This window comes from Trichocoleus sp. AS-A1 (assembly GCF_039962015.1).
GTDB lineage: Bacteria > Cyanobacteriota > Cyanobacteriia > Cyanobacteriales > FACHB-T130 > FACHB-T130.
Genome location: NZ_JAMPKG010000008.1, coordinates 57672 through 173014, shown reverse-complemented (window position 1 = coordinate 173014; position 115343 = coordinate 57672). Strand labels below are relative to the sequence as shown.

The following is a 115343-nucleotide window of genomic DNA, read 5'->3' as shown; positions in this document are numbered from 1 at the left end:
TTTGTACCAGTGCTTTTGGACTCACTAAGTTATGACGAGACAACCCGGAACCATCAGCCATCACGTAACTATTGGGATCGACGCCTAATTCCGTTAAAGCTTGTTTAACAGCAGCTAACCCCATTGCAGCCGAATTCTCTGAAAGTGTGGTTTCCTCGCCTTTACCGGCGGCACCCAGGGTTCGCAATAAAGCTTCTGCGTAGAGATTATTGCTGTTTTGGTTCGTCTCCATCAACAGAGTCTCCAACGGCGGCGACTCCACAGCAGCTAATTCCCGTTCGTTCCCCCTTTCTCTGCCAGATCCCACCTGCGACTGTGCGATAGGAATCCCTGCAATTACTAAAGCCCGCCGGAAGTGCTGCAAAAAATACTGGGCGGGGTCGAGAACTGCCACACCCAAGGATGCAGGTTCGGCACCCGCAGGCAGCTGACCTTTAATCTGTAATACGGGTTTCCCCAGTACAGCGCTAACGGCGATCGCTGCGGGTGATTTCGCTTCAGATGTCACCGTATTATTTTCAATTCGCCATTGCGTCAGCGCAATTGGATCGATCCAAGCAGTTTGTAGCGGTTGCCCAGGCGATCGCGGTGATAGGGTCAGCACGGTAGCATTTTGATTCAAAATTAAACTATTAACGGGTGCCGCATAAGGTGCCTGTAGATCGCCCCATTCCCAACTGGGATTTACTGCCTGTCCTTGAAAGTAATCATCCTCGACAATTAGCTGCTGCACCTGACGAATTCCCTGGCGCTTTAGCTGTTGTGCCAAGCCTCTTATCTGGGTATCGCTGAAACTAGGATCACCTCGTCCCACTACGCGCAATTCTCCCCCGTTTGTGCCATAAACTGAGGTGCGAATCCGAAACTGAGAACCTAACTTGTTTAAAACCGCTGCTGTTGTCAGCAGCTTTGTATTCGATGCGGGAATAAAGTAACGGTCTGGTTCGCGGCTGTAGAGGGTGCGTTCTGGAAATTTTGAATTTGTCGATAATGGTTCTATTAAAATTCCCCAACGAGTACGAGAAAATTCCGGACGGTTGGTGACAGCTTCAATCGCGTTTCCTAGTTGGGCAGGACAAACCAACGCAGGGGATTGGGGTTTTTCTGCTTGAGAAACCTGCTTTGAATTTATCGAAGGATTCGGAGAAACAGCGGGATTATTTGCCCTCGCCGCTTCCTGCCAGGATAGCAATTGTGTGTTTAGGAGCAACAGGAAACTCAGGCATTTACTGATTTTAGTAATTTTTAGAAATAAGTAGGGGCGCGGGAAAAAGCTAAAAATAGATAAACTTGTTTTTTTGAGACTACAGGTTTCTTTATGCTGGGATAAGCTGATACTTTCTTTTAAAAACCTACTTACCATTCAGATTTTTCCAAATAAAACTGATTTGTCAATAAAAATACTACCTTAGATAGGTGCAAAAACACGATTTAGTTTACCAATAAAAATATTTCTAATGGTAGAGCTTATCGAGTCTTAAAAAGTGAATAAAATACAGAATAATCATAGATTTTTTTGTATTTACAACTGAAAAAAATAGGTACTTATAATCATGGCACTTCAAGAGCGCGATTTTGAGAAAAGCAATCGCCATACAGAGGCACCCCGTCGGAAAAACGGAAGTAAATATTTTTTGGTTGCTCTATTAAGCGCACTTTCGACATTGGGTTTAGTTGCTGCTGGTTGGTGGCTGTATCAGCGAATGCAGCAAGAAAATGCGATCGCTCCCGCAGAAGTTCCAGTGACGACCGCTAGCCCTACTGTCAGCTCAACCATTAGCCCCACCGTCGCCCCAACTGCTCCCGTCGCCCCAGTCGCCCCAGCGCCCAGCCTTGGCATTCAACCCGGTCAATTTGTTGAGCCTGCTTTAAGCAACAAAGGGCAGGTAGAATTAATCGCCGTCCGCAGAATTCTCGCTGCGCCCGATGAAGTCAGCGTGGATATGCGAATTAATCGTCTTGCAGACGATGTGGTGGGAGGAGACCTGATTAATGTCGGTGGGACAACTGCCCGGAATCCGATCACCAGCGAAACTTATCAAGCACTCGATCCCTTGAAGCGTTCATCAGGAACGGTTTCTTTATATCAGATGCGCCGGGGGCAACCGCAAGAAGGCTATGTCGTGCTAAAAGTCCCCGCAGGTGTTAGTACCCTCGACATCTATGTCGAGCAAACGCAGGCGTTTAAAAATGTGCCGATTGCGGATGCGAACACCAGCCCAGTGAGCGGAACCGCCCCCGCTTCCCCAGTACCCACCATCGCGCTATCGCCCCAAGCTCAGGCACCCGTGACTACTGCGCCAGCTGCGCCAGTGCCCAGTGCTGACATTCAACCCGGTCAATTTGTACAGCCTGCCTTGGGCACCAAAGGACAAGTAGAGTTGCTGTCTGTGAAGCGAATTCAAGATCCCGAATCCAGAAACCGCGACGTGGTAAACGTGCAGATGCGCGTCCGGCGTCTATCAGCGGATCGAGTGGTTGGGGGTGACATCATTACTGTGGGCGGAACCACTGGGCGGAATCCAGAGACGAGCGAAACCTACAAAGCCGTTGACTTGATTAATCGCTCGACGGGAACCGTTTCTTTGTTCCAGCTGCGCCCACAAGCGTCAGCAGATGCCTATGTCTGGCTGAGGGTGCCAGAAAACGTCAATTCTATTGACCTCTACGTGCCGGAGGTACAGGCATTTAAGAATGTGCCCATTTCTAAATAGGAGGGAATCGGTAATGGATCGTGGAGATTTGTCAGTCATTATTCGTCCATAATCATGAGTCTTTAGTCATTTGTTCTGAGTTCGTTGCTTCTGACTCACGATCCATTACCCCTTACCAAAACGGTATGAGCAATTTTTTATCTGGCATCGCAGTTATACTTTCAATTTTGGCGATTATTGGCAGTGGCTTCAGTGCCTATCAAGTTTTTGAACTGCGGGAGGAACTCAACGCGATCGCTAATTTAAAAAGCGGTTCGACGCCTATCGGAGAGCCAACATCTAGCCCAACACCAGATGCAGACAGCACTCCCACCGTCAGCCCTACTAGCACCGCCTCTCCAGTGCTTACTCCGACTAACGCTACCAACACCAACGCCAAAATTCAACCAGGGCAGTTTGTGCAACCGGCTTTTAACAGCAAGGCACAAGTAGAATTACTCTCGGTCAGGCGCGTTGCCGATCCAGAAACGGGATCTCGGAATGTCGTAAATATGCAGTTTCGGATTCGACGGGTTGCAAGTCCGACCGATCCAGATATAGATGTTTTAAACCCATCTGCAATAACTGCCCGCAATCCGAATACAAACGAGACTTACAAGGCGGTTTCTCCTAAACGTGCGACTCCTTCAGTGGATTTTGGCAGCATTGGACAAGGTGCCTCAGCCGATGCCTATGTTTGGCTACAAGTTCCGCAGGGAATCAATACGTTAGACATTTATATTCCCAATACCCAGCCATTTAAAGGCGTACCGGTTTCTAATTAATTTAGCGAGTGTAAATGCAAGGTTCGGATAACATGGCTCGTTAAACAGCGAGATTGTAGAGACGCAATTCATCGCGTCTCTACGCAGCGAAAATTCTCGCGTTTTTTTACGAACAAAACTGGATTGAGCCTTAATTGAATTTGTCAGATTTTTTTTAACAAACCGCTTTGGCGAGCTAAATTTTTGAAACCAAACGAAGACTAAGGATAAAACAATGATGATAAGCAATCTGCCTAACCGGACAAACGCGCATTCCACGTCCACAAAATCACCACCCCAATTGGGGTTGGTGTGCATCACAACGTCTGACAAAGTGCGTTACCGCGCCCTCACTCGCAAACGACTATTGCAACTAGAAACAGCGGAACAGCAGCAAGTGCTGCGGGAGCTGTATACCGACAATTTGCAACGCCTAAATAATGCGCTGGATTTCTGCGTAGAAAATAATCTCCGGCTTTATCGACTTCCCTCAGGGATATTTCCTTTTGCCGATACTGATTTGGGTGAGGCGATGCTAGAGGAATTTACGGAACAGGTGCGAGCAACAGGCGATCGCGCAACGGTTCTTGGTATCCGATTAGTCGTACACCCGGATCAGTTTGTTGTCCTCAGTTCAGATACACCCTCTGTGATTGAGAACAGTATCAAGATTCTGCAAATGCACGCCCGGAATATGGATTTATTGGGGCAACCGCGATCGCCTTGGGCGATGATGGAGATACATGGTGGTAAGGGCGATCGCGCTGAGCGACTGATCCAAGTCATCCGCGATTTACCCGATGAAATTCGCTCAAGATTAGCCCTAGAAAACGACGAATACGCCTATAGCGCAGCCGAAATTCTCGCTGTTTGCCAGGAAGCTGGCGTGCCAATGGTCTTTGACGCCCATCACCACGTTATTCACGAAAAGCTGGACAGCTACGAACATCCCAGCATCGCTCAGATGAAGGCAGCAGCGCGGACGACTTGGCCCGTCCCAGAATGGCAGCTAGTCCATATCTCTAACGGGCGGGAATCCTTTGGCGATCCGCATCATAGCGATTTTATCACCGTGATGCCCAGTGCCTACTGCAACGTTCCCTGGATTGAGATAGAAGCGAAACTGAAGGAAGAAGCGATCGCGAAACTGCGAGAAGAATGGTCGCCTGTCTTCGGCACCGCACCCCCACCCAAACCACTAGAAGAAAAGGCACTGGACAAGGTTACTCAATCGAAAACTCAGCAAAAAAAACGCACTTCTAAGAAAGCTGAACAACCCAAGGACAAAGTTTTGAGTTCAAACTTGGACGGTGAGTAATATTCGTTTGCGAACCTTGGCGTTGTCCTTGGCGTACCTTTGCGTTGAATATTGCAACTTAATTTGGTAGTCCTAAACAGGTAATGATGCGTTGTAGTAATGCACAAAATGCCAAATTGCCCAGAAGTGTTGAGCTATCTTTCAACACTTCTGCCAGTTTTTAAGAAAATTTGTCCTGTCACTCATCTTTATAATTATCGCAACAGATATAGAAAAAAGATTATGGAACACGCCAAATAAGGATTTTAGCCAGGTTCAATCAAGTTGAACCATCAAGTTGAAATAGATGTTTTGCAAACTGTCCTTTAGCTGACATAATTTTAGAATTTATAATTATAGGATTGACTCAAAACTTACAATCAAGTTTATTAATCTTAGAGTATCTTGTTGCTTGTTTTATGATATAGAAATCGCAGCGGTACCGATAATCAAGGGCATCTGATACCACTTGACACGCACTACCAGAGGCAAAGGCTGATATGGGATTTGAGAGAACGCATTCATTCCAAAAGCAGAAGTCTTACATATCACAGCCGACGATTCAGTTGAGAAGTCGCCCGTTTGCGGCTCCCATACAGATGAAGCCGAAGGAGCAACAGACACCAGAAGAGTTAGCGAATCAAGCTTTTAATCAGAACAAGTTTGAAGCTTTTGGACTTCAGCTCAAGGAAGAGCGTGGCACCATCACCCCTGTCGAGCAGGAACAGTTAGGTCTGTTGCAAGCGAAAATGAATGATTACTGGGAGCAGAACCAGGAAAGGGCATCGCGAAGCGGATTTGACTTTTCTAAGGTTGCGGTTACTTTGCCTGGGGAACAAGCTGCCCCACAAATCCAGGCTATGGGTCGGCTGGGGACACCTGGAGTGCAACTGGGGGGAAAGCGATCGCCCGTGAACTCTTCGCAACAGTTGTCAACACCACCAATCCAGGCAAAGTTGACCATTGGGGAGCCAGGAGATAAGTATGAGCAGGAAGCGAATCGTGTTGCGGCTCAAATAATCAATCGCTTAAATTCTCCAACAACCTTGCAACCTTCACTGGGAAAAACTGTAGAGCAAAATAGGGGAGCTATTCAGCGCCAGTTACAACCACAGCCTAAAGGAAAGTTAGTTACTCATGTGAATCATAGCCCTACACTCCAGCGTGCGAAAACAGTAGCAAATGATGTAGCTGGTGTAGCCCGGAATGAGCTTTTTGGGGACGAGACTGCTCGTCGTAATACCTTGGGTGGGGGATTAATAAATCCTAACGCTATCGCTACGCAAGCGGTTTCGATTCAAAGCACCAATGGAAATACTCTTACAGGAAAACTCTACAGACCTGTTGGTGGTGGAGCAAACACAACAGTTCTGACTTTATCGGGAAGTGGGAGTTCAGCAGAGGACTATATGACAAAGATTGCTCGTGAGTATGTTCCTGCTGGGGCACAAGTTTTAGCTATAAACTATCGAGGGTTTGGAGACAGTTACAAGACCGTCAATGGACCCGGTGGCGGCGGGGGCGATCCAAGCGAAGCCGGACTCTATGAAGATGCCGAAGCTATGTATGACTATGTGAGAAATACATTGAATGTCCCATCAACTGACATCATTGTTCATGGCTATTCGTTAGGTAGTCCAGTAGCTGCTACTTTAGTGAAGCGAGTTATGAAGAGTCGGGGCGAAAACGTGAAAGCTTTGATTTTAGACCGGGCAATGCCAAGCACCTACAAAGCAGCAAAAGCGAAGGGTAGCAATAAAGTAGAGGCACGTATTGGTCAAGCTTTAGCAGGCGACATGGATACGAAAGCAAAACTTAAAAAGATATTGAGTTTGGCAGGAGGAGCCAATTTACCTGTACTTTTTACAAGCGGTGGAGCAGCAGACGTATTATCTGCTGAAGATCAGGCACTTGCAGCTTGGGCAGGGCAAAATAACAAGTTTGGCAACAATGCGACCTCTGTTGTAAATCCGAATGCTGATCACGAAGATCATCGGCTAATTATGAATATGCTAATTCCTGAATTACAAGTGCAAGGGTTAATCTAGAGGTCGATGTCAAACAAAATTTCATGTATTGAAATAAATTCTCAATAAAAAACGTGGTACAAAAGAAAGAATTTCTGCAATTTTCTAACGGAATCTAATGTGAAATTCTCTTTTTAGGTTCAATAACGCAATTGATAGTTATCTAAATCCCTGTACATCGGCAACTGTCCATTAAGCATTCCTATCCACCAGGACTCAAGAATCGCTGAAATTGTCCTGTTTATTGCATCTCATGAGTGATACTCACAACTAACCTCTAAAACATCAATCAACACTGCCATGCTCAACCTGTCCCCCAAATTTTCAGTGGCGATCGCTATTGTCGCTCTTGGTACTGCTGCGATCGCAACCAGTCAAGCCCAAGCGTCTATCGTTACCTATGACTTCACGGTTAATGTGACTCAAGGGTCATTAGCCGGACAATCATATAGTGGAACGCTTAGCTACGATGATTCAACCTTAAAAGGCACTGGAGTTGAAAAATTGGGCGTTGCTCAGGGCTTAAGAGTTTGCATGAATTATTTCGGACGCAATTACTCAGAAACGAGCGATCGCGACTATCCAAAATTTCCAACGCTTGTGTTTAAAAACGGCGAGATCAACCATCTAGACTTTTGGATACAGCCGCAAAAGCGTGTTGTCTGGTGGAACTTACCTGGATGGGAAGTCAATTTATCAAAGAGACAAGCTGGTGCTGACGTTCCAAATTGCGCTAAGTCTAATCCCTAATTATTACGCCATTTGTCATGAGTCATTAATCCGTAGCAAGGGCTAATGACTCACGAATCAATTACCCAAATAGCTATTTGCTATCGCCTTGACCTGTTACTTTCTCAACCAGTTCTTTGGCTCCTTCAACTAAGCCATTCTCTGCCTGTGGCCCTTTGTTTGCTTTTACACTTTCGTTGTAAATCTCATCCTGCTTATCTGGATTCCGAGCTTGTTCTGCGGCTTCTTCGTAAGCTTCTTCTCGAAAACTAGCGTCTTCAGTAGGGTCTGAAGTACGGTTAATATTTGCACTTGAGCTTGTCGCTGCATAAGCAGGCTGATTTGCAAAAATGAATAAATTGGAGAGGCTAAGCAAACTCACCGTAACCAGAATCAAAATACTGTTGCGAAATGCTTGCCCTAATGCTGAAAAAATGCGCTGCATTATTTAATTCTCCTTGTTGTTGTATTTCGTAGAATCTGGCAATACGCGAGAATCGCTGACCATCAAGGTCATTTATAGAACCAGTGGTCAATTGATTAGACCAGAGAGATTCTACGGGTATGGCGATCGCGCACCCTTCTGCCGCAAGATATATTCAAGGAGTCAAAATAATTAAAGATTGTTACAAGTCATAGGTCATGGGTCAGTAACAAAGAATGCATGACCCATAACGATGGACTGGTGACTAATGACTTAATTAGCCTTATACAAGGGATTTTTTATTCGGATACCGCAGACTCAAACAATTGCCCAAAGGCATCTAGGATCTGCTTAGGGATGGCTCTCGGACGCATTGCGGCAAGATCCACCCACACCCACAACGCCTCTGCTGTCACTAATAGCGGAGCTTCTTCCTGTTTGCGGATTTCATAGCGGCGGATAGCACGGGTTCCTTGAATTAGGTGCAGCCAGGTGGTGATTTCTAAGCGATCGCCTGCAACAGCAGAACGCAAATAGTCTATCTCGATCCGCCGCATTACAAAGCCGCCGCCGAGTTCCTGGTAGACTTTCTGGTTAAAGCCGAGATGTTCATCGTGTTCGACTGCTGCATGTTCTAGGTAATGCTGATAGACTGCGTTGTTAACGTGCCCCAAGGAGTCCATCTCGTGGTATCGCACGCGCAGTCGGCTTATGAACTTTTGCATCCGTTAATCAGAATATTTTTTCCAACTTTCAGGCTAGCCCATCGTTTTACAGAATAAAAGCTCCTTTTGCATCCCTAAAGCTATGTGCCAAAACCGATACCGCTAGTCCCATCTTTTAAGCCACTTTGTTGATTCTTGTGTTCGTTCGTGTGTTCATTTTTCGGTTCATTGTCAATATCACTTTCATCGCGCGGCTGCAACAATGCCAGGTGAAAGGCTTGTCGTGTTTGGGAATTTAAGTAACGCTCTTGTAGGGGTTGCCACTCTTGCCACGCTTCGTAAACAGTTTGATCTAGCTGTTCAGTCAGTGTTGGCAGTTGGTGTTTGAGTTTGGAGTGCAAGACCTCACTCAGCACATCTACTAAAACAACGCAGTCTTGAATTTTCCCCAGAGTTTCTTGAACTGACTTTACGTCTTGCAGATAACCTGCATAAGCAGGGCCATAGAAGTCAGAAAATAGTTCCATTTGGTAGCGCACGCGCTTGGCTTCTTTCCGCAAGCTGTGGAGAACTTCTCCCTCATCTGCTAAAAGTCGCGATACAGCTGATTGTTTTAGTTCTTTACCTTCAATCTGTCCAGCTTTAAATTCAATTCCTAGCAACCAACCTGGATGGAGCAATAACTGACTTATCTCTGGCAACAGTAAATCTGGCAGAACCGGCTCTACCGGCATCTGAGCAATTTCTTGATAAGTCGGATGCTTCAACCACCCTTGCAACGATTGCTTGAGTTTGTTGTATTGCTGATGCTCCAGGGTATCCCGGACTTGTTCTAGCGCGTGCTGGCGTTGTTTATCCAGAGCATTCATCGCCTCTTTTAAAGATTTCTGTTCTTTAGAGGGTAAATTCGGATGGTAACGATTTTTTAGGGCGTCCTGAAGCACGTCTAAATCCCGCAAACCGCCAAGACGATGACCAATTTTGCCAATCTTGTTTTCTTGGGCTGACTTGGGAAGATCCAGCGCGGGTGCAAAACCTTTTACCGCCGAACGTAGGCGACGAATTCCCACGCGCATCTGGTGTAACGCTTCTGGATCTTTGTCTTTGATAACGTCAGATTCGTGCTTAATCGTTTTTTGAAAGTGTTTTTCTATCGCTAGGTATGCCCAGTCTCCTAAAGTCTTGGCTTTTTCTTGAGTATGCTTTTTCATGACAATATTGGCTCTAAACGCGATGGATTGGATTAGTTAATAGCAGGACAGAGTTAAGTTGAACGGTCAAAGTACCACATTTCCACCCAGGTTTTGGTATTGGAGTCTATTGCATCCAGGGAGTATTTGTGATATGACCCGGATAGGAAACCCACAAGTCGTATCGGGTCACGGCTTCGCCAGTTTGTAGGTTTTTGAGGAACGGCTTGCCAGTCCAGATTTGGCAGCTACAGAGGTTTTTTACTTCCTGAATCTCAAAAAATTCAGCTTCGGCGGGTTGCAGTCGAAAAAACTCAATATGCCAATGAGCGGGTTCAACGGCAACATGAGTAGTAGAGGAAGTCTTTTCAGTTAGCTGGGAATTTCGGTTATCAAGCTGAATGGCGCTGGGGAGAAAATCGATATCCAGCACATAAGATTCAAACCCGTGCTGTCGGGCAAATTCTATGATTTGCTGCCAATCATAGACGGGTTTTTGCTCTCCCTGCTGGGGAGTATCGTCTCCAAAGCAGTAACCGCCAAACAGCCAAACCAGTTTTGACAGGATCGATTCTACACGGAGGCGATCGCTTCTTAAAAGTTCTACATCTTCCGGTAGCAAGATGCGCCCTGGAACACACCACCAGTATTCCCAGAAAGTATTCGCATCTAAAGAAACTATCCGCTTGACGACTCCCGGAATGCGATCGCGTTGTTGGATGTGACGAATTTTTTCCTTAGATGCGCTTTGTCCCGAAATCGGCAAATCTCGATTTGCTGCTAGGGGATGTTCGGGCGCGGTCGTCATTTCTTGGGGGAAGAAGGAGTCGAGGTTCAGCACGGATATTCTCTCACTACACCTAATGCAGTGTTCCATTCTAGATCCTAGAATAGGCTCTTGGATCTAGAGATTTGTATACCTTTGGTTGAATAAGTTTAAGCTTCATTGGCTCTCTTTCGAGATAGAGGGAAATTACGCTAACCTTAAAAATAGAATGGTTAGTGTAGCGGTACGCTCCTTGCAGACTGAAGACTAAAGAATAGACGTTAATAACTTCCATCAATTAGGAATGTGGCGTTTCAGACCACTCAACCTAGAGAATGTCTGGAAAGTTATAATCGAGATGCTTAAACGGCAAAGCGAATTTAGCCTTAACTTGAACAATAGAGAAACCCATTATTCGCAAAGTTTCAATGGGTAGTGCATAAGCTAAACTGACTTTAAAAATACTTACGGCTACCTACTTATATGAATCGGGTAGAATTGTATAAGGATAAGATGAAGGGATAAGCGTGTGTTAGAAATTCTCCTCATTTTTGTTGTTAGTCTAATACCAGGGCTGCTTTCAGTGTGGCACGTCCGCAGGATAGAAGCACGAAACATGGCGGGTTTGCAAGCAGCGATGCGGAGGATAGAAGCTCGGCAAATGCAAAGAATGCAAATGCCTTCAGATCAACATTACATTGAAGGCGTGGGTTATTTAATTGGGGATATTACTTGTCAGTTTAATGCTCATTCTGCTTATATCCGTTGTGCAGTAAACCCGTTTGGCCCTTGCCACGAATGTTCTTCTTATAAATCTAGAGAATACAATTAAGTTAACCTTATATAAATATGAATATGTCTAAAATAGGCGTAGTTGATTAAAAATTCATTTAAAAAACATTTACTATTATCACCCTTGAAGCTTCAGGGTATTTTAATTTGCTTGTTTAGCAGCTTGACAAGATAAAAAATCTAATCCTAAGAAAAGAGCAGCAATTGTTCCAGAAACACAAATTTCACCCTGAGCGATTGTTTCTTTGACTTTGGACATAGGAATTAATATAACTTCAATATCTTCGGTGATATCTAGCCTTTGCTGACTGGCTAGACGCACATTTTCAGCTAGAAACAAATGAATATTATTTGTATCTTTGGGTGGATTATCATATAAAGTTGCCAGATGAATGAATTGCTCTGCAACATATCCTGTTTCTTCTTCTAATTCTCTGGCAGCGGCTACAACACTATCCTCTTCCGCTGGATGAAAAGCACCCGCAGGAAGTTCTAATAAAATTTCTCCGACGGCATGACGGTATTGACGGACAAAAACAATTTCTTTTTGCTGAGTGATTGGTAAAATAACAGCTATATCAGGTCGAATATTTACAAAAAAATCATCGACAATTTGCCCGTTGGGTAATTCGACTTCATCTTGTCTGACTTTACACCATTGATTATTGATCACCATTTTAGAATTTAAAATTTTCCACTTGCTAAGGTTTTTCATAAACTAATCCAAAGTAGATTCAAAAATCATAAAGCATACAACAATGCAGATTAGCGTAGAAACCTTTACAGTAAACAAGCGATTTCCTTTAACCATCAGTCGCGGCACGACAGCGCAAACCATGAATGTGTGGGTACGCGCGATCGCAGAGGGGATTGAAGGCTGGGGGGAAGCTTCGCCTTTTTCCATTGGAGTCGGACAACCGCGACAAACCACAGAGATTCTCTTGGAGGCATTGCAAGGCATCGCGCCGCTGTTGGAGGCATATAGCCCTTGGGAAAAGCAGAAAATTGAGGAAGTATTGCAAGCAGCGCAAATCCCTTCTGCGGCGTGGGCGGCAATTGATATGGCGTTGCACGATTGGCAGGGAAAGCGGCTAGGATTACCGTTGTGGCGTCTGTGGGGGTTGGATCGAGATCGGATTGTTCCCATCTCTGTGACGATTGGGATTAATTCCCCATCGGGTGCTTTACAGCGATTGCGCGATTGGCGGCAGGTGACAGGGGCAAATGTTTTGAAGGTGAAATTGGGTAGTTCCGAAGGAATTGAAGCGGATCAAGCGATGCTGATGGCAATTCGAGAGACAGCACCGGATGCTCAGCTAAGCGTCGATGCCAATGGGGGTTGGAATCTGGAAGACGCTGTGATGATGTGCAGTTGGCTGGCAAAGATGGGCGTCAAGTATGTGGAACAGCCGCTAGGACGAGAAGCAGAAGTCGGGATAATGGGGGAATCGTCGTTTAAGGAATTGTACACGCGATCGCCTCTACCCATTTTTGTAGATGAAAGTTGCTTTACTCGCAAGGATATCCCGCAACTGGCAGACCGCGTTCATGGCGTTAATATCAAACTAATGAAGTGTGGCGGCTTAACGGAAGCAATTCGCATGGTACATACAGCGAAAGCTTGTGGATTGCAGGTAATGTTCGGTTGCTATTCTGACAGCGCCATCTCGAATACGGCGGCGGCACAACTCTCCCCCCTAGCGGATTATCTAGATTTAGATAGTCATCTGAATCTCATCGACGATCCTTTTAGCGGCGCATCCATACAAGATGGGCGATTGCTACCCAACGATTTACCCGGATTGGGAGTTATCAGAAGGACGGAGAATATTAGCGAAGCAGCGCCTTAGTGCTGGATAAATTTCTGTTCCCTATTTTCTAAAAAGCTGTGCATTTGACATCTAAACATCGAGTCGCAATTCTGCTGCATGAAGGGATTCGCGGCATCCACGGCAAAACCGGACTGGCGCTATTGCGCTACAGTGAAGCGCTAGTGGTGGCAGTCATCGATCGCCAGTGTGCGGGAGAGTCGTTGAGGGAATTGACAGGTATCCCCCGCGAGGTTCCAATTGTCGCTTCTCTGGAAGAGGCGCTAGCTTATACACCCGATATCCTGGCGATTGGGATTGCACCGCCTGGGGGTGCCCTGCCAGCCGAATGGTGGCAGGAAGTAAAACAAGGGATAGCAGCGGGGTTGTCTATCGTCAATGGACTGCATACTCCAATGGCGTCCCATCCGGAGATCCAGACATTGTTGAAAGATGGGCAGTGGATTTGGGATGTGCGTCAGGAACCCGCAGGATTAAAGATAGGAAGCGGACAAGCGCGATCGCTCGCTTGCAAACGGGTTCTCGCTGTCGGCACAGATATGGCAATCGGCAAAATGTCAACCTGTTTGGAACTCAATAAAGCCGCATTGCAGCGCGGTTTGCGTTCCAAGTTTCTAGCTACAGGTCAAGCTGGTTTAATGATAGCGGGCGATGGTATACCCCTGGATGCCGTGCGGGTTGACTTTGCTGCGGGTGCTATCGAGCAAATGGTGATGCTGTTTGGCGAAGAGCATGAGATTCTGTTTGTTGAGGGGCAAGGTTCCCTGTTGCATCCCGGTTCAACTGCAACGCTGCCACTGATTCGCGGGACTCAGCCGACGCATCTGGTGCTGGTACATCGAGCGCAACAAGCAACCATCCGCAATCATCCCCACGTTCCGATTCCGCCCCTGCCAGAAGTCATACAGCTTTACGAGACAGTGGCAGCCGCAGCTGGTGCATTTGCGCCAGTGCCCGTGCTCGCGATCGCCCTCAACACCGCCCATCTTGACGCTGATACTGCACAACGAGCGATCGAGCAGATACAGGCAGAAACAAAGCGTCCCTGCACCGATCCAGTCCGCTTTGGTGCTGACACACTATTAGATGCCGTAATGTCTAATCCTTAATCTGTGGCTTCTGACTCTTCGCTGGTTTGACGGCTGTCGGCTTCGTAATTAGCAGCCAACCCTCCGCCTGATTAATCGCTTTTACCGGCTTTAAATTCAGCTGCTTAAAGGTGGGTTGGTCAAGTAAAAAATAAGGTTGAGCGTCACCTTTCCAACGTTGCTGGAGTTCGGCATCCGTTGCGGGGATGACTTGGCGATCGCTATAAAAATTCAGAGAAGGACGACCATGATCGTAGGATGTGTAGATTGGCTTATTGATGGGAGTTTTGCGCTTAATCATCGCGGCAACGGGTTTAACCGGATAGGCTTCTGCGAGTTCCCAATTCCAGTGTGGCGATGTCATGAGTAGCAGTAGCGTTACATACGTACCCCAAAATAGCAGTGGAATAAATTGCAGGTCTTTTTGATAAATCAAAACTGCCGTTATCAATAAAGTCAAAGCAGCCGATGCAAACACCAGTTGCAAATTCCAGTTCGGTTGGGGGCCAAACGCAGCAAAATAAAAACTACCGCTTAGCGCCGCTAAACCCATGACTGTCAAAAGCGGTACCCAAGAGCGGGGATAGGATTTCTTACTCGGCGCATTCCAAATTTCAGCAAGCTGGGCACCTCCCAATAAAGCCACTGCTGGGTAAATCGGCAGTACATACCAGGGAAGCTTTGTTCCCATCACCGAAATGGCTACTAGATAAACACTCATCCACACCAGTACCAGTTTTGCCCAGCTCATATTGCGATTTTCCCAAGCAAGGCGCAATCCTTGGGGCAATAAGAATAACCAGGGCCAACCGTACTTTAAGATTTCCAACAGATAGTACCAGGGGGGACCCGCGTGATTCTCGACGGGTGCCCAAATCCGCTGCAAGGATTGACTGAAGATGCCGGTGTTTACGAAAGCCTGCCCGTAGTGGAGAAATTGGGCACCATACCAAGCGGCAACTGGCACACTGCCCAAGAGCAAACCAATCCAGAAATAGAGGGAAGTTAACAGTCTGGGAGTATCCCAAGCTAAAAATACCAGGGCAATATTTAAAAGTAATAATCCCATCATGCCTTTAGTCAGGCAAATCAACCCAAACCCGATACCGGCACCGAGAGCGTAGCGCAAGTTTCGACGCGATCGCAACACGCACCACATCATAAACAGGAAAAAGCACAGCACTGCCCCATCCAGCATCGCCAGACGCCCATGACGCACAACGGGTAGTAGCGTTAAGTAAATCAAAGCCGAGAAAAGAGCTGGAAGGCGTCGCCGGAATAGTTCCCGTCCAATGCCATACAAAAGCGGCACACAAGCGGCACTCAGCAGCGCCCCAGGTAGGCGCGTTGTCCACTCATTTACACCGCCGATTGCGTAGGCACCGGCAATCAGCAGATGCATTAAAGGCGGTTTATTGAAATACTCTGTACCTCCCAACGTCGGATACAGCCATCTCAAAGAATCAAACTTTGCCTGCCAAATCTCACGAGCAACCTGGGCAACCGTTCCCTCATCCCAATCCCGTAAAGGCAGTACGCCCAGATTGATTCCAAATAGCAGGATAGCCGCTAGGAATAACCCTAAGACCCACAGCCTTTCCACCCATCTGTCAGCTCCTCTAATCTTCTTTTTTGAACGACCCCACGCAAAAGTTTGACGATCCATATTTAACAAAGCCCGTGGTATTTAGCGGCAATCCAACTTCATTCCCTGCGATTTATCTAACTCAATCATCTGACTAAAATCACAAGGTAAGTTTCCATGTCCTTATGAAGTTTGCATAACTCTATAGAATAAAGCCGGATTTTCTATCTTAAAGTGACCGAGGAAAACTCTCGTCATGCCTGTCCTAACCCTGTAGGACAATCTCAGAGTTGGAAACACTCGCAGCGTTTAGGCTCAGTTTTACAGCGGTTAGACGCTCGTTGCGTTCCGAATTATAAAATTTATACCAGTAGTGAGAGTCATACGGAAAGTTTTTTTAGTCATCTATCGGCACATTTAGCATCGCCACCATGCAAGTGTAACGCCGACTTACTCTGTTCGCGTAAGTGTTGCTAGCGTACGTGTTGCGGCTTTGTGAAGAGCGAGCGCACTCTTTAACGATTCGGGAAGCCAAGATACCTGACTGCTGTGAGAAGCGGGGTATCTGAAGTGCTGGCTCACAGCTCACATAGAATTGAGATCGCAACCCTTTATTGTTAATCGCTAAAAGATAAAAACTAGCTCGATCTCCCAAGATGAATCCTGGCGGTTAATTTCAATCTGGCGAATAAATTCTCGAAAGTAGAATCGTCGCTCTGATTCTGACAAATCTAGCCAAAATTGTGAGATAGATACAGCCTGCGCGATCGCTTGTAAATCTACTGGCGGCAGACTCGCCATCCGCGATTGCAATTGAGAGATTTCTGTGCGTAGCTTGTAGGCGCGTAACTGGGCAGTTTCTGAATCTAGAATGCCATTCTCTGTAAGCGTCGGCAACTGAGCTAAGATATCTTGCTTCGCGGCAATTTCATGGGTAATCGTGCCCTTAATTCCATCCATATTGGGAACATTCACCGCCGCTACTGCGCGGGGTAAATCCTGGCAGATTCTCTCAATCGTTTGCTCTAATACTTCCTGATAAGAAATAGCCCGACATTTGGGCTGTTTAACGCACTTGGTTGGGCGCAGATAAAGATATTCTCCCTGTTTGCGGGAAGCGGTGACGCGGGTGATCGTCATTGGCGATTGGCACTCCCCACAAACTACTAATCCCGCTAGAGAACGATTTGCACTAGCGGTGCGAGGAGGCAAACGGCGGTTACGGCGCAGCAATCGGTCAATTTGCGCGGCTTCTTCCCTAGATACGATGGCAGCATGGGTATCAGAGAGAACCTGACCATTCTTATACGCAGTATCGCCCCGATAGACTGGGTTCGTTAGCCAGCGTTGTCCAGTAGAAGCGGAAATTTTCTTGGCGTATTTCTTTTCTAGATACCGCACCGCACCGCGTAAAGAACCATACAGCAGAAATTGTTCAAAAAAATCTTTGACGACTGGCGCGGCGCTGCGGTCTAGGATATAACGGTCTTTACCTCGTCGGTAGCCGTAAGGAGCTTTTCCGGGCGCTGGCGAGGCTTTGAGCCGCCGCTGAGCGTGTCCTTGACGGATGCGATCGCTGCGCTGCCGATTCTGAATTTCTTGCAGGAGTTGCAGGGGTGTTTGATGATACGCGACTGACTCGGTAGTAATAATTTGAATGCCGAGGGATTCGAGATCGAGGATGCGATCGCATACTTCTTCCACCGAGTTTCCCAATTCTGCCAGTCGTCGGATTAATAAATAATTAGCGGGTTCTTCTTTACAATCTTCTAACAGCTGTCGTAGTTGTTGACGTTCCCCTAAATCTTGATAAACGCTATCTATTTCCCAACCCCACATCAAGGGATCGGGTGCAACTTCAAGCAACGGGTCAGTATAGGAATATGCAATGATTTTCATTGCACAATTATGTACCAAGCTGCCAGGAGCAGCCTGAAGAGTTTAATTTTAGCTTGTGTAGGTAGGCTTCGTTTCTGTAGCCCCACGCTTCTATCGTGCAGACAGGTCTTCGCAATTCGCAGGATGCTCCCAAAGTGCCCTGATTAGGATTCATGATTGACAGCTCATTCACCTAACTCAATGATGTTGCCATCAGGATCTTGAGTAAACAGCGCAGCGCGACCAGAAGCGCTCATTTGTAGGGGGTAGTTGTGAGCCATAAGCTTCTCCTTAGCAGCGTCTAAGTTGGCGACCAAGAAGGCTAAATGCCGATTCCGACCTAATTTCTCAGAATTGACTAAATCCGATGGTATGGAGTCGTCAACAATTAGGTGAATTTGAAACTCGCCGACTTGATACCAAGCGCCAGGGAATTTTAACACTCTATCCACCTTCGATAATCCCAACACGTTACCGTAAAATTGCTCGGCTCGTTCCAAGTCAGAAACGAGAATGGCTGCATGGAGACATTGAGTAATCTGCATTGCTAGTTATGCTTTTGCCCGTTATTATACCATTTTTCTCTTGTAAAGAAACAACTTCTTTGAACAAAAGAATAACTTAGAGAAATCAAGCGATCGCTTGATTTCTCTTACTTAAAGAACTGTCTACTTAAAACCCATGACCGGAATCATCGTCTTCGCCTAAAGGGTATATAAACCTTCGGCTGTCATGCCAAATCGAACAACAGGAATTCTGTGCTATTTTTGGCTTCTATGGCTATCTGGTTTTCGTCACTGATTGCAGCGCCATCTCCAGCAGCCAGTGGCTTACCATTCAAACTGATATCGCCTTTGATAACTTGCAGCCAAGCATGGCGGTTAGGGTTGATTTGATAATTAACCTGCTGTCCAGCATCGAGCAAACTTGCGTAGAGATTGGCATCTTGGTGGATAGTAACCGAACCATCCCGACCATCTTGAGAAGCAATTAAACGGAGATTTCCGTGCTTTTCTTCAGCCGAATACATTTTCTGCTCGTATCTAGGTTTTAATCCCTTTTGATTTGGCGTAATCCAAATTTGTAGAAAATGCACTAAGTCAGTTTTAGAATGGTTATATTCACTGTGCGTAACTCCTGTACCAGCGCTCATAACTTGCACTTCACCCGGAAGAATAATGGAGCTGGTTCCCATGCTATCTTTATGCTCTAAAGCACCTTCTAGTACGTAGGAAATAATTTCCATATCTCGATGAGAATGTGTCCCGAAGCCTTGGTTCGCTTGCACTCTATCTTCGTTAATTACGCGCAGAGTTTTAAATCCCATGTGCTGGGGATCGTAATAGTTGGCGAAAGAGAATGAGTGATAGGAATTGAGCCAGCCATGATCGGCATGTCCGCGTTCTTCTGCTTTCCGAATTGCAATCATTTTCATCTCCTATTTAACTTAAATGCCAGCGGCTAGAGCCTAGAGTTATCCTGGTTGTAGAGAGGCGATTTGTTGCGTCTCCCTTCGCAGACTAAGAAAATGGGATCTGTTGCCAGTTGGTGCAAGTAAACTTTATTTGGACAGGCTACACTTCTGTAATGAAGAATACTAAAGTTTACTGCGCCAACCATCACAAAACAGTGGATTGCTGGTGTACTTACAGTGGCATAATGCTACCTGTTTTTTGTCTTTCAGTACAAACTTTACAGGGTTAGATTCTGTGTTTTGATGGGAACCATCGCCATAAGGTTGATTGTGAGATTGACCGCAACTGCACCAAAATTTAAGTACCCAATTCAAGCGCAAGAATGATAGGTTTTGTATCAACAATGACGGGTTCACTCATTTTGCTTGTCCTTGGCTTTCTTTGGTGCCTTATTTTTGTATATTTATAGTTTAAAAAATGTAACCATAAAGTGTAAAGTATGCACTTTAAAGTAAGATAGTACCCAAAAAGATACTATGGAAGCTAAAAGCGAGAATTTTGAAAGGAAGACTTGTCCAGCAGAAACTACCTTAAAAGCAATTAGCGGACGCTGGAAGCTTTTGATTGTGGCAGAACTATGGTCAGGAGTTAAACGGTTTGGGGAACTGCAAAGAGGGCTGGAGGGAATCACTCAAAAGATGCTCACGCAGCAACTCAGAGAGATGGAAGAAGACGGAATTATCCATCGCCAGGTTTATCCGCAGATTCCCCCGAAAGTGGAATATACTTTGACCCCTTTAGGAGAAAGTTTGAAACCGATTATTCAGGCAATGCACGAATTAGGCACGCAATTATAGAAATTATTGGCAGAAATTATTGGCGGGTGTAGCGATGCTTCACCCCAATCGGAAAATATTCTGGATCGCCGCTGGGAGTTAAGGTAACTTGCGGCATTTGGTAGGTTGGAGGGACATAGTTGGCAAACTCGCTGTTGAGATGTAGTAGCTGGGACAGAATTGAAGATGCGATCGCTTCCTGCTTGTCTTCACTGGCTTCCACTTGGGGCGCTAACTCCACAACCACCGACAGGAAGCGGTTTTTATCTGCATCTTCCTGAACCTGCATGACAAACTTACCCGTCACCCACTCTCGAATCCTGGGTTGTTCTAACCCCACCGTCACATTTTCCGGGTAAATATTTGCGCCGAAATAGGAAACCGTGAAATTAGACCGTCCAAACACATAAACAAACGGTAAGGGAGGAATTCCTCTTTGGGTAGCCCGCGCCGCCGGATTGAGTTCGGGTAGCCCTAACCCGGAGGTTTCGGGATGAGGAATGGCACTTTCACCTTGCAACGCCGCGACTGGATCGAAGTCCCATTCTGCTAAAAACTGGAGCATTTCATCGTAAGGGACTAAGCCTCCCGTATCGGAGATATGATAGCGGATCAGCGGAATCCCGTTATCGCCGGAAAACAGCAATGTGCCCTCGTGAACCTCGAAAAAGCGACTCAGTGGGTCATACTGTACCAGCGTTGGCAAGCGAGATTCCCCAAATAATGCTTTAGCAGCATCTGGATGTTCTGCCAGAAATCGACGGATGCGGATACTCAGCGGGGTTTCGTTGCCCAAGACGCCTGCATCGGCTGTCCCATAAAGCGAAGCTGAGTCATAACAAGGATTTTGAGAACCGACTCTTTCTCCGACAAGATTGCGCCATTCTTCGCTAAAGACTTCTCCCGCAAACACCATTTTGATGTGATATTGCTGCCACTCCACACCCCGCGCTATGCCACTATCAATGACATCCTTCAAAAATGGTGGATATCCCAGCAGCACGACTTGCTCAAATGCAGAACCCAGTTCTTGCACCACTCGAAATATCTCTTCTTTATTATTGCCAGGAGTAATCACTGTAATCGGGTATCCTTTACTGGCGAGATAGCGACAGCAGTTTGCTGTGTACATTCCCCCAACCCAAGTCCCCAGGGTAAAGCAAATGACAGCCAAGGTGCGGCGGGTGTCAGCCTGAAAACTATCATGAAATATCTGTTCAAAGCGAATCGCGATTTGCAGTTCATCCGTAAGGAAACGAGGCCAAAATGTCGGCTTTCCCGTTGAACCGGAGGAAACAGCAATCGTATCGCACGCTTCTAATTGTCCATTGCGGCACAAGTCTGCAAGCGAATGACGCAACAGGTAATTTTCTTTGGTAATGAAGGGAAGTTTTTGGAAATCTTCAAAAGTTTGTATCGAATCCGGATCGATACCTTGTTCCTTCACAAAAGCTTGGTAGGCGGGGACACTCGCAGAAACCTCGTGGAATAATTGCATCGTAGCGGCTTCTGGGGAGGTGCTGCGATACTGTTGCAGCCGCCACTGGAGGGGAGTACCCAGGAACGATTGAAAAGCGGTGAGTACCCGTTGACGTTGTTCTTCTAGCATTGTCCTCCCTCTCAGTTTTGTATTTAAGATCAGGCTAACGTAGGGAAGGCGATCGCTTTCAATCGCTTTCATCGATCGCATTACTTGGTAGAATCTCGGTCAATTTGTTATACCGTTACTGGATCTTCCACAGAATTGCCCCAGGTTAATCATGCCCCTCTATTGCACCAAAGGACACGAGAATCCCATCGATGGTCGCTTTTGCCAGCATTGTGGCGAACCACTACCTGCTGTGGTGAGTAATACTGTTTTACCGGGGATGACGCTGGGCGATCGCTATCGAATTGTGCGCGAATTGGGGCACGGTGGCTTTGGACGCACTTATTTGTCTGAAGACCTCAACCGCTTCAACGAAGCCTGTGTTTTAAAGGAATTTGCTCCCAAGGTGCAAGGCACTTACGCTTTGCAAAAAGCTTCCGAACTATTTGAGCGGGAAGCGGGTGTCCTTTACAAGCTGAAACATCCGCAAATTCCCAACTTTCGAGAGTTATTTCGGGTAAACCAGCGAGGGAACGGACGCCTGTTTTTAGTCCAAGACTATGTGGAAGGTCAAACTTATCGCGCGCTTCTCGAAAGTCGGAAACATCAAGGAGCGCGGTTTAGCGAGGCAGAGGTACGGCAGATTCTGCTGCAAATTTTACCAGTTCTAGAATATATCCATTCGATGGGGGTCATTCACCGCGATATTGCCCCAGATAACATGATTTCGCGAGCTTCTGACCAACTGCCCGTTTTGATTGACTTCGGTGGCGTCAAGGAAGTCGCAGCCACCGTAGAATCGGAGTTTAACGAGACACCAGGGATGGAAACAGCGACCATCCATACTCGGTTAGGTAAGCCCGGATACGCCCCCGATGAACAGATGCAACGGGGAATTGTGTTTCCCCATAGCGATTTATATGCTTTGGCAGCAACGATGTTGGTGTTGCTCACGGGTAAACAGCCGCAAGAGCTAATCGACGATGGAACGCTTTTGTGGAACTGGCGGCGGGACGTGAACCTTAGCCCCGCTCTGGGAGCAGTATTGGATAAAATGCTTTCACGACGACCGGGCGATCGCTATCAATCTGCCAGCGCTGTGTTACAGAGCCTTTCATCTGCCCATTCGCCTGCCCCAGCACCCGATCTTCCTCCCACTCAGCCACCCACCAAACCCCCGATGGCACCGACAATGGTGGTGGCTCGTGCCCAAATTCCCCCGCCCCCCCAGGCAATCGCCAACTCACCCCAGCCAATCGCCAACGCTACCCAGCCGATCCCAACCCCCAATCCATTACCGCCGCCAGCCCCCAAACCGCAATCTCCCTTTCTCGGTTTAGTGGGAAAAACTTTGGTCGTGTCGCTGCTGATTACGGGCGCGACTGGAATCGGCTGGTGGGCTGGCAATCTTTGGATACAATCACTATCGAAGTCTGGGGAAGAAACCTCCGATGCCACACCCTCACCCAGTTCTTCGCCGCCCGTCGATCAGGAAAATCCTTCCTCGCAGTTTTCGCCTGCGGAACAGGCACGCAAGCAACAGCTGCGCGATCGCCGTCAAAGTCTCGGCGTTAACTACAATTTCTATGTCAACTGGGTGAATGAAGTTTTCTGGACTCAGAACCCCAATCAACGAGGGCGCACGCTGGGGAATGGGCCAGAAAATGAGCAATTACGAGAGCAATGGGATCGGATCGCAACTGAATTGCTCGATAAGCTAGATCAGGCGAAATTACCAGGCGCAGCGAGACAGCGTTTAGGAAGCTATGGTGCAGCGGATCGCGATCGCTGGAAAGGGCAAGTCAACCAGCGAAACCTGAGCAGTCGCGCCCTCTACGATCTCGCAGATGTGGCATTTTTCCAAGTATTTCCAGAACAGCGGGGCAGAGATTTTCTCAATCAGCCAGTCGGTCAAATCTGGCACGCGATCGCTGGGGAGAAAGTCAAAGCAGTGCAATCTCAAGAGGCGCTGGAAACAATTCGCTTTGCTCCAGGGGCAGTGGGCAAACGAGTCAGCGGCACCCTCCAACCAGGAGAAGGAAAAGCCTACATCGGCAACTTTGCCCAAAATCAATTATTAGCAGTTAACTTTACGGGGAGTTCAAAACTGCGGCTTTCCCTTTACCCCCCAACGAGTACATTTCCCCCAATCCTCGAAGACTCCACCGAAAAAACTTGGTCGGGAACCTTGCCTCAATCAGGCTACTACGAATTCATCGTTGTTTCCGAAGCTTCCCAGCCCGTTGATTATCAACTTGATATCGGCGTGGAAAACCCTCCGGCTCCCTCACCTGAACCGGCTGAAACGACCACTGCTTCTCCTGAACCGGCACAAACAACCACTCCTTCCCCCTAAATGAAACCCCTTACCTCTTTGGGGGAGAGTAAGGGGTGGGGTTCAGATGAAAAGCTCGGATAACGTCTACAGCCGTACCTGCGGCAAATTGCTGCGGGGATTGAAGGTGCGGTTCTCCCGGATTTTCTCGTAATATTCTCGTTCCGTAGCACTGAGTTCTTTCGGCGTCACAATCAAAATCTTTACCAGCTGATCGGAACGTCCGCCTTTAGGGTTGGGCCAACCTTTACCGCGCAACCGCAGAGATTGTCCCGAACGGACACCAGGGGGAACGTTGACAGTGACAGAACCATCCGGCGTCGGCACTTCCACGGGTGCCCCCAACACGGCTTCATCTGGCGTTACCGGCACTTCGCAGACGAGATTATCACCATCGAATTGGAAGAACGAGTGGGGCAGCAGCTCCACGGTTAAGTATAAGTCACCCCGCTGCTGAGTATAGGGGCTGACTGAACCTTTGCCTTTGACGCGAATTCGACTGCCTTGTTTTGTACCCGGAGGAATCCGAACGTCAATGGCTTCATTGCCTAAATCTAAACGCTTCTGGACGCCATGAAAAGCCTCGGATAGGCTGAGTTTAATGACCGCTTCTCGATCGGCGGCTGCGGCGGCTTGCGGATCGAAGCCAGAATACCCGCCAAAGTCTGTATACCCAGTGGGGCCTGTAGAAGTGCGATAAGTCGTGCGGCGTCCAGCACGACCGCCAGAACGGGCACTGGCACCCCCTAATCCGCCCAGGAGATCGTTGACAAATTCATCAAAACTGCCGTACTGACTAAAGTCAAAGCCGCCAAAATCAACGTTCACTCCGCCTGGATAGGGTGACGATCCTTCCCCGACTTGTTTCCAGTACTGTCCGAACTGATCGTACTTTTTACGTTTTTCTGGGTCGGATAGCACTTCGTAGGCTTCGCTGACTTCCTTGAAGCGAGCTTCAGCTTCTTTGTTGCCAGGGTTCATGTCGGGGTGGTACTTTCGTGCCAGTCGCCGGTAGACTTTTTTGATTTCATCGGCACTAGCGGTTTTAGTAACTCCCAGGATGGCGTAATAGTCTTTAAAATCGGTCGCAGCCATCAACCTCCCTCCTCTCCTCTAAATATTTAGTTTAAGTTTTATTTTTTACCTTCTCAGAGATAGGGTATCAAATCAGTCAATGGATATAAGTTCGGCTTTTCCGCACTGAGGCGATCGCGATTTCCGTACTTGTCGCTGAATAACGGATTAAACGATCGAGTCCATCAGCTAGGGTGGGCGGAGCGTCTACCAGTTGGCGGTGCATCTGTAAAATAACTTCTTCTGGAACTTGGCGGAGTCTTAATCGATTTCTTTCTAGACATTCCTGCACTGGCGTATCCAGCCACAAGCCGGTAATGTGGGTAAAACCGCGATCGCGAGAAGTAGCGAGCGCTTCCCGGCGATGTTTACGAGCCGCATTCGTCGCGTCGAAAATCGCTTGTCTTTTCTCCTCAACTGCTTGGCTTAATTGGCGCTGTACTTCGCTCCACACCAACAGCCACGACCCTTGAATCGCTTCATCCCCAAACAGTTGTTCCCGGATTGCGTCTGTGGCAATCAGCCGATGCTGAGGGCATTCTGCTACGAGCTTTTGTGCCAGAGAAGATTTGCCGCTACCGGGCAACCCAATTAGGAGAATTAATCGAGTCATGTTTCGGTGTTGGGAGTAAGTAATCAGAGTTTTGAGTTTTGAGTTAAAGAGAGTTCTTTAATTCAAAACCCAAATTCAAACGCGAGAATCGCGTCTCTACTTCAACTTTTTCCCAATTAGCAACTCCCCGAACTAATTTCCATCCTAAATGACGGTTCCATCCGGAATCACGGCATTTTTCAGTACCACAACAATCCCGCTACGGATGTAGAAACCTTCGCTTTCACGGTTGGCTTCTTCCACCCTGTCTTTGTTAATGATTTGCACATTGCAACCAATGTGGGCGTTTTTGTCAATGATAGCGCGGCGAATCCGGGTGTCCGAACCAATTCCCAACGGAACTTTACCGTCTTCACAGTGAGCTTGTCGTTCGGCGAAGGGTTGGTATAAGTCGGCACCCATGACAAGGGAGTCTTCAATTAAGGAACCCGATTCAATGCGCGATCGCACTCCCAAAACTGAATGCTCAATCCGGCATTCTTTCAGGATGCAGCCTTCCCCAATAATCGACTCGGTGATTTGGCAATCTAACAGCTTACTGGGCGGTAAATAACGAGCGCGAGTGTAAATCGGAGCATCCTCATCGTAGAAACTAAAAGGCGGCTGCGGTTGTCTGGTGAGAGCCAAGTTCGCCTCGTAGAACGACTCCATCGTTCCAATATCTTCCCAGTAGTCATTAAATAAATAAGCTTGAACGTTATAATCCTGCGCCGAAGCGGGGATAATCTCCTTACCAAAATCGGTTCGCTCTTGGTTAGTTTGCAGCAGATGCATCAGCACGTCTTTTTTGAAGACATAAATCCCCATTGAGGCGATGTAGGGATTTTTCTTCGCTTGTTCCGCACTCAATCCCAGCGTTGTCGTATCGACCTGCATCTCCTTGAGAGCATCGCCTTTAGGCTTTTCGCTGAAATCTATCACCCGTCCGGTATCATCGATTTTCATTAAGCCGAAATCGGACGCCCGTCGCTCATCCATTGGCACAACGGAGAGGGTGATATCGGCATTAGTGTCGCGGTGGCGTTGCACGAACTGGCGATAGTCCATGCGGTAGAGATGATCTCCTGACAAAATCAGGTACTCATCAACATCCCACTCATCCAACAGCCAGAGATACTGACGGACAGCATCGGCAGTGCCTTGGAACCAGTTGGGGTTTTCTGGCGTTTGCTGGGCGGCTAGCACCTCCACAAACCCTTCTGTGAACCCTGCGAAACTGTAGGCGCGGGCAATATGGCGGTTGAGGGAAGCTGAGTTGAATTGGGTCAGAACGTAGATTTTGTAAATTTCTGAGTTAATGCAATTACTGACCGGAATATCGATTAGGCGATACTTTCCTGCCAGAGGCACGGCTGGCTTCGCTCGCAACTTGGTCAGCGGGTAAAGGCGGGTGCCAGCGCCACCTCCGAGAATAATGCTTAGAACTTTTTTCACTTCAAACCTCTCGATTGCCAGTCAACTCCCAAAACCAGTGTCGGACGGTCTGGAGCAGTTGGCAAGGGGGGGAGGGGGAATCGATGTTAGGGGTTATGGATAATTCGGAAAAAGTTTCAAGGAATCAGTGTTGAGTTTTGAATTAAAGCACTCTTTTTTATTCAAAACTCAAAATTCAAAACTCAACACGCTCATTTCCCACCGCCCTATTGCAGTGCCATTTCCATCAAAATTTTCTGGGCACTTTGTTCTCTTTCCTTGTCACCGGGATGGCGTTGGATGTAACGACCATCTGGTTGTAAATCCCAAGCGTGACGGTTATCGGCGAGCATAATTCCTAAGATTTCTTGTAAATCTTTAGAAATTTCGGGATCTTCTATTGGCGCGATCGCTTCTACTCGTCGATCCAAGTTGCGGCGCATCCAATCAGCACTGCCGATATAAACTTCCTCACTGCCAGCATTTTGAAAGTAAAAAATCCGCGAGTGTTCTAGATAACGCCCGACAACACTAATCGTCCGGATATTTTCACTGACTCCTTCCACACCAGGTCGCAGACAGCAAATTCCGCGGATAATCAAATCGATTTTTACCCCAGCGATGCTAGCTTCGTAAAGCGAGGCAATGAGTTGGGGATCTGTCAGTGAATTCATCTTGGCGACAATTCGACCGCTTTTGCCATGATGGCAATGTTCTATCTCGCGGCGGATCAAGCTCAAAAAGCGATCGCGGCAGTTCACCGGCGACACCAACAACTTGCGGTAAGACCGTTGCCGCGAGTAACCCGTCAAGTAATTAAACAAATCCGTCAAATCCGCCCCCAAGTCTTCACGGCAGCTTAATAGCCCCACATCTGTATAAATCCGAGCGGTTTTGGGATTATAGTTCCCCGTGCCGATGTGGACATACCGGCGAATTTGGTTTTCTTCTCGGCGTACCACCAAAACCACTTTGGTATGCGTCTTTAAACCCACCAACCCATAGACCACATGTACGCCCGCTTGTTCTAACTTGCGTGCCCAGTTAATATTGTTCTCTTCATCAAAACGGGCTTTTAGTTCCACCAGAACCGCTACTTGCTTGCCATGCTCAGCCGCTGTAATTAGGGCATTGAGAATCGGCGAGTCCCCAGATGTTCGGTAGAGAGTCATTTTAATCGCCAGCACATTTGGATCGATTGCCGCTTGGGTAATGAAGCGCTGTACCGTTCCTCCAAAAGATTGATAAGGATGGTGAACCATCAAATCTGCGGTGCGAATGACCGAGAAAATATCTTCTCCCTCATCCAAATCTCCTTCACTGAGCCGCCGCAGGCGTGGGGGTATCCCTGGCGTCCACACAGGGTCTTTCAGTTCCGGGAGTGGCAATTGCATGAAGTACATCAAGTCTGCCAGCCCCAATAGCCCGTCCACCTCGTAAACATCCCGCTCCAACAGCCCCAGTTCCCGCATCAGCATCCCTTTCATGGATTCGGGCATTGAAGCTTGAATTTCCATCCGTACCGCCGAACCACCCACCCGACGTTTCCGCAGTTCTTGCTCAATCGCCAGCATCAGATCGTCGGCTTCATCTTCTTCCACCTCCAAATCTGCATTGCGAGTGATTCGGAAGGGGTGATATTCCTGGATATTCATCCCCGGAAACAGTGACTCTAGATTATGAGCAATCACCTGTTCTAGGGGCACACCCATCCAAATCAGGCGTTCATTCCGGAATCGTTCCTCTTCGAGTCCAGACGACCGACTTCCCAGCCCGGACTCCAACCGTAAGGGCAAAAATCGAGGTAAAACTTTTGGGACTTTCACTCTGGCAAACAGTTCTTCCCCCGTGTCTGGGTCTTTCACCACCACAGCCAGATTCAGACTGAGGTTAGACATATAGGGAAAAGGATGGCTGGGATCAACAGCTAAGGGGGTCAGAACTGGGAAAATTTGCTCTTCAAAATAGTTTTGCAGGTAAGCCCGCTGTTCCTGGTTCAGATCCACGTAGTCTAAAAGATGAATGCCTTGCGCGGTCATCAAGGGTCGCAATGCTTTCTCAAAGTGTTGATGCTGTTGTGCTACCAGAGGTCGCGCTGCCAAGCTAATCTCTTCTAGCTGGTCGCTTGGTGTCCGACCATCGGGCGTCAGCTGGCTCACTTTTGCTTCCACCTGTTGCTTAAGAGCAGCGACGCGCACCATGAAGTATTCGTCGAAGTTGGCACTAAAAATCCCCATGAATTTCAGGCGTTCTAGCAGCGGCGTCCGAGGATCGATCGCTTCATGCAAAACTCGATTGTTAAACTCCAACCAGCTGAGTTCGCGGTTGAAATAGTACTGCGGATGGTTTAGGTCAATATTATGGTGTGTTGCTGCGGTCTTTTTCGCTTTTGACATAATTCTAATGGCAGTCAGGCTGGCAGGTATTCATTGTTACTTGCAACACCAACCAGTGAATTCCATCTGAATTGATCGCAGATTCGCGCTGATTGTTTTACCACTCATTTTTAAAATGCGCTTATCTTAATTCTGGCTGTGTTATTAATTCATCGTATCCTGACTTAGATGACCCAAAACCTATCTACAGAAAGGCGTTAAATATCATGACCTCATGCAAAAGCGATAGGTTTATGCTCTCAAGGCAGGCTCCGGGCGAGCGATCGCTACTCCCTCCTTTAACTGGATACTTCACCCGCACGCCTTGCCAAGCCTCTGCCCAGCTGACGATAGCGATTCGATGAGTTTTATTAACCAAATACCTCATCTTCCCTTCCCCGCCACCACTCACCCAGATTCATCAAGTCCTGATGAATATCTGCTAATTCTTGAACATATTCCTCTGGAGAGATAGTCGGGCGGCGTTCTTGGAGTTTTTTTAGCCGCAATTGCACTAATAGCCAAGGCTTGGAAATGCTATCTGTGGCTTCAATGTATTGGGCTAGTTCTTTGCTATCCATGATTTATCTGGTGGGAATTTATCTTCTTTAAAGATACAGGCAGCCGAAGTTTACAGATAATAAAAAAACAGCCACTACTAACGTGGCTGTTTTCCAGATGATTAAATTTGATGTAACTGAAACATCAGCTGTTATTTAAGCAGATGCCGTTAAATTCTGGGCAACAAAGTCCCAGTTGATCAAGTGGTCAACAAAGTTCTGCATAAAGTTGGGACGACTATTCTGGTAATCCAGATAGTAGGCGTGTTCCCAAACATCCATTGTTAGCAAGGGAGTTTGTCCGTAGGCAATCGGGTTTTCTGCGTTCGGAGACTTGGTTACTTTTAGGGTATCGCCATCCTTGATTAGCCAAGCCCAACCACTACCGAATTGAGTGCCTCCGGCATTTTTGAACTCTTCTTTGAATTTGTCAAGGCTACCGAAGCTGGCGTTAATTTTTTCCGCTAGTTCGCCACTCGGATTGCCGCCTCCATTTGGCTTGATGCCATTCCAATAGAAGGTATGATTCCATACCTGAGCAGCGTTGTTGAATACAGCAGCTTTGTCTGATGCTTTGTAGGTTGCCTTGATGATTTCTTCAAGCGACTTGTCGGCTAGTTCTGTGTCCTTAACTAGATTGTTGAGAGTGTTCACGTAAGCAGCGTGATGCTTGCCGTAATGGAACTCAAGTGTCCGCGCCGACATACCTGACGACTCTAAAGCGTCTTGATCGTAAGGTAAAGGGGGTAATTCAAATGCCATTGTGTTCAATCCTCTGCTAACTGCTTTCTAGCTTAAAACTAAGGGAGAAGTTTTTTCTTCTTAAGGATCTAAGTCTCGTCCGATCGAGGTTGCGATCGCTAGCGATATAAAACTTAACCACTGGATTGTACCTTAAAAGTCGAGAGACAGCCAAAATCAACGCTATGTGCCAATTTAGGCAGGACTCCCACTAGTTTCTCCCTGTTGCATCTACCCAAAGAGATAATTAATGGCGATCGCTCAAAACTCCTCTAACCATTTCGATTGCCGCTGCTGGAGTATTGGCAATCAAAATAGAGTCTTCAGACAAGCTTTGGAAAAAAGCTTTACTTTCTGGATGATTCGTTAATAAAATCACTTTTTTATGGTTCTTCAAAGCTAAGGCAATTTCCGAAGCGGTTCCTGCACCCATGCCGCAGGCAATCACAACATCAGAAGAAAGAACATTAATATTATTTCTCGCATTTCCCATATCGGTAACAATTGCAATATCTACGGCATCAGAAACCGCGCTGGTATCGTTAGTGGGAAGAACGCCAATTGTTAAACCATTAGCAAATTTTGCTCCTTTACTCGCCGCATCCATCACACCAGCATTTCTGCCGCCAGTCAGCAAAACCCATCCCTCTTGGGCGATGAATTGACCGAGTTTATAAGCGTTTTCTAAGTCAGTTTCTGTGGCGTTGGCTCCTGGTCCCATAACGCCAATTAGGGTTTTTTTCATGGCAAGCTGACCTTACTCCTAAGCGTTGAAATTTTTAACGCCGAGGTACGCAGAGTTTTACGCAAAGGTAGGCAAAGTAATAAAAGTGCAATGAATTAGCATTTTCCTCAGCGTATCTTTGCGTTCTTTATGTTCAAAAAACTCACTCAAGACTACAGAGAACCAGCAATCATTCCAGCCAGTAAAACAAAACCAATCCAAACATTTTGGCGAAAAGTTTCCCCATATACTGGCGTTGGGATATCTTTCTGGCTGAGTCGAGAATATTGCCAAATCCAAGCTAAGGTTGCCAAACTCAAAGCGATCCAAAAGCTAAGCTTTAGATCCATCACAATTCCCAACCATTCAAGCAAAATAACCGTGCCAGTAAAGAAGACACCAACAGCTTCAGCCGCATAATTGCCAAAAAATAAAGCGCTGGAATTAATGCCAATCCGCCGGTCATCTTCCCGATCTGACATGGCATAAACGGTGTCAAATCCAAGTGTCCAGAGTACCGTCGCGCCCCATAAAATCCAGGTGGGTTCTTCTAGCTTGGCAGTTACAGCAGTCCAGCTAATCAGCACGCCAAAACCCCAAGCAATCGACAGCACTAGCTGAGGCACTGGAAAGACGCGCTTGGCGGTGGGATAGAAAATAATTACGGGAACTGCCGCCACGCACAACCAGAAAGTAAGGGAATTAAGGTAGAGTGCGAGAACCCCAGCGCAACTCATCGCTACCAAGGCAACGACGATGCCAGTTTTGACCGACAAAGCGCGAGAGGCGAGGGGACGCGATCGCGTTCTTTCTACTTGCGGATCGATATCCCGATCCCACAAATCATTGACAACACACCCGGCAGCACTGGTCGCTAAAGTACCCAGTACAATCACGCCTACCAGCGGCAACGGTGGCTTTCCTGCTGCTGCCAGAAAGACCGCCCATAGTGCCGGAATCATCAATATCAGGCGTCCTGCTGGCTTATCCCATCTCAAAAGCCGGACGACTGTAAGCCAGGTGGGTTCTGTTTCTTTATGTTCTTGCTGGGTCAGCATGGTCTAGAAAAATGAGTATCCAGAAATATCATTAATCACATCTTTATCCCCTATAGAATATCCTTATTCATCAAATCTCGGCTGGTTCTGCAACCCTGGATACATCGAAATGGTCAATTTAGTTGCCAACGCTAAAGATAATTCTGCGGGTGTTTCAACTCCTAGCGTGGATCGAGATCGGATTCTCGCTGCGATTGACTTAGGGACCAATTCCCTGCACATGGTAGTCGTGCAAATTCAACCCAAGCTGCCTGCTTTTTCGATTATTGCCAGAGAAAAAGACACGGTGAGACTGGGCGATCGCGATAAAAAGACGGGAAATCTGACGCCAGCGGCAATGGAACGAGCGATCGCAGCCTTGCGCCGTTTCCAGGGAATTGCCAAAAGTCTCAACGCCGAACAAATAATCGCCGTAGCAACCAGTGCGGTAAGAGAAGCCCCCAACGGGCGAGACTTTTTAAAACAAGTAGAATCAGACTTGGGCTTATCTGTCAACCTGATTTCCGGTCAAGAAGAAGCCCGGAGAATTTACTTAGGCGTGCTGTCGGGAATGGAATTAAATAACCATCCCCACATCATTATTGACATTGGCGGCGGTTCGACCGAGTTAATTTTAGGGGATAGTCACGAACCGCGATCGCTCAGCAGCACTAAAGTCGGTGCAGTCCGACTAACCGCAGAATTTATTACCACCGATCCCATCAGCAATGGCGAATTTCAGTCTCTACAAGCTTATGTGCGCGGACAGCTAGAACGAGCCGTTGATGAATTGCGGGCAGTTCTCCAACCAGGGGAACAGCCGCGTTTAGTGGGAACGTCCGGGACGATTGAGACGCTGGTGACGATACACGCGCGAGAAAAACTAGGTACTAACCCCTTTTCGCTAAATGGCTACCAGCTGAGTCTCAATGACTTGAGAGACTTAGTGAATCGCTTGCGAAGGCTCAATTACTTAGAACGAGCCGCCATACCAGGAATGTCAGAGCGGCGGTCAGAAATTATTGTTGCCGGGGCGGTTATTTTACAAGAAGCGATGACTCTGCTAGGCGCTGAATTGCTAACGGTCTGCGAACGGAGTCTCCGGGAAGGAGTGATCGTCGATTGGATGCTCGCTCACGGCTTAATCGAAGACAAGCTGCGCTACCAAAGTTCTGTACGCGAGCGTAATGTAATCAAAACCGCCCGCAAATACGGTGTCAACCTGGAATACTCTCAGCGAGTTGCAGAATTCGCCCTTAGCTTATTTGACCAAACCCAAGGCATCCTCCACCATTGGGGTTCAGAAGAACGGGAACTACTGTGGGCAGCCGCAATTTTACACAATTGCGGACACCATATCAGTCATTCTTCCCACCACAAACACTCTTTTTACTTAATTCGCAATGGTGAACTTTTAGGCTATACGGAAGCCGAAATTGATGTAATTGCGAATTTAGCCCGCTATCACCGCAAGAGTGCGCCGAGGAAAAAGCACGAGAACTATCAAAATCTGCCGACTAAACAGCACCGACAGATCGTTGCTCAGTTGAGTGCCTTGCTCAGATTAGCAGTTGCTCTTGACCGGAGACAAATTGGTGCAATTCGGCAAGTGCAGTGCGAATACAACGCAGAAACGAAAGAACTTCAGCTTCACCTAAAGCCAACTCAGCTCGATGATGATTGTGCCTTAGAAATCTGGAGTTTAGATTATAAAAAAGACGTTTTTGAGGCAGAGTACGGCATTAAACTACTGCCAGTTTTGAATGCTATTGCTGTTCCAATTAGCCAATAGCTCAATAAAGAGCTTTTCGAGCAATCGTCAAAAATCAAAAGTCTGCGTCTCAAATAACACGGAATCTTCAAGCTTTGAAACGATCTGGCAAATAAAATCCCGGCTCTAAAATTTCCAGTTACTCAGCTAAGGGAGGAAAGAGAATACTACTTCATATAGCTACAACAAAGCCGTTTACTGCCGCCATTGAGCCGGGGTTGAGGAATCTGATGTGTAACGTCACAAAAAGAAAGCGATATTAAGATGCGATCGCTCTGAGGAAGGGTAGAATATCTACCCTTCGCAGCTCAAATCACTTCATAGAATTCATCGTCAATAGTCGCGATCGCTCTTGGTGAAGCAGCATCACCTATCTGCATCATGAGTTGTTGCAATTCATTACCAAGCGACTTGATCTCATCATAATTCCCTTGAGCGATCGCTTTCTCCAAATTCTTTAATAGTCCTTCGATTTGCCTTTTCTGGGCGGCAAGCACTTGCTCTACCAAGTTATTCGTCAAATTAAAAAGAACCCGATAAGCATCATTCATCTTGGTAAAATCTCCAGTCTTGAAATCTGAGTTATCGTTGGAGGTTAGTTTCAAAGAGTAACTTTTAAGTTTTTGTCCCTCATTTTTACGAGCTTCTATCAAGTTCGCCATGTCAATCTTTTGGCGAAGTATGCGATCGGCTTCAGCATTGCGTTCTGCATCTCTCACCATACTCTCCACTTCAGTTGCAGGGATAGTGGCAGCGCCGATAATGCTAATTAATTGCTCTTTTCCGGTGCTTATTTCTTTGGCATAAACATTCAGAATACCATTGGCATCAAGGTCGAAAGTTACTTGAATTTCTGTTCTCTCCAAAGAAAGCCCATCTAATCGAAGAATCCCCAAACTCTGGTTATCTTTAGCGAATTCTCGTTCACCCCTTAAAATATTTATTTCTACACTGGTTTGCCCATAAGTTGCAGTATAAAACTTTTGAGATTTGATGACAGGAATATTACTATGACGGGAGATAATTTTTGTCATAGTACCCTCTATAGTTTCGATTCCCAAAGATAAAGGAGTGACATCCCTCATGCAATAAATGGAATTGTCTCTTCTGGCTACTTTCCCCTGAATAGCAGCCCCAATTGCTACAGCCTCGTCCGGGTTAATGCTTTTCAAGGGTTCTTGATTCGTCACCTCCTGCACTAAGTCTTGGACAACCGGAATGCAGCTAGAACCACCAACCAGGACAACAACATTAATGTCACTAAGGCTTAGTTTCGCCTGTTTAATTACTTGTTCGATGTTAAGGCGACAGCGAGCTAAAAGCTCAGAACACATTTCTTCAAATTCAGCTCTAGTAAGGGTAGCGTTGAGATGTTTTGGCCCATCTGGGGTGGCTGTAATAAAGGGTAGGTCAACTTCTGTTTGCGTAAGGAGGGAAAGCTCTATTTTTGCTTTTTCGGCTGCTTCTGTAAGCCGTTGGGAAGCCTGTATATTTTGGCGTAAGTCGAGACCTTCTTGACTTTGAAATTGGTTGGTCAGCCAATCGATAATTTTTTGGTCGAAGTTGTTACCACCAAGATCGGGGTCGCTACGGCTAGCCAAAACTTCAAATACACCATCACCTACTTCCAGAATGCTAATATCTAACGTGCTACCGCCTAAGTCAAAGACGAGGATAGTTTCGTTATTTTTCTTATCTAGTTCGTAGGCAAGGCAAGCAGCAGTCGGTTCGTTGATGACGCGGAGGATTTCTAAATTCTCTAATCTGCCAGCCTCTTTGGTGGCTTGACGTTGAAAATCGTTGAAGTAGGCAGGAACAGTAATAACCGCTTGAGTTACTTCTTCCCCCAAATATTTGCTGGCATCATCGACAAGTTTACGCAGAATTTGGGCAGAAACTTCTTCAGGGGTAAATTCTTTGCCTATACGATGACAGTTGATTTTAATGCCGCCATTGTTATCGGGTAGAACTTGATAAGAAACTTTATCTACTGCGTTGATGACTTCGTCGTATTTGCGTCCAATAAAGCGTTTAACAGCGTAAAAGCTGTTTTCTGGCTGCATCCCTGCGTTACGTTTGGCAATTCCACCAACCAATTTGTCCCCGTTCTTAGTGTAAACTACAACACAAGGAGTGAGGCGGAATCCTTCAGCGTTGGTGATGACGATGGGTTGCTTACCATCCATCACTGCAATACAAGAATTTGTCGCACCTAAACTAATTCCAGCTACCTTTCCCATGATGCTCAATGTCTAAAGGTGGCTTGAGCTTAACAGCGGTTTAAAAAATAGTAGGTTCGGTTATACCTCCAAGGCGAGTTCTCATTTCCGTACCTTAGAGGGAATTCTTTTTTATTAGTTTCGCTCTAAAGTAGAATTCAGCATTCTCATCAGTCTGCTAACTTTTACCCAAAAAGTTATACAATCGAAACTCCGCCTCGCAGTTCTAGTCGAAATAAAAATATTTGGCAGCTATCTTAACAGTAAAGCTTAGTTTAGTTAACTCATTTTGCTCAAGGTTACTCTATCAAGGCGATCGCCTCCACTGCTTCTAGGCTAATTTTGCTGAAAGCGATCGCTAGAATGCCATTGATAATCCACTAGCGATCGCGCTGTTCCTTAGGGTAGAAGTTGGAATCAGCCGTAAAAGTTATCTTTATAGATAAGTACCATACAGGAAGCTCTTATCAGAAATTCTGCCGGCTAAAAAATAGCAGTATCCCTTACCGAGTTTTTATAGATAAAGTATCAAGGTAGGCAGAAAGTTTTAAATTAACTTTGTCACCATTTAAATAAATTTAACAAATGACCTTTTCAATAAAATACGGCTCGGCTTCCTAGACCTAAAAAAAACATAAAAATCAATTTGTAAAACTAGCTTCAGTATTCATATAAAATTTTAGTAAAATAACCGATTGTTCAATATTTTAGCAACGCTGAAGTCTTAATTTGCGATGAAAACACTATATACACTTTTTACCAAAGAACGGAGCGAAGTTCAGACAGAGATCGATAAGGCAACTAGCCCGGAGCAGGTCGTTAAGCTGGTTCAAAAGCGACTCGATAATATTCAGAGCAGTTATGTTGGCGAGTTAAGCGTCGCTCAGGTACGTCTGGCTTCTTTATTCCTGGACACTTTGCGGCAGTCCTTGGGGACTCTTACCGCTGCTAATGAGGCGATTTCGGAGCCAGAGCCTCAGCAGAGTGCTAACCCAGCCAGAAAGGTTTCTCCCAAAACCATAATCCTGAAAGTGCTACAGGGGCTCATCTGCATAGGCATTTTAGATTCTCTATTCTCCTTGGCTTCAGATGCACCAGGAGCTTGGATGGATATCTTGCTGGTGTCTCTGCTGGTTGGACTAGAAGTGGTGTTCCAAATCGATAAACGCGATCGCGCCAATCGTTCAGTTTCTCTTCAACCTGTAGAAGCGCCCCAGCCGATCGTCCGGGTCGATAGCCAAGTCTTTCTAGACAACCTGACCGATGCCCTGAACACCATTGATTTGGCAGTCGCCCGGACTCAGGAAGTAAAAAAACCGCTGGATGCTAGTGGAATAGAAGAGCTACCAGAACTGTTGAATCTGCTTCAGAGACTCATGGGTGCGTCAATTCTAGAGAAACCCCAGATGTCACTTCAACTCACCAAATTGCTGCCACAGATTTTAATGGAGCAGGGAATTCGGGTTCAGATTTACCAAGGGAACGATACGCATCGCGAGTATTTTGATTTCGAGCCAAGTATCGATCCTGCCGCGAAAGAGTCTGTAACGATAACTCCCGCTTTGTTTAAAGGCGATCGCCTGCTCCGACGCGGTCGAGTTATTGAGCCAGCATACTCCGAGGCTAGGGAGTAAGATGTCTTGTCATCGTGGCTGTTTGTAGTCGCATCTTCATTTAGATAGTATTTCCCTTTTTTCTTAGCCCCCTTTTTCAAGGGGGGTTGGGGGGATCAAAACTCTCATTTACATGGTTGATTAGCGGAAAGTATAGAAATGGAAGTTTTAGAAACTATCGGATTCGATCTGGGGCACGGTGAAACCGCTGTCGCTCAGGCGAGAGTGGAGAGCATCGAGCCGCCAGGGATGCTTGAAGTTAATAATAAAAAAGTTCAAATCACAGCACTAGCTTGGCATCCCGATATCGGTTATATGATTGGAGAACAAGCATTAATCCAAGCTGGCGTTACTCAGCTCAAAATCGCTTTCAAACAAAAACCAAATACTGACCCAACTTATCGGGAAACAATCAGCAAGTTTCTAGAAACTTACTACCGCCTTTTGAAAGAAAGCAAACAGATTGAAGGTGGAGAAACTAGCCAATTTTACGTCGGATGCCCTTCAGGATGGTCTGTTGACGAACGAGAAGAATACCAAAAGTTACTGAAGGAATCTGGTATTCCTTTAGTCAGCGTTGTCCCAGAGTCGCGGGCGGCTTTCATGCAAGCTAAGGAAGCCGGGAAGCTTTCTTATGACAAACTTAAATCGTCGGTGCTAATTGTTGATATTGGCTCTTCAACGACAGATTTTACTCTGGTTAAAAGTTTGCACGAAATCCCGATAGATTTCGGAAGTAATGCGCTGGGAGCTTCTCTAATCGATAAAGCAATTTTTGCCCAGACTCTCGCCAACCACGAGGAAAAAGCGTTGCTTGAACGAGTATTTGAGGCATATCCTCATCACCAAGCGCGTTGCGAACTTGCTTGCCGCAAAGCGAAGGAAGATTACTTTTCTAACGAGCAGGTATACAGCAATCCACAATCCTTTGCACGCGGCTTTGAGTCGATCAACGAACAGATTTACTTTGTGCCTCAAGTTAATAAAGCGGTTATGGATGAAATCTTGAATCAATCTTTGCCAGAATTGGGCGGCAAGAGTTGGCTTCATTCGTTCCGGGAATCAGTGAATGAGGCGAAAGAAAGGCTTGAAAAACAAGGTTTTGTACCGCAACTTTTGCTGATGACTGGGGGTGCATCCCGGATGAAATTTACGCGCCAGATTTGCGAGGAAATCTTCCCGGAACCAGATACTCAAGTTCGCCCCGATCCAGAACCCGAACGATGCATTGCCTTGGGTTTAGCGCGGGTAGGAAGATGGGATCTGCGTGCTGCTGCCTTTAAAGAAGAGGTCAATACACTATTTGACTCAAAAAAGTTAAAAGATCTGGTCAAAAAACATATTCCAGAGTTAATCGAATTGCTGGCTAAGCCACTATCAGAGGGGCTGATTGAAAGCACAATTCAACCAAGTTTAAAAAACTGGCAAAACAACAAAATACGCACTTTGGCTGATTTGGAAGAGTCTATGAAAAAGCAGGCCGAGCAGTGGATTGAAAGCCCTGGCGCTCGGCAAATTGTCAATACTCAATGTGCCACTTGGTTTAACAGCAAGATCCAACCCGAATTAGCCGAAGAAACCGACCCCATTTGTCAAAAGTTTCAGATACCCAGAAGTAGCTTGAGGTTTGAGGAAAGTATCGACCCCGATGTGGTTAGTCCAGACTTATCGATTGGCGACACGATTCTTGCCGAAACGGTGGGATTTATTGTCAATGTGGTGATTGGTGGAGGGACTGTCGGTAGTATCATCGCTCTAATTTTAACTGGACATTTGACCTGGCCTATCGTGCTAATCTATGGTGCCTCCGTTCTTGCCGCCGGAGTGGAGATCACCCGCAGCAAAACCCAAGAAGCAATTAAGACAAAAGTAGATGTTCCGAGTTGGACTCGTTCTCTTCTTTTGAGCGATAGCAAGATCGACTCTACCTGCGAGCAAATGAAACCTGAGTTAGAGAAGGTTTTTAGACAACAACTAACAGAGAATCAGGAAGCTTTTGACGAACTGATTGGGAAAGTTGGGCAAGAATTGAAAAAAGCGCTAAATACCAAGGCAGAAGAGGCAGTAATTCTCATTCAGTAAGGATGCTATCGCTCTTTCCTCGCTGCTTATGGCTGATTGGGTGAGAGCGATCGCGCTACTTCTTTAGGCTAATTGCTCTTTCCTCGTTTCTGATAATTCTAAGAATTAGAAGTATTTGATATTTAACAGTACAGTAATCGCTCGCCTAGTAAAGCTTCGCACTTATACTTAATTTAAGTTATTTTGTTTTAGCTTATGGCCTACAGCGATTTTACAACCTTAACTAAAGTTAGAGAATCTTTTAGTTTAACCATTTAAGAATCTATTAAGCTATTTACTGACATTACAGAAGTCTTGGCAAGTTCTTATCTACAGACGACTTAAATCATTTCATTCTATGAAGGATTGAGAAATTAACTACATTCGATATCTTAGGTGGATCTAATGGATCTTATGCGAAGGGTAAGCGTATTTTTGGCAATGAATATGCTAAGGGCAGTCGTCCTTCGATCTCTTAACTTTTTTTGCTATATCAATCTCATCACTAGAGCTGTAGGGAATATCTGTTAACTGTTTTTCTATTATTAGGTCATAGACAATATCGGCACCTTTCTTAATACTTTCTGTTAAGACACTAATACCAACATCTAACTGAGGTTTAACCTCATCACGAGGTATCACTTTTCCAGATGGTGATATGTCCGAGAAAATCTCTCTGACAGAGATGTGCTGTCCTTGGTTAAAACAAGCAGCATATTGAGAGGCGCGGAATTCATGAACAAATGGGCATCGATAGTATTTATATATAAGCGCGGCATATGTAAACTTGGTAAGCACAGCGTCTATATCCTTGATGATTTGTTCGGGAGGAATAGTGTTGTGTTTGTGGCAGTTTATATATAAATCCTTAAGTTGATCAATTGTAGGATCGCAGTAAACTCTATGGGATTCATTCTGCTTTCTGTTATTGACCCATTGATTTTGAATCTCTTGCGTGAAAGGTTCCTCAATTTTATCTTTTTTCAAAAAGTAATTTAGGAAAGGGGTACTCACACGATCTAAATACTTCTCTACCTTTACATTCAGCAAAAAAGAGACAAATCTTTGTTGGTTGCCGATTTTTGTTGTTGTTGGTGTGCTGAGTGCCTGCCATACAGACGATAAACCATCGAGAGCAGCAAACCCTACCACGTAGGCTTCAACAGAAAGATTTTGAAAAGGGTTAAACTCTGGAGGAGACAGCTCTAGCATATGTCCTCTTATGACTACCTCACTGTTAATTAACTTTTCACAAAGCAAAGCTCTGTAGTAATAAAACTTTTTAAAACGCTCAGCAAAATCTCTAACTTTGTTACTATCCATAACTAACTATAATTCCATTAAAGCTCTGTGTATTATATTGTATTACAATAAGTTGCTTATTACAACCATCTTTCTTCCACATCGGTAGAAGAAAGCTAGAGATTTTCCTGGATAAACATATTGAAAGCGATCGCCTAACTCAAACAGACCAAGACGAGATCGCTATTTAATTTAAGTTACGCCAACAGCCAACCAAACAACTCTTCTACTGTCAGTCGCAGTTCATTAGCAAAAGATGGCACGGGAAGTTGCTGTTCTGGTTCATCAAATAATTCTAAAAGTTGAGTTGGAAGATAAACAAATACTGTTTGCTCTTTTGGATCGATCAACCAACCCATTAGAGTTGCATATTTTAGACAATGCAGAATATTCTTTGTAACTTTCGTTTGGCTTTGGTCGGGCGATAAGATTTCAATTACCCAATCAGGAGCTATCTGAAAAACGTTAGTAATTTCGCCATTATCATCGCGGGGAATTTTATCCCAGATAAATACTGAGACATCAGGGACAATTGAACGTCCGCCAAAAGTACATCGCAGTTCTGAAAAAGCTCTTGCAACACGCTGAGGCTTAACAACTGTGTTGATAACCGTGGGTAGTTCTGTCTGAATTATGCTGTGTTTCCCCTGCGGCATTGGCTTTAGAATAATTTGTCCCTCAATGTATTCACTGGCGGGTTTGGTTTCTGGTAGCTTCAGAAACTCTTCCAAGGTTAAGGGTTTAGATGGTGTCCGTACCATTTGCGATCGCCTCCAAAAGAACTCAGACGAGCTTTGTCTATTCTACGGGTCGCATTCAGCGGACGCAGCCGGAATCAAACCACGGTGTTCGGCTTGTTTATACCGAATGGCGGGGTCGCTATTGCTGAGGTGTATATATACTTTTGTGAAATTAAGAAAATAGATTTCTATCTCAGGAGGAGTAAGGATGTACATCGTACAAATTGCCTCTGAATGCGCTCCGGTCATCAAAGCTGGTGGTTTGGGAGATGTCGTTTACGGGCTGAGTCGGGAGTTAGAAAATCAGGGAAATTGCGTCGAGCTGATTTTGCCTAAGTACGATTGCATGCGGTACGACCACATCTGGGGACTTCACGATGCTTACCGCGATTTGTGGGTACCCTGGTATGGCGGTAAAGTCCACTGTTCTGTTTATTGCGGCTGGGTACACGGGCGGCTGTGTTTCTTTATCGAACCCCACTCTGAAGATAATTTCTTCAATCGAGGCTGTTATTACGGGTGTAACGACGACAATATGCGGTTTGCGTTCTTCAGCAAAGCCGCTTTAGAATTTCTCCTCCAAAGCAACAAGCGACCCGATATCATTCATTGCCATGACTGGCAGACCGGCTTAATTCCAGTCATGCTCTTCGAGAATTACAAGTATGAGATGGGTCTTCAACGGGTTTGCTACACCATTCACAATTTCAAACATCAAGGGATGGGCGGTAAAGAGACCCTGTGGGCAACCGGGCTGAATAACGAATCTTACTACTTCACTTACGATCGCCTCCAAGACAACTTCAACCCTTTTGCCTTGAACTTTATGAAAGGGGGGATTGTTTACGCCAACGCCGTGACGACAGTTTCGCCTCACCATGCTTGGGAAGCGCGTTGCACGGAGATTGGATCTGGTTTAGGTCATACCTTACATCTGCACCAGGATAAATTCACTGGCGTACTCAACGGCATCGATCCTGATTTTTGGAATCCCGAAAGCGATCGCTATATACCCACTCATTACAGCAAAGAGAATCTAGAAGGGAAAGCCGAGACTAAAAAAGCCCTCCGGGAGAGACTTTTGCTCCGCGACGTTGATAAACCTATCATTGCCTACATCGGTCGTTTAGACGCTCAAAAAGGCGTTCATCTTGTCCATCATGCGATCTACTACGCACTCAACAATGGGGCGCAATTTGTGTTGTTGGGTTCGGCAACGGAACCGGGAATCAATACCCATTTCCAGCACGAAAAAGCCTTTTTGAATGAGAATCCTGACGTTCATCTAGAACTTGGCTTTAATGAAGAGTTATCCCACTTGATCTATGCCGGGGCGGATATGATTATTGTCCCTAGCAACTACGAACCGTGCGGACTGACTCAGATGATTGGCTTAAAGTACGGCACGGTGCCAGTCGTGCGGGCAGTTGGTGGACTGGTGAATACTGTGTTTGACCGAGACTACGACCAAACAAAGCCCCCGGAAAAACGGAATGGTTTTGTGTTCGAGCACAGTGATGAGCCTGCGTTTGAATCAGCAATGGAGCGTGCTTTTAAGGTGTGGTACAACCATCCCGAAGAGTTTTGTCAGCTTGCGCTCCAGGGTATGGAGTATGACTACTCGTGGAAAGATCCAGGGGCGGAATATTTGAAGATTTACGACCAGATCCGACACAAATGAAGCGAAATTGCGATCGGTGGAATCTGTAAAGTAAGTCTTTTGTGGTTGTGCCTCGCTTTTGGGGGCACAATTACCTAACTTGGGTAGAGACTTTGGGTAGAGACGGCATTCTCTAACAAATTCTGTCAGAACTGCGATCGCGCAACAGAACGCTTGTTGATGGTTGGGGATTTGGCAACGACGAAAGCGATCGCGAAAGATTAATTTCCACGTAAATTTTGGTAACGATAAAAGGCGTAGGTGTCAAACATGGCTCCAGCAACACTACAGGTAAAACCGATTACCAGGAGACCTTCAATGGAACATCCGCTGCCGAAGACGGTAAGAAACTCTAAAATTACCGCTCTGCCGCACTGACTGACTGCTTCAAGGAGAGGAATGTAACCTAGTATGGACAGACTTGCCAACACACTAGCGAACAGCAGAATCGGGGCGGTGAAGCTAAGAAAACTCGTCAAGAGTAGGGAACGGAAATAGTTAGGCAAAATGTTCATGAAACCGTAAGTGCGAATGAACTGCCGAGCGGGTGAATTGGGAACGATACTTTCAACTTCTATATACGATAGAAGCGATCGCTGTCACTATCCCGATCTGTCAGAAATCTTAAATAAACCTTAAAAATCTTGTTTAAAGTCCGTAAATATATCTCAGGAATCTCCCAGAGATTCCCCAGCCCCGCGCCCAGAGTGCTGAGCCACAGCCGTGCGAACAGTACAAAAGAGATTCTTGTAGGTCGTCGCCACTCATCAGCTATGCTTTACAAAGTCGTTGAGTCAGCAGGACATCCTTGAGCGAGACTCCTTCCAGTTCCAGCTTAGAGTTATGGGGTCAGCGGTTGCTGGCGGCGATTTTGCTGGGTGGGCAGGTGGTCGTTCACCTTCTGACAAAAAAAATCCATCGGCGCAACACCCTCGACCAAATGGCGATGGTTGGCCCAGAATCGCTCTTAATTGCGTTGGTAACAGCCGGTTTTGTCGGCATGGTATTCACCATTCAGGTGGCGCGAGAATTTGTCAACTTGGGTGCGGGCAGTGCTGTGGGCGGAGTGTTAGCGCTTTCCTTATGCCGGGAACTTGGCCCCGTCCTGACTGCCGTGATTTTGGCAGGACGAGTCGGTTCGGCGTTTGCCGCTGAAATTGGCACGATGCGCGTCACCGAGCAAATCGACGCCCTCTATATGCTGAAAACCGACCCGATTGATTACCTAGTGATTCCCCGCGCGATCGCCTGCTGCTTAATGCTGCCAGTTTTAACCATTTTGTCTATCCTCACTGGCATGGCAGGGGGATTGCTCATTGCCAGAAATCTCTACGGAATTGCCCCAAATGTATTTTTAGAGTCTGCCCGGAATTTCCTGCAAGTCTGGGATTTGTGTAGTGCCTTAATTAAGGCATTTTTCTTTGGGGCGCTGATTGCCGTAATTGGTTGCAGTTGGGGCTTAACAACCACTGGGGGAGCAAAAGGTGTTGGACAATCGACCACCACAGCAGTCGTCACAGCTTTGCTAGCTATCTTTATTTCTAACTTTTTCTTATCGTGGTTGATGTTTCAGGGAACGGGCAGTGCCGTACTTAAAGGGGTCTGAGGCGGAAAACCTTTAAAATAAATAAAGTTGCAATCCTGAGCTTGAATCTCGAATCAGGATTTGAACTGCCGCCCCACTTCAGCTTGAACGCTAAGAAAGTGGGTAGGTCTAGTACGATAGTTTACAATATCGGGTTTATGCCTGTGACTACTACTACATCTTCTTTACCTTCACAAACTGTTGAACTGGCACCCAGCTACGCAATTCCTTTGGTGTTAGTGGCGGCTTCGATTGGGCTGTTATTCGTTCAACCTTGGGTGAGTTTAGCGATCGCTGCATTTGGTTTGTTCTTGCTGTTTCAGGCGGCAACGATTCGCCTGCAATTCACCGAAACAGCATTAGATGTTTATCGTTCCCAAACCTTAATTCGGCGTTTTCCCTACCAGGAATGGCAAAATTGGCAGATATTCTGGACTCCAGTGCCGATTCTGTTTTACTTCAAAGAAGTTAAAAGCATTCACTTTTTGCCGGTTCTCTTCGATCCCAAAATGCTAAAAACTTGCTTGGAACAACGCTGTCCAAAAGCAAGTGCGTAGGGATACACAGATGCGCGTCCTTACAGATGAGTAGTTAATTGTTAGTTGTTAAGTGTTAATTGTTAGATGAATTCAGACGAACCTCAAACCCAAGAACAAGAACAAGAACAAAAGCAACAGCCAGTTGTTGAAGCATCGGACAATTTAGAAGCGCCACAAGAGGAAACTGTAACTGCCGATCCAGCCTCAGACAATCTTATAGCATTACAAATTGCCGCTGTTGTGGAGGCATTTGATGATTCAGAAGCGGAAATTGCCGCCGTTGTTGAGGAATCAGATAATGCTGAGGAGCCTGAGGAGCCAGATATAACTGTAGTCGCCGTTGTTGAGGAATCAGATAATGCTGAGGAGCCAAATATAACAGTAGCGATGGAAAATTCCGTCTCTGTTTTAGAGCAACGGGTGGCTGATTTACAACAGCAGGAAGAGGCATTAATTCAGGAAATTGCCGCCCTGCAAGCTTCTCATAATAAAGTTCTGCAAGACCAGCTGGCTCAAACCCAAGCGGCGTTAAACCGTCTGGTGCAGGAGTCTTTGAACGATCTGGAACAACGCAGACAAACACTACAAATTTCCGTTGAACAACTGGAACGACGACGGGAACGCATCCGAGAGGAAATGCGAAGAACCTTTGCTGGCACCTCCCAAGAATTAGCCATTCGGGTGCAAGGCTTTAAAGATTATCTGGTCGGTAGCTTACAAGATTTGGTAGTAGCGGCAGAAGAATTGCAACTCCAGAAGGAACCAGAACCCCCGAAGGCAGTTCCAGTCGTGGAAGAGTCGAAGGCTGCATCGCCTGTAAACCCCAAATTTACAGAACAGAGCTTTCAATCAACTGCAAAACAAATTCGCAGTATTTTAGACCAGTACCGGACGCGACCTGACTATTATGGCCCGCCCTGGCAATTGCGTCGTACCTTTGAGCCGGTTCATGCGGAGCGAGTTGCGAACTGGTTTTTCACGCAAGGAGGAAGAGGCGCTTTGCGGACAATGGGCAGTCGCCTGCAAAATATCCTGATTGCTTCTTCCGTCATCTCGGTATTAAGCACGCTGTATGGCGATCGCGTTCGCGCCCTGATCCTCGCCAACTCCCCAGAACGATTGGGAGAATGGCGACGGGGTTTGCAAGACTGTCTGGGCATTTCCCGCTCTGATTTTGGTCCAGAACAGGGAATCGTTTTGTTTGAATCCCCAGAAGCGGTTGTGCAAAAGGCAGAGCGTTTAGTTAAGGAACGCCAGATGCCGCTAATTATCATTGATGAGACAGAAGATCAGATTAATCTGTCGCTGCTGCAATTTCCTCTGTGGTTAGCTTTTGCACCCGATCCTCAGCAGATGTCCGCTGATATGAGATATTAGCGACAGACGAATTGAGCTACAAGCAAGAGGCGTTAGATGGGTCTACAGCTGGCTTTAAGTGGGGCATTGTTAATCGCAGCCTATCTCTTAGGCTCGATTCCTACAGGTTATTTGGCAGGACGCTGGCTCAAAGGGATTGATATTCGAGAGCAGGGATCTGGTTCTACGGGTGCCACCAATGTTCTCAGAAACCTGGGAAAAGGGCCAGCCATCGCGGTGTTACTGATCGATCTATTTAAAGGAGTCGGCGCGATCGCTTTGGTTTACGCCTTCTATGCCTTCGCGCCAACTTTTGCGCCAACGTCTGTCCTGCCTGTCACCTGGGAATCTTGGTTAGTTGCTGGCACCGGATTCGCTGCCAGCATCGGTCATAGTAAATCTGTCTGGCTGAACTTCACGGGCGGGAAATCAGTTGCCACGAGCCTGGGCGTTTTATTTGCCATGTCCTTACCTGTTGCGTTGGGAACAGCAGCGGTGTTTGGCACAGTTATTGCCTTTTCCCGAATTGTTTCCCTCGGTTCCATTGCGGGTGCGATCGCGGTTTCGGTTTGGATGTTAATTTTCAAGCAGCCGTTACCTTATCTAATCTTTGCGATCGCTGGCGGTATCTACGTCATCTGGCGACACCGCAGCAATATTGAGCGTTTACTTGCCGGTACCGAACCCCAAATCGGTCAAAAATTATCAACAGAACTCGAACAAAGTTCCTAACTTATTTCCTAACTTATAGAGATGCGTAGGCGTTGTGATACTAAACGTCATTTCGCATCTTTACTCGTTTTTATGCTGTTATCTCCCTGCGTAACCAAGAGTTAGCCCACCTTTTCACTATCAGCATGGTGCTAACAGCTAGTGCCATGCTAAATAGTAGATTATCTAGCCTAATTTCTCTCTGGGTTCCAATCGCTAATATGGCTTCTAATATTAAAGATGGGAATAAAATTCCTCCAAAAAGCAATACGGCATAAAAAATAAGTTTTCCTCTGGCTCTTGCACTAATGAGTGCTAGAAAGAAGCCAATAGGGATAAAAATCAATCCATAATAGAAAATTTTGTAGATTTCTAGATTAATACTATTAGCATCAAAAGGTAATAACTGAAAAATCATCACCTCCGGAACCAGTTTCAGTGAATAAGGTTGTTTCAATCCATCTATATAAATTTTAAGAATTGACCCTTCATAGGTAAGAAGTATCTGATGATTCTTGGTGTCACCAAAAACATTTGGAACAGCTAGTTGATAGTTTGTTGCATTTTTTCCGGTGACTGGAGTTCGCACTCGAAACACCAAATCCGCTCCCTTTTGCCCAAGGGTAAAATTGCGGCTTTCATCATCTGCTGAAAGGGAAATAATTCGAGCAGGGCCAGCCTGCATTGTGTCAGCAGTAGCGACAACGGCACCTATTGTAAATTGAGAAGTTTCAGCAATCTTTTGGGTCATTAAAGCTACAGAGCTTTTTGTCTCTAGCCAATGATTGGAATCGAGAGAAGCACCCCTTTGATCCTGAGTAGTTGGGAAATTGCCTCGCCAAGATAAATCTGGAAGGTGCCCAGTTAAATCGGGGTAACTACCTGTACCAGTCAATTGATATACCGCTACTAGGTCTTTTTTGATTGCAGAAAATGGAATTTCCGAGGAAAAGGCGGATTCTGCTTCTTGATCGGAAACTGCTTTATTCGCGACGTATAGCTCTGAAATATATCCTTTCCAAGGTCTATTTCCGGTTGGCTCGTTGCCAAGACTCAGCGGGAAAGTGTGATTCCAATTACTGAGACTTCCAGAATTTTGCCAAAGGAGCGTCGTTATAAAAATCAATATAATATATCCAATAAAAGCAGCCGTTAACTTTTTGATTGAAAGAAAACTCTTACTACTTCTAAGAAGATTTAAGGCTGCTCCTAGGCTTTTATCTCCCCCTAAACGAAAGCTTAAAAAACCGATAAAAGCACCTAAAATACTGGCACCAATATCGACAAAAGAGGAACTTCGAGAAGGAATAAATAACTGTAAAATCTCAATTGTAAAACTTAAACAAAAAGAAGCTAATAAGATGAAAACAAGTGTCTTTCTCCCTAAGAATCTTTTTTGCTGCATCAAGCAGGAAAAGACGAAACCAAAGGGGGAGAATAATAAAACGTTAGTGATTAAGTCGTAAAAATTTCTTAACTTAAAAAATTCTGAAGTGAGAAAGCGATAATTTATTTTACTAGCATTCTCTTTAAAGGCAAAATCGTAAGGAAAAAGTGTAACGACCAGTATCAGCAAAAGGCTAAAAATAAAGACTTTATTTGCCCATTTTTGCCGCATAAAGGATTTTTAACAAATCATTTTACTTTTGGTAGCCGGAAAAGAGTATTCAGCGATGCATTAACGACCAAGCTCCTGAGAGCGCCGAGAAGCCGCCACCACTGCCTCAATCAAAGCCGAGCGGAAACCAGCCCTTTCTAACTGGGCAATCCCAGCAATAGTTGTACCTCCAGGGCTAGTCACGCGGTCTTTTAGTTGAGCGGGATGCATTCCCGATTCGTGCAACAGATGGGCAGTCCCCAAGACGGTTTGCAGGGCTAACGAAGACGCGATCGCTCTTGGCAATCCAGCCGCTACCCCACCATCTGCGAGTGCTTCCACCATCAGCGCCACATAAGCGGGACCCGAACCCGAAAGCCCTGTCACCGCATCCATTAAAGATTCTGGCACTTCAACAACCTCTCCCACCGCCTGGAAGATCGCCTTTGCTTGTTCTAGATGCTGCTGGGTGGCGTACTGACCCAGCGCGATCGCACTCATTCCTGCCCCTACCGTCGCCGGAGTATTCGGCATCGCCCGAATCGCTGGAGCCTGGGGAAAAGCTGCTTCCAGTTGACTCAAAGAAACACCCGCCATAATCGAAATCACCACTGGCGGCGACGCTTGGGCAGAAATTTCCTTCTCTAAGTCTGCCGCCACTGCTGCAAACACTTGAGGTTTAATCGCCAGTAACAGCACATCCTTTGCCGCCGCCACCGCCCGATTCTCTGCCGTCACCTGGATGCCGTACTGCTGTGCCAAAAAGTCTCGCCGCTCTCTTTGCGGCTCACTCACCAAGACTTCTTCTGTGGCATAAAGCTGTTTTTGCATCAGGCGGGATAATAGAGCTTCTCCCATTACCCCGCCACCAATCATGCCGAATTTAGTAGCCAACCTCGTCCCCCAATCCTTATCAGCATGAAAAGTCCGTTGTCGGCGGTCAGTTGTTTTTAGTCGTTACGACTGACCATTGACCGCTAACAAGCGTCTCGACTCAGAAATTTTACTGCGCCATCCGGGTCGGTTCGTTTGACCAAGCTGGGGAGGGGGCAGAGGGACGGGGAATCCGGACTTGTGGTTGAGGCACTTCGTGAACCACGCCAGTCTGGGTACTGACTTGAACACAACTCGGTGTAAACAGAAAGATACTTTCGCCAATCCGCTCTTGGTGCCCATCGATCGCATAAGTGCCACCGGCAACAAAGTCTACAGCTCGTTGCGCCTGATCTGGATCCATAATCGTCAGGTTTAACACGACTGACTTCCGCTCGCGCAAAGCTTGAATCGCTTGGGGCATTTCTTCAAAAGAACGTGGCTCCATCACGATCACTTCCGAAATTCCATTCACCGAACCGGGCATCCCAATTACATTATTCATTGTTGTCCCCATTTCTATTTCTCTTGCAACAGGTGTGTTTGTCCGCGCTCGACGGCTCTGGCGACGTTCTTCTTCTGCTGTCGTCGGTTGAGGATGCTGTTCTTGATAGAGATTTTGGTACTCTTCTCCCTCGGCTTCTTCGTACTCGTCATACTCGTATTGAGCTGGCTCATTGAGACCCACGAAATCTCGTAGCTTAGAAAAAATATTATTCACAGTTCACGCTCCATCACGATTTAAGGTTAGACTTTGGGGCTGGGATCGCAGGGCACCCTTGAGGCAGCAGTCCTAGTTTAAGGAAACGACAATAATAATCATATAGTCGTGCTGGCAATATAATATCCGATGCCTCTTCATTACCCCACTCATCTGTTCGGAATAGATGTTGACATTTGTAAGCATAGTGGGGCTTTTCAGGATGCCCGTTCTCCAAAAAGAATTCGCCCCAAACGTATCATTGTTGCCCCAGATTGCACAGCTAGCGGGTAATCACCTGACATTCCCATTGATAGCTGCTGCATTTGAATATTTGACCAGTTTTGCTGTCTGATTTCATCGGCTAGTTTGCGGGTTCTATCGAAAACTGACAGGATTTCAGAAGCCTTGAGATCGAAAGGCGGGATTGTCATCAAACCTTGAATTTGCAGATTGTAGCACTCATTCAGGGCTGGTAAATCGGCAAGCAGTTGAGGAACTGTCCACCCATACTTGTTGGGATCTTGCAGTAGTTTCACTTGCAGGCAGATGAAGGGCGATCGCGACAGCTCAAGCGCCAGTTCGTTTAATCGTTGGGCTAATTTTAAACTATCTATCGAGTGAATCCACTGAAATTGTTCTAGGGCTTTTCGAGCTTTATTACTTTGAAGGTGTCCAATCAGGTGCCAGGTGATGTCTGGTAAATCTTGCAGTTGCGCTTGTTTAAGTTCAGCTTCAGAGATGCGACTTTCGCCGAAATCCCTTACTCCCGCTGCATAAGCTTCGCGCATGGCTTCAGGGGAAACCTGTTTCGTAACGGCGATGAGGCGGACAGATTCCGGTAGTTGCTGGCGAATTTCAGAAAGGCGTTGGGCGATCGCTCCAGTCATTTGACTTCACTTGAAAATAAACAGGGAAGCAAAAATTAAAAATGCTTGCATTAAAAAGGATTTTTTAATTTTTAATTGCTTGCCCCTATTGAAATGTTCGCTTATGAATAGCCTGAAGTTGGGTGTACTCCTCCATTTGACCGTTGCGACGGAGCATCCGCAAACGGTTTTCCACCATGAGGCGACCATCGCTGCGGGTAATCGGTTCAAACGTGATGCCGGTAGGACTGGTATTCACCAAAAAGAAGAGACGCTGGGCATAAAGGGTCGTAAATAGTTCCTGGCTGTCCTCAAGCAGACACACTCTGTAAAGTAAGCCAAATGTAGGGTGATTTAAATAGGTTTCGCTGCTCATTAACATCCACGCGAAGAATGCCCATCCCTAAGGGAGAGATTGGGAAAAGTCGAAGAGTTTAAGCGGCAGTACGACTCGCGCCAGCCGCTCTCTGTTGAAACCCAAGATGTTTCACTCTAGTTCAAACTATGCAGATGATAGCTTGTATTCGGGCACCTCAGAGAGAATGTTTGGGAATTGGCGACACTTTTCAGGGTGAGCAAACGAGGATGGCGGTGGCTACCGAATAATCGCCATCATGGCTGATGCTTAGCTGCCACTGACAATCTTCCCACCCTGCTGTCTGGGCGGCGGCTGAATGGTGAAGAAATACTTGCGGCGCACCTGTGGGTAAACGTCGAATCTCAATATCGGTGTAGCTGACTCCCCGCCATCCAGTTCCCAGTGCTTTAGCAACGGCTTCTTTTGCCGCCCAGCGCCCTGCTAGCTGGTTGATAGAGAGGCGACTGATATCGTCCTGAGTGTAGCCGCAATCTTGTTGTTCATCAAAAGTATAGACGCGCTGCAAGAAGCGATCGCCAAAGCGTTCAACAGCGGCTTTAATTCGAGGCATATAAACAATATCTGTTCCCAGCCGAATCATTCTGTTGCTAGTTGCTAATAGAAGAGTAGCTCTTCAAAACCCTGTCTGGCAGCCATTCGCCAATGGCACTGGACTGATGACCCAGAACTAATCACTAATAACATTAAAACTTCCCAAGGCTGCTAGCAGAGCTTGAGCTTTGTGTAGAGACTCATGCCATTCTCGTTCTGGATCGCTATCGGCAACGATTCCCGCCCCGACTTGCCCGTAAACCATCGCTGCATCGGCACGCTTGGGATAGAGGAGGGTGCGGATCAAGATATTTAAATCTAGGTGCCCGCGCCAATCGAGAAAGCCACAGGAACCGTAGAACAAATTGCGACGCACGGGTTCGAGTTCTTCAATGATTTCCATACAGCGGACTTTCGGACACCCAGTGATAGTACCGCCTGGGAAGAAGGCGCGAATCAGGTCAACAGCGTCGTAGTTTGGGCGGATTTTGCCGATGACGTTGCTCACGAGGTGCATGACATGGCTGTAGCGCTCAACGGTGAAAAGTTCGTTAACTTCTACAGAACCCCACTCGCACACTCGCCCCAAGTCGTTTCGCTCTAAATCCACCAACATAATGTGTTCGGCTCTTTCTTTGGCATTGGCAATCAAGTCTTGCGCCAGATGCTCGTCGAGGGCGGGGGTAGTGCCACGCGATCGCGTTCCTGCAATCGGTCGCGTTTGCGCTTGTCGATCTTGCATTTGAACCAATCGTTCTGGAGAACAGCTGATGAGTGCCCCCCACGGGGTCTGCCAATAGCTGGCAAAGGGAGAAGGATTGATTTGGTGTAACGCTTGATAAATTGCCCAAGGACTGGCGGTTACGCGGCTTTCAAAGCGTAGGGAAAGATTTGCCTGAAAGATATCTCCGGCTCGGATATACTTTTTCGCTTGCCGCACCGCATCTTCGTAATCAGTTTGGGGCGTCCAAAAATGGAAATGGGGGGATTTTGGATTTTGGATTGAAGATGCTGGCTCCTCTGCTATCCCGTACTGCGTTCGGCTTTCCAGCAGGCTTTGCAAGAAATCGAGTTCGGCTTCATCGCTAGCGGCTAGCCATAGGGTTTGTTCCCAATGGTCGAGGACAGCAAAGGATGCTGGTTCATACCAATAAGCAACCGGGAATGGTAGGGGGTCAGAATTTAGATTGGGTAGCTGCTCGATCTCCCAAGCGAGGTCATAACCCAGCCATCCCAGCCAGCCGCCAGTGAAAGGTAGTGACGGCTGTAGAGATTCATCCCTGAAGGCAGAACGTTGCCGCAAGCGGCGTAGGAAGGGGAGGATCTCGCCAACGGGTGGAGTCCACACTGCCTGTACACCATCTATAAAGCGCGGCGCACCGGCACAAATCGAATATCTGGCGATCGCGTTCTTGGCTTCAGTTGAGTGTTGAAGGAGCGGATTGTAGGGACTTTCGAGTAGGGTAGCAATTTTACCAGCGTCCAGAAACAGGGCGGCGAATACTTCTGAGCCAGTTCGATGTTGTAGAGGAAGCGATCGCCAGAACCAAGGTTTCATATTAATTTTTAATTTTTAACTTTCCCATCCCCACATCAGCCGTGCCCCCCAAAGTACGACCAAACTCACCAATCCTGCCCAGTCGCTCTTCTTGAGACGCAACTGGTGCCATTGGACGCGATGGCTATCGGGGCTGGTAAAGCCGCGAACCTTCATGGCGCTTGCAATTTGTTCGGCTCTTAAGAGGAGATTTTCTAGCAATCGTTCGGCGACCATCAACCAAAGTTGCAGACTTTTGCGGATGCCCAGTTTTTTCCAGTTAATTGCCCGTGTCCGCACGGAACGAACTAAATTCTGCACTTCTTCTAAAACCAGGGGAATAAACCGCAATGATAAAGTCAAAGTTAGAGCAATTTCTGTCACGGGAAATTTGAATGCTCGCAGCGGTCGCATCAAACTCTCGATCCCCGCAGTAATTTCCTCTGGAGCTGTGGTCAGCAAAAACAGGTTGGTGCTGTAAATTAAGGTAAATAGTAAGGTACTCACGTTAATCGCTAGCGCCAAGGACTTGCGAGTAATTTTGACTGGCCCTTGGTGGAACAGCACGTAACGGTAGTTTGAAGGGTTTTGAGAGGAGACTGGTTTTGTCGCCTCTGGTTTTTGAGTTGCAGCGGATTTGACAACTCCTGGCTTGGGAGTAGCAGTCTGAATAAAAGATATTTCATCGGCTGGGAGGCGTCGCTGAGAGTCTGCTCCAAGTCCATCGGGAGCAATCATGCTCAGGATGAAGACAAAAAAGCACAGCATCAACAGCCAACCCATTTGTTGCTTCCATACGCGCAATGGAATCGCCGCCGTCACAGTAATGGCAACTAGCAGCACCGCCAGAGCGATGCGCCAGATGGGATTTGCCAGGACTGGAGCGATGAGAAAGCTCATCAACCAAGCTATTTTCACCCTGGGGTCGAGGTGATGCAGCCAAGTGATTGGTTGTTCGAGGTACAGCCCCAGCGGCAGCGATCGCAGTAAATCCATAGAAAATTAAAAATTAAACATTAAAAATTAAAAATGCAAAAATTCATTTTACATTTTTAATTTTTAATCGATTAAACGCGAGTAGCTCGGTTACTACGACTGCCCGCTTCCACCTCGCGGACTTTTTTCCCTCTCCAGAATAAGCGTACTGGGGTTCCAGTAAAACCCAACTGTTTTCGGAATTGACCTTCGATGTAGCGGCGATAGTTGTCATTGAAGCGCTTGGGATCGTTGACAAATAGCGCGATCGCTGGAGGTTGGCTGCTCACTTGGGTGCCGTAATAAATCTTGCCCTGACGTCCTTGGCGGGTCGTGGGCGGGGAAACCCAAGAAATCGCTTCTTGTAGCACTTCATTAATTACAGCAGTCGTGACGCGGCGTTTGTGTTGTTCGGCTGCTGTATTCACTAAATCTAGAATTTTTTCCACCCGCTGACCTGTTTGAGCGCTGACAAAAATTGTTTCTGCCCAATCGATAAAGTTCAACCGTCCTTTAAAGTTGCGTTCAAACTCGTAGATGGTGTAGGAATCCTTTTCAACAGCATCCCACTTATTGATGACGATGACGCAAGCGCGACCTTCTTCATCAATCCGCCCAGCCAGTTTTTGGTCTTGTTCGGTGATGCCATCCACCGCGTCAATGACTAACAAAACCACGTCGGCGCGACGAATCGCTTTAAAGGCGCGATTAATCCCAAAAAATTCCGGGCCGTATTCAACGTTTTTCTTTTTGCGAATCCCGGCGGTATCGATCAATCGGTAGGTTTTACCGTTGCGTTCTACTACCATATCGATGGCATCGCGGGTTGTGCCAGAGATGGGGCTAACGATAGAACGATTTTCGCCGACAAAAGCGTTCAACAAGCTGGATTTCCCGACATTGGGACGTCCGACAATGGCGACTTTAATTTCTTCAGTTTCTGGGATTTCTCCTGCTGGCACGATATAGGTAATCAGGGCATCGAGTAATTCGCCGGTACCACTTCCATGAATCCCAGAGACGGGGAAGGGTTCGCCCAATCCCAGTTCCCAAAACTCCATTGCTTGGGTGAGACCTTGTTCGGAGGATTCGCATTTATTCACCGCTAGCAGGACGGGCACGGGTTGTTGACGCAACCAGTCGGCGATCGTTTCATCCGCTGCTGTTAACCCACTCTGACCATCGACGACAAAGATTGCTGCACTCGCTTCTGAGAGTGCCAACATTGCCTGTTCCCGAATTAGGGGTAAAAACTCGGTGTCATCATTAAACACCAAGCCGCCGGTATCGACGATGACAAACTCCCGGTCTTCCCAGAAGGCGGAACGATAGGTGCGATCGCGCGTGACTCCAGGTTCATCATGCACAATGGCGTCTTGTACACCTGCCAATCGATTGACAAGAGTAGATTTGCCCACATTCGGGCGACCGATAATAGCGACAACAGGCAGGGACATAACCAGATATGCTCATCCGAGTGGATGATGACAGCTCCAAATTTATATTGTATCCATCCTGGATAGACGTGATGTTTTCTGCGGTGACTATCCATGACACATCAGCCAACGTTCGGAAAAGTTTTCGTGGCGATCGCTTTGGGTGCAGTGACGACTTTGACTGGATGCAGTTCGCTCGAATCCTCTGCCAACCCTGTAAAAGGGGAGGATTTAACCTTAGCCTCTACATCAACTACGGCATCTCAGCCAGCCCAGCCACTCAACACGCTTACAGGGCATTCTAAGTATGTGCAGGCGATCGCCATCAGTACCGATGGGCAGATTCTTGCCAGTGGCGGTGAAGATGGCACTATCAAGTTGTGGAATTTACCCAAAGGTATCCGCATCCGTACCCTAGCAGGACATATTAAACCCATTCATGCCGTTGCCATTAGTCCGGATAAAAAACTTGTCGCCAGTGGCAGTTATGACGGCACCATCAAGATATGGCAACTCAGTAACGGGGCACTCATCCACACCCTTAACGGGGATTCCAGTTCAGTTTTATCCATTGCCATCAGTCCTGATGGAAAAACTTTAGCCAGTGCTGGTTTAGACAAGACGATCAAGCTTTGGAAGCTGAGCAACGGGGAACTCATCCACACCTTGACGGGGAATTTAGATGCGGTGAATTGCGTTACCTTTAGCCCGGATGGGCAAACATTAGCCAGTGGTAGTGCCGATCGCTCGATCAACTTATGGAATCCGCGCACGGGCATCCGCATTCGTACCCTGGAAGGGCATTCTGATTGGGTAAATTCCGTCGCCTTCAGTCCCGATGGAAAACTCCTGGCGAGTGGCAGTAATGACGGCACCATCAAGCTGTGGAATCCTCGTAACGGGGAAGCGATCGCTACTTTGAAGGGAAATGCCACGTTAATTAATTCTGTTGCTTTCAGCCCCAAGGGACAGACAATCGCCAGCGGCAGTTTGGACAATGCAATCAAACTGTGGAATCCTCGCACTGGCGAACTCAAAAGCACTCTGGCAGGAGATGACAGTAAAGTAAATTCCTTCACTTTCAGTCCCGATGGGCAAACTTTAGCGACTGGCAGCCATGATGGCAGCATTAAGATTTGGCAGGTGCCTGCTCAAGAGTGAATAGGAAAGTTTTTCTGATTGACAATTTTCAAGTGGATATGATGCCAGCTTTTCAACTTTCCTCTGCCATTGTCCGTTGCGGTGCAAATTTAAAAACGCGATCGCCCTGAGTAACAATTGGGATAATTTACTCCTTTCGCCACCCAGCAACTACACTGTAGATTTTGAGGGTCAGACGTAAATACCTGCAACAGAGGTTAGCCATGTACGTATTGATTGGTGGAGCAGGACTGGTCGGGCTGGACTTAGCCCAACAATTAGTAGAATTAGGACACACGGTTGCCATCATCGATACCGATCCCACCGCCTGCCGGTATGCTCGCGAACAAGTTGGAGCGATGGCTTTTGAAGGCAGTGCCGTCAGTACGCAAGTGCTAATAGAGGCTGGAATTCGCAAGGCAGATGCGGTTGTTGCTGCCCTCCGCGATGATGCTTTAAATCTGGCAATGGTGACACTTGCCAAGCACTATGGGGTTTCCCATATTGTGACTCGGATGCGCCAAGGTGATTTTGCCGAACCTTATCGGATTGCCGGAGCGCATCATGTCATCAGTACGGTTGACCTAGCCGTGACCACAATGGTGAATGCGATCGAATATCCCCAAGTGGAATCGATGATGCACTTTGAGCAGGGTCAGGTAGAAGTCTTCAAACTCAAAGTTCCACCGGAGTCTGACATTGCGGGACATACCGTGTCACAAGTCGCTCAGGATTCTCGATTTCCCAGTGGTTCTTTAATTATTGGCTATCAATCCCATTCCCACACCGATCTCGTCATTCCAAATGGAAAGACCGTGTTAGAGGCGGGAGCAACCGTGCTAGTTGTTACGAAATCGGAAAAGTTACATCAAGTGATTGATTTCTTAGGATTGTGTTCTAGTCATCTTCCAAACTTAGAAGTTGCTCGTTAATGGTTTTGATGCGTTCTTGCACCACTTCTTCTGAGAGAATTCGTCTGCGGAGGGCGTCATTGAGTACCTGCTTTTCTGCCAAGAGTAATTGCCGACGAATCGTGTCTAATTTTAGGCGATCGCTACTTTCATCAGCAGAGTCTTCGGGACGCTGATTATATATCTCCCGCAACGTTCTTTCAGAAGCTGCTACCCGCACCTGATAAGCTGCTCGCATCTCTTCGTAGATTGATTTTGGTAAAACTCCCGATTTCAGGAGACTCTCCAATTCATCCTGCGCTGCTTTGGAAGTCATCAATTGAGCTTGCAATTCTTCGATCTGCTGCCGTGATTCGGAATGGCGATCGAGCTTTAACCGTCGTACAAACCCCGGTAAACTTACTCCCTGTCCTACTAACGACAGCAGCACAATCCCTAAGACAATCACAACCAGCTTATCTCGTCCTGGCAAATTAGCCGGTAAGCTTAACGCCAAGGCAGTCGAAAGCGAGCCTTTAATATTGCCCAAAAAGAGAACGTGCCGCCATTTCACCGGAATGGGTTTGTCAAAAAAACGCACTAAGTCTAAAAGTGGATAAACGGTGAATGCCCTCCCGACTTGGTAGGCAATCAGTGCGAGGAGAACGGCTGGAAGCGTCTGCCAAAGGGTGATGAGATTAATCTCTAAGCCGATGAGTAAGAAAATAAAGGTATTGACGCCAAACCCGGCAAATTCCCAGAAGCTAAACAAGGTGACTTGAGTGGAAGCAGAGGTACTGCGAGAAACCCCCAGGTTGCCTACAATCAGTCCTGCCACCACAACCGCAACCACGCCGGATACGTGGAAAAATTCGCCTAATTGGAAGGCTCCCAGCGCTACGGCAACCGTGAGTAAAATCACGCTGAGAGGATCGTCTGCTTGGCTAAATAAACCAATACTGAGATAGCCCAAGGCTAAGCCAACTAAGATCCCGCCGACAATTACGAACAAAAATGCTTGTACGACATCAAGGGGCGTTAATGACCCAGTTGAATTTGCAGTCAAGATTAGGCTAAATAAAACCAGCGCCACATCATCGTTGACTAAGCTTTCACCTTCTACGAGCGTAACCAGTCGGTGGGGAACAGATACTTCCTTGAAAACCGCAATCACTAAGGCGGTGTCTGTAATTGACAAAATAACCCCAACTAGCAAGGCGGGAACCCAATCTAAGCCGAGTTCTAGTTTCAGCAAGACTGAGGTGATGGCAGCGCAGAAGGGAAATCCCACTCCTGCTAATAAGGCAATGGGTTTAAACGTGCTGCGTAGACGACTGATGTCGGTATTAATTGCCGATTCAAACAGTAGAATCGGCAAAAAAAGATTAAAAATCAGGGAGGAATCGAGACGGATGCGACCTGGCAAAAGCTCTGTAATCGCTAACCCTGCCAATACTAACCCTGTAATGTAGGGAATCCGAAATCGTCGAGATAGTAAGGCAACCCCCGTGGCAACCAACAACAAGACGATCAGAAAAATCACTAATTCAGCAACATTTCCCTGATTCTCGCTGCCTGTGACCGTTGGGACTGCCAGGAGCGATCGCTCGCTTAGCCACTGCATAGCGCGTACTCACAAGTGATGAACGATACACCAAGGGTCAGGTTCTACAAAACTGCCCTTAGTATCTTAAAGGATGAGCTACGATGCTTTTGTTCTGAGTTAACAGCCGTCACCTTTAAGGATGCGACTTTCGGGGGCTTTGGCTGCGGTTGACGCTTCCAGAGATTTTTGCCTGCGCGATCGCAGGCTTGGTTGGTTTAGCCCCTGGCGGAAGCTTGTGGGTTTATATGACAGGTTGGGGAATCTGATGAAAAAACTCTTAGTTACAGGTGCCAGTGGTTTTTTAGGATGGCATCTTTGCCAGCTAGCACAACAAGAATGGGACGTTTATGGAACTTATTTTTCTCATTCTCTAGAGATTCCTGGCGTAAATTTGCTGAAAATTGAGTTAAAAGATTATCAGGAACTCAAGCATCTGTTCCAAGAGATTCAGCCAGATGGAGTGATTCATACCGCCGGGCGATCGCAACCTAATTTTTGCCAACAATATCCTGATGAATCCTACCCGATTAATGTCACCGCCTCTTGTAATATTGCGGGACTTTGTGCGGATGCTGCGATTCCTTGCGTTTTCACTTCCACTGATTTAGTTTTCGATGGCTTAAACGCTCCCTATCAAGAAACAGATCCCGTGTCTCCTGTCAATGTTTACGGAGAGCAAAAAGTGATGGCGGAAGAAGGGATGTTAGAGCGTTATCCCATGACCGCTATTTGCCGGATGCCTTTAATGTTTGGGATGGCAACACCTACGGCTACAAGTTTCATGCAGCCCTTTATCCAAATGCTGAGAGAGGGTAAAGAATTAAGTTTATTTATTGATGAATTCCGAACCCCAGTTAGCGGAACAACAGCAGCAAAAGGGCTTTTATTGGCATTGGAGAAAGTAAATGGACGCCTGCATTTGGGCGGGAGAGAGCGGATATCGCGTTATGAATTTGGTCGGTTATTAGTGGAGGTGTTGCAACTTCCTGAAGCGGGGCTTAAATCTTGCCGACAAGAAGATGTGAAAATGTCTGCACCAAGGCCAACAGATGTTTCTTTAGATAGTTCCAAGGCTTTTGAATTAGGATATTCGCCTTTGTCTGTGCGGGAAGAGTTAGCGGCGTTGCGGGGTAAGGTTTGATAAATGCCTTAGCGAATAGAATTCGCGGCTACACATACAAAACCCGCCTGCGCGGGTTTCAATTTATTAGTCCGCAACGGTGGACTTTTCCTGTATAGCTGCGATTTATAACCTCCGGGGAATTGATAAGCTTAACTAACGAGCTTGATATGCTTGCCAAAAATACAGCCCATTTGTGACCAACAGTAGTGGCATTACTACCGAAAAAAAATCTACGCTCAATTCAGCAGAATGTCCCAAACTTACCTGGATAATCTGCCATTCTATAAATGCAAGTATCCACACAACTTCTGCCTTATTCCAGTCTAATAAGTTAACAGCTAGCTGATATTGTTTAGCGACATTCTGCTCTGTAATTCCCCAAATATAGTTAAAGGTATGGGGAAACTGACGCAGCACTGTAAACGCTACATAAATTAAAATAGATAAGCTGGGGAAAAGCCAGATTAATTGTTTGCTACCCGTAGCATTTGGTTTGCCTCCCGTCTTAAAATGGATGGGAATACTGTTGGGTAGATTTGGCCAAGATTGTAGGGTAATTACAATGATGCAGAAAATCCCTGCAACTGCGGCTATTTCTAACACCCAACTAATAGGCGATCGCGCTATTGTCAAAATCGGTCGTTGATTTGATGGATTCCTAGTCATAGGGTTAATTGCTAGGCGAGAACGGCATATATTTAATACACAGTTTGTCTCTAAAGTCAATTGCCATAATTAGAGAAAAGTTAGTAAAGCCATCAATCTTAACATTGGCAGATAGAGGGTTGATGGGCTACAACCAAATGGCAAGCATAGCCAATCAGTGACAGATGGTACTTGGATTTACAGCAGCAAAGATTGCAGAAATTGCCTTTGGCGGAATGATAGAGGGTGGCGCTGGTAAGTTGACGGAAATCGCCATTGAAAAGTTAAATCTGCTACGCCAGAAGATTTGGAATCAATTATGGGGTAATCCGGAGGCAGAAAGAGCCATTAAAGCCGTTGAGCAAGGCTCGAAGTCCGAATTAGTGCAGGTTACTGAATATTTGCAGGCTTGCATGGATAAAGAGCCAACCTTTGCCCAAGAGATTCAAGCACTTGCCAGAGAAATTAATGGCAGCAACCTGGAAGACAACAGCAGCATGAATCAGAGTAACTACGACAGCAGTAAAGGCTATCAAGTCAAAGCTGATACAGTTGGGCATATTGGTGACGTTATCAATAACCCCTGACTGCTGGTAGTCAACCAGGAAACCAACCCTCAACCAGTTCAAAACTCAGCTAACCTCGATGAAATGCGCCCCAGCTTGGATTGTTGGCAAGGGCGCATGGAGGAACGGCAGAAAATCGGGGAATGGATGGCGGATGGAAATATCCGGCTGATTGGCATTACAGGTTTAGGTGGCTTTGGTAAATCTACCCTGGCTGCCAAAATCTATGATGACGATAGCGCTGAGTTTGATAAAAAATTCTGGGCAGATGTCAGCCGCCGCGTGACTTTTACCGAGTTGGCGCGACGAGTTTTGCTGCGATTGGGACTTTCCCCGCCAACTGTGGAGGCAATTCCAGAATTGTCGCTGGTGGATGCGTTGGTGAACCATCTGCGGGAGGGGCGGTATTTACTTGTCATAGACAACCTGGAAAGTCTGCTGCAACACGATGGGCGGTGGCTGGATGCTATCTACGAGCAGTTTTTTCACGGTTGGTTGGGATGTGGCGGTAAGAGTGTCATTCTGGTAACGACGCGGGAACGCCCGGATTTGCCAGAAATTAAGTTGAAATGGCTTCCTTTGCTGGGATTGTCACCCGCAGAGGGGGCTAATTTGTTGAGGGCTTTGGGGATTCTGGGGACTGAGACAGAGTTGCAAGAGTTTGCGAAAAAGGCAGAAGGACATCCCCTACTGCTGACGCTGGTAGCAGGTTTTTTGCGGGCAGAGGAGGAGTCAGAACCGCAGATTAGTCACTTGCAAAGGTATGGTTTGGCTGACGTAGCCCAGCTAGTGACTGACGAGAAGCTGAAAGGGTTGCACCGGGGCAAAATCGATATTTGGATGCGCCTAGTGTTAGATGCCAGCTTTAACCGCCTCAGTGACAAGTTGCAAAAACTGCTACTAAATTTGAGTGTCTATCGGATTCCTTCCAATGCGGCGATGGCAGTTGCCCAGTTGCCGGGAGAGAATGTATCGGAGCAAGATTTAAGGCAGTTGGCTAGGCGTTCTCTGTTGCAGGAGGAAAGGGACAAGAACGGAGGGCGATGGTTTCAGTTTCACCCGTTCATTTTGGCGTATGTCAAGCAAAAGGCGGGCGATTTAATTGAGGCGCACCAAAAAGCGATTAACTACTATCTCTCAAATGTTAAACAACGTCCTTGGCAGACGAAAGACGATATAGCAGAATACCTAGAAGTTTTCTATCACTGCTATCAGCTAGGAAAGTATGACTACGCTTTCAACATTATTCGCGTCTGTAACGATTTTCTAACTTTACGAGGTTACAATACTGACCTAGTTGAATTGTACGGGCTGTTAGTTGAAAGATGGCTCCAAAATAACTCCAAAAGTTGGGAATTCGCAGATTCTCTAACTGGGTTGGGCAATGCTTACAATTCTTTAGGGCAATACTCACTAGCAATTGATTACCATCAGCATTCCCTGGCAATAGCACGGGATATAGGCGATCACGATGAGGAAGCGAGTTCTCTCGGTAATTTGGGCAATGCTTACTGTTCCCTGGGACAATACGCACAAGCAATTGATTACTATCAGCAGTCCCTGGCAATAGAACAGGAGATTGGCGATCTGAAGGGGGAAGCTCTTTCTCTCAATAATTTAGGTGCGGCTTACGATTCTCTGGGACAATACCAACAAGCAATTGATTACTATCAGCAGTCCCTGACAATAACACGGGAGATTGGTTATCGCAATGGGGAAGCTGCTTCTGTCGCTAATTTGGGCATTGTTTACCGTTCTCTGGGACAATACCAACAAGCAATTGATTATCATCAGCAGTCCCTGGCAATAACACGGGAGATTGGTTATCGCAATGGGGAAGCTACTTCTGTCGCTAATTTGGGCAATACTTCCAATTGTTTGGGACAATACCAACAAGCAATGAATTACTATCAGCAGTCCCTGGCAATACAACGGGAGATTGGTAATTGCAATGGGGAAGCGGCTTCTTTATCTAATTTAGGAAATGTTTTGGCAAAGTTAGGTCGAAAATCAGAAGCCATTGCTGCTTACCAAAATGCCCGCGATTTGTATCAAGCAATGGGACTGGATGCAAATGTCCAAGATGCTGACAATGCTATTCAGCGCCTTTTGAGAAAGACTAATATTTGGATGAGTTTGCCAAAAGCTATAGTTGGCTTTTTATTGCGATGGGTTAATCGCCTATGGCGACAGCTACACACTTTCGTTAGGCAGTGATAGGTCAAAAACGATACCCCTTTTGCGTCCTTTGCACCTATGCGTTTAAAAAAAAAGGTGATCGCACTCACCATCAACTAGCAAGTGCGATCGCCCTTTGTTTCAAAGAATACTAGCCTTGTGAATAAGCTTCCATCGGGAGACAAGCGCAAACAAAATTGCGATCGCCAAAAGCATTATCGATGCGTCCGACAGTAGGCCAGAACTTGTGTTCTCTCGTCCACGGCGCAGGATAGGCAGCTTGTTCGCGGGAATAGGAATGATTCCACTCGGAAGTCATTAAGGCTTCTGCGGTGTGGGGTGCGTTCTTCAAGACATTATCTTGAGCGTCCATCTTACCCGATTCAATTTCCGCAATTTCCTGCCGAATCGAGATCATCGCATCGCAGAAACGATCCAGTTCTTCCTTCGATTCGCTTTCTGTGGGTTCTACCATCACCGTACCCGCTACAGGCCAAGATACGGTAGGGGCGTGGAAACCATAATCCATTAAGCGCTTGGCGATGTCATCTACTTCGATACCCGCAGATTTTTTAAGCGATCGCAAATCTAAAATACACTCGTGCGCCACCAAACCATTCTGCCCTTTGTACAAAACCGGATAGAAAGCTTCTAAGCGACGGGCGATGTAGTTGGCATTGAGAATCGCTACTTTTGTCGCTTCTGTTAAGCCTGCCGACCCCATCATGGCGATGTACATCCAAGAAATGGGGAGGATGCTGGCGCTACCCCAAGGGGCGGCTGCAACGGCACCGATGCCTTGTTCGCCGCCAGTTGGGACAACTGAGTGCCCCGGTAAAAATGGCACGAGATGCGGCATTACCCCAATTGGCCCCATTCCAGGCCCACCGCCGCCGTGAGGGATACAGAAGGTTTTGTGCAAGTTTAAGTGACAAACATCTGCCCCGAAGTCTCCGGGACGGCACAAGCCGACTTGGGCGTTCATATTCGCCCCGTCCATGTAAACTTGTCCGCCGTTGGCGTGGACAATATTGCAGATTTCTTTAATCGGTTCTTCAAACACGCCGTGAGTGGAGGGATATGTCACCATCAAAGCGGCGAGTTCATGGCGATGCTTCTCGGCTTTCGCTTTGAGATCGTCTACATCAATATTGCCTCGATCGTCGCAAGCGATCGCTACCACTTTCATCCCACACATGACCGCACTAGCAGGATTTGTCCCGTGGGCTGATTGAGGAATCAGACAGACATTCCGATGTTCTTCCCCGCGACTTTCGTGATACTGACGAATTACCAGCAGTCCCGCGTATTCGCCTTGAGATCCGGCATTGGGTTGCAGAGAAATACCCGCAAAGCCAGTGATCTCAGCTAACCACGCTTCAAGCTGCTGGAACAGAATTTGATAACCTCGTGTTTGCGAAGGAGGGGCAAAAGGATGAATTTTGCCAAATTCTGCCCACGTTACCGGGATCATTTCCGCAGTCGCATTCAGCTTCATCGTGCATGAACCCAAGGGAATCATCGATGTTGTCAGCGACAAGTCTTTCGCCTCTAAACGGTGCAAGTAGCGCAATAACTCGGTTTCTGAGTGATAGCGGTTAAAAACGGGATGCGTTAAATAGCTGCTTTTCCGGGCAAAGGGACCCTCTTTTAGGGACGGGGTTACGCCCTTACCCAACTCTTCCACCGTAAACGGCAACTCATGTGTCCCAGCGAAAATTTCAAATAGGTCTTGTAAGTCCTGTAAGGTTGTGGTTTCGTCCAAGCTGATTCCGACCGCATTTGCATCCAGAATCCGCAGATTAATCTGACGAGCTTGGGCATCTGCGAGAATCTCTTCGAGAGTACGTTTGCCCAACTCTACCCGCAACGTATCAAAAAATTGCTCTGCACCGATGCCGTACCCCAGCCGCTTCAATCCTGACGCCAGAATTCCCGTTAGCTGATGGATATTCTGGGCAATTTTTTTCAGTCCCGCTGACCCGTGGTAAACGGCATACATACTCGCCATCACCGCCAGGAGAACTTGCGCGGTACAAATATTACTGGTCGCTTTATCGCGGCGGATATGCTGTTCGCGAGTTTGCAAAGCTAAACGCAGCGCTGGCTTGCCGTTGGCATCCTTAGAGACGCCGACAATTCGCCCCGGCACCTGGCGCTTATACTCTTCCTTGGTGGCAAAGTAGGCTGCATGAGGCCCCCCGTATCCGAGGGGAATTCCAAAGCGCTGAGTGCTTCCTACCGCAATATCTGCCCCAAATTCTCCCGGTGGTGTCAGCAAAGTTAGGCTCAAGGGATCTGCTGCCACGGTGACTAAAGCACCCACGCCATGAGCTTTTTCTACAAAACCCTGATAATCGTAAATCGTGCCATCCGTAGCTGGATATTGCAGGATTGCTCCAAAGATTGCTTGCTCAAAATCAAAGTTCTGATGAGCGCCGACAATAACCTTAATGCCAAGCGGTCTTGCCCGTGTTTGCAATACTTCAATCGTTTGGGGATGGCAGGCGCTAGAGACAAAAAAGGCGTTTGCCTTGGTTTTACAGAGGCTATAACTCATCGTCATCGCTTCTGCGGCTGCGGTTGCTTCATCGAGTAAGGAAGCATTGGCAATTTCCAGACCTGTCAAGTCAATGATCATTGTCTGGAAATTCAGCAGCGCCTCTAGTCGCCCTTGGGCAATTTCTGGCTGATAGGGGGTGTAGGCAGTGTACCAGCCGGGGTTTTCTAAAATATTCCGTTGAATGACTGGTGGGGTAATGCAATCGGAATAACCCATGCCAATCAAGGAGCGAAATACCTGATTTTTGGAAGCGATCGCTTTCAATCGACTCAGCGCTGCGTACTCACTCTGGGCTGGGGGAAGCTGGAGCGAATCTGTTTTCGGAGTTGCCCCATTCAGAGAACGCGATCGCCGGATTGCCTGCGGAATCGTTTGGTCGATTAGGGCATCTAGGGTCGATATCCCCAATACCTCAAGCATTTGCTGGACTTCATCCGGGCTAGGGCCGATATGTCTCTGTACAAAAGAAATCGGCTCTCCCATTTCTTCTAGCAGATGCTGACGGCTAGACTCGGTATGAGGGATAGAAATTACCACAGGTTGCTCTCCAGACGCGACTATTTCATATTTTGCAATAATTTTTCGGGGTCAGGCGCTGTAGAAACACCGATTTGCCGCGTCTCGAAGTTACTGCAATTTTAGATTTTAGATTTTGGAAGGAATTATTTATAGGACTTACGCAGAGATCCCCCTTGCATCCCCCTTTAAAAGGCTACGGTGTACAGACATCTTTGGTTAAGTGGCAAAACGTTGATCGATCCCCCTAAATCCCCCTTAAAAAGGGGGACTTTGACATTTATTTCCCCCCTTTTTAAGGGGGGTAGGGGGGATCAAAACGGGACTTGCAAGTTCAAGAAGACTTGTGTGTACACCGTAGCCTTTAAAAAGGGGACTTTTCCGGCTCGTCCGAAAAATAGGGGGTTAGGGGGATCTCGGCTTCAAGCTTGCAGTGGGTAAGTCCGGATCTACTCTCCTTCCACCTGCGAACGATACTCATCCGCCGATAAAGCCTCATCCAGCTCATCCGGGTCGTTAATCCGAACTTTTAAAAACCATCCTTCGCCGTAAGGATCTTCCGATACGTGTTCCGGAGCTTCCAAGATGGCAGTATTGCGTTCTATAACTGTCCCGCTGACCGGGGCATACATATCTTCAACCGCTTTCACCGATTCAATTGTCCCAAAACTCTCTCCCTTTGAGAGGGCGTCTCCGACTTCTGGCAAATCCAGAAATACAATATCGCCCAGCTGATCGATTGCAAAGGCGCTGATGCCAATTGTGGCAATTTCACCCTCCAGTCGCACATACTCGTGAGAATCCAGATATTTTAGGTCTTCAGGATATTCCAGAGCCATTGCACTTCCTTCCTCAAATACGCGCTCAAATAGCTTTAACCAGCCATTAAGTTTACAGCTTCAAACCGTAATATCAGAAACATTATGGATAAGAAAAAGCTTAAACGCCTGCTTTTCGGTGAGTTTTCTCTTAAAAGACTTATGCGCTCTGCCATCTTCATCTACGCTTTTCTTTGCTTCTATGCCTATTTCTTTTCCGATAGGATGATTTTTCTGCCCCAGCCGTCCAGCTATCGGGACAGTAGCGAGATTCTCAAGCTAACCACGGCGGACGGTGTGCAAATCTCGGCAGCTTATCTGCCCAATCCCGATGCCACTTACACAATTTTATATAGTCACGGTAACGCTGAAGACTTATTTGATGTCTTGTCGGTACGTCAAGGTTTGCGGGACATGGGCTTTGCTGTCTTCGCCTACGATTATCGCGGTTATGGAACCAGTCAGGGAACGCCTACCGAGCGCAATTCTTATCGGGATATCGACGCTGCTTATACTTATCTGACTCAGCAACTGGGTGTGCCACCGAATCGAATTATTGCCTATGGGCGTTCGGTGGGAAGTGGGCCAGCGGTGGATTTGGCTTCTCGTCAACCGCTTGCGGGTTTAATTGTGGAAAGTGCTTTTGTTACAGCATTTCGAGTCCTGACGCGCATCCCAATTGTGCCGTTTGATAGGTTCCGCAATCTCGACAAGATTAAAAAGGTGCGTTGCCCAGTCTTGGTCATGCACGGGAGGCGGGATGAAGTGATTCCCTTTTGGCACGGGGAGCAACTTTTTGCGGCTGCGAACGAACCGAAGCGCTTTTTGTGGGTGGATGAGGCAGGTCACAATGACTTTGGCTGGGTTGCAGCACAGCAGTCGGAGAAAGCTGTACGGGAGTTTGCCCAGTTGGTGGAGCAGTTTCAGCGCAATCTGCCCAGAGGATGAAGCTTGGGGATAGGCACACTCCCCGCAGGCTTGACTGAAAACGCGATCGCTTGACGCTTGAAGCCGTGCAAATAACCTGGATTACTGACTCTCCGCCAAGTCGGCAACAACGCCCTCTAATCCCGCTACTACCCGTGCCAAACGGTCGTAATCAATTTTATCGGGGGTATCTTGTGAAGTGTGATAGTGGAGGTAACGGGAGGGTGCAGTGTCTGTGACGATGATACCGGGATAACCTTGCTGCCAGAAAGACCATTGATCCGACCAGCCGACGCCGGGAATACTTTCTGGGAGGGCGGCACCTTCGGAGGGAAACTTCGCATGACGACGGAAAGAGGCGATCGCTTTCCTCAACAAATCAGCAGAGGTTGGGTTGCTCACAAAGGCAATAAAGTTACCCTGTGAGGGATAGAACAGGCTTAAGGGAAATGGGTAGTTCTGGGTTCCTGGCTTGTCGGAGTAGTAGCCGATTGTTTCCAAACTGAGCATGGCGACAATATTGTCACCGGCGTTGCGGCAGCGTTTGGCATAAACGACGCTTCCCATCTCCGCCGTCTGGAAAAATGGCGGTTCCTCATTCACAAACTCAACGAAGCGCAGAGTTCGGGAGGTCTTTTTTCCAGCAAAGGCACGCGCCAACTCTAGGACGGCTGAGGCACCCGTGCCGTTATCATTGGCACCGGGACTTCCAAATACAGAGTCATAGTGACCCCCAATCACCACAATCTCGTCGGCTCGATTTGTCCCAGCAATCTCGGCTTCTAGGTTGTAATAAGTGTTCTCAGCAATTTTGTATCCTTGGCGTTGAACTTTGTAGCCAGCACTGCTCAACGATGCTTCCAAGAAATCAGCCGCCGCCGCTAGATTCTTATAGTTTGAGAAGTTATGTTCTCCTAGTTCACCGGCAATCTTTTCCACATCTTGCCGGAGGGCATCTCGCAGCGTTTCCTCCTGGGGAGTCAGCGGCGGCAATGCAGCTTGGTAACTGACTCCGGGCATCCAAATCGATGTAAACCACGCCCAAGCGATCGCAATACCCAGAAGAATGCCGATGATGGCAAGCCTAATCAATGCCGCCCGATTCACCAACCACCTTCTCCAGCCACCTCGGTTCGCCATACATTTACTTGCTAGGAAGACGACTGGGGGAGCGATAAAAAGGTTTTTTAACCACAACGGCTGGATAAGCTTTGCCCCGAATTTCTACTTCCAATTCCTGACCAATCTGAGCCAGATTCGGAGGAACATAGGCCAGGGCGATGGGTTGCCCTACCGTTGGTGCTAAGGTACCGCTGGTGACGACGCCGATGGCTTCACCGTTGGATAGCACCGGGTAGCCATGACGCGCAATAAAACGCCCCTGCATTTGCAGTCCTACCAAGCGTCGTTCTACGCCATTTGCCTTCTGTTTTTCTATGACTGGACGCCCGATAAAATCGCCTTTCGTATCCAGATGAACCAGCCAACCCAATCCAGCTTCTAAAGGGGTGGTGCTTTCGTCCATATCTTGCCCGTAGAGGCCCATTGCTGCTTCCAGGCGCAGGGTGTCTCTGGCACCAAGTCCGCAGGGTACGACACCAGCAGTGAAAAGACTGCGCCACAAGTCTACCCCCACTTCTGGGTCTACCATGACTTCAAATCCATCCTCTCCCGTGTACCCAGTCCGGGCGATGAAAGCTGGCTCATTCAAGACGGTTGCTTCCAAATGTCCAAATGCCTTAATCGGCGTCAGGTCTTCCTTGACAAATTCCTGAAGATATGACATTGCTTGTGGTCCCTGAACGGCAATCAAAACTTTTGCTAGGGAAAGATCCTCGAAATCAATTTGAGAAGATTCCAGTTGGGCAAACAGCCATGCTTTGTCTCTGGATCGAGTGGCGGCGTTGACAATCATCGCTCCTCGCTGCTGGCCGTCTGCATCTTCGCCCTGATAATAGAAGATAATGTCGTCCAAAATGCCGCCGTGAGAATTCAGCAGGACGGTGTACTGAGATTCACCAGCTTTCAGGCGGCTCAAATCTGAGGGAACGAGAGGCTGTAAGTACGAAATCAGCTGTTTCCCTTTGAAGGTAAATTTCCCCATGTGGGAGATGTCGAACATTCCCGCTGTGGTGCGGACTGCCAGGTGTTCTTGTCCGATTCCGGTGTATTGTACGGGCATTTCCCAGCCGGAAAAGGCAGTCAATCGGGCTTTTTGTTCGAGGGCAAGTTCATATAGGGGAGTACGGGCAAGCGCCGCCTCTGGATGCAATTCTTCTGACTTAGCCACAGATAGTCATTCCGTCGCAGGTGGATATCTTTTATCCTACGGGATGCTTCTTGCTTGAGCAGTATAAAACGGCAGGTAGCGATCGCACTCTTTGGATGTATTGGATGCGATAGCGAAGCGCTGACTTGTCAGTTCGCACTCTTTGGATGTATTGGATGCGATAGCGAAGCGCTGACTTGTCAGTTCGCGCTTTCACTCAGTGCCTCTAATTTTTGTAGCTTGGCGATTGGAAATCGCAGCTACACAGACGAAACCCGCAAGCCACTCTACACCTTTACGGATGACCAGCAGGCGATCGTCCTTCACCCTGATTGGGCGACTTACCTACAAGAGAACGATGCCCAGATCCAGCAGTGGGCTTTTGATGCGTGGGTGGAGTACATGGAGCGGTGCAATCCAGGCGTTGACCATATCGCCAGCAAGCTCCCGCTGACGCTTCTGATTCTGACGCTGCATTCGGGTGGCTTAAACTGGCATCGCCATCTAGCTCATGTCCTGAGCCTATTTGATGCCAACATTGCCAGTTAGAAGCGACCTGGGCGATCGCAGTACGGCTATACTATTAGCACATTAAAACCATAATTTACAGCTAAAATTTTAGTTTTGAATGGCACTCCACTAGATATAGTGGTAGACGATTCACATCTAAAAGAGATGGCGTAGGGAAAACTAACTGTTAAAGTAAGCAAACAACGCTATTGGTAGTGGGTATTTGTGGCAAAAACGCTAAGTCTGTTTGAAGAAGATCGATTGACGCTGCCGAGGAGCATTGAGCTATCGGTGGAATCGTTGCGTCACTATGGCTGCTTCTACAAACACTGGGCGATCGCCTTCTCTGGAGGGAAGGATTCCTCTGCTACTGTTACCCTCATTGCCCACCTGATCGAAACGGAGCAAGTTCCCAAACCTGAGAGCTTAACCGTCCTTTACGCCGACACTCGCCAAGAGCTACCACCCCTGTATTCGTCTGCACTGGGGATTTCGGAGGAGCTTCGCAAACGCGGGTTTGAAACCCGTGTAGTCTTACCGGAACTAGATCACCGCTATTTTGTTTACATTCTAGGTCGAGGAGTTCCGCCACCCTCTAATACCTTTCGCTGGTGTACACCCAAGCTGAAGGTGATGAGCATGGAACGGGAGCTAGAAGCCCTACGGCAGGAGCGGGGCGAAAAGTTTTTGATGATCACAGGAGTACGGATTGGAGAGAGTGCCGCCAGAGATCAGCGGATTGCGATTAGCTGTACGAAGGACGGCGGAGAGTGTGGTCAAGGTTGGTTCCAGCATTCGTCTTCGGGGGCTGTAGCAGATACGTTAGCACCGATCGGTCATTGGCGGGTCTGCCATGTTTGGGACTGGCTGCTTCACGCCGATTTAGAACTTGGATTCCCCACCTTTGAGATTGCCAGGGTCTACGGGCAGGATGTCAGCGATGGGGAGGAGCCGCTTAATGCCAGAACAGGTTGTATTGGCTGTCCCCTCGATCGCGTCGTGGCTCAGCCAGAATGGACTTACTTGGCACCTTTACAAAAGCTAAGACCCCTGTATTGGGAAATTAAGAAGCCGCAGTATCGTCACCGTAAACATGGAGAGGTCAAAAAAGATGGCTCTCTCTCAGCCAAGCAGAATCGTTTAGGACCACTTCATATGGATGCTCGTCGTTGGATGCTTGAGCAGGTTTTGGCAATTCAGGATGAGGTTAATCAAGCCGCGATCGCCCAAAATCGTCCAACGATCAGCCTAATCAACCAGGAGGAGCATACCCGCATTGAGGAATTGATTGCAGCAAATACTTACCCCGAAAAGTGGGATAGTACAGAGCCAAGAGGAGATGAATGGCTGCCTGAGATTCTATCGGATGGTAGCATTCAGTCACTACTCTTTGGGTCAGACTTTTGATACTAGCTAAATGACAAGTATGAAAGAGGGAACTATTGTTCAAACAATTGCTAAAGTAATGCAGATAGCCAATAGATCTCTGTCAATTTCAGAAATTTATCAACTTATCACTGATCACGATTTCTACAAATTCAAAGCTGATGATCCGGTTCATATTGTTCGCAGTCAGGTTAGACGCCATTGTGAAGGATTAAATTTCTCTTCTGCCTCTTCCAAGAAATACTTTATTCTATTGAAGAATGGAACCTATTGGTTGAAAGGTGCTCCATTAGAGCAAAGCGACAAAGCAGTTGAGGAAGAGGTTCGTGGTGGCTTTCTTGAAGAATTAACACTACTTCATAAAAAGTATATTGCTGATTTTAGAACAAGAATTTTAGAGCAACTGAAAAGACTTGATCCAACTACCTTTGAAATCTTTAGTAAGCGACTTTTAGAAGTATATGGTTTTCATGATGTTGAAGTTACTCGAAAAAGTAGGGATGGAGGAATCGATGGTTTTGGAAAGCTGAAAGTTGGGTTGGCTGATTTAAAGGTTTCTTTTCAGTCTAAACGATGGAAAAAGACTCCGGTTGGAAGGAAGGAAATTGCTCAATTTAGAGGTGATATTCAGGGTAAATGTGAGCAGGGATACTTTTTTACGACATCTAACTTCACGTCAGAAGCTGAAAAAGCCTCTTTTCAACCGGGTGCTGTTCCTATCATTTTAGTTGATAGTTCATTGATTGTTGATTTAATGATAGATAAAAAATTTGGCGTTGAGGTTGAAAGCCTTCCAATTTATAGCAATGCCTTGGATTTGGTAATATCTGAGATAGATGGTTCACTTAGTTAAACAAGTAAAATTATGGAAAATAGAACAATTGCTCAAGCTGTAATCGAGGTGCTGAAAGCCGCTCAAAAACCTATGTCTGCGGCTGACATCACCCATGCAATTGTTGACCGGAAATTGTATGAATTTAGTGCTAAAGATCCTAAAGGAATTGTGCGTGGAGCAATTGAGCGTCGCTGTGAAGGGATAAACCGGAAGAATACAACTTCCGAAAAGTATTTTAAGAAACTTCCAGATGGCAGATATTCAGTTATTAACTGACCATCTTTTGCTGCTCTTGTAGTAGTTATTAAGAAAGCATAGAGGCTTAGTGCTGAAAATTTAGGACAGTAAGTATGTCAAGTCAGAACAAATATGACATTAATCCAGGGCAAGCACTGAAGATCTTTTTAAAGGAACTTTATCCTCCTAGTCAACGAGATCAAACCTGCTCCATCTTCAAGATGGATGATGCTTTAGCATCTGATGGGCGTCTTTTTGAATTGGCTTATGAAAGCAGTATCAATTATCTAATTAGGCGACTTTTAACTACTACTGAATACCTAAGTAATAAATTCAATCCTGCTGAGTATCCTAGTGGAAGGTATATTGAGGAAGTTAGAAGATTTTTGAAGGAATACACGCATATTCCAAGAAACAAAACTGAAAAGTTGCTCATCTTACTTCTAGATTGTTTAAGAGAGAAATTTAAAGAGCCTAGTGCTACAACAAAGCGTAATTTAATAAGACGAGCTAGAGATACTGGTCAAAGATGCTATATATGCGGATGCTCTTTGGATTTTGAGCAAGAAAATCTATACAATTCAGCAATTATCGAGCACGTTTGGCCCAGATCATTAGGTGGAGCGAGTGACAATACTAATCTGAGAGTTTCCTGCAAACGTTGCAGCGAGATCAAGTCTAATTATATTGACGTGGCAGATTTCCACTATGAGGAAATCTGCTTAAGCAGCGACAAAAACAGTGTGCATTTCTTCAATAGTTTGGAGTGGGAATATAGAATAGCGATTTTAATGAAAAATAGCTTCAGTTGTGTAATATGTGGCAAAGAACCAGCCTATGAAGGTGAATTAGAATTTTGCAGGCAAGAGACTGAAGATAGCTGGCATTTCCTAAATGTTGATACTTATTGTAGTCAACATGCTAGGGAATAATCAAAATAGAAGAGATTATAAAACTATGGAAAGCAGAAATTATTTTGGCTGTCGCGTAATTCAACGTTCCGATAGTGACACCACAGCCTTTTTTGTTTTCTATGCTCGTGCGAAAGATATTAAGGAATGGGCAGGCGTAAGAAGGGTTCAAGATTTTTCTGAAGGCACCCAACGTCCTTTCCGAGAGTCACGAGTAAAAGCAATTACTCGCTTCATCAATTCTGATTCTAAGAATACTATCCCAAATAATGTTCTTCTAGCATTTGGACCGAGTGGAGCCAGGTTTACATCTTTGAATAAAGAAGTTTCTGACTGCTTATCCGAAGTTGATCCCTACAATAACTGCGATGGACAATTGACATGGGGAATATTAAGTTTTTCATTTGAACAGAACTTACCGGAGCATCTTCGTCCTGCATTTATTGTGGATGGACAGCATCGTATATTTGGAATATCTGATTTTCAGGGAGAGGATTTACCTGTGCTTGCTGTAACTTTATTAGATGCCTCTCTTGAAGAACAAGCATTTCAGTTCATTGTAATTAATAACAAAGCTGTTCGAGTACCAACAGACAATGTTAAAGCAATCATTGCAAACTTAGACGAGGAATCACTTCAAAGTAGACTGTTAAAAGCAGGAGTAAGATATGGGGATACCTCCCCAGTGTTAAGAGATATTAACGATTTACTAATTAGTCCATTTAGAGGATTACTAGATTGGCCTTATAACAAAGTTGGTCAGAAATTAGTTCCTCTCACTGCTATAGAACAAGCATTAAGGTACATTAGGTCAGTATTTCCGTTCCTGGATGAAGATGAAGACTCAATGACTGAGTTTTTCTGTTCTATATGGATGTCCATAAGCAAAAATTATTCAAGCTTATGGGGAAAAGAAAACAAATTTATGACGAAAGTTAATATTAATGCGCTGAACGAATTTGTAATTGATCGATTGCAGAAGGCTTGGGAATTTGGACTAGTAGATATTTTTTCCTCTGAGAGTGTAGAAACACAAGTCGTTGAGAAAGCTATTGGACAAGTTCCAGAAGAGTTTTGGCAAGCTGAGTGGTCAATCAGAATTCAAGATAATGCCAATGTTAGGAAGATGATTAAAGAGGATCTAGAGCAGATAATACGTAATGAGAGATTAAGGGAAGTATGGCACGCAAAGCTACAGCTGCCAGCCATGAACGATTAAAAGCAATTACCTCATTTGCTAGACGTATTCTCTTTTAAGGATACTAATTTCTCTACGCTTTTAATGTTGGAATCCCCTGCTAGATAACCAATTTCTTGATGTAAATGTAAACGGAACTGAGTTGCAAGAACCTCTTGGTTAATAGGTAAACCATCATTGTGACAACGTTGTTTGAGTGCTGTTAAAAGTACGTCAGACATATTACCGCCAAATACCTGCCAATTCATTTCAACATTGCTATCCACAGGAATCGGGATAGGAGATGGTGGGGTCGGTTCTGCTAAAGAACGGCAAAGCGCCCAACGGCAGAGAACGTTTCACTGGTCAATTTTAGTAGACCGCTTAAGTTTGATCAGTTGATCCTTGGCAGCCTGAGAAATACGAACTCGATCAACAGGAGGTTCCATAGCCTTTACCTGAAGTAACCGAACTTCGTTTGAGTTTGGTGCTTAGTGCGATCGTACTTAAGAAAGTATTCACGAGCGATCGCCCCATTCTCCCGCAACCGCTTCACCTCCGTCTTGCCAATCTCAGTATCGGTCGAGAGCAAAAGCACTTGGTGGCTTGCTTGCGGAAAGTAGCGATCGACCAGATTGGCACGATGGGAGGAATCGAGCCGACCCAGTGGAGTGTCTATTGCCACAGGTAACTGCCGACCAGAGGCACGAGCTAATCCCCACAATAGGGAAATCGCCAGTAGCTGCTTTTCACCAGGGGACAGCCGATGTTTAGGTACGGGCTGCCCTTCGTAATCAAACAGGGAAAGGCTGAAGGTTTCGGTGTCGATTTGGACACGATGCACCAAATTCGACTTGTGCAGCAAGTAGAGAAAGCACTCCGTCACCAGAGTTTCAAGCTGGTTCAGCTTACGGAGTTTCAGCTTTTGCTTGAAGACTTTGAGGGTATCTTGGACTTTAGCAATCGCCGCTAGTGTATGCTCGTCATTTTTGCGGTCGATCGCCAGCTTGCCATAATCCATTAGTTCTTGCCTGGTGCGAGCAAGTGTTTGTTCTGCTTGGTCAAGAAGCCGCTGACTATGTTCGCGATCCGCTTTGAGGCTCACGACTTCTTATGACTTTACCCATAAGTTTGCCATTCCAGCAAACTTATGGGTAAAGTCACAGGAGAGGGATTGGGGGTGAGGTTTATTCTTATGGAGCTAAGCGGATTCGAACCGCTGACCCCCTCAATGCCATTGAGGTGCTCTACCAACTGAGCTATAACCCCTTACGGTGCTTTATGATTATGCCTTAAAAATTCGCAAGTCGTCAAGTAAAATTTCCGCAACGATAAATTAATAAAACGAACAGGGGTGTTGAGCAAGATGGCTGATATAACCCATGTAGCTGTTCATCAGGAAATATACAACTAGCATGGCGGCTGCGGATAGCGCCACCAGGGTGCCAGCAAGCATTAAAGAGAACTCCTGTTGGTCGAAGGCTTCCTGCATCAGGTGCAGCGACCACGCCACCAGAGCCACATCAAAAATTAAAATACCAACTAACATAATTTACGTTTTGTAACACTTCCTTTATTCTAATATATACAACCGAACAGATTGATGCTACAAAGCCAAAGCCGCTTCTTCCAGAAGGAAGAAGTTTCGCCTTTACAAAAGCCGCACCGGCACCTGATGCTCTGCGAGATAGTTTTTGATTTCTGATACAGTGAGTTCTCCGTAATGCAGAAGGGAAGCCAGCAGGGCAGCTTCTGCTTTGCCTTCCGTTAAGGCGTCATAAATGTGACTCGTGTTACCAGCACCACCGGAGGCAATCACTGGAATTTGTACTTGCTCCGCTATGGTACGGGTAAGCTCTAAATCATAGCCTGCTTTAGTTCCATCGGCGTCCATACTGGTGACGAGCAGTTCGCCCGCGCCGCGTTGCTCGACTTCTTGCGCCCAATTGATCGCATCAATGCCTGTGTTTTCCCGCCCACCACGCACGTAAACATCCCAACCGGGGTTGGTGGGGTCTTGCCGTTTTCGTGCATCAATTGCTACCACAATGCACTGGTTGCCAAAGCGATCGCTCGCCCGATCGATCAACTCTGGATCGCGTACCGCCGCCGAGTTAATGCTGACTTTGTCTGCGCCAGCCCTTAACAATTGTTTAATATTTTCTAAGGATTGAATTCCCCCGCCCACGGTAAGGGGGATAAATACCTGCTCAGCGGTGCGATATACCACATCCAGAATGATGCCCCGGTCTTCGTGAGTGGCAGTAATATCCAGAAACACCAACTCATCTGCACCCGCCTGATTATAAGCTTGTGCCAGTTCCACCGGATCGCCAGCATCCTGGAGATTGACAAAGTTAACCCCTTTGACAACTCGCCCCGCTTTCACATCTAAGCAAGGCAGTATTCTTTTTGCAAGCATGACAATCCTCTGGTTCCCCGATGTAATGATAATGAAAGCCTATACACTCTAGACCTTCTGTGTCTTCATGTCTTGGTATTGTTTTTAAAATAAATTTTTAATCATGGCGATAATTTCTTCTAAACAACAGCCTCAAGAACCCAACGGGAAACCCCAGGAACGCCGAAAGCCAGGGGGACGCCGCAAATCTCAGCCAGAGGAAACGGTTGAAGAGTTATTACAGCCAACTGTCGCAATGGACGAAACCGAGAAGCAGGAAGAAGGTCTGCGACCCCAGCGGCTGGCTGACTATATCGGGCAAAAAGACCTCAAGGGCGTTCTAGAAATTGCGATTCAAGCGGCAAAAGGCAGAGACGAGTCGATGGATCACTTGCTGCTGTATGGCCCGCCGGGTTTGGGAAAAACCACGATGTCGCTGATTTTAGCGACGGAGATGGGAACCACTTGTAAAATCACATCTGCACCCGCTTTGGAGCGTCCCCGCGATATTGTAGGGATACTGATGAGCCTGAAGCCGGGAGATATTATATTTATTGACGAAATCCACCGCTTGAGTCGGATGACCGAGGAATTGCTTTATCCGGCAATGGAGGACTTTCGGTTAGATATTACGATTGGCAAGGGTCAAAGTGCGAAAACTCGCAGCTTGCCGCTACCGCCGTTTACGCTAGTAGGCGCAACGACGCGGGTAGGTTCGCTGTCGTCACCGTTGCGCGATCGCTTTGGTTTAATTCAACGGTTACGCTTTTATGAGTTGGATGAACTGATTTTGATTGTGCAGCGGACTGCTGAGGTGATCCAAGCCCCGGTTACGCCGGATGGTGCTGAAGAAATTGCCCGTCGTTCCCGTGGAACTCCCCGAATTGCCAATCGCCTTTTAAAACGGGTGCGAGATTTTGCTCAGGTAAAAAAAGTTGGGGAAATTACTAAACCTGTTGCAGTGGAAGCTTTGGAAGTCTTCGGTGTAGATCCAATGGGTTTAGATTGGGCAGATCGGTTAATGCTGACCGTGATGATAGAACAATTTAATGGGGGGCCTGTAGGCTTGGAAGCGATCGCCGCCGCCACAGGGGAAGATGCCCAAACGATTGAAGATGTCTATGAGCCGTATTTATTGCAGATTGGCTATTTGCACCGAACGCCTCGCGGTCGCATTGCCACTCCCGCAGCCCGAAAGCACTTAGGATATGACTCGTCATTATTCTAAGGATAATAAGCTAAAGACAAATGACGAATACAGCAGTAGTAGGATGGGCATTGCCCAGGAATTAGCTTTCTGCTGGGCAGCGCCTATGCTACCAAAATCTAAAAGCCAAGATAATATGATTCGTTGGATTCTGACTTTACTGAGCATTCTGTTTATTACTGTTTCAACTGGGTTCGTGAATGCGCCGCCAGCGATCGCCCAAGAACCACCTTCCACTTACACGGAAACTGAGTTGCAGGAAGGAGACGAACTAGCGGCTAAAGCGTTTACCGCGACAAATGCCGGTGATTTTGTTACGGCTGAAGGGCTTTGGACACAGCTAATTGAGCGATTTCCCAGTAATCCGGCTATTTGGAGCAATCGGGGAAATTCCAAGGTAAGCCAGAATAAATTGTCAGAGGCGATCGCTGACTTTAATAAATCTATTGAACTTGCTCCAGACGCCACCGATCCCTACCTGAATCGCGGCACAGCATTAGAAGGACAGGGGAAATATTTGGAAGCGATCGCCGATTACAATCGGGTGCTGGAAATCGATCCCAAGGATGCAATGGCTTACAACAACCGGGGGAATGCCAAAGCGGGATTGGGCGAGTGGGAGGAAGCGATCGCTGACTACAAAAAAGCCGCCGATCTCGCTCCTAATTTTGCGTTTGCCAGAGCCAATTATGCGATCGCGCTGTATCAAATGGGCGAGCAAAAAGAAGCGATTCGCACTATGAAGAATATTGTTCGTAAATATCCCCAGTTTCCTGATATGCGAGCTGCCCTTACCGCTGCTCTCTGGGAACAGGGAAATCGGGGTGAAGCCGAAAGTAACTGGGTTGCCGTTGTCGGAATGGATCGCCGCTATAAAGATATTAACTGGGTAAAAAATGTTCGCCGTTGGCCTCCAGTCATGGTTGCCGCCTTAGAGAAATTTCTGAGTCTACAATAAAGGCGATTGCAACTACCCCTAAGGTTTGTGCCACAAATATCAGAAAACCGCCTTCTTAAAGAAAGCGGTTTTTTGATTGAGGAATTTTCCGTATAGAGCTTCTGTATATAAATAGCGATCGCGTTTAGTGAGAAAGGGCGATCGCGGTTTTGATTCACTTCTAGGGATGACCTGGAAGCGAATCAAAACTTTTCTACAGTTCCAAGGTAATCTGCCTTGCCACAATTCCCCCTCACCCTGCCAGGTAAAAAAGAATCACCCATTCAGGTTAGCGATCGCCTTTTCTAACAATCGATAGACGCCGGAGGAGGCATCACAAAACACAAAAGCTCGAAGAAAGAACTTTTACCTTTTGTCTTTCTACCCAATCCCCCCCATGACTGGGTGGAAGTAAAAAGCCAACGCCAAAATTGCATAAGCAGCCAATAGCAGCGTACCTTCTAACCAGTTCGACTTGCCATCAGAACTAATCGAATTGGCAATGAGTACCGACACCGCCACTGCCACCAATTCAAACGGGTTGAAGTCCAAATCCATCGGTTTGTGCAACGCCCAACCTGTCAGAACGAGAACCGGAGCCACAAATAAGGCAATCTGCAAGCTAGAACCCACCGCCACTGAGATAGAAAGATCCATCTTATTTTTCATCGCTACGGTGACAGCGGTAGCGTGTTCGGCAGCATTGCCAATAATCGGAACCAGGATCACCCCTGTAAACAGCGCCGTCAGACCCAGTTGGGAGGTGGCTTCTTCCAAGGAGGAAACCAATAGTTCCGACTCCGCCGCAACCAGTAGCGTTGCGCCTAATAGCACTCCAATCCATAGGGGCAGGTTAACTTTATGTTCCGGATCTTCTGGAGCGAGATTTGACTCAGCTAACTCAGTGAGTATCTCCTGTTCTGCCACACCCGCATCGTAGAGATAGCTGTGGGTCTTCATCGAAAATAGCAGCGTCAACCCATAGACTCCGATTAATACTACGGCAACGGCGACCGAAAGTTGCTGGACGATGGCTTCATCAATCCCGGTGGAGGTATAGTCCATCGCGGTTGGTAACAGCATTGCAATCACTGCTAGGTTCATTGCCGAGGCATTTACCCCTGCCACCATTGGCTGAAATTCCTGCTCTTTGAAGCGCAAGCCCCCCAATAGCATGGAAAAGCCCATGACCAGGAGTAAGTTGCTGATAATAGAGCCGGTGATACTCGCTTTGACGACATCCACCAGCCCCGCGTTGAGGGCAACGAGGGAGATAATGAGTTCGGTGGCGTTGCCAAAAGTAGCATTCAGCAGTCCTCCCAAGGAGGGGCCAAGAACAACCGCGATTTCCTCTGTGGCGGTGCCCATCCAAGCGGCAAGGGGAATAATCCCCAGACAAGCGGTGATGAAGACGACTGACGATCCCCATTCCAGAAAGTGGGCCGTAATGGAAATAGGGATAAACAACAAAAGAATGGAAAAAAGCGTGTTTAGAGACAGCATCCAAATTATTCGTATTTAGCTCGTGTCTAGGATAGCCGCTTGTTGAGTGTTCTGGCTTCTTTCAGTCTTTGAGTATGTAACAGAATATTTCTTTAGATGCAGGATTCCTTAAGCAAAGTTAATTTACTATTCATTTGCATGAAGTTAGTGTTCCAAGCATGGCAGCATTACGCTTGAATCATGTAAGTAACAAGTAACTATCCTGGCTTTTCAATTTTGTTCATTGACCGTTACCGGCATGGGGCACAGGCAGTTGCTCATCGGTACGGGCAAAATAATTGGATGTTAAACCGATTGCTTTGATCCCCCCATTTAAGGAGAGAAGGCTTCGCCCCCAAGAGTCTTTACCATGTTTGGGTGGTGAGTCTTCGCCTTCTCCAGATGGACTGATTTAACTTGCTGTTTCCCTGGCGTTCAAGTAAACGCGGGGATGCTCAGTCTATCGGGATAAGTTATTGACCCTAATTTTTTACTAATTTTGGATGCGATCCTATGACTTCTGCTGCTGAAAGACCAGCTTCACAGTATTCTGCTGAGGGAACAGCAAACACCAGTGTAGCAACCGATCCCCTGCAAACGGCTACCGGCGTTTATGTTACGGTTCACGGTCATTTTTACCAACCGCCCCGCGAAAACCCTTATCTAGATGCGATTGAACGGCAGCCGAGTGCGTCTCCGTTCCATGATTGGAATGAGCGGATTCACCATGAATGCTATCGCCCGAATGCCTTTGCCAGAGTGCTAAATGACCGGGGCGAAGTCGTGGGGATCGTGAATAACTATGAGTATTTCAGCTTTAATATTGGTCCCACATTGATGTCGTGGCTGGAACGCTACGACGTGGAGGTATATCAGCGAATTCTGGAAGCGGATCGCAAAAGTAGCGATCGCCTGAACGGACACGGCAATGCGATCGCGCAAGTCTACAATCACATCATCATGCCGCTTGCCAACGAGCGGGATAAGTACACCCAAATCCGCTGGGGTAAAGAAGACTTCCGCTCCCGATTTGGGCGAGATCCCGAAGGAATGTGGCTGGCTGAGACTGCCGTAGACTATGCAACTTTAGAAGCATTAGTTGCAGAAGGAATTAAATTCATTGTTTTAGCACCTTCTCAAGCTGAACGTTGCCGCCCGATCCCCACAGACGAGCAGCCCGTGACCCAGTGGTTGGAAGTGGGCGGTTCTCAGATCGATCCCACCCGTCCCTATCGCTGTTATCTGAAACCCACACTCAGCACGCAAGATTCACCCCTCAGTGCTGAGTATTCATTCCCCACCAACCAAACCTCCGATACCCCTTACATCGATATCTTTTTCTACGATGGCCCCATCTCGCGGGACATGGGATTTAACGATGTACTGGGCTGGGCGGGTACGCTAGCTGGGCGCATCGGTTCAGCAGTGCGCGGGGATCGCCGGACTTCGCAGCTCATCTCTGTTGGCACAGATGGCGAAACCTTTGGACACCACAAAAGCGGTACAGAGAAAACCTTAGCCTTCGCCTTTGTAGACGAGTTTCCCCGGCGCGGCTGGACTGTCACCAACTATGCCCATTATCTGAGTCTGAATCCTCCCGCCTGGGAAGTGGAACTGAAGCCAGTCACGGCTTGGAGTTGCGCTCACGGAGTGAATCGATGGCAGGATGATTGCGGTTGCGGTGGCGAAGGTGGCGTTTGGCATCAGAAATGGCGGCGTCCCCTGCGGAATGCCCTAGATTGGTTGCGGGATCAGTTAAGCAAAGTTTATGAAGAAACGGGTCGCCAGTTCTTCCGCGATCCCTGGGCTACACGGGATGAATATATCCACGTAATTCGCGATCGCTCTCCTGCCAATGTAGAGCGCTTCCTCGCCCGCCATCGCACCCGCAAACTAACACCATCAGAACAAGTAGATGCCCTGCGCCTATTGGAGATGCAGCGCCATAGTCTGCTGATGTACACCAGTTGCGGCTGGTTTTTTGAAGAACTCTCAAGACCCGAAGGAACGCAGATTCTCCGCTACGCTGCTAGAGCCTTAGAACTTGCCGGTGATGTCTCTGGTGTGCAGTTGGAAAAAGGATTTATCAAACGCCTCTCCCAAGCTCCCAGTAATGTTGATTTATTCAAGCACGGAGCTGAGGTGTATCGGCAGCTGGTAGTCAGTGCCCAGATTGGTATAGAGCAAGTGGCAGCACACTATGCTATCAGTTCCCTATTCACCACCTATCCCCAGCAACAGCGGGTCTACTGTTACGATGCCCATCAGTTGGATTACCAGATGCAACGCATGGGATCGCTGACTCTAGCGGTGGGCCAACTGCGACTAACTTCAGAAATTACCTGGGAAAGTACTCATTTAGTCTTTGCCGTTCTTCATTTGGGCGGCTGGGATTTCCATTGCTGCATTCAACCATTTGGCGGTCGCCGGACTTATAGCCAGATGAAGGAAAAGCTGTTTGCGGCGCTGCAACAGGCGAGTGCTGCTCACGCGATCCTGGCGATGTCCCAACTATTTGGGGGTAATTCATTCAATTTGCAGAAATTATTTGCTGAAGAACGGCACCGGATTATGCGGCTGCTCAGTCAGAAAACTTTAACCCGCCTAGACCAGCTTTATACGCAGGTTTACCGGGATAACTACGGCATCTTGATGGCGTTCCAGCGCGATGAGCTGCCCGTTCCGCAAGAGTTGCAAGTAGCCGCAGAAGTGGCAATTTCTAACCGCGCCCGGATGTCTCTACGGGCACTGGAGCAAGAAAACGGCGAACCCCAGCAAGGTTTAAATCAGCTGGCAGAACTGGAAGCGATCGCGAAAGAAGCGAATCAACTGCGCTGTCAGTTGAATATCCCCGATGCCAAGCAAACTTTAGAGCAGTTGATCTTGCGATCGCTCTGGAAGCTTCTGCACGACTCTAACCCAGCCACTCTAGAAGCAGATATCCAACGCTTAGAGCGGATGATTTCTGTAGGCAATCAGCTACACCTCGGCTTATCTTTGCATCGCCCTCAAGAACTCTACTTTAGCTGTCTCCACAGCCAAATTGTGCCTCTGCTGGAGTCAGAAACTAACGGCAATTCGTCTCAGCTACGTCAGTTGCTATTACTCGGTCAAAAGCTAGCTGTAGATGTCAGTCCCTGGTTGAACCAACTGTCATAAATGTCACGGGTAATGGGGAATTGTCCGACGAATCACCCATTACCTGAATCGATTAGCTGCTCTCAAATATTAAGGGGTAGGTTTTGTAACCTACCCCTTAATATTTACACTTGAAGCATTTCACCCATTATTTCAGATTCAAAAGGGTGTAGCCTCTACGCGATTAGATGCGATCGCGATCGGTGCGGATGTTTTGATCCCGAATGGGCAGATCGTTACTATTCACATCCAGTTCTTCTCGACGAAGCTGTTCTTCAGCATTAACCGTTTCACGATCTACTTCTTTTCTGATTCTGACTTCCTCACGTACAAAAGCTTCCTTTTGAATGTTAGGAGTTTCTTCGTAGATTTCCACCCGTGCAGCTTCCCCTTCCTGGAAGGCAGCTTCGCCCGGAGTAACAGCTCTTCCCGCATCTGCTGGAGTCACGCGCTCAACGATCACTCGCTCCCTTTCAATGGGGACTGAAACTCGCGCTGTCTCAGTTTCAACGTGTTTACCAACCGCTACCTCGCCTGTTTTCTGGCGGGTTTTATTAGCAATCAACCGTTCTTCGTACAACTTGAGGGTTTGATGATCCCGATCGTTCATATCGTACAAAGATGGCTCTTGCTGATAATTGTAGCGATCGCGATCGTAAGCTTCATAATTATCCTCAACAGGTACAGCACCTGCCATCGGAGCGGCGTAACTAGGTTCCACAACAGGTGCGCCCAAAGGTGCAGATGCATCTAAAGGTGTTGCTGTGTTTATCGGTGCCGATGTTTCCACAGATGGCTCTACCGCCGAGTTGCGATAAACTCCTCTCACCTGCTCTTCGTAATCGTAATCAACCTTGAGCTCGTCGCCAAATTCCGGTAAATTTTCTACTTGCTCTTTGGTAAGCCCAACAGCGTAGACGTGCCGATTATCATAGTCGATCCGAGAACGACCCACTGGTAGCAATACTTGCTTACCGAAAACCCAGAAGCCTGTATCAACAACTAAATAGCGGAAACGCCCCGATTCATCAACTAAGATATTTTTGACGTTACCAACCTTGTCATCGCTGATATCTGAATAGACGTCAAATCCCTTAACGTCTTCACCGCCAAAAGTGTCTTGATAGTCTGTGTCGAAATCTTCAAGCTTGTATAAAACCATGCTTTTCTTTTCCTCCAAATTTCTTGTGTATTTCTTATGTATCTATGCTAAAAGTCTCTACGCTGGCTCCATCTGGCTAGCGACTGACTTCAATAAATTCAATACATAAGCCCTAAAGAGGATGCACAATTATGGAGCATTTGCTCAGTTTTTGTCAGTTAATTATTAAGTAGAGATAAAAATAAGTTTTTTTTACAAATAATTACCAATTATCTTTCTATATTTGCTAATGAAAGCAACAAGTTTTGATTTTTTATCTCCCTTCAGACAGGTATGTATATATTTCAATGGATAGATATAGAATTTAATTAATAAACTCTTCAAAAGATTAAATTATTCTTAACCTAAGAGAAGCATCTAACATTTTTTGAATGAGATGAATTGCTCTTGCAATCTTAGATTCAATATTTTGTAAAACTAATAGACTGCTTCTGAGCTTTCCTTGGCCTTCTTTGCGCCTAAAGCGGAGATTGTGTACGTCAGCATCGCTTACGCAGTTTTTTTATTTCACAAGTCGAATAAGATTGCTACAGCAGTTCTAAATGATTCCCGAAGGCAAGATACCCAACTTCTAAGAAGTTGGGTATCTCAAGCCCTGAATCATCACAACTTGAGTAGGATTGCTGTATCTTGTGAACTTAATTGAGGTTGTAGTCGATCTTTGCAGATTAAAACTTACGCAATTTACTAGCCTTGGTGCCCCTGATATTTTAAGATTTGTAAATTTATTTAAGTCTGCTCGCCTATAAATTTTTTCTATCTTTGGTAGTAGTAGAAAATCTCGCTACATCTATTAAGTATAAGTACCTAAAATTCAATTGTTGAGCTGCTCCTTGAAATATCTTGATACGCTCTCTAGAAGAGCACTTACATAGCGCTTACGCTCTAGTAGCAGAGTACCCTAACTGGGCAGTTCAACAGCGCATCCGTGGAAGTACAGAGTTTGCAAAAACACTTTCTAGAGATTCCGTAATCTAACCCAAGCAAATTTGTAGTAATCTTTGGCAAGGTAATATTAACCAAGCAGATGTCACCATAGATAGATGCACGGTGCCCCTGTTTTGTACTACTGCTATCTGGAATTTTCAAACTATGGCTCCCCAAAACGGCAAGATTCGGTTCCCTCTGTGGCAGTTTCTCAATCAGCCCCTGTTTAGTTCCAAAACTAAATTAGTGCTCAATCCCCGCCGCTTCTCGTATTGTTACAGAATTCACCTTTTGGAACGCTGCTGGGTTAAAGATTACCAGCCAGGAAACCGCCGTCAGCACTAAACCGCCAAATTGCATTCAGTTGTCAGGAGCCAAGTTGAGACTGACCACCACAAGGTCTCTACAGAATCCAGGAGCCAGAATCTATCCTCAGTCTGACCCCTGGATTCTAAATAAGGCGAAAATTGTTATTTTAATTTATTAAGTTTAAACGCACTTCAGGTTCTAAGTGACGCCGCTGAACAGAGAAAATTGACTTTTGCTCGATCCGGAATCTAGTTCCCGCTTGCCGAATACTTTACTCAGATAGCTCAAACAGCCTGCGAATTCACCGTCAGTTATGGGTGAAAAGCCCCTGTAACCGTCGTGGGGAGCCGTTTTAGGCTCTCAGGAATGCACGCTCGCGAGCGATCGCATAAGTTTGGTTTTCCTCAAGCACGCTCGACAAGAAAAGTCATGGCATTACAATCGGCATATGGTAGCGGTATTACCGAAAGCCCAACCATTGAAATTTCTCAGGAAGTATTACGGTCTATCCTTAGCCGGATAGAATCTGAACTCCATAGCAGCGAAGTCTACAATCGTGCCTTGGCTGGGTTACAGACAATCTTGGGAGAAGCTGCTGGGAGTGCCCAGATTATGGTTAAGGCAGTAGGGAGAGAAGCCATCCGGCTAGCGTTCCAGCAGTTTGCGAAAACTTATAAGGTTGTCCCAGTCACATCTCCAGAAATTGGTAACAATCAACAAGAGCCGCAAGCCAGCACTCAGCCTCAAGAGTCATCAGTCCATAGCGAACAGTCATCCGTTAATCACCCAGAATCAACGACGAATGACTTAACTTTAACGAATGACCAAGGACGCAGTATGAATGCCTCACCTGCCGATTTAGTAGACATTACGCCACTGCCTCTGCCAACCAGCCCAGATCCGGTTTTTCCCAAACCACTCAAAAAGCTCTCTAAGGCGGAACTGGCAGCGCAAATCGCAGATGAGCAACGGCAAGAGTGCCTGCGTCAAATTGGTCAGCAATTAGGGCAAGCACGTCATGCACAGTCAATGACTCTGCGGCAACTTCACAATCAAACACTCGTGCCGCTTCATCACATTCAGGCTTTGGAAGTCGGTTGCTTCGAGCATTTGCCTGAGGATATCTATGTCCGAGGTTTTATTCGCCGGATGGGGGTCGCCTTGGGGTTAGATGGTGCTGCAATGGCTGCTTCCTTACCCGCGCCCGATCCTGCAAAATCTGTACTGCCTTCTTGGTACCGACCGAAATCAGTGCCAGGATTTGGATTTCAGCTCAATACAGTTCATTTATACGTGGGCTATGCTGCGCTAGTGGCAGGGGCAGTGGGGGGACTCGCGTTGATGTCAAACCATTCACAATCATCAGCGTCTGCTGATTCTCCACCGGATGTTCCTAACAACTCATCTGCTTCTGAGTCGCATCGTCCTGTGAAACCTGCTGCGAAACCCGGTTTAAAGGCGGGTCAGAAAGGAGTGGCGGTTGGGCCTGATATTGCTCCGCCTGAAGCAATTAGTCGTAATTAGTCATTTGTTATTAGTTATTGGCAGAAAAAACAACTGACTGCTGACTAACTAATGACAAGATTATCTCGATGGACGACGGTTTCTGCACCGGCGTAGCCTAAAATGGCAGGAATTTCTTCGGAACGGCGTCCACTAATTTGCTGTAGCTCGTCGCTGCTGTAGTTCACCAGCCCTCTAGCTATTTCCCGTCCTTGGGGGTCGCATAACTGCACAGCGTCTGACGCCTGGAAGTCTCCCTCGACTAGGGTAATCCCAGCAGCTAAGAGGGATTTTCCTGCCTGACTAATTGCCGCGATCGCTCCCTTATCCAGATATAGCTTCCCAGCGGGAATCAACCCGTGGGCAATCCAGCGCTTACGGGCATTGCCCATCGTGTCGCGGGGTTCAAACTGAGTGCCGAGGGGTTCTCCTTGCAAGATTTTTTGGATGTTGCGGGGAAATCGCCCTTCGGTGATGACTGTCCGAACTCCGGCGCTGGTAGCGATGCGGGCGGCAGTAATTTTTGTAACCATGCCACCTGTGCCCCATTGAGAGCCGCGATCGCCTGTTTGCACTTGTAATTCTTCCAGCTCATCAATGTGGTTTACTAGAGCGATTGGCTGAGCATCCGGAACTTGACGCGGATCGGCGGAGTACAGTCGGTCTACATCGGTCATTAAAAATAGCCAATCTGCCTCTATCAAGCTGGCGACTAGGGCTGAAAGCGTATCATTATCCCCAAATTTCAGTTCCTCTACGGCTACGGTGTCATTTTCATTCACCACGGGGATGACGCCCAACCGCAACAGTTCCCGAAAGGTGTTGGAGGCGTTGATATAAGCTGAGCGTTCTTTGAAGCTACTGCGAGTCAGGAGAACCTGGGCAATGGGTTGTTCTAAGGTTGTAAAAAAGTCATCGTATACGCGCATCAGGCGTCCCTGACCGACTGCTGCCACTGCTTGTTTGAGTGCTAGGGTGCGCGGACGTTGCACGAGTCCCAAGCGGGCGCAACCCACTCCGACAGCACCCGAAGAAACTAGCACCACTTTATAACCTTGCCGCCGTAAATCTGTGAGGGTTTCTACTAAGGCAGCGATGGTGGAAAGAGCCAGATGACCTGTTTCAGGCGATGTCAGGCTGGAAGTACCAATTTTGATGACAAGGGTTTGACTCACAGAAGAGAGGGGGCGCAGGGGAGTAGAGGGGAGGAAAAGCAGCTTGTCGAGACGCGATAAATCAGATGCGATTTATCGCGTCTGGAGGCTGGGAATTGGCAATGAGTGATTAGCTTCAGCCGATTTCCCATTCCAAATTGTAAAACGCCAGCTCCTCCATCTGGGAACTGACGCTTTACACAGGTATTCACGGGGATTAATGTTTAGGGTCTTTATATTGGCTGACCCCATTTGAACCATATGTATAATGCCAGGGATTTTTGACAATCGAGAATCTCATAATTATTTCTTTATATTTTGGTTTTTCAGGATTTGTCTGGATTTTTTAAGTTTTGTTGCTTTGCGGTGAACGAGACGCCCAAGGCTTGGGACATCCAGACCTCAAAGGTACGGACTGGATAAGAGCGCACGGCAAGCGCTGGGTCAAGCATCGGCTCGACGAGAATGGTAAACATACCGAGTCGGTTGCCTGCTAAAACGTCTGTAAATAAGCGATCGCCCACCATCCCCACTTGTTCAATAGGAAGGTTCATCGCGGTGACAGCCTGCCGCAGCTTGCGCCGCGATGGCTTAGCAGCGCTGGTAATGTAAGGCAAATTTAACGAGCGAGCGATGCCACTAATTCGGTTTTCGCTCAAGTTATTACTCACCAGCCATAGCGTCGCCACCTGTCTAATTTCCTTCACCCATTCCACGAGTTCTTCAGACGCCTCGGCTGCTTTTAGGGGTACCAGCGTGTCATCGACATCCAAGACTAAACCTTTGAGATGATATTGCTGGAGAAGATCGGGGGTCAGACTCACAATAGGTCTGCCCAGAATTAAGTCAGGCTGTAACCGTGTTACCCAGGACATAAGCAGTTTTTAATTGTAAGTGTGAGTTGTTAGGAGAACTCCCAGGTAAGAGCTTTTTCAACCCGGCAAAGTTATCAATGGGATTGCTAGTAGTTGCAAGTCCAACTTCCCCGATCTTAATTAGACTTATTGGCAGCTTGGCGACTAGACCAACCGTGGTACTGTTGTTAGCGGCTTTGTTGCCGTTGTTGGCGAATCGCGTTTGTAGCGGCTTGGTGTTCTTGTAGCGTCCGACTAAACACATGGGTGCCATCGTAGCGAGCCACAAAAAAGAGGTAGTCTGTTTTTTCAGGATTGAGAGTGGCTTTGAGACTTCCTAAGCCAGGGCTGGCGATGGGAGTTGGGGGCAATCCTGCGTTGAGATAAGTATTGTAGGGGGAGGCTGTCCTCACCTGAGCCAAAGTTAAGGGCTGATCCGCTGTTTGCCGAATGCCGAGTCCATACTCAACTGTTGGATCGGATTCCAGTCTCATCCCTTTCTGAAGGCGTTGTGTAAACACACCAGCAATCTGAGGGCGTTCGACCGGAATCACTGCCTCTTTTTCGACAATACTAGCCAATGTCACCCATTGAAGAAGAGGTATCTGGGTTTTGTTTGGCGCTTGTTGATAGATGGGGAGTGCCACCTGTTCAAAGCGATCTAGCATTTGTTTGATGATGGCTTGGGGGGTGATGCGATCGCTATTTAGCTTGTAGGTATCCGGGTACAAAAAACCTTCTAAATAAGGCAAATCCGCAGGTAGCCAAGGATACTGGTCTTTGGGAATCTGAGTTGCGGCAGTGAGAAATTCTTCGCTTTTGAAAAATCCCTGAGATTCAAAGTAAGCCGCCATTTGCTGAAGCGACCATCCTTCAGGGATTGTGAAGGAAAGCTGCACTACATCGCCCGTCCAAATTTTATCAGCGATCGCTGGCAGCGGCTGGGTGGGTGACAACTGGTAAGTCCCAGCTTTAAACCCACCCGGTCGCTTTTGCAAGTCCAACCAAAACGTCCATAGCTTCCAAGCATCAGCGGAGCGAATCAACCCTGCTGCTTCTAGATCGCGCCCTATCTGCTGCGCCGAGGTTCCTTGAGGAATCCGGATTAGCACTGATGTATCTTTTCCAGCATTCGCTGACGGTTGAGTTTCGGCAACGGGGGGCGCACTCGCCCAGCTCCACCACGCCCAACCCTGCCATGCACAGAGTCCAAGCGTTGCTGGGATTAAGGCGAGATAAAACGTCCATTTGGAGATGCGTTGGATTGCTTTCATCTTGATTGCGGGTAACAACCGCTGTCATGGAATTAAGAAGGCAAAATTAAAAATTAAAAAAAGAAAATTCTTCATATTTAATTTTCAATTTCTAATTTTTAATTCTTTACCTATTCCATTTCATCAAATAGCTGATCTTCCAGCAGCGGTTGCACTTTTTTAAATTCCTCAGGGGAAAGTAGCACTGGTTCACCCGCACTATTAATCCGCGCAAACAGTAGCAGCGGATCTAGAGGCGTGTATATTGTGTATTCTTGTTCTTTGTGATAAAAGCTGGCTAGAAACTGAAATTCCTCTGGTTCGAGCTGAGTATCGTCATCTTCGATTTCCAAGGTGAGGATTTCTTCCTCTTCAACCGCAGGCAGTTCACCGGCAACAGTCAGAGCAAATGCGGTTCGCTTTAAGGCGAGATTCCGCTCTGCCAGGACTGCTTGAGCCGTAGGAAAAACTTCGTCAATTTCGGCGTCGTCTTCGACTAAGGTGGCTTCTTCCTCCTCCTTCTCCTCGTCCCACGCCACAATTTCTACAGGTGAATCTACCGGCAGGAGGATGACGTATTCTTCACCATCTACTTCTATTGAATGCTCAATGTAACAACTAAGCGATCGCCCGGATTCATCCGTCAACGAGACGGTTTGGACGGAAGACCCATTCTCTTCAGGGGGTTGGGATGAGAACATTGCAGATATGCTGCTATCAACGTGAGATTGTGGACTAAAAAACTCCAACCCCAAAGTTTGCACACCGTGGGGAAGTAGCTTGCAAAAATCAGGATATCACGGCATAAGAGTTGTAGAGACGCTATACGTCAAGGAGGGACAATTTATCAATTGTCCCTCCTTGAGTTGAAAGATTCTTCCAAGCAATAGATTCGGTTACTGACAGACAAACACCTTCGCTTCGTACTCTGGCAAGTCAACTAGAGAGCCATCCTCTCCAGCTTCGATGCGGGAGTTATTCATCCAATCCTGCCACGTCCCAGAGGATGGGAAGTTAGGAATGCGATACCCTGACAGAGACTTATCTGAGAAATTCGCTACAACAACCACACGGGAACCGGGTTCGTTCCAACGGTAGTACGCCAAAACTTTCGCCTCTGGATTTTCGTGAAAATACTCAATGTTGTCGCTACAAAGAGCCAGATTTTCTTTCCGGAGAGCGATTAATCTTTTGTAATACTCAAACAAATCTTGATTTAAGTCTTGTGACAACAAAGGCCAAGCAATTTTCTTTGGCTGAGTCACGTTTTCACTTTTGCGCTGGTATTCTCCAAACTCTTCTCCCATCCAGAGCATTGGCACACCTACCGCCGTCATTAACAAAACAGCTCCTAACTTCGCTCTGCCAAATGCGGCTTTGTCAAAAATCCCGCGATCGCCTAATTCTCTCATCAAACGTTGGCGGTCGTGAGTTGCCAAATAATTCACTACATTCGTAGCAGCCGTATAACCCTGCCTTCTGGGATCTAAAACTTCCTTCAGTTTTTCTAATTCAAACATTTCGCCACAAATATGTGGAAGCACAAAGTAGCGAAAACTTTCATGCCAACAACCATCCAGCGGACCTTCTGGATAAACTACGGTTTTGGTATCGGGAATATGTTCGGCAATGTTGTAGAACGGCTTAGGAGCAGTATTTTTCTTGGCTTGCTTCGCAAGCCAATCCAAAAATTCATAATTTGCCAATTGGCGCACGGCATCAAAGCGAATCCCATCAATGTGATATTCCTGAACCCAGAAACGCACCACATCTCCGACGTATTTCCAAGCAGGCTTAACATCTAACTTTTCGTCGTAGTTGTCGTAGTTAAATTCTGGTCCCCAGTAATTACCCGGGTCTTCTGGATAATGCATATGCTCGTAATACCAGTAATTCCGGTCAATCAGCATTAACGGGCATTCTTCATCTGTGTGGTTATAAATCCCATCCATGAAAACGCGAATGCCTCGACCATGACACTCGTCAATAAACCGCTTCAAATCTTCTGTGGAGCCGTAACTGGATTCTGTAGCGAAGTAGTGGCGGACTGTATAGCCCCAATTGTAATCACCGGGATACTCATTTACTGGCATCAATTCGATGGCATTAATTCCGAGTTCGCTCAAATGATCTAACTTAGCGATCGCGTCTTGGTATTTGCCTCGCTGGTGTGGGTCATCTTCACCACCGGAAAAATCTGCAACGTGCATTTCATAGATGACTAATTCGTGATTGTCTGGCAAGAGCGTATCGTCATGCTGCCAAACGTAAGTATCAACAATTCGCTTCCCATCTTTGATCCGCGCGACACTGTGGCCTCTTGCTTCATCAACGTCTGTAGCGTATGGGTCGATTACATCCACCCATTGATCGGGTTCAAATTTTGGGCTTTTCGATTGAACTCGAAATTTATATTGATAAATGCCATCCTCCAAGTCTACCTGGGTTCGGAAATAGCCATCCTTACCTTTTTCCATTGGAATGTTTTTCCAGTTAGAAAAAGAGCCGATTAACGCCGCTCCTTGGTTGCGAGGAGCAAATAAATTGAATTCAACTGCTGCCATAAAACCTTTTAATGAAGTAGATTCGCTTACTTAGTTGACCAATGGTTCTTTGCAAACTTTTTTGAAGCCTGCATTTATAATTTTAAAGTTTAGTAATGAATTATACTGAATTATCTATCTTGAGAAATAGCAGAACATTAATAAAGTTTGTATCTTCAAAAACAAAATTAACTAACTTCCGGATTTTTATATCTGGAGTAGTAGACAAAAACTGTTTTCTAAACTTTAAGAGATAGGTTTAAAAAGACTGCAAATAAGGCTAGCGAGAGATGTCAATTCAGAGATGAATAGGGAAGATCGGGTCATAAATAACAGCTCAAAGGAGCTGAAGATGGGTACATTACAATGGCTTCCCCTACTTTCTACTCTTAGTCTCGGTCTTGCATTTATCATGCTTGCTTACTGCTTTGCAGCAGTTACTATCTAGTTTTTCCTAGAAAGAGATTGTCTGATTAATCAATTATTTCTAAGCTGAATTAAGGAGTTTCAAATGTTGAAACAAATGTGTTGGTTGCCAGCGATGGGAGTCAGTGGAGAAAAGTTGTTGCATTTACGAACCGCACCCAATCAACCGTGGCGACCTTATACGGCTTTTCCCGAATATGCTGTACCAGACTATCCAGTTCCAGGCGGTTCTAAGGGTTGGGCAACCTACCAAAAATTAAGATGCGAAGGTTGGGCTTTAGCACCCAGTACGCAGAGTCAGCAACTGAAAAGTGCTTAAAATTATCCACTGATTTTTAGGCAATGTATCTAATAGAGTTGTTGCTTCATTAGCTTTATGGGTTTCGGCTCTCACGTCTAGTAAGGGTTGAAACTTCGCTTCTTAAAAAGCAAGGCTCTAATCAATACTTATTTTAGGAAATAATTGTTTTCCTAAACCTATCCATTTAATACCATTCGAGTTGTGAGGCAGTATATTAACGAATAATTCAATTCCCCAATCCACGCTGCGCCATAGCAGAGCATTAGCGCAGCGGCTAACGGGGAGTAAAACGAGACTGGCAGGTTCACTGTATAGACACAGTAGTTTTTTGCTTTTTTAAGGGCGGCAAAGAGAAGCTACTGTTCAAGGCTTTGGAAAGTTTCGATTACTGCCAAACTAATACTTTGGCTTCGTAACTTCCTAAGTCGAGCTGGATGCCATCCTCCCCTGCTTCGACATCATAATCGCCAGTCCATTCGTGCCAGGTTCCTGGTTCGGGGAAGTTAGGAACGTGATAGCCTCCTAGGAAATTGTCAGAGAAGTTTGCAAGAACGACAACACGAGAACCCTCGCCATTCCAGCGGCTGTAGGCTAATACCTTTGCTTCTGGATCTTCATGGATAAAGTCAATATTTTCGGTGTAGAGGGCATGATTATTTTTACGGAGATGAATCAAGCCTTTGATAAATTCAAACATTCCGCGATTGAGGTCATGACCTAAGAGCGTCCAATCAATTTTTGCTTGTTCAGTTGTTTTGTATTTATACTCTCCGAACTCTTCACCCATCCACAGCAGAGGTACGCCGACAGCGGTCATATTGATGACAGAACCTAACTTTCTCCGCTTAAATGCTTCTTCATCCAAAATGCCGCGATCGCCTAACTCAGCTAAAACATGATTGTGGTCGTGATTCGTCAGGTAATTCACAACATTCGTAGCACCCATGAAGCCTTGCCGCTTGCAGTCAATGGCATCCTTGAGACGCTCTAAGTCAAAGGTATCGCCGCAGATATGTTCTAGAATGCAGTGATAGAAACTGTCATGCCAGCAGCCATCCATTGGTCCATCTACATTCGTAATGCTGGGGGTTTCAGGAATGTGTTCGGCAATATTGTAAAACGGCTTTGGCCCAGCTGCATTTTTTGCTTCCTGAACAATCCAGTGCATGAAATCGTAGTTGGCAATTTGTCTGGCTGCATCGTAGCGAATGCCATCAATGTGAAATTCCTGAATCCAAAAGCGCACGGTATCGCCAACAAACTTCCATGCAGGCTTAAGATCTAGATTTTCATCATAGTGTTCATAGTTAAACTCTGGCCCCCAGTTATTATCAGGGTCGCGCGGAGAATGATGGTACCAATAATCGTGGTCTATTTGCGTCAGTGGACTTTCTGCTTCTGAGTGGTTAAAAATTCCGTCCATAATGACGCGAATTCCACGACCATGACACTCATCAATTAGGTTTTTTAACCCTTCAGTTGTGCCATAACTGGATTCTGTAGCAAAGAAGTGACGAGGATTATAGCCCCAGCTATGGTCCCCTGGATACTCCTTCACTGGCATTAACTCAATGGCATTAACTCCTAACTCGCATAGGTAATCTAATTTTTCTACAACGTGTTCGTATTTGCCTCGAGCGTAGGGATCATCTTCACCACCGGAGAAGTCGCCAACGTGCAATTCGTAAATGACTAATTCGCGATCGCTTGGCAGTGGCTTATCGTCATGTTGCCAAACGTATGTATCCACAATCCGCTCACCATCTTTAATTCTCACAACACCGTTTTGGGTGGGATTATCAATATCGGTGGCGTAGGGGTCAACTACCTCTATCCATTGATCTGGTTCAAAGAACCAAGATTTGGATTGAACACGGAATTTGTATTGATAAACTCCATCTTCCAGTTCAACTGTGGTACGGAAATAACCATCATTACCTTTTTTCATTGGGATGCTTTCCCAGTTAGAAAAATCCCCAATTAAAGCAGCTCCATTGTTATAGGGAGCAAATAAATTAAATTCAATCGGAGTTGCCATAGAAGTGTTTGGAGTTTGATGAAAAAAATGCTTAGAGCAGTATTTTCTCCTTTTCATCCCGCTGAGGTATCGTTCTTGAGAAATAAAGTTGCCTCTGGTGCCCTAATTCCCAGGAGAGAAGTGGTAATGAATGCTAAAGGTAATTTAAGCTGAATTTCAGCGATTAATAGCGATTAATGCCGAATTTAGCGTTATTGTTGCGATCGGTTGTAGAAAAAATTTACCTATTTCAGTTGGCTGAAATAGGGGAGAACCCCACCCCTGCGTCCCTTTGCAAGCGACTACTGTGTATACACATATAGGCAAGAAGCTAAAGACCAACCGAGACACAGAGAATCAAACTGTCGCAGATCCTGAAAAAGAGTGGCAATTTCGGTAGTCTGTTGGCTTTACTAGCCGAGTCAACCGTCTAGTAGAGCAATTAAGTTGCCTAAGCCAACCTTAGGGGAGGACAAGAGTTCATTGTTTTGGGATGCAACTATTAAGTGACCATTAAGTATGGGTGCAAGCTCTGTGAGGCAATACTGCTGGGAATCACAGAAGATGACTGTTACTGATTGAGTGACATCTTCAAGCCTTTGAGGAATTGAAGCAGACGCACAGCCGCAGACAACGCCAACACACACAGACGTTGAATGGCTGCTCCAGATTCGAGTTGGGTTGCTTCCTGATTCAACCGGCTTTGTTTGAGAGTGGCAAACAGTATATCTCTAGCGATCGCTATGGATAGAAATTAAGCTTTCACACATCAAAGTTGCACATCATGCAAACCATAAAACGAGCAAAATGCCGGATGCTCTGTTTATGCAGGCTAAAAACCCAAAATTTTCCCTAATTGTTCGCCTTTTGAAGCTGATAGCCAATCGCTCGCAGTTACAATGAAAATCATGAATAAAAATTAAGCTTTTTCTCATTTTTCCTGTTAACCTCCATCAATGAGCGCCACTCCATTGTCAGATGTGCTGTTGGCGGAATCATCCGCACCAACTTCTCCGGCTTCTCGTCTTACTAAAATTCTCAATCGACTCGAACCCTCACCCGAAAGCGTCGTCCTGCTGTTGGCTGTACTAATTGGCACCGGCACCGGGATGGGCGTTGTCACGTTTCACTATTTAATCACTGTCATCCACAGCTTGATGCTGGAAGGGGTGATGGGGATAATTGGAGGCTGGGGTGCCTGGACTTTAGCTTGTATTCCCATTTTGGGAGGATTAATCGTTGGTTTAATGCGTCTTGCTTGGCCCGATTTTGGGCCGAATATTTCTTCGCTGATTGCTGCTGCCCAAGGCGTCCGAGAGTTGCTACCCCTGCGACCCGTCACCAAGATGGTAGCGGCTGCTGTTTCCCTCGGTAGTGGAGCCTCTTTAGGCCCAGAAGGGCCGAGCGTGGAAATTGGCGGCAATTTTGGAATGCTGCTCGGTCAAGTGCTGCAAGTCTCCAGAGAAAGGCAGCAGTTACTCTTGGGTGCTGGAGCAGCGGCGGGTCTGGCGGCGGGTTTTAATGCCCCGATTGCCGGGGTTTTCTTTGCCTTAGAGGTGGTCTTGGGAACCACCTTTGCAACTTCAGCGGTTAGCGTCGTATTGCTGGCAGCAGTTGTGGCGTCTTTAATTGCTCAGATTGGTTTGGGTGCCCAACCAGCTTTTACGCTGCCCGTCTATGAAGTCCGTAGTCCTCTAGAATTACCGCTTTATCTGGGATTGGGGGTATTAGCAAGTTTGGTGTCGCTGACCTATACCCAGTCAATTCAACTGGCTCGAAGTTTCTTTCGGGGACAGATTGCCGGTTTTGAGTGGCTGGGAAAGATACCGCGATCGCTTTGTCCGATAATTGGCGGTGCCTGTTTGGGCTTGGTTGCTTTGCAGTGGCCCCAAATTCTGGGCATCGGTTACGAAACAATTGCCGCTATGCTTCAGGATGTGGATTTTCCGTTGGGGTTACTCCTCGCCTTGCTAGCAGTCAAGCTGATCGTGACGGCAATTAGTCTGGGTAGCGGTTTGGTGGGGGGTATCTTTGCCCCTGCCATGTTCCTCGGTGCTTCTTTGGGGGCAGCATATGGAAAAATTCTGGCAGCGATGCTTCCAGGCGTACCGATTCAGATTGCCGCACCTCCAGCTTACGCGATGGTGGGAATGGCAGCCGTTCTTGCTGGCAGCGCTAGGGCACCCCTGACAGCGATACTGTTAATGTTTGAGCTAACGCGCGACTACCGGATTGTTTTGCCGCTGATGGCAGCAGTCGGTTTGAGCATTTGGCTAGTGGAGCGCTTCAAGTCAGCGCCAACGAAAGGTCAAAATCTCCAACAGCTGGAACTCAATGTGGAGAAAGACCAGCAGTTAGAAATTTTGCAACAAATGTTAGTTGCAGAAGCAATGCAAGTACCAGGTTTGATGCTGAGTGGTTCTTTATCAGTATTAGAGGCAGGTTTAGCTTTAACCAATGGTCGCTGCCGCAGTGCTTTAGTCATTGATGATGCCGAGCAGTTAATTGGCATCGTCACTTTGCAGGATATTAATCGAGCAATGTCTACAGCTCGAACGCCAGTTACCGCTCCTACTGAAACCGTAGAAACAAACAACGTTCTTTGCAATGTCTCGAACAATTTAACCAGTCATCTGGCTCATCAGCCAGTTGCTGACATCTGTACCACTGAAATTCTGTATGCAAACCCTGAGGAATCGGTAGCAGAAGCGATAGACCGGATGGCAGCACGCGGTCTCCACCAGTTACCCGTCGTTGACCGCGATCGCCCCCAACAAGTGTTAGGTGTGCTGGAACAAGAGGGAATCGCTTTAGCTTATAGTGTCGCTGCCACTCGCAAGACACTGCGCCGCTATCTTCCCCTCAATCCAGTGTCGAAAGAGTTAAATTTACCGCCCCTCAAGCAAACAGTTTGAAAATTTAGAGAATCGTTAATGAGTCATTGGTTACAAATCAATGACTCATTACGAATAACTGCTAACTAAAACTAAAGTTTTAGGATGCCTCTTCCAATTCTTCGTCTTCAGCGCCTTCTTCTCTATCCAGTTGCCGCAGATGAATGTGCTTCCGTCCCAGAGAGATTTCAAACTCATCCCCTGCCCTTAGACCCATTTGTTTGGTGTAGGCAGAACCAATCAGTAAGTTGCCGTTCGATTGCACGCTAATTTTGTAGCTGGCACTTCGACCGCCACGTCCGTTACCATTTTGTTTGCCGTCTAACTCAATTCCTTCAGCATCAATGAGAGCATTCAGGAACTTCATCATATTCACCCGCTCTACACCGCTTTTGGTAACAGTGTAGTAACCGCAGGCTCTAGCCTTTTCTTCTTTGCTGAGGTTTTCTAGCTCTTTAACTTTCTTGACTAGCGCTTCCCCCGTTAAGGGATCGATCTTTTTCTTTTTATTCATCAACTTGGAGCGAAAAGTAAGGAATAGCGAGTGTGTACAGTGTTTTCGACTGACTGTTTCTAAGCTAATTTTAGCTTAGCTTTATATCAGCTCATAAAACTATATCATACGGATTGGGGAAAGCTAGTTCAATAAGATCGATAATTTATTCACTACTAACCTTTTTAATCCAAGTTCTTGCTTAAGCATAAATATCTGTGCCTTGCGAACAACCGATGCATCTCGATGATCGGAGTTCCTCACAGCATCAACCTGAGAAAAAATGAAGGGGGTACGCTGTAGGGTAGTCGTTAGTCTATCATTAGCGATCGCTTCTGAGCTGTTTTTTTTTCCATTGACTACCGCCTCATGACCACTGACTAATTATCCATTACCCTAAGGAATATTTTCCAGTATGAAGCTGACAACCCGCGGACACTACAGTGTTAAAGCACTGCTGGATTTGAGTCTACAACCTGGGTATGGACCAACTTCTGTAAAAGCGATCGCAACTCGGCAAGACTTACCCGCACCCTATCTGGAAAAATTGTTGATAGAGTTACGTCGATCTGGGTTAGTCCAATCAGTTCGAGGTGCCCAGGGGGGGTATCAACTATCCCGCGTCCCAGCACAAATTTCCCTAGGACAAATATTAGAAGCAGTCGGTGAAACAATTGAACCGCTGCCTCGCCATACCCCAGATGCAGAGCTTGCTGAGGATTGGGTAACGTTTACACTTTGGCACCGATTGCATCAAAAACTTAAAGAAGCGTTGTACAGTATTACACTGGCAGACCTTTACTATGACGCTCGCAGTTGGCAAGCAGCCCAAGGCGAAGAAACCAGTTTTGTTGTATAGAAACTGTCAGCGGATCTCTAGCAGCTTTGGTGTTGTGAATTTCCAAGATTTATTTGCCGCAGTCCTGCTTTCTCATTCCTCAGTCCTATCATTAGCGATCGCTTCCCTTTTTGATTACATCATCGGCGATCCGTGGGGTTGGCCTCACCCAGTCCGAGTCATGGGCTGGCTAATTTCTCGCTACAGCCAGATGGCTTTCCAATTATTTAGTCATCCTCTCACGCTCCGATGGGCTGGAGTAATTTTAGGAATTGGGCTGATAACTGGCAGCTACGGGATGGGGTGGTTAATCGTTCACGCAGCGAACTGGGTGCATCCTTTTTTAGGAATTGCGATAGAAAGTATTTTACTCGCCAGTTGTTTCGCCGGTCGAAGTTTGAGAGCTGCTGCTGAAGATGTCTTGCAACCTCTAAATGAGAACGATCTTGTCGCGGCGCGTTCTAAGTTAAGCCAATATGTAGGGCGTGATACCGAAAATCTTCATAAAACAGAAATTCTTCGGGCTGTTTTGGAAACCGTCACAGAAAATGCTACCGATGGAGTAATGGCACCCCTTTTTTATGCGATTATCGGGGCATTTTTACCTTTACTAGGAACGGTTCCTCTCGCCCTTGCCTATAAAGCCGCCAGTACCCTAGATTCAATGGTCGGCTATCGAGAACCACCCTACACCGATTTGGGTTGGTTTAGTGCCAAATTAGAAGATATCCTGACTTGGTTGCCCTGCCGATTCACGGTGATTACCTTGGCTTTACTATCTAGAAAACCTGGGTATGTTTGGAGTATTTGTCAACGCGATGCGACGAAAGATCCTAGTCCCAACTCTGGCTGGAGTGAGTGCGCCTATGCGGCAATTTTAGGCGTTCAGGTGGGGGGCACAAATTGGTATCGTGGCGTTGCTAAACACAAAGCCTTACTGGGAGATGACCTCCAGCCTATCAATTCAGAATGCATTCAACAAGCCTTGCAGTTAACACGATATAACTTTTTGATTTGGTTGGGGATAGCGATCGCTATCTTGCTGCTGTTGGGGTTTAGAAATGGGCGCTCGCTTGGAATCAACTTGATGACTTTTTAATCGCCCTATCAGGTGAACTCAACGGGCGATGGCTACTGAATACGTGTAAGCATATCTTTGAATATAGAGCAACCAGTTGAAGGGTAATCAATCACTGATTCATCTGGGAAAGCGATCGCACTTTTTAGTGATTGGTCAAGTGAAATGCCAATGAGGAGATGCGACCTAAAAACTTAACCCCCGCTAAAGCACGGAAGCGATCGCCTAAGTCTGACCTACGAAGTCATCATCTGCGACTAAAACGATGGAAACTCTTGCATATCTTCATTTATCTGCCAATTACGAAGACCCTAACTCGGAGCCTCACCAATTTAAATTGTTCCAAAATCGGAACCCGCTTCCAAGTTCAGCATGGATTCGATTACTATCCGTTGCCCTTGCCTTATCCGTTATCGGGACAGCCGGTCATGCATTAGCACTCCAGAGAGGGAATAGCGGTTCTCAAGTCGCCACGCTTCAGAGAAATCTAAAAATCGCAGGCTTCTATAACGGCCCGGTTACTGGATACTACGGTCAATTGACGCAGGCATCCGTCAGCAGTTTTCAGCGAGCGGTTGGACTGAGAGCCGATGGCGTTGCAGGCTCCCGAACTCTAGCAGCTCTAGAAAATCGGGGTGGTAATTATGATGAACCGATTACGGGGGGTGGTTTTGGCAGCAGCACCCTGAAACGCGGCAGCAGCGGTTCCTCTGTAACGAGGCTTCAAAATACTTTGAAAGCCTTGGGCTATTACAACGGGCCAATTACTGGATACTATGGTCGGTTGACCGAGACCTCCGTCACCAGATTTCAGCAGAGCAGAGGGCTATTCGCTGACGGAATCGTTGGGCAAAGAACGAAAGCAGCACTTGCCGCTGACTAATCTTATAGCTTGATGAGATTGAGCTATCTATACTTAATGACATAACTTCCTGTTCCTGGTAGGAACAGGAAGTTATTTTTGTTGAAATGATAACGATGATGGTTTAGGTGAACTTGTACACTGAGGCTGTAATTTGTCCGCAGTTATCATCGGATTTTCCTAAACCATGTCTCCCGAAGTTGTAGAAATTCTTTCCGCAGACGAAATCCGTCGAACCCTCAATCGTATCGCTTCCCAGGTGGTAGAGAAGTCACGCGACTTGTCTGAGTTAGCGCTAGTAGGTGTTTATACCAGAGGCGCTGTATTAGCCAATCTCTTGGCTCGTCAGATAGAAGCGCTCGAACAAGTGCAAGTGCCCGTGGGAGCGCTAGATATTACCTTCTATCGAGATGATTTGGATCAAATTGGCATTCGCACACCCGCCAAAACTGACATCCCTTTCGATCTCTCTGGTAAGACGGTAGTGCTGGTGGATGATGTCATTTATCGAGGGCGTACCGCTCGTGCTGCCCTGAATGCGGTGAATGATTATGGTAGACCAGCGGCGATTTGGTTAGCGGTTCTGGTGGATAGGGGGCAGCGGGAGTTACCCATTCACCCGGATTTCACTGGCAAGAAGTTGCCAACGTCCAAAGAAGAACAGGTGAAGGTTTACTTACAAGAGATTGATGGACGAGATGCTGTGGAATTATTAAAGGTTTAAGCGGTCTGTCTTCGGTTTCCCTGGTGTGTTGGTGGGAAAATCGAGATTGTTAATAAACCAGTCTGTACAGATTTGTCAGGCGCTGTCTATGCAGAACGTTGGAGATAGTAGATTGATTAATAAATCGGCTCTTACCAAAGAAACCCAGACCCGAAAGGCAGATCATCTAAAAATTTGTCTCGATGAGGATGTGCAATTTCACTCCACAACGAATGGATTGGAAGGCTACCGCTTTAATCACTGTTGTTTGCCGGAGTTAGATCGACGTGAAGTTGATATCTCAACAACTTTTTTGGGAAAACAGCTTGGTGCGCCTTTGCTCATTTCTTCGATGACGGGGGGAACGGAACTGGCGAGGATGATTAATTATCGTCTAGCTGCTGCGGCGCAACGCTATAACCTAGCGATGGGCGTGGGTTCCCAGCGGGTAGCGGTGGAGAATCCCCAGGTTGCTTCAACTTTCGCCGTGCGATCGCTTGCTCCCGATATTCTCCTATTTGCGAACTTGGGGGCGGTGCAACTTAACTATACCTATGGCGTTGATGAATGTCTGCGCTCAATTGACTTGTTAGAGGCAGACGCCTTGATTTTGCATCTCAATGCCTTGCAAGAGTGCATTCAACCCAGAGGTGACACCAACTTCCGAGGCTTGCTTGACAAAATCAAAAATCTGTGCAATAAGTTACCAGTACCCGTGATTGTCAAAGAGGTGGGAAATGGCATCTCCGCTGCGATCGCGCAGAAGTTGATTGATGCGGGTGTGAGCGCCATTGACGTTGCCGGTGCCGGTGGGACATCATGGGCAAAGGTGGAGAGTGAACGGGCTGAAAATGCCCAGCAGCGCCGGTTAGGACTAACTTTTGCTGATTGGGGTTTGCCCACAGCAGAATGCATTACCAGTATTCGAGCCATTGCCCCAAATATTCCCTTGATTGCCTCTGGGGGATTACGCAACGGTCTGGAAGTGGCAAAAGCGATCGCGCTAGGAGCCGATCTCGCGGGTCTGGCGTGGCCTTTTCTCCAGGCAGCCGTAGAATCGGAAGACGCCCTTGATGCTTTGGTTGAAGTATTAGTCGCCGAAATCACCACTGTATTATTCTGTACCGGAAACCCCACTTTGTCTGCTCTGAAACAGTCTGGCGCGTTGCAACCATTACGATAACTGTGTTGGAAATGGGAAAGCGATAAGTGAATTCAAAGCTTAAAACTTTTACCCATTCCCAATTACCCATTACCCTAACCCCAGCCTAATGCGTAGTTTCCTAAAACAAACTTTTGCTAGCTTGCTTGGAAGCCTATTCGGACTCATCCTATTTTTCGGTTTGGGAACGAGCGGGCTAATCTTGTTATTGATTGCGGTGGCATCTAAAGATACAGGGCCGGAAGTTGAGGATAAATCGGTACTCGTAATCGATCAGTCTTTGACGATTACGGATAGCGATCCGATATCCAGCACCAGCGAAGCAATCAGTGAAGCTTTATCTGGTGAGGAAAATAATAGCGTGCGGCTGCGAACGGTTTTGAATGCCCTTGAGCAGGCAACTAAAGATAAACGGATTGTCGGCGTATATCTAGACGGCAGTGGTTCCTCTAGTTCTAGCACCGGGTTTGCCACGCTCAAAGAAGTCCGTTCGGCGCTGGAAAAATTCCGTAAGTCTGGCAAAAAGATTATTGCCTACAACATGGATTTGGGGAAACGGGAATATTATTTAAGCTCAGTGGCAGACACCATTGTGATGAACCCGTTGGGAACAATCGAAATGAACGGTTTGCGTTCTGAGTCGATGTTCCTAACAGGAGCCTTGCAGAAATACGGGGTTGGGGTTCAGGTGATCCGGGTTGGGAAATTTAAGTCAGCGGTGGAACCTTATGTACTCACGAAACTGAGTCCGGAGAACCGACAACAAACTCAGAATTTGTTGGGCGATTTGTGGGGAGACTTTTTGACAACAGTGAGCCAGGGTCGAAAATTAAACCCGAAACAGCTACAAGCGATCGCAGACACTCAAGGAATATTAACCGCACCGGATGCGAAAAAGCGTGGCTTTGTGGATCGGGTGGCGTATTTAGATCAGGTGGTGGCAGACCTGAAAAAGCTAACTGGCAGAACCGAAGAGAATAAAACATTCCGTCAAATTAGCCTTGCTACTTATGCTAGAGCGACTCAAACCGAAGGTAAAGATCGCACTTCTGACAACAAAATTGCCCTACTTTACGCCGAAGGGGAAATCGTAGACGGCGAAGGTGGCTCTCGGCAAGTAGGAGGCGATCGCTTTGCCAGACAGCTGCGACGGCTGCGACTTGATAAAGATGTGAAGGCAGTCGTGCTACGGGTAAATAGTCCCGGCGGTAGCGCCTCGGCGTCTGAGGTGATTCAGCGAGAGGTACGGCTAACTCGTCAGGTGAAGCCAATCATCGTTTCTATGGGAGATATGGCAGCATCCGGTGGCTACTGGATTTCCACCTATGCTAATCAGATTTACGCCGAACCAAATACCATTACCGGCTCGATCGGTGTCTTTGGAATGCTGCTCAATTTCCAAAAGCTTGCGAATAATAATGGCATTACCTGGGATGTCGTCAAAACTTCCAAATTTGCGGACAGCAATACGGTCTCACGTCCCAAAACGCCTCAAGAATTGGCAATTCATCAACGATTTGTTAACCAAATTTACGGTCAGTTCCTCAACAAAGTGGCGGATTCTCGAAAACTATCAAAGCAGAAAGTCGCTGAGATTGCCCAAGGACGAGTGTGGTCGGGTCAAGATGCCAAGCAACTGGGACTGGTTGATGAGATTGGCGGTATTGATGATGCGATCAAATCTGCTGCCGTTGCCGCTAAACTGGGTGAGAATTGGGAGCTAGAAGAGTACCCCAAGGTTCGCAGTCTAGAACAACGCATTTTGAAACAGTTTGCCGGTGGGGACAATGCCCAAACCAAGCAGCCATCCGATCTGCTGAGTGCAGAACTCCTCAAGTTACAAGAAGAATTAGTAGCGCTCAAAACAATGAACGATCCTAGAGGTATTTACGCCCGTTTGCCCTATAATTTGCGAATTGATTAGTGCAACGTCCGGAATAGGCAGTTGAAAATGTGGAATATACGGTAACAGTCTGCCGATAGGTAGAGTAGACTGAACGGAATAGCTAACCAAGTACTTAAAAGCCTCTATCTATGGATAGAAAATCTAACCGCTTTGTCCTGCTGATCGTTTCTTGTAGTGCTGCTGGTATCCTTGTGGGAGGCGTCTCCAACTGGATAGATAGTAATCAATGTCTGCAAGCCAAAACGCCTACCAGTGAATGCTTGATGCAAGACCCCACGAGTCAAACGATTCAAGGAATGTGTATGGGTTTGATAGCTGGAGCTGGAGCAGCACTGGGTGCTACTTTGCAGCTAAAGCGGCAAGAAGATTAGAAAGTTTGTTCTTAGTAATGAAAGTATCGCTAATTGATAAGATATCTCGAACAATTAGCCATACTTTCATTCCCCTATTAAAATTCTCCTATTAAAATCGATAACGGCGATCGCTTACCCAGAAGCTAATCGGTACTGCACGACCTTGGGCATCCACCTTGGCTTCCACCACAATCGCTTGCCGTTGTCTGTCCGATCGGGCTTGATAAATATCTTGGTTAATTTCATCCCGCCGCGCTTCTGGCATATAGTAGCTTTCTAAGCCGTAGTCGATGGAATTACCGCTAGATTTGCCCTTTAACGCTATCTGATTTGCTGGCAAAGATTTGGGCATCTTGCTACTCACCCGCACGGGTTTCCATGCTTGGGGAGAATTTGTTTTAGCAGCAGGCGCTTCTAAAATCACGTAGAAGCGAATTCCTGTCGGTAAAGAATTTAAAGGCGGTACGGACGGTGGCAAATCCGTTGCTTTTGCTTCGAGGTGTTGTTTCACTAAGGCTTTCCAACCCGGCAGCGATCGCAAATTCTCTTGACGCGAGATGTCATAGCTTAGCGTCTGCGAATAGCCACGCAAGAAATCGTATGGGTCTACGGGAACCGTCTTGAGAACGACCGTTTTCCCAGTGAGGTTAGTGTAAAGTGGCTGGGCAGGTGCGGCAAGAACGATCGCCGTTTGCAACAGGAGAGGCACCCAGAGTCTCCAAGCAGGCATTCGCTTTTGTGGCTCTATGAGAGTCGGAGCGATTGAAGATGATTGAGAAGTGTGCCTCATTAAAAATCCTCTGAGTCAATTTTTAATTTCCAGCGTGCGGACATAGCGCTCGAACCAAAGCCCGATAGCGATCGCTGTGATACCGCATAGAATAAACAGCAGGGATTTGAAGACTAATCCCGTTGCAGACAGCACAAACCAAGTCAGAATTCGCACAATTAATAGCATCATGCCCCCCCAGAAGGCGCTGCGTTCTGCTTGTGCTAGCCCTTGGCGCATCAATCCGGCAGCTAACAAGAACAACAGCACATTGCCAATAAAAGTGGCAAGCAGGGGAATTGGCTGGACGGTGAGATGCCAAACGGGTATCCCAGCCATGAAGCAGATAAAGATACCGATGGCAATTGTGGTCATAATTTCCTCCCGACGAGTGCGAGGGCTTCTGGTAAGCCACAGCAGACGCAACCATGCAAAGATTGCCAACCCACTCAAAATCACTACATCTACCAGGGGAAACCAAGTAACTCTCGCGGATTGCTCCGCAGAAGACATTTTGGATAAAACACCCCAGAACCAAAGCGAGGACGACAGATAAAGTACAACGCCTAGAAATACCAGCGCCAAACGACGGGCGAGGGGTCGAAAGGAACCTCCCCAGCTTCCCCCTTGCCAAGAGGCGGGAAAGATTTGGTTTGGCTTCGGAACCCGATTTAAGTCACTGTAGACCCACAGCGAGTCATCATAGCCCCATAACAGTGCGGGGGGCAGTGCCAAGGCGATCGCTAATACGATACCCGTAGACTTCAGGGAGAATAGATTAAATAGTCCTAAGCTGAGCGGTCGGAGGTTTGCTTCCAAAGAAGAAATAACTGCGATCGCTGCCAGTCCAAAAATCACGCGAGAACGACACCAGTATGCCAGCGGAACAAACATCAAGCTTGCCAACAGCGGCATATGTTGTCCCATCTGGGATGACCAGGAAAACTCCTCATAATAGTAGGAATTTGACCAGCTTGCCCCTTCCCAGTTCCACCAAAAACTCCAGTAACCCAATCCGATAATGATGATTGCCAACACGCTTAAGGAAGTCAAACGCAGGCTGTAAGCCATTGCTAGCACACCGACTCCCCACGCTAGTAATAACTCATAGAAGGGACCGCTAATGTGAAACATCTGACCCATCAGCCCCATATTTGCCCCTAAAATGATTGCTCCTAAGAGCAAGAATCCATGACCGAGACGTTGTTGCGCCCCATTCGGACGCCGCCACAAGTAAAAACCAGCAATATTCAGACCGATAAACAAACTCAATAGCAGCGTTACCTTGCCATTTCGCGGCAACTCCTGCCAGTTCGCTGCGACAAAACTAATCGTCCCCAAGCCAATGAGGATACTCCCCAATCCTAACAAGATCATCACAAAGCGATCGCGGGCAGCAGTCTCCAGCCTATTAAATTGATAACGCTCTGATAACTGTTCGTATAGTTGAGCATCAATCAGCCCCTCAGTTCGCCAAAGATTTGCTTCCTGACGTAACTGACGGCGAAATTTATCTGAAACCATAACCCTCAATTACAATCCGCTCTGTAGTCTAATTTTTTTGACTATAAACTTAGTTTTAACGCCCTCCCATGATTCAATTCAAGGGGATGTGACAGTTAGATTCACTATCTACAGATGGGAAAACCTTCTACGTTACTGCTTAAACTCAGTCGGCGTCTATTCAATGACTTAGGCGAACAAGCAAAGTTTCTTGAACTCTTAATTCATCCTTAACCTTTTTCTCCTTGCTTTCTTTGATGTCAGGAAAAAACGGGGAATTTGTCCTTGGCTGTTCTTAGGCCGACAACTTGGCAATACATTTTTGTAGACTGCTGACCTATTTGACTTTAAGTAATTTAAGGGTAAATAGCATTTAGTTAATAATTAGTGTTTGGAAAAATCTCCAACTCTTTATAGCCTGTCTGCTCATCCATTGTTCTTGAAAAAGTTAATTCTTCGCTAGCTCCGATGACAATTTCAGCAGTTGTATAGATAATACAGCCTTCCATGAGATGTCCGCCGATGGTTTTTCCTTCTTTATTTGCAATGGCGATATGCAGGTGAATGCCAGCCGCTTCCAGAGTGCCATTGAGAGAAATAATTTCAAAATTGTCGTTAAAAGCTGTACTATACCTGTGATTTGCAAAGCGAAGAGTCGCTTTTTTCAAGCTGCCAACTCCGGTTAAGATAAAGCCCGATTGAAGATTTTGCTTGATTGCAAAATCTTGTAAGCTTTTTTTTAAATCTTGATCTGGCTTCAGACGAATAGCAAATACTTTCATTAATTAAAGACTGGTAAATCTACTGGGATTACGCGGATAATTACTAATTGTATCGGTAATTCCATCATACCCATCATGAATTGCCATTCCTAAAATATGCGTAAAGGCTTCTACTTTATATTGATAGGATGCAAACTGTGCCTGAATTGCCGCCTCAGTGTCAAAATCTGAAAGAACAGGTCGAGACTATACTACAACTGTTGCATCAGGAGCCGTCTCTGCGATCGCAAGATGTTACACCCGTACAGACATCTCTCGGTAAAGCGATTTCCCCTAAGTTTGAGATTGTATTTGCGGGAGCTTTTAGTGCAGGGAAATCGATGTTAATTAACGCTCTGTTAGAGCGGGAATTGCTTTACAGTGCGGAGGGACACGCTACAGGTACGGAATGTAAAATTGAGTACGCCGAACCGGATAAAGAACGAGTGGTGCTGACGTTTCTGAGTGAGGTAGAAATTCGGGAACAGGCAAGTGCGGTTTCTCAGATGCTGGGGTTAGGGACAGCTAGCAATATTAATCAATCTGAAGTGATTCAATTGCTAAGCGATGGATGCCAAGCGATTATTGAGATTGAGGGTGGAGAAAGTAAATCGGAAAGAGCAAAACAAGCGAATGCGCTGATGTTGTTGCTGGAGGGATTTGTTGCCAATCGCGATCGCATCAATACGGTTAATAATGCTACATATTCAATGGAGCAATTTAACTTCTCCAACCTCAAAGAAGCGGCTGGTTATGCTCGCCGTGGCAGTAACAGCGCGGTTTTGAAGCGAATTGAGTATTACTGTTATCATCCGCTGTTGCGGGATGGGAATGTGATTATCGATACGCCGGGAATTGATGCGCCAGTGGAGAAAGACGCACAACTGACCTACGCTAAGATTGAACACCCGGATACGTCAGCGGTGGTGTGCGTTCTCAAACCCGCGTCTGCTGGCGACATGACGAAGGAAGAAACGGAACTGCTGGAGAAAATGCGCTCAAATCCGGGGATACGCGATCGCGTATTCTTTGCCTTCAACCGTATCGATGAAACTTGGTATAATAGCCAGTTAAGGCAACGTTTAGATGGTTTGATTAGCGCTCAGTTTCGAGATACTACTAGGGTTTATAAAACGAGCGGACTATTAGGATTTTACGGCAGTCAGATTAAACAGACCAGTGGACGCGATCGCTTTGGTTTAGATTCTGTCTTTGCTGATAGTGTTCAAGGCTTGGATGAACGAGAAGAAACACCACAATTTGTTACAGCCTTTAATAACTACTGCGCGAATTCTGGAAAATTACCTCCTAACAAGTTCCGAATTTCCGTTAATAGCTACGAATCCCCAAATGAAAATTACGTGCGGATTTTAGCTGAACAAGGTACACCTATCATTCAACAGTTAATTCAAGATAGTGGAATAGATGAGTTTCGCGCTGCTGTTACAGACTATCTTACCAAAGAGAAGCGTCCTCAACTGTTCAAAAATCTAGCCGACGATCTCGAAGATGCCTGCATTAGTCTGAAGAAATATTACCAATCTGCGCTGCGCGACTTGGATAGCCAACCCCGCGAAATTGAGGCAATGAAGACGCAGGAATTACAACGCCTTAACCAGCAGTTACAGCAAATTGGTCAAGAATTTCACCAGCATATTACAGAAGAATTAAATCAGGTTGTAACAGGTCAATCTAGCGCTTTCGAGGCAGATTTTCGCCAACTGCAATCTCGAATGGTTCGGCGTTTAGATGAGTTGCTGGATACTTTCTCGGTTGCAGATGCTTATAGTCGCGCTATCCTCAGCCATCCTCGCAATTCTACAGCACCTTTGATTGCTGTTTTAGTTGAGGCGCTTTATTACTTGGCAAATCAACTAGAGGATATTTTGAAAGAGTCTTGTCAGGAAGTAGTTACTAACCTATTCCAGCGTTTAGTGGAACAAGTTCATAAATCTGACTACTATCGCCAGCTTTATCGTTTGCTAGGCAATGATGGTAGGATTGAGCAGCAATTAAAGGCGATAGAAAACCAGGTTCATCACGCTTTAATCAATGCGGCAAGTGACGAATGCAATCGTTATGTCCGCGAAAGTCCTCGCTTTTACGATGAAGGTACTTTCTCGATTTATCAATTTCGGCAAACGTTGCTGCAAACTTCCCAGACCTACGGTTGTGAAAGCATGATAGCAGCAGAACCAGCAATTCGTCAGTTGTTAAAGTTAGATTTTGAGCCAAAAGTTAAAGCAACAATTAGTAGCGGTTTCCCAGCAACTGTTAATCAAACTCTCACAACTAATTTATTGCCAATGGCAGCGCATCAAGCTGATGAGATATTACAGCAATATACTCAAGCTCGTGCTTATTTAGAGCAAACACTAGAACAAGAAGCTGAGGAAAAAATTGCTACTAATCGCCGTTTGCAAAGTGCAGTTGAGCAAAAAATAGCGGCTTACAACTCTGCGGTTGCCAGTATCAATGGTTGTTTGCAGGCGATAGGATTGTACGATCGTCAACTGCCTGTAATTACTGATTCTGATGTTAGCTCAATTGAGCCTAATTTAGAAGCTGCCAAGATTAGCGCTATGGGTAATGGACTTGTTCCTTCAGAAGTATAGTTCATCATAGTCTTGGCGATTGGAAATCGCGGCTACACAAACGAAACCCGCATACGCGGGTTTCAAATCTATTAGTCGGCGTAGGCGAACTTTGTTTATAGAGCCGCGAATTGTATTTGCCACCAAAGCTTACGATGCATTCCCGTAATTAGTAATTGAATTTTAAGGATAAAGATTAATATGTAAGATAATTTACCTTTACAAAACTGGAATAATGATGATGCTTTATTCTTTAAAAGTAATATGTTTAAAGTAAGCAGAATTAAGCAAGCTTGGCAGCAATCCTTAAAAGGTGCAATCGCTAATGCACTATATGAATCTTTAAAATCACAACAAGTAGAGATAGATACAGGAATAATCATTAATAACCATTACTATAAAGCAAACGAAAGATGGTTGGGAGAGGGGATAGATTGTGAAATTCTTAAAGTTGGTGCTAGTGACTGGCAAAAAGGTAAGGTAAAAATAAAAACCACCTTATAGTTTATTCCTGATGAGCCTGAAGTAAAAGAAGTGCTAATGCAAAATGAAGAAGAAACACGAATGCGAAATGAGCTAGAAATCAGCCAATCAGAATCACCACTTGACGAGCTTCGTAAGATG

Annotated in this window: 98 protein-coding genes, 1 tRNA gene and 3 pseudogenes (1 of these 102 only partly in view); 46 read left to right on the top strand and 56 right to left on the bottom strand. The window is 46.6% G+C overall.

Annotated features, from left to right (window positions below):
• Positions 1–1192, bottom strand: the 5' portion of a protein-coding gene (gene dacB / locus NC994_RS08770; RefSeq protein ID WP_348225579.1) for a D-alanyl-D-alanine carboxypeptidase/D-alanyl-D-alanine-endopeptidase. Its footprint begins 296 nt before the window's first position; only the first 1192 of its 1488 coding nucleotides appear in the window; it begins with the start codon at positions 1190–1192; the stop codon falls past the left edge of the window.
• Positions 1193–1553: 361 nt separating this feature from the next.
• On the opposite strand from dacB, the gene NC994_RS08765 reads away from it, so the two are divergent.
• The 5 genes from NC994_RS08765 to NC994_RS08745 all read left to right on the top strand — a co-directional run bounded on the left by NC994_RS08765 (position 1554) and on the right by NC994_RS08745 (position 7531).
• Positions 1554–2714 carry a hypothetical protein gene (locus NC994_RS08765; RefSeq protein WP_190432779.1) on the top strand — a complete coding sequence of 387 codons (1161 nt, stop codon included), beginning with the start codon at positions 1554–1556 and terminating at the stop codon, positions 2712–2714.
• 125 nt (positions 2715–2839) lie between these two features.
• A complete protein-coding gene (locus tag NC994_RS08760) occupies positions 2840–3478 on the top strand; it encodes a hypothetical protein (RefSeq protein WP_190432777.1) in 639 nt (212 codons plus the stop codon).
• Positions 3479–3692: 214 nt separating this feature from the next.
• Positions 3693–4775, top strand: a complete 1083-nt coding sequence (uvsE, locus tag NC994_RS08755) for a UV DNA damage repair endonuclease UvsE (RefSeq protein WP_242032496.1) — start codon at positions 3693–3695, stop codon at positions 4773–4775.
• A gap of 479 nt (positions 4776–5254) precedes the next feature.
• Positions 5255–6802 carry an alpha/beta hydrolase gene (locus NC994_RS08750; RefSeq protein WP_190432775.1) on the top strand — a complete coding sequence of 516 codons (1548 nt, stop codon included), beginning with the start codon at positions 5255–5257 and terminating at the stop codon, positions 6800–6802.
• A 279-nt stretch (positions 6803–7081) separates the two neighbouring features.
• A complete protein-coding gene (locus NC994_RS08745; RefSeq protein ID WP_190432774.1) occupies positions 7082–7531 on the top strand; it encodes a hypothetical protein in 450 nt (149 codons plus the stop codon).
• Positions 7532–7604: 73 nt separating this feature from the next.
• Here NC994_RS08745 and NC994_RS08740 read toward each other — a convergent pair whose 3' ends face one another.
• The 4 genes from NC994_RS08740 to NC994_RS08725 all read right to left on the bottom strand — a co-directional run bounded on the left by NC994_RS08740 (position 7605) and on the right by NC994_RS08725 (position 10630).
• On the bottom strand, positions 7605–7955 hold the full coding sequence (locus tag NC994_RS08740; protein ID WP_190410708.1) for a hypothetical protein: 351 nt from the start codon (positions 7953–7955) through the stop codon (positions 7605–7607).
• 278 nt (positions 7956–8233) lie between these two features.
• A complete protein-coding gene (locus NC994_RS08735; protein WP_190410709.1) occupies positions 8234–8659 on the bottom strand; it encodes a thioesterase family protein in 426 nt (141 codons plus the stop codon).
• Positions 8660–8739: 80 nt separating this feature from the next.
• The gene (locus NC994_RS08730) at positions 8740–9810 is read right to left on the bottom strand and encodes a CHAD domain-containing protein (RefSeq protein ID WP_190430590.1); all 1071 of its coding nucleotides are present in this window, start codon (positions 9808–9810) and stop codon (positions 8740–8742) included.
• Positions 9811–9916: 106 nt separating this feature from the next.
• Positions 9917–10630, bottom strand: coding sequence for a hypothetical protein (locus NC994_RS08725; protein WP_190432772.1), 714 nt, complete (start codon positions 10628–10630; stop codon positions 9917–9919).
• 454 nt (positions 10631–11084) lie between these two features.
• On the opposite strand from NC994_RS08725, the gene NC994_RS08720 reads away from it, so the two are divergent.
• Positions 11085–11387 (top strand): DUF6464 family protein, encoded by a 303-nt coding sequence (locus NC994_RS08720; protein ID WP_190410712.1) that lies wholly within the window; start codon positions 11085–11087, stop codon positions 11385–11387.
• A 102-nt stretch (positions 11388–11489) separates the two neighbouring features.
• On the opposite strand, the gene NC994_RS08715 is transcribed toward NC994_RS08720, so the two are convergent.
• On the bottom strand, positions 11490–12062 hold the full coding sequence (locus tag NC994_RS08715) for an NUDIX hydrolase (RefSeq protein ID WP_190432770.1): 573 nt from the start codon (positions 12060–12062) through the stop codon (positions 11490–11492).
• Positions 12063–12105: 43 nt separating this feature from the next.
• On the opposite strand from NC994_RS08715, the gene NC994_RS08710 reads away from it, so the two are divergent.
• Complete coding sequence (locus NC994_RS08710) at positions 12106–13197, top strand: dipeptide epimerase (protein WP_190410714.1); 1092 nt, start codon at positions 12106–12108, stop codon at positions 13195–13197.
• Positions 13198–13235: 38 nt separating this feature from the next.
• Positions 13236–14285 carry a DUF1611 domain-containing protein gene (locus NC994_RS08705; protein ID WP_190432769.1) on the top strand — a complete coding sequence of 350 codons (1050 nt, stop codon included), beginning with the start codon at positions 13236–13238 and terminating at the stop codon, positions 14283–14285.
• On the opposite strand, the gene NC994_RS08700 is transcribed toward NC994_RS08705, so the two are convergent.
• The 4 genes from NC994_RS08700 to NC994_RS08685 all read right to left on the bottom strand — a co-directional run bounded on the left by NC994_RS08700 (position 14275) and on the right by NC994_RS08685 (position 19156).
• On the bottom strand, positions 14275–15930 hold the full coding sequence (locus NC994_RS08700) for a glycosyltransferase family 39 protein (protein WP_190432766.1): 1656 nt from the start codon (positions 15928–15930) through the stop codon (positions 14275–14277). The genes NC994_RS08705 and NC994_RS08700 overlap by 11 nt on opposite strands.
• A 543-nt stretch (positions 15931–16473) precedes the next feature.
• The gene (locus NC994_RS08695; RefSeq protein ID WP_190432765.1) at positions 16474–17748 is read right to left on the bottom strand and encodes a recombinase family protein; all 1275 of its coding nucleotides are present in this window, start codon (positions 17746–17748) and stop codon (positions 16474–16476) included.
• Between the two features lie 164 nt (positions 17749–17912).
• Positions 17913–18272: a VOC family protein gene (locus tag NC994_RS08690; RefSeq protein ID WP_190432763.1), complete on the bottom strand. Its 360-nt coding sequence runs from the start codon at positions 18270–18272 to the stop codon at positions 17913–17915.
• 185 nt (positions 18273–18457) lie between these two features.
• Complete coding sequence (locus NC994_RS08685; RefSeq protein WP_190432761.1) at positions 18458–19156, bottom strand: pirin family protein; 699 nt, start codon at positions 19154–19156, stop codon at positions 18458–18460.
• Between the two features lie 522 nt (positions 19157–19678).
• On the opposite strand from NC994_RS08685, the gene NC994_RS08680 reads away from it, so the two are divergent.
• Positions 19679–19999, top strand: coding sequence for a helix-turn-helix domain-containing protein (locus NC994_RS08680; RefSeq protein WP_190432760.1), 321 nt, complete (start codon positions 19679–19681; stop codon positions 19997–19999).
• 16 nt (positions 20000–20015) lie between these two features.
• Here the strand turns inward: NC994_RS08680 and NC994_RS08675 are convergent, their stop codons facing one another.
• The gene (locus NC994_RS08675) at positions 20016–21587 is read right to left on the bottom strand and encodes a phenylacetate--CoA ligase family protein (protein ID WP_190432833.1); all 1572 of its coding nucleotides are present in this window, start codon (positions 21585–21587) and stop codon (positions 20016–20018) included.
• 151 nt (positions 21588–21738) lie between these two features.
• Between NC994_RS08675 and NC994_RS08670 the strand changes: the two genes are divergently transcribed.
• Positions 21739–23922, top strand: a complete 2184-nt coding sequence (locus NC994_RS08670; protein WP_190432759.1) for a serine/threonine-protein kinase — start codon at positions 21739–21741, stop codon at positions 23920–23922.
• Positions 23923–23988: 66 nt separating this feature from the next.
• Here the strand turns inward: NC994_RS08670 and NC994_RS08665 are convergent, their stop codons facing one another.
• From NC994_RS08665 to NC994_RS08630, 8 genes are all read right to left on the bottom strand, one after another.
• Entirely contained in the window at positions 23989–24996 is a 1008-nt protein-coding gene (locus NC994_RS08665) for a DnaJ C-terminal domain-containing protein (RefSeq protein ID WP_190432758.1), read from the bottom strand.
• 76 nt (positions 24997–25072) lie between these two features.
• The gene (locus tag NC994_RS08660) at positions 25073–25588 is read right to left on the bottom strand and encodes an AAA family ATPase (protein ID WP_190432757.1); all 516 of its coding nucleotides are present in this window, start codon (positions 25586–25588) and stop codon (positions 25073–25075) included.
• Positions 25589–25732: 144 nt separating this feature from the next.
• Positions 25733–27022 (bottom strand): glucose-1-phosphate adenylyltransferase, encoded by a 1290-nt coding sequence (locus NC994_RS08655; protein ID WP_190410725.1) that lies wholly within the window; start codon positions 27020–27022, stop codon positions 25733–25735.
• Between the two features lie 206 nt (positions 27023–27228).
• Positions 27229–29397, bottom strand: coding sequence for a polyphosphate kinase 1 (ppk1, locus tag NC994_RS08650; RefSeq protein ID WP_190432756.1), 2169 nt, complete (start codon positions 29395–29397; stop codon positions 27229–27231).
• A 350-nt stretch (positions 29398–29747) separates the two neighbouring features.
• Positions 29748–29957, bottom strand: a complete 210-nt coding sequence (locus NC994_RS08645; RefSeq protein WP_190432754.1) for a hypothetical protein — start codon at positions 29955–29957, stop codon at positions 29748–29750.
• Positions 29958–30092: 135 nt separating this feature from the next.
• On the bottom strand, positions 30093–30698 hold the full coding sequence (locus tag NC994_RS08640; protein ID WP_190432752.1) for a superoxide dismutase: 606 nt from the start codon (positions 30696–30698) through the stop codon (positions 30093–30095).
• A gap of 226 nt (positions 30699–30924) precedes the next feature.
• A complete protein-coding gene (locus tag NC994_RS08635; RefSeq protein WP_190432751.1) occupies positions 30925–31422 on the bottom strand; it encodes a TIGR00725 family protein in 498 nt (165 codons plus the stop codon).
• A gap of 152 nt (positions 31423–31574) precedes the next feature.
• Positions 31575–32459, bottom strand: a complete 885-nt coding sequence (locus tag NC994_RS08630; RefSeq protein WP_190432749.1) for a 4-hydroxybenzoate solanesyltransferase — start codon at positions 32457–32459, stop codon at positions 31575–31577.
• 109 nt (positions 32460–32568) lie between these two features.
• Here NC994_RS08630 and NC994_RS08625 point away from each other — a divergent pair, with 109 nt between their 5' ends.
• Positions 32569–34230 (top strand): Ppx/GppA phosphatase family protein, encoded by a 1662-nt coding sequence (locus NC994_RS08625; RefSeq protein WP_190432746.1) that lies wholly within the window; start codon positions 32569–32571, stop codon positions 34228–34230.
• Positions 34231–34517: 287 nt separating this feature from the next.
• Here the strand turns inward: NC994_RS08625 and dnaK are convergent, their stop codons facing one another.
• Entirely contained in the window at positions 34518–36449 is a 1932-nt protein-coding gene (gene dnaK / locus NC994_RS08620) for a molecular chaperone DnaK (RefSeq protein WP_190432744.1), read from the bottom strand.
• A gap of 713 nt (positions 36450–37162) precedes the next feature.
• Here dnaK and NC994_RS08615 point away from each other — a divergent pair.
• Both NC994_RS08615 and NC994_RS08610 read left to right on the top strand, forming a co-directional pair.
• A complete protein-coding gene (locus NC994_RS08615) occupies positions 37163–38062 on the top strand; it encodes a hypothetical protein (RefSeq protein ID WP_190432743.1) in 900 nt (299 codons plus the stop codon).
• 138 nt (positions 38063–38200) lie between these two features.
• A complete protein-coding gene (locus NC994_RS08610; protein WP_190432742.1) occupies positions 38201–40123 on the top strand; it encodes a plasmid segregation protein ParM domain-containing protein in 1923 nt (640 codons plus the stop codon).
• A 429-nt stretch (positions 40124–40552) separates the two neighbouring features.
• Here NC994_RS08610 and NC994_RS08605 read toward each other — a convergent pair whose 3' ends face one another.
• Positions 40553–41425 (bottom strand): hypothetical protein, encoded by an 873-nt coding sequence (locus NC994_RS08605; RefSeq protein ID WP_190432741.1) that lies wholly within the window; start codon positions 41423–41425, stop codon positions 40553–40555.
• 176 nt (positions 41426–41601) lie between these two features.
• The gene (locus NC994_RS08600) at positions 41602–42165 is read right to left on the bottom strand and encodes a Uma2 family endonuclease (protein WP_190432740.1); all 564 of its coding nucleotides are present in this window, start codon (positions 42163–42165) and stop codon (positions 41602–41604) included.
• On the opposite strand from NC994_RS08600, the gene NC994_RS08595 reads away from it, so the two are divergent.
• Together NC994_RS08595 and glgA are read left to right on the top strand one after the other, a co-directional pair.
• A complete protein-coding gene (locus tag NC994_RS08595; protein ID WP_190432739.1) occupies positions 42150–42293 on the top strand; it encodes a hypothetical protein in 144 nt (47 codons plus the stop codon). The two genes, NC994_RS08600 and NC994_RS08595, sit on opposite strands and share 16 nt — an antisense overlap.
• A 59-nt stretch (positions 42294–42352) precedes the next feature.
• Positions 42353–43825, top strand: a complete 1473-nt coding sequence (glgA, locus tag NC994_RS08590; protein WP_190432738.1) for a glycogen synthase GlgA — start codon at positions 42353–42355, stop codon at positions 43823–43825.
• Positions 43826–44025: 200 nt separating this feature from the next.
• On the opposite strand, the gene NC994_RS08585 is transcribed toward glgA, so the two are convergent.
• Positions 44026–44319 (bottom strand): hypothetical protein, encoded by a 294-nt coding sequence (locus NC994_RS08585; RefSeq protein ID WP_190410742.1) that lies wholly within the window; start codon positions 44317–44319, stop codon positions 44026–44028.
• A gap of 293 nt (positions 44320–44612) precedes the next feature.
• On the opposite strand from NC994_RS08585, the gene NC994_RS08580 reads away from it, so the two are divergent.
• The 4 genes from NC994_RS08580 (at position 44613) to plsY (ending at position 48016) form a co-directional block, all read left to right on the top strand.
• Complete coding sequence (locus NC994_RS08580) at positions 44613–45410, top strand: MlaE family lipid ABC transporter permease subunit (protein WP_190410743.1); 798 nt, start codon at positions 44613–44615, stop codon at positions 45408–45410.
• Between the two features lie 137 nt (positions 45411–45547).
• Positions 45548–45946: a DUF3119 family protein gene (locus NC994_RS08575; RefSeq protein ID WP_190410744.1), complete on the top strand. Its 399-nt coding sequence runs from the start codon at positions 45548–45550 to the stop codon at positions 45944–45946.
• A gap of 66 nt (positions 45947–46012) precedes the next feature.
• The gene (locus NC994_RS08570) at positions 46013–47305 is read left to right on the top strand and encodes a DUF3086 domain-containing protein (protein WP_190432737.1); all 1293 of its coding nucleotides are present in this window, start codon (positions 46013–46015) and stop codon (positions 47303–47305) included.
• A gap of 36 nt (positions 47306–47341) precedes the next feature.
• A complete protein-coding gene (plsY, locus tag NC994_RS08565; RefSeq protein WP_190432736.1) occupies positions 47342–48016 on the top strand; it encodes a glycerol-3-phosphate 1-O-acyltransferase PlsY in 675 nt (224 codons plus the stop codon).
• 70 nt (positions 48017–48086) lie between these two features.
• Here the strand turns inward: plsY and NC994_RS08560 are convergent, their stop codons facing one another.
• From NC994_RS08560 to der, 9 genes are all read right to left on the bottom strand, one after another.
• On the bottom strand, positions 48087–49613 hold the full coding sequence (locus tag NC994_RS08560) for a VanZ family protein (RefSeq protein ID WP_190432735.1): 1527 nt from the start codon (positions 49611–49613) through the stop codon (positions 48087–48089).
• A gap of 60 nt (positions 49614–49673) precedes the next feature.
• Positions 49674–50486, bottom strand: coding sequence for a pyrroline-5-carboxylate reductase (proC, locus tag NC994_RS08555; protein WP_190428584.1), 813 nt, complete (start codon positions 50484–50486; stop codon positions 49674–49676).
• A gap of 109 nt (positions 50487–50595) precedes the next feature.
• Positions 50596–51186, bottom strand: a complete 591-nt coding sequence (locus tag NC994_RS08550) for a cell division protein SepF (RefSeq protein WP_190410749.1) — start codon at positions 51184–51186, stop codon at positions 50596–50598.
• A gap of 197 nt (positions 51187–51383) precedes the next feature.
• A complete protein-coding gene (locus NC994_RS08545) occupies positions 51384–52055 on the bottom strand; it encodes a YggS family pyridoxal phosphate-dependent enzyme (RefSeq protein ID WP_190410750.1) in 672 nt (223 codons plus the stop codon).
• Between the two features lie 85 nt (positions 52056–52140).
• A complete protein-coding gene (gene pipX, locus NC994_RS08540) occupies positions 52141–52410 on the bottom strand; it encodes a transcriptional coactivator PipX (RefSeq protein WP_190410751.1) in 270 nt (89 codons plus the stop codon).
• A 190-nt stretch (positions 52411–52600) separates the two neighbouring features.
• Positions 52601–52993 (bottom strand): holo-ACP synthase, encoded by a 393-nt coding sequence (gene acpS, locus NC994_RS08535; protein ID WP_190432734.1) that lies wholly within the window; start codon positions 52991–52993, stop codon positions 52601–52603.
• An 87-nt stretch (positions 52994–53080) separates the two neighbouring features.
• A complete protein-coding gene (locus NC994_RS08530) occupies positions 53081–54502 on the bottom strand; it encodes an anthranilate synthase component I (RefSeq protein ID WP_190428587.1) in 1422 nt (473 codons plus the stop codon).
• Between the two features lie 15 nt (positions 54503–54517).
• Entirely contained in the window at positions 54518–55477 is a 960-nt protein-coding gene (locus tag NC994_RS08525) for a CbiQ family ECF transporter T component (protein ID WP_190432733.1), read from the bottom strand.
• 71 nt (positions 55478–55548) lie between these two features.
• Entirely contained in the window at positions 55549–56913 is a 1365-nt protein-coding gene (gene der / locus NC994_RS08520; RefSeq protein WP_190410755.1) for a ribosome biogenesis GTPase Der, read from the bottom strand.
• A 93-nt stretch (positions 56914–57006) separates the two neighbouring features.
• Between der and NC994_RS08515 the strand changes: the two genes are divergently transcribed.
• On the top strand, positions 57007–58053 hold the full coding sequence (locus NC994_RS08515; protein ID WP_190432731.1) for a WD40 repeat domain-containing protein: 1047 nt from the start codon (positions 57007–57009) through the stop codon (positions 58051–58053).
• A gap of 203 nt (positions 58054–58256) precedes the next feature.
• Positions 58257–58964 carry a TrkA family potassium uptake protein gene (locus tag NC994_RS08510; protein ID WP_190432730.1) on the top strand — a complete coding sequence of 236 codons (708 nt, stop codon included), beginning with the start codon at positions 58257–58259 and terminating at the stop codon, positions 58962–58964.
• On the opposite strand, the gene NC994_RS08505 is transcribed toward NC994_RS08510, so the two are convergent.
• Complete coding sequence (locus NC994_RS08505) at positions 58930–60546, bottom strand: Na+/H+ antiporter (RefSeq protein WP_190432729.1); 1617 nt, start codon at positions 60544–60546, stop codon at positions 58930–58932. The genes NC994_RS08510 and NC994_RS08505 overlap by 35 nt on opposite strands.
• 247 nt (positions 60547–60793) lie before the next feature.
• Between NC994_RS08505 and NC994_RS08500 the strand changes: the two genes are divergently transcribed.
• The gene (locus tag NC994_RS08500; protein ID WP_190432830.1) at positions 60794–61669 is read left to right on the top strand and encodes an NAD(P)-dependent oxidoreductase; all 876 of its coding nucleotides are present in this window, start codon (positions 60794–60796) and stop codon (positions 61667–61669) included.
• 135 nt (positions 61670–61804) lie between these two features.
• Here the strand turns inward: NC994_RS08500 and NC994_RS08495 are convergent, their stop codons facing one another.
• Positions 61805–62317 carry a DUF1648 domain-containing protein gene (locus NC994_RS08495; RefSeq protein ID WP_190432727.1) on the bottom strand — a complete coding sequence of 171 codons (513 nt, stop codon included), beginning with the start codon at positions 62315–62317 and terminating at the stop codon, positions 61805–61807.
• A gap of 164 nt (positions 62318–62481) precedes the next feature.
• On the opposite strand from NC994_RS08495, the gene NC994_RS08490 reads away from it, so the two are divergent.
• Entirely contained in the window at positions 62482–62883 is a 402-nt protein-coding gene (locus NC994_RS08490) for a hypothetical protein (protein ID WP_199299451.1), read from the top strand.
• Positions 62884–62946: 63 nt separating this feature from the next.
• Positions 62947–65079 carry a tetratricopeptide repeat protein gene (locus NC994_RS08485; RefSeq protein ID WP_199299450.1) on the top strand — a complete coding sequence of 711 codons (2133 nt, stop codon included), beginning with the start codon at positions 62947–62949 and terminating at the stop codon, positions 65077–65079.
• 112 nt (positions 65080–65191) lie between these two features.
• On the opposite strand, the gene gcvP is transcribed toward NC994_RS08485, so the two are convergent.
• Both gcvP and gcvH read right to left on the bottom strand, forming a co-directional pair.
• Positions 65192–68140 carry an aminomethyl-transferring glycine dehydrogenase gene (gene gcvP / locus NC994_RS08480; protein WP_190432725.1) on the bottom strand — a complete coding sequence of 983 codons (2949 nt, stop codon included), beginning with the start codon at positions 68138–68140 and terminating at the stop codon, positions 65192–65194.
• A 428-nt stretch (positions 68141–68568) separates the two neighbouring features.
• Positions 68569–68958, bottom strand: a complete 390-nt coding sequence (gcvH, locus tag NC994_RS08475) for a glycine cleavage system protein GcvH (RefSeq protein WP_190432723.1) — start codon at positions 68956–68958, stop codon at positions 68569–68571.
• Positions 68959–69042: 84 nt separating this feature from the next.
• Here gcvH and NC994_RS08470 point away from each other — a divergent pair, with 84 nt between their 5' ends.
• Positions 69043–69885, top strand: coding sequence for an alpha/beta hydrolase (locus tag NC994_RS08470; protein ID WP_190432721.1), 843 nt, complete (start codon positions 69043–69045; stop codon positions 69883–69885).
• 81 nt (positions 69886–69966) lie between these two features.
• Here the strand turns inward: NC994_RS08470 and NC994_RS08465 are convergent, their stop codons facing one another.
• Both NC994_RS08465 and gcvT read right to left on the bottom strand, forming a co-directional pair.
• Entirely contained in the window at positions 69967–71004 is a 1038-nt protein-coding gene (locus NC994_RS08465; RefSeq protein ID WP_190432719.1) for a M28 family peptidase, read from the bottom strand.
• 4 nt (positions 71005–71008) lie between these two features.
• A complete protein-coding gene (gcvT, locus tag NC994_RS08460) occupies positions 71009–72154 on the bottom strand; it encodes a glycine cleavage system aminomethyltransferase GcvT (RefSeq protein WP_347276930.1) in 1146 nt (381 codons plus the stop codon).
• A gap of 54 nt (positions 72155–72208) precedes the next feature.
• Here gcvT and NC994_RS08455 point away from each other — a divergent pair, with 54 nt between their 5' ends.
• The 6 genes from NC994_RS08455 (at position 72209) to NC994_RS08430 (ending at position 77231) form a co-directional block, all read left to right on the top strand.
• Positions 72209–72682, top strand: coding sequence for a hypothetical protein (locus tag NC994_RS08455; RefSeq protein WP_190410766.1), 474 nt, complete (start codon positions 72209–72211; stop codon positions 72680–72682).
• A gap of 186 nt (positions 72683–72868) precedes the next feature.
• Positions 72869–74050 carry a phosphoadenosine phosphosulfate reductase family protein gene (locus NC994_RS08450; protein WP_190410767.1) on the top strand — a complete coding sequence of 394 codons (1182 nt, stop codon included), beginning with the start codon at positions 72869–72871 and terminating at the stop codon, positions 74048–74050.
• Between the two features lie 19 nt (positions 74051–74069).
• Positions 74070–74882, top strand: coding sequence for a restriction endonuclease (locus NC994_RS08445; protein ID WP_190410768.1), 813 nt, complete (start codon positions 74070–74072; stop codon positions 74880–74882).
• A gap of 12 nt (positions 74883–74894) precedes the next feature.
• Positions 74895–75140, top strand: a complete 246-nt coding sequence (locus tag NC994_RS08440) for an HTH domain-containing protein (RefSeq protein ID WP_190410769.1) — start codon at positions 74895–74897, stop codon at positions 75138–75140.
• Between the two features lie 74 nt (positions 75141–75214).
• Entirely contained in the window at positions 75215–76033 is an 819-nt protein-coding gene (locus tag NC994_RS08435) for an HNH endonuclease (protein ID WP_190432717.1), read from the top strand.
• Complete coding sequence (locus NC994_RS08430; RefSeq protein WP_190410771.1) at positions 75996–77231, top strand: DGQHR domain-containing protein; 1236 nt, start codon at positions 75996–75998, stop codon at positions 77229–77231. Before NC994_RS08435 ends, NC994_RS08430 begins: the two co-directional genes overlap by 38 nt.
• 11 nt (positions 77232–77242) lie before the next feature.
• Here the strand turns inward: NC994_RS08430 and dndE are convergent.
• From dndE to hisF, 5 genes and pseudogenes are all read right to left on the bottom strand, one after another.
• Positions 77243–77638, bottom strand: a pseudogene (gene dndE / locus NC994_RS08425) (DNA sulfur modification protein DndE).
• A gap of 5 nt (positions 77639–77643) precedes the next feature.
• Positions 77644–78288, bottom strand: a pseudogene (gene dndD, locus NC994_RS08420) (DNA sulfur modification protein DndD); the annotation flags it as partial.
• Positions 78289–78385: 97 nt separating this feature from the next.
• Positions 78386–78458, bottom strand: a tRNA-Ala gene (locus NC994_RS08415).
• A 67-nt stretch (positions 78459–78525) separates the two neighbouring features.
• On the bottom strand, positions 78526–78738 hold the full coding sequence (locus tag NC994_RS08410) for a hypothetical protein (RefSeq protein WP_190410773.1): 213 nt from the start codon (positions 78736–78738) through the stop codon (positions 78526–78528).
• A 102-nt stretch (positions 78739–78840) separates the two neighbouring features.
• Positions 78841–79611, bottom strand: coding sequence for an imidazole glycerol phosphate synthase subunit HisF (hisF, locus tag NC994_RS08405; protein ID WP_190432715.1), 771 nt, complete (start codon positions 79609–79611; stop codon positions 78841–78843).
• A 103-nt stretch (positions 79612–79714) separates the two neighbouring features.
• Here hisF and ruvB point away from each other — a divergent pair, with 103 nt between their 5' ends.
• Together ruvB and NC994_RS08395 are read left to right on the top strand one after the other, a co-directional pair.
• Positions 79715–80818, top strand: coding sequence for a Holliday junction branch migration DNA helicase RuvB (gene ruvB, locus NC994_RS08400; RefSeq protein ID WP_190432713.1), 1104 nt, complete (start codon positions 79715–79717; stop codon positions 80816–80818).
• 115 nt (positions 80819–80933) lie between these two features.
• Positions 80934–81755 (top strand): tetratricopeptide repeat protein, encoded by an 822-nt coding sequence (locus tag NC994_RS08395; RefSeq protein ID WP_190432822.1) that lies wholly within the window; start codon positions 80934–80936, stop codon positions 81753–81755.
• 360 nt (positions 81756–82115) lie between these two features.
• Here NC994_RS08395 and cax read toward each other — a convergent pair whose 3' ends face one another.
• Entirely contained in the window at positions 82116–83237 is a 1122-nt protein-coding gene (gene cax / locus NC994_RS08390) for a calcium/proton exchanger (RefSeq protein ID WP_190410779.1), read from the bottom strand.
• Positions 83238–83729: 492 nt separating this feature from the next.
• Between cax and NC994_RS08385 the strand changes: the two genes are divergently transcribed.
• Positions 83730–86375 carry a DUF3536 domain-containing protein gene (locus tag NC994_RS08385; protein WP_190432711.1) on the top strand — a complete coding sequence of 882 codons (2646 nt, stop codon included), beginning with the start codon at positions 83730–83732 and terminating at the stop codon, positions 86373–86375.
• A gap of 163 nt (positions 86376–86538) precedes the next feature.
• On the opposite strand, the gene NC994_RS08380 is transcribed toward NC994_RS08385, so the two are convergent.
• Complete coding sequence (locus NC994_RS08380) at positions 86539–87516, bottom strand: DUF2382 domain-containing protein (protein WP_190432709.1); 978 nt, start codon at positions 87514–87516, stop codon at positions 86539–86541.
• Positions 87517–89118: 1602 nt separating this feature from the next.
• On the opposite strand from NC994_RS08380, the gene NC994_RS08375 reads away from it, so the two are divergent.
• Entirely contained in the window at positions 89119–90276 is a 1158-nt protein-coding gene (locus tag NC994_RS08375) for a helix-turn-helix domain-containing protein (protein ID WP_190432707.1), read from the top strand.
• 44 nt (positions 90277–90320) lie between these two features.
• On the opposite strand, the gene proB is transcribed toward NC994_RS08375, so the two are convergent.
• The 5 genes from proB to NC994_RS08350 all read right to left on the bottom strand — a co-directional run bounded on the left by proB (position 90321) and on the right by NC994_RS08350 (position 96080).
• Positions 90321–91430 carry a glutamate 5-kinase gene (proB, locus tag NC994_RS08370; RefSeq protein ID WP_190410784.1) on the bottom strand — a complete coding sequence of 370 codons (1110 nt, stop codon included), beginning with the start codon at positions 91428–91430 and terminating at the stop codon, positions 90321–90323.
• Positions 91431–91735: 305 nt separating this feature from the next.
• Positions 91736–92284, bottom strand: coding sequence for a YqeG family HAD IIIA-type phosphatase (locus tag NC994_RS08365; RefSeq protein ID WP_190430624.1), 549 nt, complete (start codon positions 92282–92284; stop codon positions 91736–91738).
• A gap of 167 nt (positions 92285–92451) precedes the next feature.
• The gene (gene mltG / locus NC994_RS08360) at positions 92452–93537 is read right to left on the bottom strand and encodes an endolytic transglycosylase MltG (RefSeq protein ID WP_190410786.1); all 1086 of its coding nucleotides are present in this window, start codon (positions 93535–93537) and stop codon (positions 92452–92454) included.
• A 110-nt stretch (positions 93538–93647) separates the two neighbouring features.
• Entirely contained in the window at positions 93648–94217 is a 570-nt protein-coding gene (locus tag NC994_RS08355) for a DUF3727 domain-containing protein (RefSeq protein ID WP_190410787.1), read from the bottom strand.
• 195 nt (positions 94218–94412) lie between these two features.
• Positions 94413–96080 (bottom strand): alpha-amylase family glycosyl hydrolase, encoded by a 1668-nt coding sequence (locus tag NC994_RS08350; protein WP_190432705.1) that lies wholly within the window; start codon positions 96078–96080, stop codon positions 94413–94415.
• 490 nt (positions 96081–96570) lie between these two features.
• Here NC994_RS08350 and NC994_RS08345 point away from each other — a divergent pair, with 490 nt between their 5' ends.
• Complete coding sequence (locus tag NC994_RS08345) at positions 96571–96804, top strand: hypothetical protein (protein WP_190410789.1); 234 nt, start codon at positions 96571–96573, stop codon at positions 96802–96804.
• A 367-nt stretch (positions 96805–97171) separates the two neighbouring features.
• Here the strand turns inward: NC994_RS08345 and NC994_RS08340 are convergent, their stop codons facing one another.
• Positions 97172–98824 (bottom strand): alpha-amylase family glycosyl hydrolase, encoded by a 1653-nt coding sequence (locus tag NC994_RS08340; protein WP_190432702.1) that lies wholly within the window; start codon positions 98822–98824, stop codon positions 97172–97174.
• A gap of 550 nt (positions 98825–99374) precedes the next feature.
• Positions 99375–99500, bottom strand: coding sequence for a hypothetical protein (locus NC994_RS08335; protein ID WP_277879652.1), 126 nt, complete (start codon positions 99498–99500; stop codon positions 99375–99377).
• Between the two features lie 259 nt (positions 99501–99759).
• On the opposite strand from NC994_RS08335, the gene NC994_RS08330 reads away from it, so the two are divergent.
• Positions 99760–101718, top strand: coding sequence for a chloride channel protein (locus tag NC994_RS08330; protein ID WP_190432700.1), 1959 nt, complete (start codon positions 99760–99762; stop codon positions 101716–101718).
• A gap of 79 nt (positions 101719–101797) precedes the next feature.
• On the opposite strand, the gene NC994_RS08325 is transcribed toward NC994_RS08330, so the two are convergent.
• The gene (locus NC994_RS08325; protein WP_190410793.1) at positions 101798–102211 is read right to left on the bottom strand and encodes an AbrB family transcriptional regulator; all 414 of its coding nucleotides are present in this window, start codon (positions 102209–102211) and stop codon (positions 101798–101800) included.
• Between the two features lie 394 nt (positions 102212–102605).
• On the opposite strand from NC994_RS08325, the gene NC994_RS08320 reads away from it, so the two are divergent.
• The 7 genes from NC994_RS08320 to NC994_RS08290 all read left to right on the top strand — a co-directional run bounded on the left by NC994_RS08320 (position 102606) and on the right by NC994_RS08290 (position 109110).
• Positions 102606–103049 (top strand): Rrf2 family transcriptional regulator, encoded by a 444-nt coding sequence (locus tag NC994_RS08320; RefSeq protein WP_190410794.1) that lies wholly within the window; start codon positions 102606–102608, stop codon positions 103047–103049.
• Positions 102994–104127: an adenosylcobinamide-phosphate synthase CbiB gene (gene cbiB / locus NC994_RS08315; RefSeq protein WP_190432698.1), complete on the top strand. Its 1134-nt coding sequence runs from the start codon at positions 102994–102996 to the stop codon at positions 104125–104127. Before NC994_RS08320 ends, cbiB begins: the two co-directional genes overlap by 56 nt.
• Before the next feature lie 244 nt (positions 104128–104371).
• Positions 104372–104989, top strand: coding sequence for a peptidoglycan-binding protein (locus NC994_RS08310; protein ID WP_190432696.1), 618 nt, complete (start codon positions 104372–104374; stop codon positions 104987–104989).
• Between the two features lie 166 nt (positions 104990–105155).
• On the top strand, positions 105156–105692 hold the full coding sequence (gene pyrR / locus NC994_RS08305; protein ID WP_190410797.1) for a bifunctional pyr operon transcriptional regulator/uracil phosphoribosyltransferase PyrR: 537 nt from the start codon (positions 105156–105158) through the stop codon (positions 105690–105692).
• Between the two features lie 88 nt (positions 105693–105780).
• Positions 105781–106854, top strand: a complete 1074-nt coding sequence (gene fni / locus NC994_RS08300; protein ID WP_190432694.1) for a type 2 isopentenyl-diphosphate Delta-isomerase — start codon at positions 105781–105783, stop codon at positions 106852–106854.
• 88 nt (positions 106855–106942) lie between these two features.
• On the top strand, positions 106943–108757 hold the full coding sequence (sppA, locus tag NC994_RS08295; protein WP_190430107.1) for a signal peptide peptidase SppA: 1815 nt from the start codon (positions 106943–106945) through the stop codon (positions 108755–108757).
• A gap of 110 nt (positions 108758–108867) precedes the next feature.
• Positions 108868–109110: a hypothetical protein gene (locus NC994_RS08290; RefSeq protein ID WP_190430108.1), complete on the top strand. Its 243-nt coding sequence runs from the start codon at positions 108868–108870 to the stop codon at positions 109108–109110.
• A gap of 91 nt (positions 109111–109201) precedes the next feature.
• Here the strand turns inward: NC994_RS08290 and NC994_RS08285 are convergent, their stop codons facing one another.
• The 3 genes from NC994_RS08285 to NC994_RS08275 all read right to left on the bottom strand — a co-directional run bounded on the left by NC994_RS08285 (position 109202) and on the right by NC994_RS08275 (position 112146).
• Positions 109202–109882, bottom strand: a complete 681-nt coding sequence (locus NC994_RS08285) for a GDYXXLXY domain-containing protein (protein ID WP_190432692.1) — start codon at positions 109880–109882, stop codon at positions 109202–109204.
• Positions 109883–109897: 15 nt separating this feature from the next.
• On the bottom strand, positions 109898–111385 hold the full coding sequence (locus NC994_RS08280; protein ID WP_190432690.1) for a DUF2157 domain-containing protein: 1488 nt from the start codon (positions 111383–111385) through the stop codon (positions 109898–109900).
• A 356-nt stretch (positions 111386–111741) separates the two neighbouring features.
• A complete protein-coding gene (locus tag NC994_RS08275; protein WP_190432688.1) occupies positions 111742–112146 on the bottom strand; it encodes a PPC domain-containing DNA-binding protein in 405 nt (134 codons plus the stop codon).
• A 137-nt stretch (positions 112147–112283) separates the two neighbouring features.
• Here NC994_RS08275 and NC994_RS08270 point away from each other — a divergent pair, with 137 nt between their 5' ends.
• Together NC994_RS08270 and NC994_RS08265 are read left to right on the top strand one after the other, a co-directional pair.
• The gene (locus tag NC994_RS08270) at positions 112284–114740 is read left to right on the top strand and encodes a dynamin family protein (protein ID WP_190432820.1); all 2457 of its coding nucleotides are present in this window, start codon (positions 112284–112286) and stop codon (positions 114738–114740) included.
• Positions 114741–114938: 198 nt separating this feature from the next.
• Positions 114939–115223 (top strand): annotated as a pseudogene (locus NC994_RS08265) (KGK domain-containing protein); the annotation flags it as partial.
• Positions 115224–115343: the final 120 nt, after the last annotated feature.

Bases quoted from the DNA above. Each gene is read 5' to 3' on its own strand.
- dnaK (WP_190432744.1), bottom strand. From the start codon at position 36,449: ATGGGAAAGGTAGCTGGAATTAGTTTAGGTGCGACAAATTCTTGTATT.
- NC994_RS08735 (WP_190410709.1), bottom strand. From the start codon at position 8,659: ATGCAAAAGTTCATAAGCCGACTGCGCGTGCGATACCACGAGATGGAC.
- NC994_RS08495 (WP_190432727.1), bottom strand. From the start codon at position 62,317: ATGACTAGGAATCCATCAAATCAACGACCGATTTTGACAATAGCGCGA.
- NC994_RS08280 (WP_190432690.1), bottom strand. From the start codon at position 111,385: ATGGTTTCAGATAAATTTCGCCGTCAGTTACGTCAGGAAGCAAATCTT.
- NC994_RS08345 (WP_190410789.1), top strand. From the start codon at position 96,571: ATGTTGAAACAAATGTGTTGGTTGCCAGCGATGGGAGTCAGTGGAGAA.
- NC994_RS08610 (WP_190432742.1), top strand. From the start codon at position 38,201: ATGGAAGTTTTAGAAACTATCGGATTCGATCTGGGGCACGGTGAAACC.
- gcvH (WP_190432723.1), bottom strand. From the start codon at position 68,958: ATGGCTCTGGAATATCCTGAAGACCTAAAATATCTGGATTCTCACGAG.
- ppk1 (WP_190432756.1), bottom strand. From the start codon at position 29,397: ATGTCAAAAGCGAAAAAGACCGCAGCAACACACCATAATATTGACCTA.
- NC994_RS08670 (WP_190432759.1), top strand. From the start codon at position 21,739: ATGCCCCTCTATTGCACCAAAGGACACGAGAATCCCATCGATGGTCGC.
- pipX (WP_190410751.1), bottom strand. From the start codon at position 52,410: ATGAGCAGCGAAACCTATTTAAATCACCCTACATTTGGCTTACTTTAC.
- NC994_RS08505 (WP_190432729.1), bottom strand. From the start codon at position 60,546: ATGCAGTGGCTAAGCGAGCGATCGCTCCTGGCAGTCCCAACGGTCACA.
- NC994_RS08585 (WP_190410742.1), bottom strand. From the start codon at position 44,319: ATGAACATTTTGCCTAACTATTTCCGTTCCCTACTCTTGACGAGTTTT.
- der (WP_190410755.1), bottom strand. From the start codon at position 56,913: ATGTCCCTGCCTGTTGTCGCTATTATCGGTCGCCCGAATGTGGGCAAA.
- NC994_RS08765 (WP_190432779.1), top strand. From the start codon at position 1,554: ATGGCACTTCAAGAGCGCGATTTTGAGAAAAGCAATCGCCATACAGAG.
- glgA (WP_190432738.1), top strand. From the start codon at position 42,353: ATGTACATCGTACAAATTGCCTCTGAATGCGCTCCGGTCATCAAAGCT.
- NC994_RS08625 (WP_190432746.1), top strand. From the start codon at position 32,569: ATGGTCAATTTAGTTGCCAACGCTAAAGATAATTCTGCGGGTGTTTCA.
- NC994_RS08730 (WP_190430590.1), bottom strand. From the start codon at position 9,810: ATGAAAAAGCATACTCAAGAAAAAGCCAAGACTTTAGGAGACTGGGCA.
- NC994_RS08690 (WP_190432763.1), bottom strand. From the start codon at position 18,272: ATGCAGATTACTCAATGTCTCCATGCAGCCATTCTCGTTTCTGACTTG.
- NC994_RS08285 (WP_190432692.1), bottom strand. From the start codon at position 109,882: ATGAGGCACACTTCTCAATCATCTTCAATCGCTCCGACTCTCATAGAG.
- NC994_RS08290 (WP_190430108.1), top strand. From the start codon at position 108,868: ATGGATAGAAAATCTAACCGCTTTGTCCTGCTGATCGTTTCTTGTAGT.
- NC994_RS08560 (WP_190432735.1), bottom strand. From the start codon at position 49,613: ATGCGGCAAAAATGGGCAAATAAAGTCTTTATTTTTAGCCTTTTGCTG.
- NC994_RS08605 (WP_190432741.1), bottom strand. From the start codon at position 41,425: ATGGATAGTAACAAAGTTAGAGATTTTGCTGAGCGTTTTAAAAAGTTT.
- mltG (WP_190410786.1), bottom strand. From the start codon at position 93,537: ATGAAAGCAATCCAACGCATCTCCAAATGGACGTTTTATCTCGCCTTA.
- cbiB (WP_190432698.1), top strand. From the start codon at position 102,994: ATGACGCTCGCAGTTGGCAAGCAGCCCAAGGCGAAGAAACCAGTTTTG.
- NC994_RS08530 (WP_190428587.1), bottom strand. From the start codon at position 54,502: ATGAAACCTTGGTTCTGGCGATCGCTTCCTCTACAACATCGAACTGGC.
- NC994_RS08595 (WP_190432739.1), top strand. From the start codon at position 42,150: ATGGTGTCCGTACCATTTGCGATCGCCTCCAAAAGAACTCAGACGAGC.
- NC994_RS08615 (WP_190432743.1), top strand. From the start codon at position 37,163: ATGAAAACACTATATACACTTTTTACCAAAGAACGGAGCGAAGTTCAG.
- NC994_RS08600 (WP_190432740.1), bottom strand. From the start codon at position 42,165: ATGGTACGGACACCATCTAAACCCTTAACCTTGGAAGAGTTTCTGAAG.
- NC994_RS08500 (WP_190432830.1), top strand. From the start codon at position 60,794: ATGAAAAAACTCTTAGTTACAGGTGCCAGTGGTTTTTTAGGATGGCAT.
- NC994_RS08680 (WP_190432760.1), top strand. From the start codon at position 19,679: ATGGAAGCTAAAAGCGAGAATTTTGAAAGGAAGACTTGTCCAGCAGAA.
- NC994_RS08715 (WP_190432770.1), bottom strand. From the start codon at position 12,062: ATGAAAAACCTTAGCAAGTGGAAAATTTTAAATTCTAAAATGGTGATC.
- NC994_RS08410 (WP_190410773.1), bottom strand. From the start codon at position 78,738: ATGTTAGTTGGTATTTTAATTTTTGATGTGGCTCTGGTGGCGTGGTCG.
- NC994_RS08695 (WP_190432765.1), bottom strand. From the start codon at position 17,748: ATGAAAATCATTGCATATTCCTATACTGACCCGTTGCTTGAAGTTGCA.
- NC994_RS08465 (WP_190432719.1), bottom strand. From the start codon at position 71,004: ATGGCGAACCGAGGTGGCTGGAGAAGGTGGTTGGTGAATCGGGCGGCA.
- NC994_RS08330 (WP_190432700.1), top strand. From the start codon at position 99,760: ATGAGCGCCACTCCATTGTCAGATGTGCTGTTGGCGGAATCATCCGCA.
- NC994_RS08545 (WP_190410750.1), bottom strand. From the start codon at position 52,055: ATGACTGGAGCGATCGCCCAACGCCTTTCTGAAATTCGCCAGCAACTA.
- NC994_RS08640 (WP_190432752.1), bottom strand. From the start codon at position 30,698: ATGGCATTTGAATTACCCCCTTTACCTTACGATCAAGACGCTTTAGAG.
- NC994_RS08310 (WP_190432696.1), top strand. From the start codon at position 104,372: ATGGAAACTCTTGCATATCTTCATTTATCTGCCAATTACGAAGACCCT.
- NC994_RS08750 (WP_190432775.1), top strand. From the start codon at position 5,255: ATGGGATTTGAGAGAACGCATTCATTCCAAAAGCAGAAGTCTTACATA.
- NC994_RS08385 (WP_190432711.1), top strand. From the start codon at position 83,730: ATGACTTCTGCTGCTGAAAGACCAGCTTCACAGTATTCTGCTGAGGGA.
- NC994_RS08440 (WP_190410769.1), top strand. From the start codon at position 74,895: ATGGAAAATAGAACAATTGCTCAAGCTGTAATCGAGGTGCTGAAAGCC.
- NC994_RS08635 (WP_190432751.1), bottom strand. From the start codon at position 31,422: ATGAAAAAAACCCTAATTGGCGTTATGGGACCAGGAGCCAACGCCACA.
- NC994_RS08525 (WP_190432733.1), bottom strand. From the start codon at position 55,477: ATGGATTTACTGCGATCGCTGCCGCTGGGGCTGTACCTCGAACAACCA.
- NC994_RS08660 (WP_190432757.1), bottom strand. From the start codon at position 25,588: ATGACTCGATTAATTCTCCTAATTGGGTTGCCCGGTAGCGGCAAATCT.
- cax (WP_190410779.1), bottom strand. From the start codon at position 83,237: ATGCTGTCTCTAAACACGCTTTTTTCCATTCTTTTGTTGTTTATCCCT.
- NC994_RS08490 (WP_199299451.1), top strand. From the start codon at position 62,482: ATGGTACTTGGATTTACAGCAGCAAAGATTGCAGAAATTGCCTTTGGC.
- ruvB (WP_190432713.1), top strand. From the start codon at position 79,715: ATGGCGATAATTTCTTCTAAACAACAGCCTCAAGAACCCAACGGGAAA.
- NC994_RS08515 (WP_190432731.1), top strand. From the start codon at position 57,007: ATGACACATCAGCCAACGTTCGGAAAAGTTTTCGTGGCGATCGCTTTG.
- NC994_RS08350 (WP_190432705.1), bottom strand. From the start codon at position 96,080: ATGGCAGCAGTTGAATTCAATTTATTTGCTCCTCGCAACCAAGGAGCG.
- NC994_RS08510 (WP_190432730.1), top strand. From the start codon at position 58,257: ATGTACGTATTGATTGGTGGAGCAGGACTGGTCGGGCTGGACTTAGCC.
- hisF (WP_190432715.1), bottom strand. From the start codon at position 79,611: ATGCTTGCAAAAAGAATACTGCCTTGCTTAGATGTGAAAGCGGGGCGA.
- NC994_RS08710 (WP_190410714.1), top strand. From the start codon at position 12,106: ATGCAGATTAGCGTAGAAACCTTTACAGTAAACAAGCGATTTCCTTTA.
- NC994_RS08340 (WP_190432702.1), bottom strand. From the start codon at position 98,824: ATGGCAACTCCGATTGAATTTAATTTATTTGCTCCCTATAACAATGGA.
- NC994_RS08630 (WP_190432749.1), bottom strand. From the start codon at position 32,459: ATGCTGACCCAGCAAGAACATAAAGAAACAGAACCCACCTGGCTTACA.
- NC994_RS08470 (WP_190432721.1), top strand. From the start codon at position 69,043: ATGGATAAGAAAAAGCTTAAACGCCTGCTTTTCGGTGAGTTTTCTCTT.
- uvsE (WP_242032496.1), top strand. From the start codon at position 3,693: ATGATGATAAGCAATCTGCCTAACCGGACAAACGCGCATTCCACGTCC.
- plsY (WP_190432736.1), top strand. From the start codon at position 47,342: ATGGGTCTACAGCTGGCTTTAAGTGGGGCATTGTTAATCGCAGCCTAT.
- NC994_RS08445 (WP_190410768.1), top strand. From the start codon at position 74,070: ATGAAAGAGGGAACTATTGTTCAAACAATTGCTAAAGTAATGCAGATA.
- NC994_RS08375 (WP_190432707.1), top strand. From the start codon at position 89,119: ATGCACGCTCGCGAGCGATCGCATAAGTTTGGTTTTCCTCAAGCACGC.
- NC994_RS08430 (WP_190410771.1), top strand. From the start codon at position 75,996: ATGTTGATACTTATTGTAGTCAACATGCTAGGGAATAATCAAAATAGA.
- NC994_RS08760 (WP_190432777.1), top strand. From the start codon at position 2,840: ATGAGCAATTTTTTATCTGGCATCGCAGTTATACTTTCAATTTTGGCG.
- NC994_RS08675 (WP_190432833.1), bottom strand. From the start codon at position 21,587: ATGCTAGAAGAACAACGTCAACGGGTACTCACCGCTTTTCAATCGTTC.
- acpS (WP_190432734.1), bottom strand. From the start codon at position 52,993: ATGATTCGGCTGGGAACAGATATTGTTTATATGCCTCGAATTAAAGCC.
- NC994_RS08575 (WP_190410744.1), top strand. From the start codon at position 45,548: ATGCCTGTGACTACTACTACATCTTCTTTACCTTCACAAACTGTTGAA.
- NC994_RS08740 (WP_190410708.1), bottom strand. From the start codon at position 7,955: ATGCAGCGCATTTTTTCAGCATTAGGGCAAGCATTTCGCAACAGTATT.
- NC994_RS08685 (WP_190432761.1), bottom strand. From the start codon at position 19,156: ATGATTGCAATTCGGAAAGCAGAAGAACGCGGACATGCCGATCATGGC.
- sppA (WP_190430107.1), top strand. From the start codon at position 106,943: ATGCGTAGTTTCCTAAAACAAACTTTTGCTAGCTTGCTTGGAAGCCTA.
- NC994_RS08275 (WP_190432688.1), bottom strand. From the start codon at position 112,146: ATGAAAGTATTTGCTATTCGTCTGAAGCCAGATCAAGATTTAAAAAAA.
- fni (WP_190432694.1), top strand. From the start codon at position 105,781: ATGCAGAACGTTGGAGATAGTAGATTGATTAATAAATCGGCTCTTACC.
- NC994_RS08395 (WP_190432822.1), top strand. From the start codon at position 80,934: ATGATTCGTTGGATTCTGACTTTACTGAGCATTCTGTTTATTACTGTT.
- NC994_RS08380 (WP_190432709.1), bottom strand. From the start codon at position 87,516: ATGGTTTTATACAAGCTTGAAGATTTCGACACAGACTATCAAGACACT.
- NC994_RS08745 (WP_190432774.1), top strand. From the start codon at position 7,082: ATGCTCAACCTGTCCCCCAAATTTTCAGTGGCGATCGCTATTGTCGCT.
- NC994_RS08665 (WP_190432758.1), bottom strand. From the start codon at position 24,996: ATGGCTGCGACCGATTTTAAAGACTATTACGCCATCCTGGGAGTTACT.
- NC994_RS08700 (WP_190432766.1), bottom strand. From the start codon at position 15,930: ATGGATCGTCAAACTTTTGCGTGGGGTCGTTCAAAAAAGAAGATTAGA.
- NC994_RS08320 (WP_190410794.1), top strand. From the start codon at position 102,606: ATGAAGCTGACAACCCGCGGACACTACAGTGTTAAAGCACTGCTGGAT.
- NC994_RS08365 (WP_190430624.1), bottom strand. From the start codon at position 92,284: ATGTCCTGGGTAACACGGTTACAGCCTGACTTAATTCTGGGCAGACCT.
- NC994_RS08485 (WP_199299450.1), top strand. From the start codon at position 62,947: ATGCGCCCCAGCTTGGATTGTTGGCAAGGGCGCATGGAGGAACGGCAG.
- pyrR (WP_190410797.1), top strand. From the start codon at position 105,156: ATGTCTCCCGAAGTTGTAGAAATTCTTTCCGCAGACGAAATCCGTCGA.
- NC994_RS08645 (WP_190432754.1), bottom strand. From the start codon at position 29,957: ATGGATAGCAAAGAACTAGCCCAATACATTGAAGCCACAGATAGCATT.
- NC994_RS08355 (WP_190410787.1), bottom strand. From the start codon at position 94,217: ATGTTCTCATCCCAACCCCCTGAAGAGAATGGGTCTTCCGTCCAAACC.
- NC994_RS08435 (WP_190432717.1), top strand. From the start codon at position 75,215: ATGTCAAGTCAGAACAAATATGACATTAATCCAGGGCAAGCACTGAAG.
- NC994_RS08325 (WP_190410793.1), bottom strand. From the start codon at position 102,211: ATGAATAAAAAGAAAAAGATCGATCCCTTAACGGGGGAAGCGCTAGTC.
- NC994_RS08570 (WP_190432737.1), top strand. From the start codon at position 46,013: ATGAATTCAGACGAACCTCAAACCCAAGAACAAGAACAAGAACAAAAG.